Raw genomic sequence first — 114,087 nt, forward strand, 5'->3', positions numbered from 1 at the left:
TTAATACCGTGGTTTTCCTCTGTTTCGTTTGCATCAACTGGACTCGGACCAGGGAGGCGAACGAGTGGGAGACCCTATTCGCCCCATCTACTGCGTGATATTCCTGCTTTCGGGTCCGAATTCCACTCGAAACGAGGGGGTATGTGTACGACGGATGTCAGACGACGATTCAGAACGGACGAGAGCAGATGAGGTCGAGCAGGTGGATACTGACGAGACCGGCGGGTTCTCGAGTTTCGACGGGTCCGAGCTCGCCGACGAGGAGCCGAGCCAGGGGCTGTTCGACGACCTGCTCAGCGGCGAACCGATCTTCGAGAACAAGGAGGTCCTGCGACCGTCCTACACGCCACACGAACTCCCCCATCGGAGCGATCAGATCAACAAGATGGCGACGATTCTCGTCGCTGCGCTCCGCGGCGAAACGCCGTCGAACATCCTCATCTACGGCAAGACCGGAACCGGCAAGACCGCCAGCGCGAAGTTCGTCAGCAAGGAACTCGAGAGCACCTCCCAGAAGTACAGCGTGCCGTGTGACGTCGAGTACATCAACTGCGAGGTCACCGACACCCAGTACCGCGTGCTCGCGCAGCTGGCCAACAAGTTCATCGAGAAGAACGAAGCCCGGATCGACGACCGGATCGACGACCTCGAGTCGCTGCTTGAGGCCGTAGACGAGTACGAGGCCACCAGCGCGGACGCGGACGCCGCCGTTCGATCCGAAATCGAGGGCGACCGCGTCGACGAGGACGATCCGTTCGAATCGGTACTTCCGGACGACGACGAATCGGCTTCGACTGGAACCGAAACCGGCCCGGCCTCTGACGAATCTCCACTCGAAACGGAGGGGTCTTCGAACGAAGCAGGCGGTCCGTCGAACGCGGCTATCGACGACTCGGACCCGACCAGGCGGAACGACCCGAATCGACTACCGGCCGACGGCGACGCACAACGGCCTGACGACGACTTCAACCGCGAGGCTACCGATCTCGACCGAAGCGACACTGGCTCGAGCGACGGCCGATCCGATGACGGCTCGCCGAACCACCCCCTCGCCTCGACGCCGTTCGATTCCCGGGAGGGCGTCGAGGCCGAAATCGAGTCCCTCGAGGCGGACAAGGAGTCCTTCGAGGAGGTCCCGATGACCGGCTGGCCGACCGACCGCGTCTACAGCGTCTTCTTCGACGCCGTCGACTACGACGAGCGGGTCGTCGTCATCATGTTAGACGAGATCGACAAGCTCGTCGAGAAGAGCGGCGACGACACGCTCTACAACCTCTCGCGGATGAACTCCGAACTCGAGAACTCCCGCGTGTCGATCATCGGTATCTCGAACGACCTGAAGTTCACCGACTTCCTCGATCCACGCGTCAAGTCCTCGCTGGGCGAGGAGGAGATCGTCTTCCCGCCCTACGACGCCAACCAGCTGCGGGATATCTTAGAGCACCGCTCGGAGGTCGCGTTCAAGGGCGGCGCCCTCTCCGAGGACGTCATCCCGCTGTGTGCGGCCTTCGCGGCCCAGGAACACGGAGACGCGCGTCGCGCGTTGGACCTCCTCCGGACCGCGGGCGAACTCGCCGAGCGCTCCCAGGCCGAGACGATCGTCGAGGAACACGTCCGCGAGGCCCAGGACAAGATCGAACTCGACCGCGTCGTCGAGGTCGTTCGCACGCTGCCCACGCAGTCGAAACTCGTCCTCTTCGCGATCATCTTACTCGAGAAAAACGGCGTCCACAGCATCAACACGGGCGAGGTGTTCAACATCTACAAGCGCCTCTGCGAGGAGATCGACGCCGACGTCCTCACCCAGCGTCGCGTGACGGACCTCATCAGCGAACTCGACATGCTCGGGATCGTCAACGCCGTCGTCGTCTCGAAGGGCCGCTACGGCCGCACCAAGGAGATCAGCCTCTCCGTGCCGCTCGAGGAGACGGAGGCCGTCCTCCTCTCGGATTCTCGGCTTTCCGATATCGACGACGTCCAGCCGTTCGTCCAGGCGCGGTTCGAGAACTGATCGCGTCCTCGCGTCGGGACTCGCCGATTACATCGAAATTCGCCGAGATCGGTTCTCGAGTCGAAACCGATCTCTATCGGGGTTCGAACGGCGCGAGAATGTTCGAGACGGCGCCGGGAAGCAACGACGCATCGATATACCTCGAGTCACTTCCTCTCCACATGAACCGACGGGCGGTCATCGCCGGGGCGGGATCGGCGACGCTCCTCGCACTCGCCGGTTGCGTCTTCGTCGACGGCAAGGTCGAAGCCGATCGGGGCGACATCGCGGTCGTCATCGACGGCGAGCCGATCGACCTCTCCGCGGATCGCTTCCAGTCCGAACACGTCGAGAACGACTCGATCGAGTTCCACCTTCACGAGGACACCGACGACTGGTTCATGGAGGGCGAGGAGCCGGTCACGTTCGCCGAGGGGATCGATCTCCTCCCTCACTTCGCGTACGCCCAGCGGGACGGCGCCCACGTCGTGACCATCGACGGAACGACGTACGATGGAAGCGAGTCGGGGACGGAACTGGTCTTCCTCGTCGACGACGACCCGATCGATCCGACCGACTACGTGGTCAGCGACGGCGACGATCTTCGCCTCGAGATCACGACTGACGCGGACGTGGGCGACGAGTAACTGATGGGACCGTGTCTGAGCGATCAGCGTGTTCTGCTGTCCGTAGCGTGCTCCGCTTCCGTACATGCTCTGTTATCGTGGCAACGGGGAATGCCACACCCTCCCCAGCCGATTCGCTCACTCCCAGCGGTCGTTCGCTCATCCCTCGCGCGCTGTCATCGTCCGCCCTCACTGTCGTTCGGACGGCCAACAGCGCGCGCCACCGAGGGCTGAGTTCTCGGTTCGACGTCCGCTGTTTCAGCCGGACAGCTAGTAGTCGGCCTCGAGTCGCCCGTTGAGATCAGAAACGTGAGAATGGCGTTTCCTGTATCCCGCTGTCAATCGGTGGGGCCGTAGATCAGTTCCGCCGTCGACCGATAGCCGTAACGGCACCGCCCCCGCAGGCCGCGAGACCGGTCGCGCCGGCGAGAGCGGCCGGGCTGACGGGTGCGTCCGGAGTAGCGGGACTCGAGGCGCCGTCGATGGCCGGCCCCGGCGACGGGGCGAGGATACCGCCGAGGAGTTTGTCGAAGGTCAGGCGGATGTTGCCGAGCCACGGGACCCGGAACATCGCTTTGCCGGTGACCCACTCGGATTTGACGACGGTCGTCGTCGCGCCCCCTGCAATCTGATCGTAGTTGCTGTTCGCATCACCTTTCGTGACGAACCCGTCGTGGGGTGCCGGACAGGTAGTGATGTCCTCGCAGGTGATGTCGCCAGCGATATCCTCGTTGGCCTTGGTCTCGACCCAGTTCTCGCCCTCTTCGACCCTGAAGTGGGCGCGATGGATGATCGGCGTCCGCCGCTCGTTTCCGTTGGGCTGGAAGACGATCACGTCGCCGGGATTGTTGAACTTCTCGTAGCCGCTTTCCTGTCCGCTCTCGAGGGTGACCACGCCGGTGCCGGCGACGGCGCCGTCGCCGACGAACCGCTCGTCCTCGGCGACGAAGATCAGATCACCGGTCTTCATGTTCGGGGTCATACTGGGGCTTTCGACGGCGACCAGCGGCGGCCAGACGCCGCTGACGCCGAACAGTATCAGGCCGATGACGGCGACGATCGCGACGCTGCTGAGCACGTCGCGGACGAAGAGGACGTTCTCGTCGTCGGATCGGAGAAACCAGCGAACGACGCCGTCGTCCTCGATCGTCACGCCGTCGTCGGACGCCGTCGTCGCCGCGGCCGAGCCGTCCCGTCTCGAGTTGGGGTCGGCGGCTGCGTCTCGATCCCCGCGATATCGTTCCCGATCGTCGGGACGGTTAGAATCGGGGGTATCGTCGGGGTCGTCGGAGACGTCACCGGGGCTAGAACCGCTCATCGTCACCCGTTTCGCTGGGCCGTCCAATCAATTTTCTGCTCCGGCGTGTGGCGTCGAATCCCGTCCCCGCTCGCGGAACGCGCCCGTCGTATCCTGCCATTGTGCGAGAATCGTCGGTCTCGGGAATAATGGTACTGGTGGCGGGCTCCCCGCTCCCCCGTCGCAACGTACCCCGGTCGAGGACGCCGATTACGGTACCCTTTTCTCGTCGCTCGCGAATGCGACGCGTGTGCCACTCGAGGCGTCGGCCCGGATCGTCAGCGAACTCACCAGCCGCGGCTACAACGCCGAGCGCGAGGCCGTGACCAAACTCGCGTCGGCCGAGAACCCGCAGGCGGCCCTCGAGCGCGTCGTCGAGGACCTCCCCGAGGACGCGCTGGTCGTCCGGACCGACCACGTCGACTCAACTCTTTTGCGGGGGAACTCGACGGGCCCGAACGCCGACGCGGCTTCCGACTCGCCGGCCGATCCCGCCGTTTCGACTGGAGACGCTACAACCGATCCACCGGCCACGGGCGGGGATGTTCCAGTTGAAACGAAGGGGGGTGGGGGCGCCGACCGATCGGTCGATCCCGCGCTCCGGTCGCTCGAGATCGCCGGCGATATGACCGGCCAGAGCACCGGGACTGGCGAGTACGAGGATTTCGTCGCCGTCTTCCGGGATCGACTCGAGCGACTGGGATCGAAACTCCGCGGGCGGGTCAACCACCGCCCGGCGTCGGCCATTCAGAACATGCCCGGCGGCAGCGACGTCGCGATGGTCGGGCTGGTCAACGACATCCGGTCGACGGCCAGCGGTCACTGGCTGATCGAACTCGAGGACGCGACCGGAACCTTCCCGTGGCTCGTGATGAAGGATCGAGAGTACGTCGATCTGGTCGACGAACTACTCTGCGACGAGGTGCTGGCGATGGAGGGGACGCTGGCGGACGACTCGGGGATCGCCTTCGTCGACTCGATGTACTTCCCCGACATCCCGCGAACGCACGAGCCGTCGACCGCGGACCGCCACGTCCAGGCGGCGCTGATCAGCGACGTCCACGTCGGCAGTGACGAGTTCATGGCCGAGGCCTGGAACCGTTTCGCCGACTGGCTGCACACCGAGCAGGCCCAGCACGTCGAGTACCTCCTGTTGGCCGGCGACATGGTCGAGGGCGTCGGCGTCTATCCCGACCAGGACGAGGAACTCGAGATCGTCGACATCTACGAGCAGTACGAGGCCTTCAGCGAGCACTTAAAGAAGATCCCTGGCGACATCGAGATCGTGATGATTCCGGGCAACCACGACGCGGTCCGACTCGCGGAGCCCCAGCCCGGGTTCGACGAGGAACTGCGGGAGATCATGTCCGCCCACGACCCACAGATCGTGAGCAACCCCTCGACGGTCACCCTCGAGGGCGTCTCCGTCCTGATGTACCACGGCGTCAGTCTGGACGAGGTCATCGCGGAGTTGCCGGAAGAAAAAGCCAGCTACGACGACCCGCACAAGGCGATGTACCAGCTTCTGAAAAAGCGCCACGTCGCCCCGCAGTTCGGGGGCCACACCCGACTCGCCCCCGAAGAGCGGGACTACCTCGTGATGGAGGAGGTCCCCGACATCTTCCACACCGGCCACGTCCACAAGCTCGGCTTCGGGAAGTACCACAACGTGCTCGCCATCAATTCGGGCTGCTGGCAGGCCCAGACCGACTTCCAGAAGAGCGTCAACATTGACCCCGACGCAGGCTACGCGCCCATCGTCGACCTCGACACGCTCGACGTGACCGTCCAGAAGTTCAGTTAGGAACGACTCATCTCGGGTCGCGCCGGCTCACTTAGAGTCTCATCGAATCGTTCCATGTGCTTGTCGCTCAGCCAATATCTGGCAAGTACAGGTTGCATACCGATTCAGGCTGCGAGTAGGAGGTGTGGTGGCGCGCGCTGGCGGCTGGCTGAGCGAAAGCGAGGCCGGCCGCTGAAATCGTGCGAGGGATGAGCGAACGCAGTGAGCGTTAGCGCGGAACCGAAGGTTCCGCGAACCATCCGAACGGGTGCGCAGCACCCGTGAGGAGAAATCGGTTGGGGAGGATGTGGCTATTCCCTATTGCCACGGTAGCAGAGTGTTCGGTTCCGTTCGAATCCTACTTCCGCCCATACCTCGTCACGTGATCGAGTATCAATAGGATCCAGTTTCGACTGCTTGTAACCCGATCGCCTCCTCAGCCGTCCTTCCAGATCAGTCCCTCGACCGTCCCGGTCAACACGGGTTCGTCGCCCGCTCGTTCGCAGACCACGTTGACGCCGATCGCGTACCGATCTTCGCGTTCCTCCACGCTCTCGAACGTCCACGTGCAGGCGATCCGCTGGCCGGTGTAGACCGGCCGACGGAACTCGAGGTCCATCGATCGCGCGAGCACTTCGAGGTCGCCGCCGATCTTCGTCGGCAGGGTCGCGGTCAGCAGGCCGTGGACCATCAGTCGGCCGTCGTCGTCCGGCTCGGTGTGGATCGCCTGTCTGTCGCGGGAGAGCTCCGCGAACCGCTCGACGTCGTCGGTCGTGAACGTCCGCTCGAACGTGTGGGTCTCGCCCTCGACTGGCCGGCTCATGCGGTGTTCTACCCGCTCACACTATATGAGCGCCCATACTTTCCGCGACTCTCGAGCAACGGTCCGACGAGCGCGAGCCGATGACCCGATTTGCTGCCGGCGGTACGTCTATCACCGTCCCTGTGGTAGCCGTCCTCGAACCTCGCGTCTCACTGATTCAGATGCCAGTTTCCGATCGATCGACAGACGCCGACGACCGCGCGACCGCCTTTCGGCCGGCCATCGACGCCCACACGCACCTGTTCCCCGACCGACTGGCGGCCGCCATTCAGCGAACGCTCAGCGCCGAAACCGACTGGGAGTTCTCGACGCCGACGGCTCGAGCCGACATCGAGGACGTCCTCCGCTCGGCGGGCGTCGAGGCCTACGTCACCCTTCCGTACGCCCACGAGCCGGGTCTCGCGAGCGACCTGAACGACTGGCTCCTCGAGCAGGCCGCGGACTCCGACTTCCTGATTCCGTTCGCGACGGTCCACCCCGACGACGAGGAGCCGGCGGCCGTCGTCCGCGAGGCGTTCGAAGCGGGTGCACGCGGCCTGAAGATCCACTGTCCCGTCCAGGAGTGTCGGCCCGCCGATTCCAGGCTCGAGCCCGCACTTGAGGTCGCCGCGGCATACGACCGGCCGATCACCTACCACGGCGGGACGGCGCCGATGTACGAGGGGAGTCCGTACGTGGGTGCGGACGTCTTCGAGGAGTTGCTCGAGTCCTACCCAGGACTTCGGGTCTGCTGTGCCCACATGGGCACCTACGAAACCGACCGATTCCTCGCGTTCGCCCGCGAGTACGACGGCGTCTACCTCGACACAACGTTCGCGATGTCGACGTCCGCACCGGAAACGATGGGGTTCGATCCCTCGTCGATTTCGGACGCGACGCTCGTCGAGTGTTCGGGGTCGATCATGTACGGCTCCGACTTCCCGAATATTCCGTACCCCTATCGGAACGAGCGAGCCGGGTTGCTCGAGCGGGACCTACCCCAGGAGACCGCGCGAGATATCTTCTACCGGACTGCGTGCGAGTATCTGGGCCTCGAGGGCGACGCTATGCTGAACCCAGACTGAATCCGCGCTGTCATCCAGTAATCCGATTCGTCAGTCGGGATCGTAGCGGGTAGATCGGAGTCGGAGCGGGCGGTCGAATCGCCGTCTGCGTCAGTCCTCGGCGTGTTTGCGTTTCAGCGAGAGCGCGGTCCGATCGAACTCGCAGACCAGCGGTTCGTCGGGCTCGTTGACCTTGAACACCTCGACGTGCATGGTCACGATGCCGCGCTCGCCGTCGCTGGTCTCGCGCTTGTCCGTGACTGTCGACTGCACCCGAATCGTGTCGCCGTGGAACACCGGCTCGGGGTGCTCGACGTTGTCGTAGGAGAGGTTAGCGACGATGGTCCCGTCGGTCGTCTCGGGGATGGTGATCCCGACCGCGAGGCTCATCGTGTAGAGCCCGTTGACCAGCCGTTCGCCGAAGTCGGTGTCCATGGCGAAGTCGGCGTCCAAGTGCAGCGGCTGCTGGTTCATCGTCATGTCGCAAAAGCGCTGGTTGTCGCTCTCCGTGATCGTCCGTCGCCGTTCGTGTTCGATGGTCTCGCCGACCTCGAACTCCTCGTAGTAGAGTCCTGTCATCGTTCAGAGAATCGTCCCGTGTTTCTTGTCCGGCAGGTCCTTCTCGACGGTCTCGTAGAACGCGAAGCGGGCCTCGAGTTCGTCTCGAAGCTCGCTGGGCGGCACGATCTCATCGATGATGACCTCGCTGGCCATCCGGTGGACGTCGATGTCCTCGCGGTACTCCTCGCGGAGTTCCTGCTCCTTCTGTGCGCGCTCCTCGGGATCGTCGATCGCGGCCAGCTTGTTCGCGTAGACGGCGTTGATCGCCGCCTCGGGGCCCATGATCGCGATCTCGCCGCTGGGAAGCCCGAGCACGCTCTCGGGGTCGTAGGCGGGACCGGACATCGCGTAGATCCCCGCACCGTAGGCCTTCCGGACGACCACGGACTGCTTGGGCACCGTCGCCGACGACGTCGCGTAGATCATCCGCTTGCCCTGCTCGAGGATCCCCTCCTTCTCGACTCCGGAGCCGGCCATGAAGCCGGGCGTGTCACACAAATAGAGCAGCGGCACGTCGTAGGCGTCGCAGGTCCAGATGAACTGCGCGGCCTTCTCCGCGGCGTCGGGGAAGATCGCCCCGGCCCGCTGTTTCGGCTGGTTGGCGACGATACCGACGGGCCGGCCGTCGATGCGGGCGAAGGCGGTGATGATCTCGGAACCGTACTCGGGGCGGAGCTCGAGCACCGAGTCGGCGTCGACGACGCGCTCGATGACGTCGAACATGTCGTAGCCGCGGTTCGGCGCCTGCGGCACGACGGAGTCGATTCCGGCGGGCGACCGTTCCGGTGCTCGTCCCTCGGTCTGTGGCGGTTTCTCGTCCGCGTTATCCGGCAGGTAGCCGATCAGCTTCGCGACGAGTTCGCGGGCGTGTTCCTCGTCTTCGGCGATCAAATCGGCGCTCCCGGAGTGGCGTGCGTGGACGTCGGGCCCCCCTAACTCGTCGAGATCGATCTCCTCGCCGGTGACCATCTCGACCATCCGCGGGGAGGCGATGGCCATCGCGGACATGTCCCGGACCATGACGGTGAAGTCCGCGAAGACGGGCGTGTAGGCGGCGCCGGCGATGCAGGGCCCGTAGAGCACGCAGATCTGGGGCACTCGGCCGGAGAGCATCGAGTGGTTGTAGTAGTACTTCCCGATGCCCTCGCGGTTGGCGAAGAAGCCCGTCTGCTGGTCGATCCGGCCGCCCGAGGAGTCCATCAGGTAGAGCACCGGTTTGCCCGTCTTCAGCGCGCGCTGTTGCATCCGAAGGAACTTCTCGACGCCCTTCTCGGCCATCGAGCCCGCCTTGACAGTGAAGTCGTTGGCCATGAAGTGAACGTCCCGGCCCTCGAACTCCGCGGCGCCGGTAATGAGGCCGTCCGCCGGCAATCGGTCTCCCGACTCCGCCTCGCCCTCTCGTCCGCTGGGATGCCACGAATCGAAGTTGGCGAACTTGCCGTCCTCGAACTGCAGGCCGTTCTCTCCGAACCAAAGGTCCAGTCGGTCCCGGACGAACAGCTTCCCCTGCTCGGAGAGCCGGTCGCGGTACTTCTCGGGGCCGCCCTCGAGAATGTCGTCGATTTCCTCCCGAAGTGTCGCTTCGCGGTCGGTCGGCCCGAGATCGTCGCCGGATGACGCAGCATTTTTGGAGCCGCCGTCGCCGGCGGCCGCGGCGTCGATCGCCTCCGCAGCGGCCTCGCTCGCATCGGTCAGGATCTCGCTCTCGTCCGGCGCGGCCGTCGCGAGGAGGTCGTCGCCCCGTTTCGGGTAGAGCTCAACCTCCTCCCCGAAGTGGGACGCCAGCGCCTTTGCGATCGCCTGTGCCTCCTGGTCCGTCGCGGCGGTGTTGACTCTGAGTTCCATACGAGTTCCGTTAGGTGGGTTCTACGAGGGGGGCGTTCTTATCGGCTGTGGCGATTATTGCCACCTGACTCGTCGCCGTCGGCCGGCCGTCGGGTTCGCGCTCGAGCATGCTCAGTACGATTTCGGGAAGCCGAGTTGCTGACCGATGTGGTTGTAGGCCATCTGCTGGGAGACGGGCGCGAGTCGGGTGAGGTTGATCTCGCGCCACCAGCGTTCGACGTCGTACTCTTTCGCGTATCCCCAGCCGCCGAAGGCCTGCATCGCGTGCTTGACGGCCTCGATTCCGGCGTCGACGGCCGTCGCCTTCGCGACGTTCGTCTCGTAACCGCACTCTTCACCCTGATCGTAGAGCCACGCGGCCTTCTCGCGCATCAGCGCGGCGGTCTCCATCTTCGCGTAGGCCTCCGTGATCGGGAACGAGACGGCCTGATGGGTGCCGATCGGCGCGCCGAAGATCTCGCGGTCGTTGCTGTACTCGATCGCGGCGTTCGCGGCGAGTTTGCCGATCCCGGTGCCCGCGGCCGCGAAGCCGATCCGCTCGGGGTTGAGCATGTCTACGAGCACCCACCAGCCGTCGTCCTCGTCGCCCAGCAGGTTCTCGGCCGGGACGCGGACGTCCTCTATGAAGACCTCGCAAGACTTCGAGTAGTTGATCGCGTGTTTGGGAATCGGCGAGACGTCGATATTCGGGTCGTCCATGTCGACGACGAAGAGGCTGATGCCGTCGGTGCCCCGCTCGACCTCGTCTCGAGGGGTCGTTCGCGTCACGAGGATCATGTTGTCTGCTCGATCGGAGAACGTGATCCACGCTTTCTTTCCGTTGAGGACGTACTCGTCTCCGTCCCGCTCCGCTCGAGTCGCGACGTTCAACGTGTTCGTGCCCGCTTCCGGCTCCGTAATGGCGATCGAGAAGTTGCGCTCTCCCGTCGCGATATCGGTCAGGTACCGCTCCTTCTGCTCGTCGGTCCCGTACTCCCGGAGACCGACCGCGGCCATGCCGGCGGTCAGCACCAGGTACCACGTGCCGGCCATGCCACAGCCCTCGGCACAGAGGGTCTCCATCGCCAGCCCCATCTCTTCCATTCCCATGCCGGCCCCGTCGTACTCCTCGGGGACCAACAGGCCGTGAAAGCCCGCCTCGCCGAGCTCGTCCCAGAACTCGGTCGAGAACTCGCCGGCTTCCTCCTTCTCGCGCCAGTGCTCCGGTCCGTACCGGTCGGCGATTTCCGTCGCCGTCTGTCGGATCAGTTTGCGTTCTTGCGTGTCTTCGAAGTTCATGGTCTGTCTCGTCTCGACTCCGGGTCTCTGTCGTCCGGAATCACGTTGGAATTGCTCGGTTACTCCTCACGCTCGCCTCGAGCGCGGCCTCAGGTCGCTTCTGCCTCCTCCTCGACTTCGTCCTGCAGCTCCGTCCGGCGGATCTTCCCGGTGACCGTCTTCGGCAGCTCGTCGCGGAACTCGATCTCGCGGGGGTACTCGTGGGCCGAGAGCTCCTCTTTGACGTGGGTTCGGATGTCCTCCTTCAGCTCCTCGGAGGGGGTCGCGCCCTCGCTGGGGACGATGTAGGCTTTCACGATGTTGCCCCGCTCCCGGTGGGGTTTCGGAACGACGGCGGCCTCGGCGACGGCCTCGTGTTCGCCCAGCGAGCTCTCGACCTCGAAGGGGCCGATCCGGTAGCCCGACGAGAGGATGACGTCGTCGGCCCGGCCCTCGAACCAGAAGTAGCCGTCCTCGTCCAGATGAGCCAGATCGCCCGAGAGGTACCACTCGCCGTCGGGGCCGTCGACGAAACAATCCGCGGTCTTGTCGGGCTTCTCCCAGTACTCCGCGAAGAAGCAGGGGTAATCCCCGCGCTGGGCGATCTCGCCCGTTTCGCCGGGCTCGAGCACCTCGCCAGTCTCCGGATCTACGACGGCGGCCTCGATGCCGGGCAACGGTTTCCCCATCGAGCCCGGCCGGACCTCCATCGTCGGGTAGTTGTTGATGATCATGTTGCCAGTCTCCGTCTGGCCGTAGGTGTCGTGGACGGTGACGCCCAGCGTCTCCTCGCCCCACTCGACGACGCCCGCCGAGAGCGGTTCGCCGATCGAGAGCGCGTGGCGCAGGTCCAGCGAGACGTCCTCGAGGACGTCCTCGTGTTCTCGGAGCATCCGATAGGCCGTCGGCACGGAGAACAGGACGCTGATCGGGTAGGTATCCAGCAGGTCAGCCCACGTCTCGGGGTCGAACTCGCCCTCGTAGGTGAACAAGGCAGTTCCCCAGAACCAGGCGCCGAGCGTGTTGATCGGCCCGGTCAGCCAGCCCAGATCGCCGGTCGACCAATAGCAATCGCCCTCCTGGAGGTCGACGGCGTACTTCTGGGTGGCCGCGACGCCCAGCACCCACCGGTGTTCGTGCAGGACGCCCTTCGCGAGCCCGGTCGTCCCGCTGGTGTAGTACAGCAGCGCGTCGTCCTCGGCGCCGGTGTCGGCCGGTTCGTACTCGCGGCTCGCGGTCTCCATCGCCGCGCGGTAGCTGACGTCGCCCCGTCGGAGTCCCCGCCCGTCGTCGCTGACGACGATGACGTGCTCGACCGAGGGCGCGTTCTCGAGCGCGTCCGCGACGGTGTCCCGATTATCGGCGGTCGTCACGATCGCCGTCGCGTCGCAGTCCGACAACCGATACGAGATTCCGTCGGGGCCGAACCGCTCGTTGATCCCGCCGAAGACGGCCCCACGCTTGAGCGTCCCGATCAGCGCGACGTAGTGTTCGGGGATCCGCGGCATGTACGAGAAGACGCGGTCGCCCCGCTCGATCCCGAGGTCCTCGAGGACGTTCGCGAATCGGTTCGTCGCCTCGGCGAGTTCCCAGAAGGTCGTCGTGGTCAACTCGCCGTCCTCGCTCACCTGATAGAGCGCGACTTTTTCCTTGTTCTCGGCGTGGCGGTCACAGACCTCGTGAGCGACGTTCAGTTCCCCGGGCGCGTCCCAGTCGGCCGCTTCCTCGATGTCCTCCCAGGCGAAGCCGTCGCAGACCTGCTCGTAGTCGGGCATATTGTGTTCTGATACCATACCACGATCGCCACCGCTTTCGGCAATAATTGCTACGCATAGTTACGGACTCGAGCTCGTCGATAAAAACAGTCTGTAGCGCGACGGTCCGTTACGAGTCGTCCTCGCCGTCGACGACCAGTCGCCGCTCGACGTAGTCGGTCAGTTCGCGGCGCACGGCGTCGACTGCCTCCTCGCTCCCCGTCGTCACGTGCTGGGACTGCGCACCGTCGATCGTCGCCGAGATGAACGCGGCCGTCTGCTCCGGATCGACCTCCCGAAAGACCCCTTGCTCGATCCCGTCGCGGACGATGTCGGCGACGTGCTCGCGGAAGAACGCGTCGGTGTCCGCGAACTGCTCCCAGTAGGCCTCGTCGTACGGCGCCTGCCCGCGGAGCGCGGTCATCGCGCCGACGAAGTCGACGTGTTCGTCGTTGGACTCTGCCAGAGGTTGCTCAACGAGGGTCAGCAAGTGGTCGCGAGCGTCCTCGAAGTCGTCGTCTGACGGTACGTCAGCCTTGAACCGCTCGAGGAGGAACTCGAGGAAGGCCACGAGCAGGTCGTCCTTGCCGTCGTAGTGCTGATAGATGAGCGACTTGCTCTTGGGGAACTCGTCGCCGATGCGCTGGATGGTCAGGTCCGAGTAGCCGTGTGTCCGGAGCGCCTCGTAGGTCGCGCGCATCATCTCGCCGCGCGTCTCGTCGGACGCGGACTCGAAGGGATCGGGTGCATCCATATGAATGAATATTCATTCACAAGCTATATGGCTTGCTACTCCGTCCGTGTTCCTGTGAGCGAGATGAACTCAATCGACGCCCAGCACGTCGAACTGACGTACGCGGACGGGACGGCGGCCGTCACCGACCTCGTGCTCGAGGTTCCGGAGGGCGAGTTCTTCGGCTTCCTCGGCGCGAACGGGGCCGGGAAGACGACGACCATCAAGATCTTCGCGACGCTGTTGAAACCGACGGGCGGCACCGTCACGGTCAACGGCTACGACGTCGAGGCCGAGCCCCGGTCGGTCCGCGAGTCGATCGGCTACATGGCCCAGGAGACGAGCGTCGATCCCGAACTCACGGCCCGCGAGAACATCCGCTTCGCCTGCGAGGCCTACGGCGTGCCGGCCGCCGACCGCGGTGAGCGGATCGACGACCTGCTCGACCTCGTCGACCTGGCCGACGTCGCGGACAAGGTCGCCAAGGACTTCTCCGGCGGGATGAAAAAGCGCCTCGACGCCGCGACCGCGCTGGTCCACGAGCCGCCCATCGTCTTCTTAGACGAGCCGACCACCGGACTCGACCCGAAGGCCCGCAACCGGCTCTGGGACTACTTCGAGCGCATCAACGACCGTGGAACGACGGTCTTCCTGACGACCCAGTATCTGGAGGAGGCCGACCAGCTCTGCGACCGCATCGGCGTCATTCGGGACGGGACGATCGTCGCCGACGGCACGCCCGCCGAACTCAAGGACCGCGTCGGCGGCGCCGTCCTCGAGGTCGAACTGGCCAACGCGGACCCTGACGCAGAGGCGCTCGAGCGGGCCCGCGAGGTCGCCCTCGAGGCGGCCCTGTTCGACGACGCGTCGATCGAGGTCACCGACGGGGGGCTCAGCGTCCGCTCGACGGCGGCCCGCCAGCGCGGTCCGGAACTGCTCGTCGCGCTGAAGGAGGCCGACGTTCCGGTCACCGGGTTCAACGTCCGCGATCCGACGCTCGACGACGTCTTCCTCGCGATCACCGGTGAGGGGCTCGACGAGGAGGAGGCGACGACGACCGAGACTGCGGGCGGGAGCGGTGCCTCGGACGCGACCACGGAGGTGGGCCGATGAGCACCGACGCCGAGACCGGGAGCGCCAACACCGACCGCGGACGGACGACCGCCGGCAACGGCTTCGTTCGAGACACGTGGATCAACCTGAAGCGGTGGCTGATCAAGACCACCCGGAACCCGTTCGTGATGACCGTCTCGCTGTTGAATCCGATCATCTTCCTCGTCCTCTTTACGGAGGTGTTCGGCGGGGTTACGGAGGGCGCCGTCAGCCAGAGCCTCGGCACGGAGGCGAGCTACGTGACCTTCCTCGTGCCGGCGATCGTGATCCAGACGGCGCTAATTGGCGCAACGACCTCCGGGATCGGCCTCGTCGACGACATCGAGAACGGGATGTTCGAGAAGGTCCTCGTCTCCCCGATGCATCGAGGGGCGATCTTCCTCGGAAAGTCCCTCTCCGAAGTGCTGCGCATCGTCGTCCAGATCGGGATCATCCTCACGCTCGGGTACGTCCTCCTCTATCTGGACGCGGGCGCGCCGCTGACCGATTACGTCGAGACCGGCGTCCTCGGCGCGCTCGGAATCGTCGCCGTCGGGATCGTGTTCTCGATCTGGTTTACCGCACTCTCGAACGTCGTGGCGCTCGTCACCCGCGATCAGGAGTCGACCATCATCGCGGTCAACCTGCTGCAGTTCCCCCTGCTGTTCCTCTCGAGCGCCTTCCTCCCGATCGAGGTGCTCCCGGAGTGGGTCCAGACGATCGCCGCGCTCAACCCGATCACCTACGGCGTCGACGCTGCCCGCGCCCTGATGTTCGGCAAAGACGTCATGACGGTCCTCGAGGTATCGGCCTTCGGCGGTATGTGGAACACGCTCGTCCCCGCGCTGGCGGTGCTCGGCGCGCTCGACCTCGTTCTGGGGGCCGTCGCCGTCCACTTCCTGAACAGCGCCTCGAGTTCCGACGTGCAATAGGCGCTGTCGGACGCACTCGAGTGTCGTCCTCCGATTTCGCTGGCCGTCGTTCTCCTCGTCTCAGTTCACGTTCGGGGTCGTGCGACGGTGTGCGCTGCCGATCGCGTCTGAACGGAGTGAAGACCGATCGACGACGCCGTGCGAGGTCCCCGAAGCGTGGTGACCGCTGTTTCTACTGAACAATCGAGACTCGAGTCGCCGCGACTAACGCGACGGTGTGTCCGACCACCGTCGCTCGGCCTCGAGTCTGCGTTCGCGACTCGAGTCTAGGGCTCGAGTCGGAACCGCGTCGTCGGCGCGCCGTCGAACCGCGGGCCGCGCCCGCGCCGCTCGAACCCGAGTTCCTCGGCGGCGTCTTCGATGGCCTCCGAGTCGGGCGAGACCAGGAGTTCGACGGCCATCGATTCGCGTTGCGCGAAGCGGACCGGTTCGCCGAGGAGTTGCTTGCAGGCCTCGCTCGTGCCGTCGAGCTGGGTGACGTGGACGGTGTCCTCGCGGGCGTCGAAACTGATGAAGCCCAGCAGGTCCTCCGGATCGGAGCCGTCGAACTGCGAGTCCGACACGTCGGCGTTAGGGTCGTGCGTGCCGTCCTCGGCGACGCGGACGGTTCGGTCGTGAACCAGATTCCGCATCACGTCCGTCGGCGAGTCGGCGATCGACGCCAGCGCGTCCGCGTCGGCCTCGAGTGCGTCCCGTACGTTCATCAGCGTGTGGTAATGACACCCACAAATATAAATCCCGGCTGCGTCGGCGGGGCGGCGACCCGCTGCAACCGGCCGCCGTCGGGGACTCTCGTCGGCGCTGACATGTGTGCGTTCGATCGTCTGCGGTAAAAACGCGGGCGATGGGACACAGTTATCTGCCCGCTCTGGTAACGGTCTGGCATATGAGCGAAGTTATCGTCACGCGAGCCGCGGACGAGGTGTCAGTATGCGCGTAGTCGCCAAGTTCGGTGGAACGAGCCTCGGCAGCGGGGATCGGATCAACCGCGCCGCCGACTCGGTCGCCGCCGCCGTCGAGGACGGCCACGAGATCGCCGTCGTCGCCAGCGCGATGGGGTCGACCACCGACGATCTCCTCGACGAGATCACGTTCGAGACCGACGAGGAGGACCGCGCCCAGATCGTCAGCATGGGCGAGCGAACCTCGGTGCGGATGCTCAAGGCCGCGCTCTCCGCGCGGGGCATCGACGCGACCTTCTTAGAGCCCGGCGGCGACGACTGGCCGGTCGTCACCGACGAGTACGGCGAGGTCAACGTCGAGGAGACGAAAAAGCGCGCCCTCGAGGTCGCCGGGGAGATGGACGCGACGGTCCCGGTCATCACTGGCTTCCTCGCCGAAGGGCCCGACGGCTCGATCACGACGCTCGGCCGCGGGGGTAGCGACACCACGGCGGTCATGATGGGTAAGTACATGGACGCCGACGAGGTCGTCATCGTCACCGACGTCGAGGGCGTCATGACCGGCGACCCCCACGTCGTCGAAGGAGCCCGGAACGTCGGCGAGATTTCGGTCGACGAACTGCGGAACCTCTCGTTCCGCGGGGCCGAAGTCGTCGCGCCCTCCGCGCTGTCCTACAAGGACGGCGAACTCGACGTCCGCGTCGTCCACTACCAGCACGGTGACCTGCTCTCCGGCGGGACGAGCATCGAGGGCGAGTTCAAGAACCTCGTCGACCTCCGCGAGCGCCCCCTCGCGTGTCTGACCGTCGCCGGGCGCGCGATCCGCAACCAGCCCGGCATCTTCAACCACCTCTCGGAGGCCCTGGCCGAGAGCGACGTCAACATCGACGCCGTCGCCAGCGGGATGGACACCGTCACGTTCTACATCGACGAGGAGGAGGCCGAACGCGCCGAGAACATCCTCCACCGCGAGGTCATCGCCCGCGACGAACTCTCCTCGGTCACCGTCGACTCGCCGGTCGCCGTCGTCCGCGTCACCGGCGGCGAACTCCCCAATCAGCCGGGAATCATCAGCGAGATCGTCAATCCCCTCTCCGAAGCGCGGATCCACCTCAACGACATCATCACCAGCGCGACCAGCGTCGCCCTGTTCGTCGACTGGGAGGACCGCGAGGAAACGCTCGAGCTGACCCAGAACCTCTTCTAGGCGGTCCGAGCGCCTCGAGTCGAGGTCGAACCGATTTCGTCGGTCGATTTCACGACGACGTTCTCGCCAGCGTGACAGTGTTTTAGTCGTCGACTAGCCGATCGAAATCTCGGTAACCGGGTCGTAACGAAGGGGGATGGCACGGCAGTCACTGTCATGAGCACGGAGCAGACGGACGCAGAGGCGTTCGAAGACATCGACCCTGATCCCGACGCCGTTCTCGACGAGTTCGGCGTGGACTCGCCCGACGAACTCGTCGCCGCCGGCGGCGCACACGATACGATTCCGGACGACGCGATCGATGTCGACGATACCACCGCTGCCGAACTGTTCGCCGACCTCGAGGTCCAAGCCACCGAGGCTCGAGCGCTCGAGGGCCGGCAATCCGCCGACGACGCGATCGATACCGACGCGTCCGACGGTTCGACCGACGACGAATCGCCGCCGGAATTCGAGGAGTTCGAGGCGGCCTTCGTCGGCGATCCGTCGGTCGCCGGCCGCGAGGACGAGGGGCTCGTCGAGTCGACGGCCGCCGAACTCAACGCCGTCGCCGAGCGCGTGTTCAGGTCCGACGAGGCGGCCGCTGACGACGAAGTCGGCGAGACACCCGCTGATGATGAGGCCGACGCGCTCCTCGAGTCGGGAGTGATAACCGAAGCCGAAGCGCCGACCGATTCCGAAGAACCGACTGGCGGGAACGCGGGCGACGGCGGACCGGTGGCAGACGTCCGAGACGATGCTCGAAGCGACGATTCCGGTTCCGACCGGACGCTCACCGTCTCTCGGGCGACGGACGGGATGGAACTCGTCGGCCCCGAGCCGACGACGACGCGAGTCGAGAACGACGTCTTCGGTTGCGCCGGTGCGGACGAGTGCTGATCTCGACGGATCTCGTGGGGACGCTGGAGTCGGTCGATCACGGGCACGTTGAGGTCAGTCGCGGACGAGTCGAAGTCAGTCACGACGGGACCCCGAGACGTTCGCCCGTCGATGCGCCGATTCGGTCCGGAACGAACGGTTCGACTCATCGATGAACACGAACTCTCAGCTAGACTGAACACGCGCGACGGCGTCGAATGCGTATGGTCGCGTACAAGACGAAAGTAGCGGAACGGATTCACCTCCCCTCTCGAGACCGGCGCGAACGGGCGCTGGCCGAGGCGGGGTACAACGTCTTCAATCTCGACGCCGAGGACGTCTTCGTCGACCTCCTGACCGACAGCGGCACCGGCGCGATGAGCGACGCCCAGTGGGCGGCCGTAATGCGCGGCGACGAGTCCTACGCCGGCTCGCGCAGCTTCGACGACCTCGAGTCGGCCGTCCGGGACGTAATGGGTTTCTCGCGCGTCGTCCCGACCCACCAGGGTCGCGGCGCGGAGAACGTCCTCTACGGCACGCTGCTCTCGGAGGGCGACGTCGCGCTCAACAACACCCACTTCGACACGACGCGGGCCCACGTCGCGAACCAGGGTGCCGACCCGGTCGATTGCCCCGTCGAGGGGGCTCGCGACCTCGAGTCGGACGAGCCGTTCAAGGGGAACTTCTCGCTCGAGCGCGCTCGCTCGGTCGTCGACGAGGTGGGCGCCGAGCGCGTGCCGCTGGTGATCTTGACGATCACGAACAACTCGACGGCGGGTCAGCCGGTCTCCGTCGAGAACACCCGCCGCGTCCGCGACTTCGCCGACGAGATCGGGGCGACGTTCGTCATCGACGCCTGCCGGTTCGCCGAGAACGCCGGCTTCGTCCGGCGGCGCGAGGACGAGTTCACGGACGCCGATATCGACGAGATCGCCCGCGAACAACTCTCCTACGCCGACGCGATCGTCATGAGCGGCAAGAAGGACGGGCTGGCCAACGCCGGCGGCTTCGTCGCGACCGACGACGAGGCGCTGTTCGAGCGGTGCAAGCAGCGAGCGATCCTCTACGAGGGCTTTCCCACGTACGGCGGCATGTCCGGCCGGGACGTCGCCGCGCTGGCCGTCGGCCTCCGCGAGGCCGTCGAGGAGGCTTACGTCGCCGACCGCCTCGACGGCGTCCGCGCGTTCGCGGACCTGCTCGAGGACGCCGGCGTCCCGATCTACACGCCGCCCGGTGGTCACGCCGTCTACCTCGACGCCGGGACCGCACTCCCGCACCTCGCACCCGACGAGTTCCCTGGTCAGGCACTGGTCTGTGAACTGTATCGAGAAGGCGGCGTCCGCGGGGTCGAACTCGGGAGCTTCGCGTTCCCCGATACGGACCGGCCGGAACTGGTCCGCCTCGCGGTGCCGCGTCGCACCTATCACACCGAACACTTCGAACACGTCGCCGAGACCGCCGCGACGGTCCTCGAGAAGCGAGAGGCGGTCTCCGGGCTCGAGATCGTTTCCGAGCCGGAAAACCGCGAGTTACGTCACTTCACGGCCGACCTCGAGCCGCTGTCTGTATGAGAACACGAGCGGCCGCTCGAGACGCCCGCTGAACTGCGCGATCAGCGACTCGATAGCGCGCGCTGGGCCCGATCCTTCAGGCTCGACTCCGCTTGCGGTTCGGACTGGCGTCCCAGTCGCTGCTTCGCGAGGCTGCGAACGCCCCGCTGGGCCTGTTCGGAGGTCGCGAGATCGATCGCCCAGTCGGGGACCTGCGATTCGATCTCCCGTCGTTTCTCCGCTTTGAGAGTGCTGTACTGCCGCAACGCGAGACCGACGCCGATGAACATGGCGGCGTCAGTCAGTTCCCGGCGGAACCGGTTTCGGTCGTTGCGGACCGCGACCGCTTTGACCAGCGAGATGAGACCGATCCCGATGTAGAGCTTGGCGTTTCGCGACGGCTTGCCGCTGAGTAACCCTTTGAGTGCCATGCGGCGGTGGCTACCACGTTCTCTCGGATAAAGTTCCGCCGGCAGGCGACGGGTTGCCCGCCGCCGGGCGACGCGTTTCAGTCGAACTCGAGCCCGCGACCGACTTTGACGCCGCGGTGTCGCTGCTCGTCGATCGGCTCGATCGAAAAGCCCAGCCGCTCGTAGAACGGGCGGACGCCGTCGTCGAACCGAGCCGTCAGCCGTCCCTCCCGCTCTACGGCGCGGTCGATCAGCGCCGTGCCGATGCCGCGCCCGCGGTGGCGACGGCGGACGCCGATCGCGCCGACGTGGGCCCCGCGGTCGCCGTTTCCGCTTCCGTCTCCTTCTTCGCCTTTCTCGAAGGGCTCGAGCACGACCGTCCCGAGAATCCGTTCGGCGGTCCCCGTTGTCCCGCCGCGCTCGTCGCCGGCGACCAGAACGCTCCCCTCCGCGATCCGGGTCTCGACGTCTCCGGGCTCGAGCATGGCCGCGTCGAGGATGCGCCGGACCTCGAGGATGTCGTCGTCGATCGCGGTGCGGACGTACCCGACCGCCTCGCCGAACGAATCCGCTCTCGTCTCGTGGGGGTCGTCCATTCGTCAGGTCCGTCGGTCGAGAGTGGCCAACAACTCGTCGATTTCGGGGCGATCCATGTTGGTTCGGCCGCGGTAGGTCGCGACGACCTCGAGGGCGGCGGGGTCGCGGATATCGAGGACGACGGCGGCGGGCATCCGGCCGACGAGATCGAAGTGGCGGCCGACCGGACCGAGCCGAACGGGCTGGTCGAAGGCCTCGCCCGCGGTCGCCTCCGGGTCCGCACAGAGCGGGAAGGGCAGGTCGTACCGCTCCTGCCACTCCTCGACCCGGTCGCGGGGTTCGGGAACGACCGAGACGACCTGACAGCCACGGTCGCGGAACTCGTCGTAGCGGTCGGCGACGGCCCGGACCTGCCGGCGACACTGGCCGGCGTGATGGTCGCGATGGAGCAACAGGAGGACCGCGTCGTGGGCCGGCTCGGCCTCGTCGGTCGTCGTCGGGTCGGCCGGTGCGACCGGCTCCGTCAGGTCGGTCAGCGAGAGCGGATCCGGGCCGGGACCGACGTTCGGGAGGGTCAGATCGGGGGACGATTCGGTCATACGTGGCGTACCGCGGCAGCCGGGAAAGAGACTCGGCTTTCAGCAGTCAGGCGGGCACCGCCGGCGCCGCTGTCCGAACGCGATCGAACCGTCCCCCGACCATAGCGCGCGCGTACGGATCCGCGATGAACAATGTTCCAGGTTACACACTCCTTTCGAACCCGGGATAACGATTAAGTAGTTATATCCAGAACACATGCTCAAATGGAGACTATAACCGGGATCAACACAATCAACTGGGTAAAAATACCTCATACAGGTAGTTGTTTCGGAACGAATATACCGCACAACAGTCGCCGCCATGACGAACCGTAAGCATGATCGCAATTTTCGATATCGCGCATCCTGATCTCGCGTTGACGCCGACGATCCGGGACCGTCCGGACGCGTCCATCGAGGTCGTCCCCCACTCCACGACGGACCCGGAGACCGGACTGTTCTTCTACCTCGTCGAGGGTGCCGACGAGGCGGTCGAGGACGTCCTTGAGCAAGACCACACGGTGACGGACTGGATGCTCGCGGACGACCTCGGTTCGGCGCGAATCTATCGGCTCCAGCACTCCGAGGAGACCGTCCTCATCTCGCCGCTGACGACCGAACTCGGCGGGCTGCTGTTAAACGCGGAGACCACCGGACGTGGCTGGACGACCCGCGTTCAGCTTCCCGACCGGGAAGCGCTCGCCGACCTCTGGGACTGCTGTGAGACGCGGGACATCTCGTTTGAACTGCGCCGGATGTTTCGGCGCGACGAGTGGACCGGCGAGACGTTTCCGGAGGTAACCGACAAACAACGCGCCGCGCTGGTCAGCGCCCATGAGGAAGGCTACTTCGAGGAGCCCCGCGAAATCTCGCTCGAGGAACTCGCCGAACAGCTCGGCATCTCGTCGACGGCCGCCGGCGGGCGCATCCGCCGCGGGACCGGGCAACTCGTGGCGTCGACGCTCCGCGAGGAGTGACTCGCGAGGGCGGCGACGACGCTGATCGGGACGCCGGTCTCGTAGCGGGTTTCGAGGGCGACGACACGCTCGAGATCGTCTGCTTCCGGAACCCAAGCGCATCGCGCGCGAGATTCACGCCGTGGCCCGTTCGCCGACGGTGTCGGCGATAGCGGTCGACGATCTCGTTCACCGACCCCGCTTCTGTCTCGAGGCGACGCGGCGCGGTTACGCCTCGTAGGCCTCCCGTGCGAAGCGGTGGCGCTTATGAACGGTGTGTTCGTTCGGTCCGAGTCTCGCCTGCACGGTCCCGCCGGACTCGAGCCCGCGCTGCTGGCGGTCGATCAGCTCGAAGTCCTCCTCCCGGAGCTGCCGGCTCGTCCGGACGAACTCCGCTTTCGCCTCGGTCAGATCCGGATCCGCGAAGCAGTGGTCCGCGACGAGCTGGAACCGCCCCTCGTCGATCGGGCCGACGATGATGTAGGTGCCGGCGCCGTCAGCGGTCCCGTACACGTTGACCGTGAGGTTCGGCCAGAAGTAGTAGAACTTCGCCTCGCGTTCGTGGTGGATGCGCATCTCGTCGTCGACGTCTTCCTCGTGCTGGTGACCGCCGGTGGCCCCTCGAGCCGGCCCCGATTCTTCAAAGAGGCATGTGTGATACTAACTAACAACCAAGTAGGTGCCCGACAAACCGACCGATGGTATGGTCGCAACAGGAACCCGATACGACGTTATCGTGATCGGCGTCGGCGGAATGGGCAGCGCGACGGCCGCTCACCTCGCCGACCGCGGCAGCGACGTGCTCGGCCTCGAGCGCTACGACGTGCCAAATACGATGGGCTCTTCCCACGGGATCACCCGGATCATCCGGCGCGCCTACTACGAGCACCCTTCCTACATTCCGCTCGTCGAACGGGCCTACGAGCTCTGGGACGACCTCGCGGACGAGACCGGCCGCGACGTGATCCACCGGACGGGATCGATCGACGCCGGTCCCCCGGATAACATCGTCTTCGAGGGGTCGCTGCGCTCCTGCGAGGAACACGACATTCCCCACGAGGTCCTCACGAGCGCGGAGGTCGCCGAGCGGTTCCCCGGCTACGACCTCCCCGAGGGGTACAAGGCCTTGTACCAGCCCGATGGCGGGTTCGTGGTCCCCGAACAGGCGATCGTCGGCCACGTCGAGACGGCCCAGGCGGCGGGCGCCGAGGTGCGCGCCCGCGAGCGCGTCCTCGAGTGGGAGTCGACGTCGGACGAGGGCGTCCGCGTCGAAACCGATCGCGGGACCTACGAAGCCGAGAACATGGTGCTCGCCGCGGGGGCGTGGAACTACAAGTTCGCCGACGTGCTCGAGGATCTCGCGGTCCCCGAGCGGCAGGTACTCGGCTGGTTCCAGCCCGATCGGCCGTCGACGTTCGAACCCGAGAACTTCCCGGTCTGGAACCTCAAGGTCCCCGAAGGCCGCTTCTACGGGCTGCCGATCTACGACGTGCCGGGGTTCAAGATCGGCAAGTACCACCACCGGGACAAACAGGTCGATCCCGACGACTACGAGAGGGAGCCGAACCGCGAGGACGAGCGACTCCTCCGCGAGGTTACTGAGAACTACTTCGCCGACGCCGCCGGGACGACGATGCGGCTCGCGACCTGCATGTTCACCAATTCGCCCGACGAGCACTTCATCCTCGATACGCTCCCCGAGCACCCACAGGTGGCCGTCGGCGCGGGCTTCTCGGGCCACGGCTTCAAGTTCGCCAGCGTCATCGGCGAGATCCTCGCCGACCTCGCGATCGACGGCGACACCGACCACCCGGTCGACATGTTCCGGTTCGATCGGTTCGACGTCTGAGTCGCCCGCGGCCGTCCCTTGGTTCGACACCGACGGGTCGCGTACACCGCGGACCGCTGGGACTTCCTGAAACGAAAGCGCGAGCGCAGGCAGTCCTCGGTATCGAGGACGGCGACCGCCGTGAGCGGATCCGACAGACGAAGCTAATCGCCGAGTCCACCCAAGAATCTCGATCGCCGGTGATCGACCCGTTCAAAAGCGGGCGGCACTCGAGACGTGTCGCCCCGATCCGCGACCGGCGTTAGCCGCCTTTGATTAACCGCAATACCGTCACATGCTCGCTCTCGACGGGCTGGTCTTCCGGTACCGGACGACCGTCGACGAGGACGCTCACCTCGTGGGGGCTGAGATCGACCTCGCGGAGGAGGTCCCGATAGGTCGGGACTGTCTCGCCGTCCGCGGCCGTTCCCGACGCCGAGACCGTCTCGAGGTCGATCTCGTGGGTGTCCTCGCCCTTAACGTCGACGGTGACGCGCATAGGCGTCCTTGCGGGAGCGCAGACTTGAGCGCGTCGCTCTCGCCCTCGGCCGGCGGACCGGCATTGACGCGGGGTCCCGTCAGTCGGTCGTCGGCCCGTCGGGTCCGACCCCGCGGCGGGGCTCTCGCTCGCGTCTCCGCGCGGTCCGCCAGTGGCTGTACAGGCCGACGGCGAGCGCGCCGATGCCCAGCAGGAGGACGAGCAGGTTCAGCAGGCCGCCGACGATCGGAATCAGTCCGAGGGCCGCGCCGATCACTAGCCCGACCAGCAGCGCGAGCCAGCGGCTTCCAACGCCGACCAGCGAGAGCAGCCACGCACCGATGGCGAAGCGACCGTAGACGATCCCGATCCAGACGACGAGGACGAACGCGAACGCGCCGACGATCGAGAACGGGATCCCGATCACCGTGATCGCCAGCGCGATGAGCAGGATGGGGACACCGACGAGGACGCCGAGTCCGGCCAGCCCGGACCGTGCGGGCGCACTCGAGACGCGATCCGCGACTCCGTCCGAGAACCGGGGGAACAGGGCGAGCAACGCCGCCCCGAGCACGAGGTTCAGCACTAGCGCGTAGGCCGCGAACAGCCACGAGGCGATCGGCTGGATCGTCGGCGCGAGATCGACGCCGACCGACGAGTCCTGTTCGATATCGCCGGCGACCGCGTCGGTGTTCCCCTGGAGGTTGCCGCCGTAGCGGAGGTCGCCCGCGATCGACGCGCTCTCACCCAACTGGATCGTCTCGGCGCCGATCTCCGCGTCTCCCTCGAGCGTCCCGTCGACGACGACGGTTCCGGCGCCGATCGAGGTCGTTCCGCCGACGACCCCGTCCTCGGTGATCGTCACGCTCCCGCCGGCGGCCTCGACGTCGCCCTGAACGGTCCCGGCGATCGTGACGCTGCCGCCGACGGCCTCGAGGTTCCCCTCGACGTCGCCCTCGATTCGCACGTCGCCGGCGACGGCGCTGACGTCGCCCGTCACGGTGCCTTCGACGATGACCGTCCCCCCGAACGCCTCGAGGCTGTCGACCGTCTCGCCCTCCTCGACGACGACCGTGCCCCCCGTTCGCTCCGCCTGTCCGGCGACGGTAGCCGGGACGGTGCCAGCGACGACGACGGCTACGAGGGCGATGACGAGAAGCGTCCGCGAGTTATTGTTGCTGGACATACAGGAACGTACGATGAGTCTCGGGAAAAATACCACACGCAGTGGTCAGTACGACGGACTGTCTTCCCGCCATGATTCGCGGTCCGGCGGCCGGGGGACCCGCTGGGCCGACGCGGACAAGGCAAGATTCACCTTCCGGCCGCCCCTTGCGAGCGGTATGAGCGAGGCCGACGCCGAGGCGGCGGAGCCGACACCCGGCAGGACCGAAGTCTGGATCGAGAAGTACCGGCCGGAACGGCTCGACGAGATCAAGGGCCACGAAAACATCGTCCCGCGGCTAAAACAGTACGTAGAGCGGGATGAGCTGCCGAACCTCATGTTTGCAGGTCCGGCGGGAACTGGAAAAACGACCGCGGCCGTCGGTATCGCGCGCGAGATCTACGGCGACGACTGGCGCGAGAACTTCCTCGAACTCAACGCCTCCGACCAGCGGGGGATCGACGTGGTCCGCGACCGGATCAAGGACTTCGCACGCTCCTCTTTCGGTGGCTATTCCCACCGCATCATCTTCCTGGACGAGGCCGACGCGCTGACCTCCGACGCCCAGTCGGCGCTGCGCCGAACGATGGAGCAGTTCTCCAACAACACGCGCTTCATCCTCTCGTGTAACTACTCGAGTCAGATCATCGACCCCATCCAGTCCCGCTGTGCGGTCTTCCGATTCACCGAACTCACCGAGGACGCCATCGAGGCCCAGGTCCGCGAGATCGCGGCCAACGAGGGGATCGAGGTCACCGACGACGGCGTCGACGCGCTGGTCTACGCGGCCGACGGCGACATGCGCAAGGCGATCAACGGCCTGCAGGCCGCGGCCGTGATGGGCGAGACCGTCGACGAGGAGACCGTTTTCGCCATCACCGCCACGGCGCGACCCGAGGAAGTCGAGAAGATGGTCGAGCACGCCATCGACGGCGACTTCACCGCCGCTCGCGCCGCCTTAGAGGACCTGCTGACCGAGCGCGGCCTCGCCGGCGGCGACGTCATCGACCAACTGCACCGCTCGGCCTGGGAGTTCGACATCCCCGAAATGGCGACCGTCCGCCTGCTCGAGCGACTGGGCGAAGTGGACTACCGGATCACCGAGGGCGCGAACGAACGGCTGCAACTCGAGGCCATGCTGGCGTCACTGGCCCTCGAGGACGACGCCTAATCAGTCCGTCTTCGCCCTTCGTTTCGACTCGAGGTTGTAAACCACCGTCCGAAGTGCTCTTTTTGCGGCGACGGGATCGACCGTTTCAGTCACGACTCACGTCGACCGGGTCGATCCCGCGAAACGCGAACGTAGCTCCCTCGTCGGTGGCGACGCCGACGTCCCAGCCGTGGGCGTCGGCGATCCGTTCGACGGGTCCGAGCCCGAATCCGGTGCCGTCGGCGGCGGTCAGCCGGCCGGGAACGGGCATCATCTCTCGCCCGATCGGCGTCACGTCGGTCCCCGCGGGGTGGCCGGTCACGGCGAACCCGTCGTCGGTCGCCCCGACGGTAACGATCGGCGCGTCGCCGGCCGCGGCGTCGTCGCTCCCCTTCCCGTCACCATCGGCGCCGACGCTCTCGACCGCCGCCCGCAGCAGGTACTCGAACAGCTCCCGCAACTGCGCCTTGTCGGCCTCGAGGACGCGGTCCTCGCGGGTCACGAGCCGCGCGTCGCCGCTGTCGACGGCGATCCAGGCCCGGCGCGCGACGTCGGTGACGGCGACGGGTTCGGTCTCGATGGCCATCTGGTCCCGACGGGCGATCGCGCGCAGCTCCGCGACGCGCTCGCGGAGCCGTTCCTGGGCCGTCTCGACCTCAGCGAAGTGCTCCGCGTCGCCGGTCTCCTCGGCGAGTTCGAGATACCCTCGGGCGACGTTCAGCGGCGTTCGGACGTCCGTCTCGAGGCTCTCGGCGATCGACTCGAGACGCGCCTCGGTGGCCGCCAGCTCTCGCTCCCGGCGGTTCGCGTCGGTGACGTCGCTGTAGACGATCAGCCCCTCGGGGTTGTGAGCCGTCGCCCCGTCCGCTTCGGCCGCCTCGAGCGGAACTAGCGCCAGGCGGAACTCGCGGACGCCGTCGACGGTCTCGCGCCGGCTGACCAGTTGTCGGCGCTGACCGGCCCGCAACGCTTCTGTCAGCGTCGCCTGACGGTGCTCGAGCCCCGGCGGGACGGTGGCTGCGTCCAGCGGTTCGTCGACGACCGCCGCCGGACCGGTGTCGAAGACGTCGGTGAACGCGTCGTTGACGCGCCTGACGATCGGCTGTCCGTCGTCGATCTCGTAGTGGACTGCCGGCTCCGGGACGGTCGCGAACAGCGCTCGGGCGCGGTCGCGTTCCGCGACGAGGCGATCGCGCTCGGCCGCCAGTTCGTCGCGCTCGGCGGCGATTCGGTCTCGAATCTCCTCGGCGCGGTCCAGTTCCTGGCGCAGTCGATCGCGATCGGTCCGCAGGTTCGTTTCGGTCTCTACGCGCTCGAGGACGGCGGCCCCGACTCGTCCCCACGCGGCGAGCAGGTCGCGATCGCGGTCGTCGAACGCCGCCGGTTCCGCGGCGGCGAGCAGGAGGAGACCGACGTCGGCGACCGGCACGCAGCACAGCGATTCCATCCCCTCGAGGGGCGCCTCCGGGCACCCGTCGGCCGCGAGGTCATCGATCCGAATCGGTTCGCCGGTTCGCAGCGCCTCGTCGAGCAGGCCGTTTCGGGAGATCGGCTCGAGGTCTTCGGCCGCGACCGCGTCGGTGGTCGCCCGCGGCGTCAACTCGCCGAAGTGGACCGTCGACAGCCAGCCGTACTCGGTCCCGACAGCGTCGGCGGCGGTCGCGACCAGGCGCTCGAAGAGTCGGTCGCGCTCCTCGCAGGCGGCGACGTCGGGGAGCGACTCGAGGAGTTCGGCGGTCGGCCGTCCGGTCGCGTCACCGGTATCGGCCACGTCGTCGGTATCGCTCGTCTCGACGGCGTCCGACTCCGCGTCCGAATCTGCGGCGGGCAGCGCCGTCGCCGCGGCCGCGCGCTCGCCGGCGCAGACCCACTCGATCTCGTCCGCGAGGTGGGCGACGGCGTCGTCGGTCCCTCGACGGACGTAGCCGTCGATTCCGTCGGTCGATCGCGCGGCCGACGGCGCGTACGTGGCCTCGGAGAAGAGTATCACCGGCGTCGACCCGCAGGCCTCGACGGCCTCGAGCAGCGTGGCTCCCGCCGCGGTCGTCGGCGTCTCCGCGAAGACGACGCAGTCGGCCTCGGCCGCCCAACTGCCCAGACTGTCGACCGCGTCCGTCGTCAGCGGCTGGACCAGCCGCTGTGGGCCCGAGTCGACGCGCTCGAGGGCGGCCGCGCCGTCGCGGGCCGCGGCGTCGATCTCGGCGAGGTAGATCACCGTACGCGGTCGTGATCGCGGCGGGGGCGTCATGCTACTGAAACCGTATTCGTTTGCAGTGACCGACTCCCCCTATACTAATCCACCGGACGTATCGAACGCTGAGGCGGCCGAATTCGTTCCCTGTCTGTCACGAGCGACTCGCGGTCGACCCGCTCGCCGTTCGTCGACGACCAACTCGAGGCCGCGCGAGCGACCCCGGTCGGGACTACCTTTTCGGCCGTCACCGTGGAACGCGATTCCATGGACGTGACGCTTCTCAGCACGGGCGGCACGATCGCGAGCACCGACGCGGACGGCGGGGCGCGGCCGACGCGAACGGGCGCGGAACTCCTCGAGGCCGTTCCGGAACTCGAGTCTCATGCGTCCCTCTCGGTCGACGAGGTCGCGCAGGTGCCGAGCTTCGAGATGGACGCCGAGACGCTCGAGACGGTCGGCGAGCGGGTCCGCGAGCTCGAGGCCGATCCGACGGTCGACGCCGTCGTCATCACTCACGGCACGGACACGATGGAGGAGACGGCGTACTACCTCGACGTCACCGTCCAGCCCGAGACGCCGGTGTTCTTGACGGGCGCCCAGCGCCGCCCGGACGAGGTGAGTTCCGACGGGCCGAGCAACCTCCTGACGGCGGTCCGCGCCGCCGAGGCGTTCGTCGATCGCGACGCCGGCGGGACGTTCATCGCGTTCAACGAGACGGTCCACAGCGCCCGTTCGGTGACGAAGACGCACACGTCCGCCCTCGAAGCGTTTCGCTCGCGGAACGCGGGACCGGTCGCGACCGTCGACCGGAACGGCGTCGCGATCCACCGCCGGCCGCGCAGCGAGACGCGACTGATCGACGCGACGTCGCTCGAGGCGACCGTCTACACGATCAAGAGCGGGAGCGCCGTTACCGGCGACCTGGTCGCTGCCGCCCTCGAGCGCGGCGCAGATGGGCTCGTCGTCGAAGGGACGGGCCTCGGGAACGTCACGGCGGGCCTCGCCGACGCCGCTCGCGACGCAATCGAGGCGGGCGTCCCCGTCGTCGTCACGTCGCGCTGCCTCGAGGGGCGAGTCGCGCCGGTCTACGGCGGCGACGGCGGTGGCGAACAGCTTCGCGAGTACGGGGCCATCTTCGCCAACGATCTCACCGCCCAGCAGGCCAGGCTTCGACTCGCGCTGGCGCTCGAGGCGTCCGACGACGAGGACGCGATTCGGGAGGCGTTTTCGCCCGCTGACTCTCAGACGTAGTCGCTCTCGGTTTCGTACACCGACGGATCCTCTTTGTACGTCTCGGCGATCGTCTCGAGGGTGGTAAACTGCGCGTTCTCGTGACCCTTGACGTACTGGATGAACTCCTCGAGCAGCGGGATCATGTGGGGCAGGCCGTGGATGTCCGGGTGGATCGTGAACGTGTACACTCCCGCGCCGCGGCGGTTGTAGAGGTAGTCGAACTGCCGCTTGTAGTACTGCTCGTACATCATCTCCGGGTCCTTGTAGCCGGCGTGGTAGATCGGCTGCTTGATAAAGAGCATCGGCGGAATGTCGTCGCGGTACCAGCTGATCGGAATCTCGACGATATCGGTCTCCTCGCCGTACCGATACGGCTCCATCCACGTCTCGGGATCCTCTTCGTACCGGATCTTCTCCCAGCTGTCGCCCTTGCGCATCCACCCCGGTTCGAACATCCGTTCCATGAGGCTGCTGTCGTAGAGGAAGCCGTGCTTCTCGACGAGTTCGGGCGTGTTCTCGCTGAACTCCCACCAGCTGGCGCGGTGCCCGACCGGCTCCGAGCCGGTGACGTCCTCGATGAGGTCGATCGAGACCTCGAGGATCTCGTCTTCCTGCTCTCGGGAGAGGTCGGTCGGGTTCTCGTGGGAGTAGCCGTGGACGCCCAGTTCGTGGCCGTCGGCCGCGACCGCCTCGATCTCGTTGCGGAAGGTGTCGATCGTGTGGCCGGGGACGTACCACGACGTCTCGATATCCTGCTCGTCGAAGAGCGCGAGCATCCGCGGGATGCCCTCGTTGCCAGCGGCCAGCCCCCGCGAGAGGTCAGCGGGCGAGTCCGATCCGCCGTACGAGCCGAGCCAGCCGGCGACGCAGTCCGCGTCGACGCCGATCGCGACATCAACAGTTCCCATAGTGCGGTCGTAGCTCTCAGGAACCAGCGGTAAAGAACCGTTTTACGGCCACTCGTGACCGTATTCGGTGCTGACCGGTCGCCGCCGATTACGGTAGCTCAGCATCGAGTCGCCACTCGAGGCCGCTCCGTCGAACAACTTACTCGGGGTCGCTCCGCAAAATTGCTGATCCGGTTCGACGCCGGTCACGTGTCGGCTCGATCGCTGTCGGCGTGGTCGGCCCGCGTCGCAACGGCCGTTCGAACTTCGACGGTCCAGTAGCTGGCGACGATTCCGAAGGGAACGAGCCAGAGCGCGGCGAACGGCGCGTAGCGCTCGAGACTTCGCGGCGGGACGACGGCGACGAACCGGGCGATTCCGAAGGCGGCGACGACCGTCAGCACCGTCACCGTCAGCAGCCGCGGGACCGCGGGGCCGCCGGCGGTCCGCCAGGGGCGAAGCGAGTCCGCGGTCCGGACGTCGATCGCGTAGAGGGCGAGCGCGCTCGCGGCCGCGCCGGCGGTCAGCGCGACCGCCGTATCGACGCCGAGCACGTACTGTCCCGCCGCGAGGTCGCCGAGGGCGACCGGCACCAGCGGGATCGCGAAGGTCAGTCCCGGCCCGCCGTTCCAGATCGCGTAGGCGAACGGGACGACCGTGACCGTCGCCGTGACGGCGACGATCAAGACGGTGCTGACGTGGTCGAACCCGAGCGACAGCGTGTCCAACAGTACGTCGTCGACCCTGACGTTCGCCCCCGCGTAGCTGACGGCGAACAGCCCGATCAGGGCGCTCAGATACGCGACGGCGATCGTCGTTCGACGGCGCTCGAGGCCGGCCAGCGGATGGTCGAGAACGGTGCTGACTGCGGGGCGGAGGTCGAACCGGTTCTGGTTGCAGTCGTCGGTGCTCATGGGGCCTCTGTGATGACGGTCGCGAGACCGTCGTGATCGCTCTGGTCGTTGTCGAGATCGATCGCGCTCGGCGAGACGTCCCAGCCGGCCGCGTCGAAGGCCGCGGCGATCGACTCGCGGCCGCGGTCGTAGGAGATCACGTCGTGTTTCGGCCGGGCCGCCGAGTCCTCGTGGACCTGCATCGAGACGATCCCCTCGAACGACCAGCAGCGCACATGAAAGCGGCTGCTGGCGCCGAAGTAGGATTCGGCGGCCGTCGCCTGCTGGCGGACGAACCGACCCTCGGTCCGGTCCCAGGCGTAGCGCGTGTACTCGTCGGGGTCGCGAAGCCAGCCCTCGGCCTCGAGCACTTGCAGGACGCTCTCGAGGCCGGCCGCGTCGGTCTCGGCGTCCGGCACGAGGACGACGTTGATCGGCGACGTCGCGACGAACCCGTCGCGGTCGGTTCGGTTAGGGTCGGCGGCGGTCGCGCGGTACTGGTAGCGCGCGATCGGCGTCTCGGTCTCGCGGGTGATCCGGTCGTCGGTCCACCCGACCACCGCGTCCGGCAGCGCGGCGGCTTCGGCCGTTCGATCCGCCGGCGTCGCGTCGGGCGGCGACGGTAACGCGACGAGGCCGCCGAGCGTCCCGACCGCGGCCAGGCCGCCGGTCCGAAGGAGGGAGCGTCTCGACTGCATTGCTAGTCGCTGGCACCTCGAGTCGATCTCCTTCGGTTGCCCCGAGCAAGCCGTTCGATCTCCTTCATTTCTGGACTTATTAGAAAAGATAGAATAGTAGAGCTATATATTTTCCTACCTGCCACTATCATTGTGGGAAAAACATGCCGTCGCGGGAACGACGGTATCGGTCACGGCCGACGATTTCGCCCGACTGAACGTTGCGGAACTGTTTTAGGCGCTGGCTGGCCAACACATACGTAATGAGCGAACTGGCGGACGAGTACCGCCTCGAGTACTTCGAGGAGGAAGGATTCGAACGCAAGGAGTGTCCGTCCTGTGGCGCGCACTTCTGGACCCGTGATCACGACCGGGAGACCTGTGGCGAGCCACCGTGTGCGGAGTACGGTTTCATCGAGAATCCCGGCTTCGACGAGGAGTACAGCCTGACGGAGATGCGCGAGGTGTTCCTCTCGTACTTCGAGGACAACGACCACGAGCGGATCGAGCCCTACCCCGTCGCCGCAAACCGCTGGCGCGACGACGTCCTGTTGACCCAGGCCTCGATCTACGACTTCCAGCCGCTCGTCACCAGCGGCGAGACGCCGCCGCCGGCGAATCCGCTGACGGTGTCCCAGCCCTGTATCCGGATGCAGGACATCGACAACGTTGGCAAGACGGGCCGGCACACGATGGCCTTCGAGATGATGGCCCACCACGCGTTCAACACGCGCGAGGACATCCCCGAGGACAAGTACGCCTACCACGGCGAGGTCTACTGGAAGGACCGCACCGTCGAACTCTGTGACGGCTTGCTCCAGGAACTCGGTGCGGACATCAGCGAGGTCACCTACATCGAGGATCCCTGGGTCGGCGGCGGCAACGCCGGCCCCGCCATCGAGGTCATCTACCGCGGGCTCGAGATCGCCACGCTGGTCTTCATGTGCATGGAACAGGACCCCGAGGGCGAGTACGAGCTCAAGGACGGGAACCGGTACTCCTACATGGACACCTACATCGTCGACACCGGCTACGGTCTCGAGCGGTGGACCTGGATGAGCCAGGGCACCGCGACGGTCTACGAGGCGATCTACCCGGAGATGATCGACTTCCTCAAGGACAACGCCGGCCTCTCCTACACCGACGAGGAGACCGAGATCGTCTCCCGCGCCGCCCGTCTCTCCGGCCAGCTCGATATCGATGACGTCGACGACGTCGAGGCCGCCCGCGGCGAGATCGCAGCCGAAATCGGCGTCTCCGTCGATGAGCTGCGCGATCTCGTCGAGCCGCTCGAGGATATCTACGCCATCGCCGACCACTGCCGCACGCTGGCGTACATGCTCGGCGACGGCATCGTCCCCTCGAACGTCGGGACGGGCTACCTCGCGCGGATGGTCCTCCGGCGCACGAAGCGTCTCTGTGACAACGCCGGCGTCGACGCGCCACTGGACGAACTCGTCGACATGCAGGCCCAGCGCCTCGAGTACGAGAACCGCGACACGATTCGTGACATCGTCCGCACCGAGGTCGAGAAGTACCGCGAGACGCTCGAGCGGGGCGGTCGCCGGGTCGAGACGCTCGCCGAGGAGTACGCCAAGAAGGGCGAGCCGATCCCGATCGAGGAGCTGATCGAGCTCTACGACTCCCACGGCATCCAGCCCGATATGGTCGAGGAGATCGCCGAGGAGGCCGGCGCCGAGATCGACGTGCCGGACGACTTCTACAGCCTCGTCGCCCAGCGCCACGACACCCCCGAGGCCGTCGAGGCGGCCGACGAGGACGAGGAGGACCGATTCGAGGACCTCCCCGAGACCGAGAAGCTCTACTACGACGACCAGCAGCGCACCCAGTTCGAGGCCGTCGTGCTCGACGTCTTCGAGCGCGAGGAGGGGTACGACGTCGTCTTAGACCAGACGATGTTCTACCCCGAGGGCGGTGGCCAACCCGCAGACACGGGGACGCTCTCGACCGACGACACGGCCGCCGAGGTCACGGACGTCCAGATCGAGGACGGCGTCATCCTCCACCGGGCCGACGAGAACCCCGGCAAGGGTGAGTTCGTCAACGGACAGATCGACGGCGGCCGCCGCCGGCAGCTGATGCGCCACCACACGGCGACCCACATCGTCATCCACGCGGCCCGACAGGTCTTGGGCGAGCACATCCGTCAGGCCGGCGCCCAGAAGGGCGTCGACTCCTCACGGATCGACGTCCGCCACTACGACCGCATCTCCCGCGCGGACGTCAAGGAGATCGAGTCGCTGGCCAACGAGCTCGTGATGGACAACACCCAGGTCAGCCAGGACTGGCCCGACCGCCACGACGCCGAGGCCGAACACGGCTTCGACCTCTACCAGGGCGGCATCCCGCCGGGCGAGCAGATCCGGCTGATCCAGGTCGCCGACGATATCCAGGCCTGTGGTGGCACCCACGTCGCCCGCACCGGCGACATCGGCTCGATCAAGATCCTCAACACCGAACGCGTCCAGGACGGCGTCGAGCGCATCACGTTCGCGGCCGGCGAGGCCGCGATCGAGTCGACGCAGGTCAAAGAGGACGCCCTCTACGAGGCCGCCGAAATCCTCGACGTCTCGCCCGAGGACGTGCCCGAAACCGCCGAACGCTTCTTCGAGGAGTGGAAGGCGCGAGGCAAGGAGATCGAGGACCTGACCGAACAGCTCGCCGCGGCCCGCGCCGGCGGCGGTGGCGGCGGCGAGGAGGTCGACGTCGGCGACCGGACCGCGGTCGTCGACCGCATCGACGCCGACATGGACGAACTCCGCGCGACCGCCAACGCCCTCGTCGAGGAGGGCAAGATCGCCGTCCTCGGCAGCGGCCAGAGCGGCGCCCAGTTCGTCGTCGCGGTGCCCGACGACTCGGACGTCAACGCCGGCGAAGTCGTCGGCGAACTCGCCGGCCGCGTCGGCGGCGGCGGCGGCGGCCCGCCGGACTTCGCGCAGGGCGGCGGCCCCAACGTCGAGGATCTGGACGCGGCGCTCGAGGACGCGCCCGACGTGTTGCGGCAGATTCAGGACGCGTAAGGTACCGCTCTCTTTCCGATGGCGGTTCCGTTAACGTGTTACTGCGTCAGATGTTCTCGAGCCGTCTCGAGCGCGTCGTCTGCACCGGTTGGTTCGGGAGTAAGTGGATCGTGATCGATGCAATCACAGTATCTTCGCCTTTGACTGCCTGAGTTACTCGCTTCTCCACCAATTCGGTCAGCTGACTGCTCCACGACAGGTCGTCAAACGGTACGTCTGCAGGCCATTTCTCGGGATTCCAGTGTTTCGACTCGATCGCTGGCGATTGGTACGTTTCTCCACCGATCGAGACCTCTCCCTCGCCCTTCACGTCGACCTCACCAGCGATCTGTCTGAATCCACTGTTCGATCCCGAAACGGAAGCCATCGTCTCCTGCAGGTTCGCAAACGCGATCGGAGTTCTTGAGGGCCTTACCGGCTTCCCCGGCAGGGATCACGGCTTCGACGGCGAACCAGGTGATGTATCCCTCGTACTATCCCAGACGGAAGGACTCATAGAGGCGGGGATAACCGTCAGGCGAGTGTCACTGTAGAAGTATATCAAGCCGAGTCAATTTTCATTTTCGATCCGTCCGTCTGGTTTATTACGTTGGCATGGGGTCAATTAGCAGAACTGGAGTTCAAACTGAAGTATGACCGGAGTTTGTCGTCGGTTTCCTGTCGGATCTGCGATAAGGGAAGCGGTGCTTCCCAGAGGAAAACCCCGCCATCTTCACGGTCGTCGACTTGCCACGCTGGGGCGTGCAGCAGCCGTTCTCGTCCGACCTGCTCAGCGATATCCGGTCCAAACCCATTCACCCAGTAAACTTCCTCTAGACGTCCTTCTTTGAGCCCTTCAGTGGAGAGGGTTGTTTCATCGAGGTACGTGTCTCCGTAGACATAGATTGGAGAGAGGTAGTCGTACAACTCTAGGACAAAGTCGTAAATGAGGTCCGGTCGATCATTTCGCCATGGCTTTACGTACCATTCATCGATTGAGAGCGAAAGGTTCGGAACAGCCGGTCGATCGGCTGACCAGCCGTTAATATGAATCCCGACATTGAGGTCATCGTACCACAACCAAATCGTCCCACCGGCCACGCGAGTGATCCTCTCGATTGCATCGTCGATCGTACAACCGTACCGAATACCATCTGTCTCTTCGGTAGTATAACCAAATTGGCTCGTGTCCTCGCTTTCCGGTGGCGATCGAGAACAATTCAACTCGTCGAAACAAAACCGGAGGAACCTCTCGATACGCCGTGAATCCAGCTCTTCCTCGAACAGATAGGGGATTGAGAGCGATTCACTCATTGTAAATTTCTACCTCTGCATCGTTATCGTTGAGCATATCTTTGATATCGTCGTGAGGTTCTTCTCGGAATGCAACCTCGATCGTTCCGCCCTCTACCTCTGTGTACTGTTGGTAGTGACCGATCTGGTTCTCTAGCTCGATGTATTTATCGCTACCATCTGCAGCTTGGCTGTAGTCTCCACTTTTCGTTTCGATGACTCGTCCATCACTCGTTTCGATATCAATTTCACCACGGGAGTAGGGATTTGGTTTCCCAACCGCCTCTACGTTATCACTCCCGCGGACTACAGCAACTTCAGCTTCGAATGCCGCACCTTTGACGTTACTCTGATCTCCTGCTGCCAGACGCTTTGCAAGATCGTCCACGCCTTCGATATCTGCGTTCGGTCGATTCAACTCCTCGAGGTTGTCGATAACCCGTTCAAAGTCAACCGCTTCACTGTGTCTAAACAGATTTGATACGAGATTCTCATTGTTCACGTCGAGGTCCAGTTGATAGGCACGAGCAACTGGATCAGGGCCACCGTCGGCCATTACCCGACTTGCGTCGTCACCGTTCCGAGCTGTTGCCTTGCCAATGGCTTCTTGTCCGTCAGCATCGAGTCGGTTAATAGCAGCACCGTCGACATCGTGGCGATTGAGGAGTTTCGCCACCCGATACTGCTGGCCGACCGTTGATACTCTGCTGAGTACGTTTTCACCGGCTTTTTGCGTAAGGCCGATTCCGGTGGAGAGACCGCGCGAGAACTGAAGCCTGCCGTATCTGACCGGCGTTTTTGCAGTATGACCCGCTCGGCCCGCCATCTGGGCCGCCTGGCGGATCCGAGGCGTGCTAATTTTGTCGACGGTCTTCCGGACGCGATCGGAGCTCTTGAGAGCCTTGCCGGCTTCCCCGGCGGGGATCGCGGCTTCGATGACGAACCAGGCGATGTAGCCCTCGTACCATCCCTGTCGGAAGGACTCGTAGAGACGAGGGCTCTCGTCGGGGTCGTGGGGATTGTTGCGTTGCTGTTGGGCTTCGATCGAATCGGGCATCGCCGCGATGATCTCGTCGAAGTTCGCGATGGCGCCGGGGATCTCCCGCACCGCGGTGATGGTCTCGATCGGTTCGTTGTACAGCGCTCGCAGCGAATCGATCGACTCGCCGGCACCGGTCGTCATCCCCTGCAGGGTTCCAAGATCCTGCTCGAGTCGCGGATCGGAGACTCCTTGCGCGCGGAGCTCGTCTGACGCCGCGGCCCAAACGCCGCCGACTTCGACGGCAGCGGCTTCGGTCGTGCCGACTCCGTCGACGATCCCGTGACGGTCGTCGGCCTGCACCGTGACTCGCGAGCCCGCGAACGCGTCGGTGAACGTATCGACCGTCCCGACATCGAATTCGACGTCAGCGTCATCCCATTGGCCGGACAGCGATACCGTCTCTTCGACGTCACCGTCGCGAACGACCCGCGCCTCGTCGAGGCCCGCCGAGTCGGTGACGGTGAAATCGACCTCGTAGCTTCCGGAGACCCGCACCGAGGCGTCGACCGGATCATTGAAGTTGACCTTTCCGTTCGACCAGTCGACGTCGACGGGATCTTTCAGTTCGACGTCCGCGTCCGGATCGTTAAACGTCGCGTACGTGACCGTGATCTCCGGCGGCTCGATATCGAAGAGGGTTGGATCGTAGTCGCCGTTCAGGCCCTCGGAGTCTGAGATTCCGTCTCCCGTGGTGTCGCGCGACTCGGGATCGGTCCCGAGACGCACCTCCTCGGCGTCGGTCACACCGTCGCCGTCGCTGTCGTCGACGAGCGGATCGGAGCGAACGGTGTCGGTCGTCAACACGTCGCCCTCGAGTCCGTCCAGGTCGTCGATATCGTCGGCATCCTCGAGTTCCGAGAGGAACTCGAGTGAATCGGACCGCGAATCCGTATAGGTGATCGTCCGATCCGAGAGCTGTTCGGCGTCGGTCAGGCCGTCACCGGTCGTGTCGATTCGTGCCGGGTGGTGTTCGGCGTACGTAACGGCGGCGTGGAGCTTCGTTTCGTTGTCCTCCTGGAACACGCGGTACTTGATGTCAACCGTTTCGTTGTCGAGAATCCCGTCACCGCTGGTATCGAGCGCGGTCGGATCGAGATTCAGCGGTTCGCCGACGACGCCCGGTTCGCCGGTCGGCATCGAGAGGTCCATTTCGGCGACGAGGTCGGGGATGCCGTCGCCGTTGGTGTCTTGCAGGCCGGGACCGGTCTGGTTCTCCGCGACCCGTTCGAACGTGTCGGGCAGGTCTTCTTCCCGTTCGACGTGATAGAAGTCGCCGCCGGTGATGGCCGCGATCTCGCGGAGTTCGTTCTCGTTAATGTTGTTTCCGAGACCCACCGTGCTGATCTCGACGCCCGCCTCGGCGGCGTCCTCGGCGACGGGCAACGGATCGGACCCGCTTTTGCCGTCGGACAGCAGGATCATCACCGCGGAGCGGTTTTCCCACCCTTCCTCCTCGAGGTGGTTGAGACCGACCCGGAGCCCGGCTCTCGTGTTGGTACCGCCGCTCGCAGACAGTCGCTCGAGACTGCTGTTAACCGCGTCATGGTCGGTCGTCAGCGGCTGGTCGAGGTTCGCACCGGAGGCGTAACCGACCCGCCCCGCTCGTTCAGAATCGGTGAGTGCGCCGACGAAGCGCTTACCGGCGAGTTCGGCGTAGTGGGTCGGAGAGCCGCTCATGCTGCCGCTTTCGTCGTTCACGAAGACGAAGTCCGCCGTTTCGATCCCGCTTCCGTTACCGATCTCACCATCGGTCTCGTTCCCGTCGAGCGTGATCGTGTCGCTGGTCTCGTCTTCCCACTCCTCGATCCGGAACACCGAGAAGAACGAGAAGTGATCGACCTCGGCAGTTGCGACGCCGGCGTCGCGATCGATCTCGGTCTCGACCGGTGTCCACGGTTCGTCGCTGGTCGGATCCCACGTCACGATCGAGAGGTTGGCGTCCGCCTCGAGCGCGTTCTCGTCGATCGGAATCTCGACCGTCGCGTCGTCGATCGGTCTCTCGTTCTCGATGCGAACCATCGGACCGGCGCGGTAGGGGTCGTCGGTCGTCGGCGTCTCGTCGGTGATCGAAACGTCGGCGTCATCGAGACCGTCACCGCCGACGGCGACCGAAACGCCCGACGATTCGTTTACGACCTCGACGTTCCGGTACTCGTCCGGATCGGGTCGTTCCCGGACGACAGCCTCCTCCGCAATGCGAATGTCGTGAGTCGCTTCGACCGTTCGATCGGCGTCGTGTGCGGCCGTCGCCGTCACCGTGATGGTCACGTTTTCGGGATCGGATCCGAGATCGACGAGCGTCGATCCGATGGCGTCTGTCCCGGCCGCCTCGTCTGTGGCAAACGAGACAGCGTCGGCGTCGGCATCACCGTTGACGGTCACCGTCGCGTTATCGTACGCGTACGGACGAACGTCGGAGAGGACTGCCCGGATCGACACCCGGACGGTCCCGTTCCGCTCGAAGGGCCGTCCCTGTGACAGCGACAGCGACGGTTCGGTGTTGGCCTCGACCGTATCGAGCGTTCGTTCCGCGTGTTTCCACGCGTTCTCGAGGTGGGTCAGCGCTTTTGCGCGGTCAGTCGGGCCGATCGGCCGATCGGATTTCTTGGCTTTGGACTTGCCCGTTCCGTTGCCGGACACCCCGTCCGAGACGGCTCTATCTGCTCGTTCGAGCCCGTCGACAGCGTTTCCGAGCGCGCTCTCAGCCTTTTGTCGCTGGCCGGGGTTGCGGAACTCGCCCTCGTTCGCGGCGACGACAGCGTTCGCGTCGGAGACAGCGAGACGAGCGCTCGCGTTGCCCGCCGCGTACAGCTCTTCGCTGATCGCGTCGACGATCGCCTCGTCGTCGCCGTCGACCTCGTCTTTTAGCACTGCAAGCGACCGTTGGGCATCGGCCAGACGGTCGAACGCTGCACGTGAGTCGGCGTACCGAACCCGTCGATACTCCCCGACCAGTGCGTTGACCGCGTCGACGGTATCGTTCACCGCTACCGCGGCTGCCGTCTCGTTCTCGATCTCGAGTTCCTCGAGGCGGTAGGTCGCGTTCAGGATCGCATCGACGCTCGTGTTCTCCTCGAGATCCGGGATCGTGACATTCGCGTCACCGCGGTCGTGCCCCGGCGGGCCGCCGTTCTGTCCGGGCGGACCGGCGTTAGGGGCGGGTCCGTTTCCGGGATGGGCCGCGACCGATGCGGATCGTTCGTTTGCCGCAGTCGCACTCGGACCGCTCGCGAGTGCGGGCATGGCGATCGCCGACGTCACCATCAGGACGGCGAAGAAGACTGCAACGACACGCTCTTTGTTGAACCTCATATGCCCTATATATCAACCACTTATTTTATATCTTTCCCATCTATTTAATAGGAATATAATAAATTCTCCCAAGATTGAGTGTTCTCGAAGCCGATGTGACGCACTCGCGATACGGCGGGGCCTTCGGACCCCGCGTCCGTCGCCGACGATTCTGGCGCCGACCGCGCGGCGAGCGACCATCTCCGACCGCGACCCACCGCTGACGGCTCGTCCGCGCCGCGCTCGAGAACCGAAACTATCGCCTTGTTCCGGCCGGTTGCTGCTCGTATGCCAACCGCATCGAACGGGAGCGTCTCGCTGTACTACGACCACGCCGGCGAGGGCGAGCCAGTGGTCTTCGTCCCCGAAGCCGGCCTCGGCGGCTGGCTGTGGGGCTGGCAACACGCCGCCGTCGCCGGTCCCTACGAGGCCGTCGTCTGGGACCTCCGGGGAACCGGCCGCTCGGACGCGCCCGACGGCCCCTACGCCCTCGAGACGCTCGCTGGCGACCTCGAGGCGGTCCTCTCGGCCTGCGAGATTCGCAACGCCCACCTCGTCGGCTGCGGGCTCGGCGGGACCGTCGCCCTCGAGGCCGCTCGGACCTCGAGTCGCGTCGCGACGCTGACGCTCTTTGGAACCGCGCCCCGAGGAGAGCAGTTCGACCTCGAGGCGCTGTTCGCGCCGCCGGACGACCGCGAGGCGCTCGCCGACTCGCTCGAGGCGGGCCTCTCAGCTGAGTTCCTCGAGAGCCAGCCCGCCGACGTGCGCGAGGGGATCGTCGACTGGCGGGCCGACGGCGACGCCGACCGGGCGGGCTGGGAGGCACAGATCGCGGCCCTCGAGGGGTTCGACGCGACCGAGTGGCTCGTCGAGGTGACCCAGCCGACGCAGGTGATCCACGGCGGCGCGGACGAACTGGTGTCGCCCTCGGCCGGACGGACGCTGGCGGACGGATTGCCTCGAGGAGAGTTCGATACGCTCGAGGACGCCGGCCACCTCTGTTTCGTGGAACGCTCCCGGGACGTCAACGATCGGCTGCTGGGCTTTCTCGAGGCCCACACCGACGACGAATAGGAAGCGACTGATTTGGGGTCGAACAGCCGCCGGCGATCACTTGAACCGCAGGAACTGTCGGTCGTACTCCGGATCGTCCTCCCGCGGGTGGAACAGCACGAACGACTCCGGCGGGAGCGACGCCAGTCGGTAGGGCAGTTCCCGGAGTTCGTCGTGCCAGCCGACGCTGCCCGGTCGCGAGGAGATCACGCTGACCAGATCGTCCGCCGTCGCCTCGTCCCCGAGGATCGAGTGTAGCGCCCGCCACGAGTTCAGGTCACGGAACTCGGCGTCCAGTTCCGGCTCGACCAGGCCGAAAAGCCGCTCGTACTGGTGGGCCGACCCCCCGACCGCGAGGACCGTCAGCGGCGCGCCGAGCCGATCCGCGAGCCGCTTGAGCAGGGCGACGCTCTCGAAGAACCCCTCGTGGTGGTCGATCCCCTCGGGCAGGACCACGAAGAGCCGGTCGGTCGTGTTGACCGGATGGCCGAGTCGAGCGACCACCACCGGGTCGGTCGTCCGTTCTAGCACCTGATCGATGACGCTCCCGAACAGTCGCTGGCCGAGCGATCGCTGGGCGTCCCAGCCCAGCAGGAGCAGGTCCGCCTGCACCTCGAGCGCGCCGCGGACGATGCCCGAGGCGGGATTGTGATCGACCCGGATCTCCGGGTCGACGAGCACTTCGGCCTCGCTGCCGACGGCAGTGAGCTCCTCGAGGTCGTCGTAGGCCTCGTCGACCGCCCGATCCGGATCGCCGCTGCGGTCGGGCCGGACGACGGTGAGCGTGTGGATCGGCCGCTCGCGCTCATCCTTGAACAGCAACGCCAGCTCGAGCAGGTGCCGTTGGCGGTCGGCGGCGTGAGAGACCGGCAGCAGGATCCGCGGGTCCGCGGGCGCGTCGTCGCCCGGTTCGACGTCGTCGGCCAGCGCGAGTCGCTGGCCGGCGCGTTTGGTCATCCACGGGCTGGCGACGGCGGTCACGAGCAGCATGAGCACCACCGCGTTGAGGATCGCGGCGTCGAACAATCCGACGTCGTAGCCGATCAGCGTGATCGCCAGCGCCGCCGCGGCCTGGCCGATCGAGAGCCCGAACATGACGTCCCGTTCGTCGGCGGTGTACCCCTTCACGCGGGCGACGAACCACGCCGCTAGCCACTTCAGCGCGACCATGACGACGACGATCACCGCCGCCACCTCGAGCGTCCGCCGACCCCGAAAGATGACCGTCGCGTCGACGAGCATACCGACGTGCAGGAGGAAGAAGGGGACGAAGAAGGCGTTGCCCGCGAACTCGATCCGGGAGAGCAGCGTGCCGCCCTCGGGAATCAACCGGTTGAGCGCGAGGCCGGCGACGAACGCGCCGAGGATCGGTGCGATGTCGAGCAGCGTCGCGACGCTGGCCGCGCCGAAGAAGACGACGGCGACAAAGAGGAACTCGAAGTAGCTCTCCTCGCTGAAGTTTTGAAAGAACCGACGCGCGATCGGCGGGACGACGACCCAGACCCCGGCCAGCAGGGCGACCAGCGCGAGGACCTTCCCGACGACGACGCCGGCCGTGAGTCCCGTCTCGGCCGCGCTCCGGACCAGCGCGAGGACGAACAGGGCGAGCGTGTCCGTAAACAGGATCCCGCCGAAGACGGCGGTCACCGCCCGGTTCCCCGTGATGTCGTACTGGTTGACGATCGGATACGCTAACAGCGTGTGCGAGGCGAAGACGGCCGCCAGCAGCAGTCCGGCGAGTAGAGAGAGATCGAGCAGGACGACGACGACGGCCGTCCCGACGACGAACGGGAGCCCGAAGCTCACGAGCCCGAACAGCGCCGCACTGCCCGGATCCTCCGCGAACTGCCGGAGATCGAGCTCGAGGCCGACCGTAAAGAGGAGATAGATCAACCCGACCTCCCCGAGCAGGACGATCGCGTCGCTGTGGGCGACCAGTCCCGTCCCGCCGGGGCCCAGGAGTGCCCCGAACAGGACGATGCCGATGATTCCCGGCTGGCCGAGTCGCCGGACGAGCAGCGGTCCGACCAGGAAGATCGCCAGCGCTAGAGTGAACACGAGGACCGGCTCCTCGAGCGGGAGGTCCGGAATCGCGACTGCGACTACCGACGGCGCGGCCGACCACGCGAACTGCATGTGTCTGGATTCCTGAAGGTGCAGAGGTCTCTTTGCTGTACTGCTTTTATTCGCTTCGGGTAGTGCTGCCCGCGGCGCTGCTGTCGCCGGTGGTCGGCGTCGCTCGCGTTCCTTCGGTCGGCGAGCGATCTCCTCATCGTCGCTCTTTCCACTCGCCGTAGTTCCGCTCGGAGACCTCGCCCTTGGCGCGTCGTTCCCGCGGCCAGATAGCGAGTCCGGTCGCGAGACCGACACACAGGACGACGACGCCGACCACGACCGGACCCGGTATTCCGGGCAGCGCCGCGGCCTGTCGCCACGTCTGGCCGGGGTGGTACGCCGCGATCCGGAAGAGCCAGCTGACGAGCATGATCGTCAGTAACGGGACGTACACCCGTCGGAGCCGCCGTCCGAGCGCTTCGGAGTACGGCATCTTGATCGACGGATTGCGGTAGTCCTCGCTCAACTCCGCCCGCCATCGGGGCCGCTCGACGCCGCCCGACGGATCGAGCGCGTTCGCGAAGAGATTCTCCTGCAGTAACCGCGCACGCGAGCGCCACACGTCGTAGCCCTGGTAGCGTCGCGCCTCGATCCCGAGGAAGACGACCATGACGAGCATCCCGACGAGCAGAATGGCGTGCGAGGTCCCGTCGCTCGAGAACGCGTAGACGAGGATGGCGGCCATGACGGTGACCGCCCAGTTCGTCGTCTCGTCGAGGCGCCCCCGCCACGTGGTGACGCGTTCGACCTCCCCGCGATAGAGGTGGGCGGCCACCGATCCGAGACCGGTGCTCTGATCGACCATTTCGCGGCCGATTTCGCTCTGTTCGGGTGCTTCGGGATCGAAATCGGGATCTCCCCGGCTCATCGCGACTGCTACTGCGGATGCCGACATAACGAACGCGCCTACACACGTGGTATCTTCGGCCGGGGTTCGGTCGGCTGCGAGACGAGCGGCGAGGCGCGAGCGAACGGACGACGGATCGTCTCGAACGCTCGAGTGCTTGCGATTGACCCCCCAGCTACTACGGGGGCCGGGGTGGCAGTCCCGTTCGTGACGCTCTCGCTGGCACGGCGGGCCGAACGGTTTCCGGAACGGACGGCGGTCGTCGATGTCTCCGAGGAGCGGCTGTACGCCCCCGCGGAGACGATCCACGAGAACCGCGTCTCCTACGGCGAACTCTCGGCGATGACGACGCGGACGGCCGAACACCTCTCCGCGCTGGGGATCGAGGCCGGCGACGTCGTCTGCCTCCTCACGCGCAATCGCGTCGCGTCGCTCGCATTCCTGTTCGCCTGTCGGCGACTCGGCGCTACCTTCTTCCCGGTCTCCCACTGGCTGACTCCCGCGTCCGTCGAGCGGCCGTTCGACGCGATCGAGCCTGCGCTGGTCGTCTCCGAGGCGGCCCAGCGCGACCTCGTGCGCTCGATCCCGTTCGATCGGTCGGTGACCCTCGAAGAACTCGCCGAGGCCGACCGAGACGCAGTCTCCGATCCGGACGAGCGCGACCGCGAGTCCGAGTCCGACGCCCCGCTCCTGTTCCTCCACGGCGACGACGGGCGACCGATCGCCGGCTACTCGGCGTCCGCGCTCGAGTGGAACTGTATCTCGGTGCTCGTCGCGTGGGGGCTCTCGAGCGCCGACGTCGTCCCACTGACGCCGCCGCTCTCGAGTCCCGACGGACTCGTCCGCGTCGCGCTGTCGGTGCTGTACGTCGGCGGCACCCTGCTGCTCGACCGGGCATTCGATCCCGGCGATACCCTGACCGCGATCGCCGAGGAGAACGCGACGCTGCTGGCGGGCCGCGAGACGGCGATTCGCGACCTCGCCGCCGAATCGGGGTTCGACGACGCAGTCGACTCGCTTGAGCGCGTGATCGTCGAGGGTGCCGCAGCGGACGACGCGCTGGAGGCCTACCGCGAGCAGGATATTTCGATCGCACGCGCGGAGGGCCGTCTCGAATGTCCGACGGCATTTTGCCAGTCGTTCGCGGCCGACGTGGGGGCGAACCACGTCGGCACGCCCGTCCCGGACTGCCGCGCGCGACTGGTCGACGAGTCGGGGACCGTCCTCGAGGGGGCGGCCGAGGGCCGACTCGAGCTGTCCGGGCCGGTCGTGGCCGACGGCTACGTAAGCGCTGCCGGAACCGACGACGAGAACTGGTACGCGCCGGCCGAGGAGCAAAGTAACGACTACGACGAATCCGGCGACCGCGGCCGGTTCGCCGACAACTGGTTCGAGACGGACGATCGGTACCGACGCGACGAGGACGGCACCTATCGGCCGCAGTGACTTCGGATTCTTCCCGTCGCTCGTAACCGGCTCCCGATGCGTTCGCCCGAGCTCGAGAAGTCACTAGCCGTCCGCGGTTGCGGCAACCCCGGTGTGGGACAGAAGGCATATCTTTCCTGAGTCGCCAATACGGGACGATGGAACAGCTTCGTATTGCCGTCCTGAACGCGGCTCACCGGGACGAGAACACGACACGGAACTTCCGGCGCGAACTCGACGCATCGCTCGCGGAGTTCGACGCCACCGATGGCGAGGTGCCGGACGGGTTCGACTACGACGGCGCCGTCGTCACGGGCTCGCGATCATCGGTGTACTGGGACGACGAGTGGATGCAGCCGATCAAGGAGTGGGTTGGCGACGCGATCGACCGCGGGATTCCGTTCCTCGGCGTCTGTTGGGGCCACCAGCTGCTGGCGGACGTTCTCGGCGGCACCGTCGCGGACATGGGCGCCTACGAGGTCGGCTACAGCGAGATCGAGCACTACGGGACCTCGCGGCTCTTCGACGACATCGACGAGGAGTTCACCGCCTTCACCAGCCACTCCGACGAGGTCGCGGAACTGCCCCCCGGCGCCGACCCCCTCGCCGAGAATCACTACTCCAACCACGGCTTCCGAAAGGACCGGGTCTTCGGCGTCCAGTTCCACCCCGAGTACGACACCAAGACCGCCCGCGAACTCGTCCACCGCAAGGACCTCTCCGACGACCGCCGCCAGTCGGTCCTCGAGGAGATCACCGAGGAGAACTATCAGCGGGCCTGCGAGGCGAAACTCGTCTTCGACAACTTCCTCGAGTTCGTCCGCGAGGTACGAACCGAGAACGTCGCCGTTGCAGCCGAGTGCGAGGACGCGACGGCGACGGTCGGTCGCTCCGACTGAGTTCCCGTTTCGACGGATCGGTCTCGGACGGACGCGGCGTTTCTCGACTCACTCCCAGACAGCTCGACGGTGAGCGGCGCATACGCGACTCGAGACGCTATCGGATTGACGTTCGAGCGGCGCGAAAAGCAGTCGGACGTGATTACGATGGGCGGATTATCGAATCGGAATCGGGTGGCAGCCGATCAGTCCGCCGCGACCTCGAGATTCGCTTCCTCCTCGGCGCCGATCGCTTCGACGATGAGTTCGGCGACGTCGACGATCTCGATCTCGTCCTCGTAGCCGCCGGTCTTGCGCCCGTCCTCGTACATTGTCATGCACATCGGGCAAGCGACGACGAACTTCTCGACGCCGGGGCCGTTGTCGGTGTCCTCGAGGGCTTCCCGAATCCGCTCTTCGCTGGGCTTTGGCTCTTCCTCGAAGTCCATCCAGAGGCCGCCGCCGCCGCCGCCACAGCAGAAGGAGTTGTCGCGGTTGCGGGGCATCTCGTCGAGTTCACAGCCCGTGGCGCGGATGAGTTCCCGGGGCGCTTCGTACTCGTCGTTGTACCGGCCGAGGTGGCACGGGTCGTGGTAGGTGACCGTGTAGTCGAGTTCGGTGCCCGACAGCTCGAGTTTGCCCTCTCGGACTAGCTCCTCGACGGCTTGGGTCCAGTGGTAGACCTCGATTTCGCCGTCCTCGTTCCACTGCTCGTCGTACTCGAAGGGCATCATCGGGTCGTCGGCGAACTCGTCGAAGTTGACCTCCGGATACTCGTTTTTGAACGTGTTGTAGGAGTGGGGGTCCGTACAGACGATCTTGTCGAACTCGCAGTCCTCCCAGGTCTCGACGTGGTGGCCGGCTAGTTCGACGTAGAGCAGTTCCTCGCCGACGCGGCGGATGTCGTTGCCGTCGTACTTCTCGTCGTCGAAGAGGATGCCGAAGCTGACGTCGGCCTCCTTCAGAATGGTCGCCAGCGAGCGGGCGACCTGCTTGTTGCGCTCGTCGTAGCTCGGGAAGTCGCCGACGTACCAGAGGTAGTCGACCGTCTCCTCGCGGGCGTCGGGCACGTCGAACTCGAGGCCCTCGCTCCAATCGCCGCGATTGCGCGGCGAGTCGCCGAAGGTGTTGCCGTTCTGCATGACGTTCTGGAAGACGTCCTGCATGCTGGGGGCGACGTCGCCCTGGTCGGTCATCTGCCGGTTGAGCCGGGTAAAGGACTGGAGGTGTTCGATCTCGACGGGACAGGCGTCCATACAGGCCATACAGGCCATACAGGACTCCATGGTCTCCGTGTTGATCACTGAGGTCCCCCCGTCGGCGATGATCGGCTTCTCCTCGCCGCCGGCCTCGAGTTCCTCGCGATACTTGCGGAGGTCGAGGATGACGTCTCGCGGATCGAGCGGGCGATTGGAGGCCTTTGCGGGGCAGACCGACGAACAGCGACCGCACTTGGTACAGGCGTCCTGATCGAGAATCTCTTTCCAGGTGAAGTCGTCGATGGACTCGGCGTTCGTGGCGTCCAGATCCGACGGGACGTTAGGCAGGCGCCGACCGGCCTTCTCGTCGCGCGTGACGACGTTCGCGAACGAGGAGAGCATGTGGAACGGCTTCCCGGCGTGGGGGATCCACGCGATGAAGAAGAGCGCGAGCAGCGAGTGGGACCACCACGTCAGCCAGTGGAGCGTCTCGGCGTTGAAGCCGAGTTGATCGACTGCGGCGTAGTCGGGATTGAGCGCGCCGCCCTCCAGCACCGCACCGGTCGTCGGCAGGCCGACCGCGTCGAAGGCCATCGCCAGCCCGTAACCGACGAAGCTGACGACCTCGTGGCTCGGCATGCCGCTGATGTAGATGCGAAAGCCCTCGAGCAGGAAGCCGCCGATGCCGAGGCCGAACAGCGTCCAGATGAAGATATCGTCCTCGTTAGAGGTGTGCCGGCCCCAGAGGCGGTGATTCTGGACCCAGTACCGTCGGTAGAGGGCCATTCCGATCCCGACGACGAAGAGCAGGCCCATCGCGTCGACGATGAACTGATAGGTGAGATAGAAGTCGCCCTCCCAGAACGTCAACCCGAGCAACAGTTCGGTTCCGTACTGCTCGACGGCGATGATCGACGTCGCGATGAGCAGCGTCAGGAATCCCCAGAGGATAAACGAGTGCATCAGGCCGCCGTAGAGATCCCTGTTGAACTGTTTCTCGTTCGTGATGACGATCTTCGCCGCGTTGACGGTTCGGCTCAGCAGTCCGTCGACCCGAGCGAACGGATCGTCGTCACCTTCGGTGTACCGACTGAACCGTCGGTAGACGCCGTAAGCGAAGACGGCAAGGGTCACTGCGACCAGGAAGTAGAACAGCACGTATTCCACGCCGCCGAGCCCCAGATAGGTCTCCCTGCTCACCTCCGACTGTGCTATGGCGTTCATGTACAATGACGCGGGAGGCTGTGACTTAATTCTTGTCACCCTTTGCAAACACCACCCCGATGCCGTCTTGCGGAAATTTTCCTCTTATTGCCAGTTTATAATCGTTTACAATGTCTGATCTCGGCCCAACGCTAGCTGGCAACAGGCTTAAATAGCCGCCCGTCGGGAGTGTCCACCCATGAACGATAAGACCGAGGAACTCCGCGATATCTTCACCGACGTCACCGATGGCGAGGAAACCGTCACTGAATCCCAGGAGAACTCCCGCGGCTCGCTCGAGCGCGACGACCGATCGGACGAAGAGCGCCTCGAGAGCGTCGTCCAGCAGATGCGCGAGCGCTACGCGTTCGAGACGCCGCTGACGGACGACGAACTCATCGCGGTCGCGAGAGGCTTCTACGACGACGAGGACGACACCGACATCGCCGTCGACCTCGACGTCGACGCGGAGACGGTCTTCGAGGCCCGCATGTCGCTGCACCTCGTGGGCGAGGACGACGCCGACGAGGTCGACCTCGCGGCGATCCGCGACCGCGAGGAAGACGACGCCACCCTCGCAGACGAGTACGACGTCAGCGAGCCCCAGATCCGTCGCTACCGCCGCGTCGCCGCCGCCGAGGACGAGTCCCGCGCCGCCAACGACCGCTACCGCGACGAGTTCGACAGCATCCTCGCCGACGCCGAACTCTCCGAGCGCATGACCACCGACGTCCGCGAGGACGGCCTCGAGGACGCCACCGAGGGGATGGAGACGGACGTGGAGTTCTAAGGAACGAACTTTTTTCACGGGGTCCTCGCTCACTGCGTTCGCTCGAACCCCGCCAAAAAACTTCGATGAAAAAATGCCGAGCGCGCCGTCGGCGCGCTCGGTACTACTGCTCGTGCTTCCACACAGTACGGCCGCTGTACTCGCAGCCAAGATAATCGCTCCGTCTCTATTCGGGACGACTATCCGTGCCCGACTCGAGACGGTATCGCCACCAGCGCTGCACGAGACTTTATACGAGAACGGGCGGCCAGACGGCCCGTGTCTCGAGCCCTCGTCCCCTTCAGCGATCTGCGAACGGCCGCGTACTGCGCCCGGAAGTGCTACTATCAGCGGACCGGCGACGACGTCGATCGCGAGCCGCCGCCGTCGGTCGAGCGGATTCGGGATCTCGAACGGCGGTACGAAGACCTGCTCGAGGCGCCGACGGGTGCACTCGAAGCTGAACCGATCGCCGTCGAGCCCGTACAGTATCGCGAACGTCTCGGTGCGACTCGAGATCGTCTCACCGCGGCCAGTGACTGGAAGCGATTGCGTGAACCGAGCGAACGGAACGTCTACGCCGCCGGTAAAGACTGTCACGGCGTCGTCCACAAAGTGCTCGCGAACCCGATCGAGCCGGTGCTGGTGTCGTCGGGCGAACCGCCGTCGGACGGGGTCTGGGAGTCTCAGTCGGTCCACGCCGTCGCGGCCGCGAAGGCGTTGGCCTGGGAGCACGAACGAGAAATCGATCGCGCGTGGATCGAGTATCCCGCCCGCGGTGTCGTTCGCTCCCTCGAGTTGACGACGCGTCGCAAGGCCCGCTACCGACGCGCGCTCCGGACGGTGTGGGACCTCGACGGCCCACCCGCCCGCACGACGAACCGCTCGAAGTGCGAGTCCTGCGAGTTCGCCGCCCAGTGTGGCGTCCGGACCCGAACCTTGCGCTCGCTGTTACCCGGATTCGGATCGGGATAAGTCGGGAACTCCGATATTGGGTATTACGGCTTGTAAGTCACGAAATCGGACGTATAAGCGATCCGGCGGGAGTGATACCGAGAGACTTTTACTCGTAACCGAGTAGTCGGTTACACGATGATGTGGCAAGATTTCGTCTTCCTCGCTGGCAGCGTCCTCTCGATCACCTTCCTCGCGCCGACGGTGCGGGATCCGACCGCCCAGGTCCCGCTCGGCTCGAGCGTCCCCTCGATGACGGTCGGGGCCGTCTACTCGTTCACCTACGCGACGATGGGGATGACCTTCTCGGCGGCCGGCTCGCTCGGCGTCGCGACCATGTGGTCGCTGATCGCCTGCTACCGCTCGCCCGGTCCCGTGAGCGGACCGCAAACGATCGCTCGGTTCGTCGCGTCGCTGCCCGGCCGCGCCCGTGAATCGGTCGTCGACGCGCTCGGTTCCGGACCGTCCGCGACGACCGAGGCCGAGCACGCCGCCGACTGAATCTCGTTTTCGCCGTTTCGTTCCCCACTTCGACTTCGACTCCCAATCAGTTCGCCTCGAGCCACGCCTCGATCTCGTCGGCCAGCGCCCCGCGGCGGTGGATCGTCTCGGCCTCGAGGTCGACGACGGTGCTCGGGACCGTCTCCTCGATCGATTCATACAGGTCGTCGGCCTCGAGGACCACCGCCTCGTCCAGCACCTGTTGACCGATATCCTCGACTCGCCGTGCACTCGGCTCCCCGCTGACGTTGGCGCTCGTGGCGGTGACGGGGCGCTCGGCGGCCTCGAGAAACCGGAGCGCCGGCTCGCAGTCGGGGACCCGAATACCGACCCGATCGCGACCGGCCGTGAGGACGTCCGGGAGTGCCTCGGTGCGCTCACAGAGCAGTGTCACGGGACCCGGGAGGAACTCGTCGGCGAACGCACGCTCGCGCTCGCTCGCGCGGACGTACCCCTCCTCGAGAGCCGTCTCGAACGTCGGCACGGCGACGGAGACCGGTTTCGACCGATCCCGTCCCTTGGCCTCGAAGACGCGCTCGACGGCGTCGGCGTCGAGTCCGTCGGCGCCGAGCCCGTAGACCGTCTCGGTCGGATACACAACCAGTTCGCCCGCGCGGATCGCTTCCGCGGCGCGCTCGAGGTCGTCGTCGTCCATACTCGCCTCTCGCCGCGGCGGCGTCAAAAACGTAGCGTCACGTTGTCCGCTCGGTCCACAGAGCGGGGCGGTGCCCGGCCCGCGAGCCGTGCTACTCGAGGCCCAGTTCCGACTCGAGGTCGTCGTACGGCGGGAACTCGGGCCACTCGGTCGACACCCAGGCGCTGTCGATCGTCAGGTCCGGCTCGAGGCCGAAGACGGCGGCCCGCGGTTCACTGATCCCCGTCATCCCGTCGAGATCGTGGGCGATACCCAGCGACTCTGCGACGTCGTTGGCCGGATCAGCGAAGATCGCGAACGGGTGCTCGTTCTCGTCGAGGAACGACGAGACCGCGTACGGCGTCGCGGCCGTGAGGCCGACGATTCGGTCGGCGCGGTCGAACCAACTCCGCTTGTCGAGTTCGTCGTAGATGTACTTCGCGACGAAGGAGCCGATCATCGGCGTACAGACGAGGATCGTCCGGCCCTCGTCGGCGACGACGTCGGAGAGGCTGCGGTCCTCCCAGAACTCGTCGGTGACCAGCGGGCGCGTGAAATCGGGTCCCTCCTCGCCGGCCTCGAGGTGGTCGGCGGGACCGAGGTCGGTGACCTCGAAGTCCGGCATCAGTCGTCACCTCTGCTCTCCGCCGCGGCGTCGGCTCGCTGGCCGTCTTCCCCGTAGGTCGACTCGAGGTAGTCGACGATGTTGGCGCTCTCGGCCATCGTGACGCCGGTGTTCTCGTCGACGACGACGGGAACGGAGCGGACGCCGGCGACCCGTTTGACGACGTCGCGCCGCGAGTGCATCGGTTCGACGAACCGCGACCGGTACTCCAGATCGTACTCGTTGAGCAGCCGAGCGACGCGTTCGCAGTAGGGACACGCCTGTAGCCGGTAGAACGTGATCGGTGCGTCGCTGGCCGCGGTGGCGGACGCTTCCATACTCGTTCATTGGGGAAACGAGCGGGTAAACGTGTCGTCGGCGGCGAGACGGGCCCGCTACCTGCCGAGATGGTAAACGGTTAACCGATCCGGCTACAAGCCTCCACATCAATGGCGTTATCTCTGTCGCCCGCGGTCGTAGCCGCCGCATACGAGGTCCCAGTCGTGGGTCTCGAGTTCGACGAGTCGATGGTGACGATTCTCGGCAGCGTCGCCATACTCCTGCTTATCGCGCTCTCTGCGTTCTTCTCCTCATCGGAGATCGCGATGTTCAACCTGCCGAAACACCGCCTCGAGGGGATGGTCGAGGACGGCGTCCCAGGCGCCAAACTGGTCAAGTCCCTCAAGGACGATCCCCACCGGCTTCTCGTGACGATCCTCGTCGGTAACAACATCGTCAACATCGCGATGTCCTCGATCGCGACGGCGATCCTGTCGCTGCACTTCGGCGGACTGGTCGGCGTGTTTCTGGCGACGTTCGGGATCACCGCGCTCGTCCTCCTGTTCGGCGAGAGCGTTCCCAAGTCCTACGCCGTCGAGAACGCCGCACCGTGGTCGATCCGAATCGCCAGACCGCTGAAGGCGACGGAGTACTTCCTGTTCCCGCTGATCGTCCTCTTCGACTATCTCACTCGACAGGTCAACAAGCTCATCGGCTCGACCGGTGCGATCGAGTCGCCCTACGTCACCCGCGACGAGATCCAGGAGATGATCGAATCCGGCGAGCGCGAGGGCGTCTTGGAGGAGGAAGAACACGAGATGCTCCAGCGGATATTCCGCTTTAACAACACTATCGTCAAGGAGGTCATGACCCCCCGCCTCGACATGACCGCGGTCCCCAAGGACGCCGGCATCGACGAGGCCATCGAAACCTGTATCCAGAGCGGCCACGCCCGCGTGCCGGTCTACGAGGGCAGCCTCGACAACGTCCTCGGCGTCGTCCACATTCGCGACCTCGTCCGCGATCTCAACTACGGCGAGACGGAGGCCGACGACCTCGAACTCGAGGACCTCATCCAGCCGACGTTACACGTCCCCGAGTCGAAGAACGTCGACGAACTGCTGACCGAGATGCGGGAAAACCGGATGCACATGGCAATCGTTATCGACGAGTTCGGCACCACCGAGGGGCTGGTCACCGTCGAGGACATGATCGAGGAAATCGTCGGCGAGATCTTGAAATCCGGCGAGGACGAACCGATCGAACAGCTCGACGACCGCACCGTCATCGTCCGCGGCGAGGTCAACATCGAGGACGTCAACGAGGCCTTAGAGATCGACCTCCCCGAGGGCGAGGAGTTCGAGACCATCGCCGGTTTCATCTTCAACCGCGCGGGCCGGCTCGTCGAGGAGGGCGAGGAGATCACCTACGACGGCGTCCGTATCACCGTCGAGACCGTCGAGAACACCCGCATCATGAAAGCCAGACTGCGAAAACTCGAGCAGCCGACCGAATCCCTCGAGGAGGCGCCGGAGGAAGCCGAGTCCGACGAGGAGTCGGTCCCCTCGGAGTAGTCAGTCGTCGCTGTCGGCGTCCGCGTCGGCCTCGAGCATTCGATCCCGGAGTTCTCGGCCCCGTTCAGAGTCGACCGTCAGCTCCGGTACCGGAACCGGCGACCCGCTCTCGTCGATCGCGACGAAGGTGAACGACGACTCGGTCGTCCGCTCGGTCTCACCGGTTCTGGGTTCTTCTCGCCAAGCGCGCAGTCCGACGTGGACGCTCCGACGGCCCGCGTCGTAGACGAAGGCCTCGACCATCGCGGTGTCGCCGATCCCGATCGGGCGCTCGAAGTCGAGTTCGTTCACCCGGGCGGTGACGCAGGTCTCGCCGGCGAAGCGCATCGCCGACATCGCGCCGATCTCGTCGAGCCACTTCATGAGGTTGCCGCCGTGGAGCGTCTCGTTGTTGTTCGCGTGGTTCGGCTGCACCCGGTATCGGTTCTTGATGTACGTGTCGAGTACGGTGGGCATAGCAGTACTCCAGAGGGGGACCCGAAAAAGGTTGCAGAAACGGGCAACTATGCGTCTCGTCCCAGTTCGGCGAGCAGATGCGAGACGTGAATGCGGTCGCTCGAGCCCTCCTGCATCTCGAACTCGATATCGGCGGCCAACTGGTGGATACGGGCCAGCAGCTCGCCCTGGTAGCGCTTGCGCGCGACGCCGAGGATCGAATCGAGGACCTCGCCGCCGTCTAACCCCTCGTCGACCAGCAGGTCGTCTAAGGTCTTGCGGGCGTCCGTGAACTCGCCGGCCTCGGCGTCGTCTAACATCCCCTCGATCTCGTCCTCGAGGCCGACCTCGCCGATGGTCTCGTAGGCCGCCTGCATCGTCAACTCGCCCTCGTCCTCGACGGTCGTCTGGGCCGCCAGAATGGCCTGCCGGAGGTTGCCGTTCGCGTAGCCGGCGACGAACTCGAGGCCGTCCGCGTCGTACTCGACGCCCTCCGCCTCGACGATCCGCTCTAAGACGCCGACGGTTTCCTCACTCGTGGGCGCGCGGACGGGAACGGGGAAACACCGCGAGCGGATCGGCGGAATGAGCTTCGTGGGCTGGCGGGTAGCGATGATAAACTGCGTCGTCCGGTGGTGTTGCTCCATGATCCGGCGCAGCGCCTGCTGGAAGTCCTCGCGGACGTCCTCGGCGTTGTCCAGCAGGACCGTCTTGTAGTCGCCGGAGACCGAGGCGTAGCTCGCCGACTCCTTCAGGACGTGGTTGATCATGTCCCGCTTGGACATCGAGGAGCGACCGACGAGGAACTGGGCGAACCGGGGATCGTTCTTGATCTCGGTCTTCGTCCGCCCGAAGAAGTCGGCGACGTTGATCTCGATCAGGTCGTTGTCCGGGTCCGCGTGTGCGTCTCGAGCGAGCGCGCGTGCCGCCGCCGTCTTCCCGCTGCCGGGCGGGCCCTGCAGGAGGAGGTTGATCGGCTCGTCGACGGCCCGCTGGAGGTACTCGCGGGCGTCGTCCTGGGGCAACTCGGCCAGCTCGGGCGCGTGGGTGTCGGTCCACAGCGGCGCGTCCATCGCCCGTCCGTAGGGCCGGCCGGGGTAAGAATCGGTCGGTCCGTCGTCGTCCCTCGTTACTCGCCGTCGTCGGTCTCGCTCTCGTTACTCTCGCCGTCTCCGCCGTCCTCGTCGTCTACGTCCGCGAGCGTGAACGTCGTCTCGATCGGCTCGCCCTCGTACTCGAGCGGCGTCGCGTTCTCGGGCTCGCTCGGGTCGCCCGTCGCGACGAACGCGGTCAGTTCCTCGTCGTCCTCGACGGTCGCGTTCTCGTCGAACCCGACGGTGACGTTGTCGTGTTCGCCGGGGCCGAACTGCTCGCTGGTCCCGACGACAGTGTCGTTCCCGTCCTCGACGGCGACGAAGCCCTCCTCGGGAGTCGCGACCGAAGCCGTGATCGAATCATCGCTCCCGTTGACGATTTCGATCCCGGGCGTCGTGTGGAACGTGAGTTCGATCTCGTCGAGTTTTCCGTCGCCCTCGGTGTAGACGCCGATGGTGCGGTTACCCGGCGCGAGACCGGTCGTCTCGATCTCGAAGGTGACCTCCCCGGTCTCCCCGGCCCCCAGTTCCAGCGCCTGCTGCTCGAGCACGGCGCCGTCGAGTCGCAGTGTGACGCTCTGCTGGCTGCCGAGATCGGTCGGATTGGCGACCTCGGCGGTGATCTCGATCGTCTCGTTGGTCGTCGCCGAGTCGGGCGCGCTGAGCGACTCGACGGTAAACGAGTCGTCGAGCGCGTCGTCGGTGCCGCCGGTCACCGTCGCGGTGTCCGAGACCGGATAGCCGTCCTCGAGGTACGGCCGGTCCTCCTCGCCGTCGCTGTCCTCGTACGCGAAGCTCTCGTCGTCGGTGGTGTCTCGGTGGACCGTCGCCGTGAGCTGGCCGACGAGCTCGGCCTGGGCGTCCTCGGTTCGCTCGACGGTCACGTTCTCGTGGGACCCCGCCTCGAGGTAGTCGGAGACGGCGAGCGTCTCGCCGTCGCTGCCGGTCACGACGACGAAGCCGCCTTCCGAGAGGCTGACCTCGTCGACGGTGACCGACTCCCCGTCACCGCGCTGGTCCTCGAACGTGATCGACGCCTCGGGGTTCTCCTCGACGCCGAAGATTGCGGGGGCCTGAAAGATGACGAGCCCCGCCGCGAGTACGATCGCGATCGCGAGCAGGATCGCGCCGACCCGCTTGATCGTACCGAACGTCAGTCCTGAACTCATTGGGGGTGGTATCATCCGTGCGTAGGGGCTCGACCGACGTAAAATACCGAGTTCGTTCGCACGGCGTGGAGCGATTTTGCCAGCTTTGTGCGAGTCGGGATCGTTCTGAACCGTTCACGCCGCGGTTCGGTTCCGTGAGTCGGTCAGCCTCGAGCGGGGATCGAGCCCGCGCCAACCGTTCGAGACGGGCCATCCGAAGGGGGTTTAGTGCCGGCAGCCGGATGAGCCACTGATGCCACTGCGCGTGACGTTTCTGGGGACGGCCGGTGCGATCCCGACGACCGAGCGGAATCCGAGCGCGATCTTCGTCGCTCGAGAGGGCGAGGAGCTGCTGTTCGACGCCGGCGAGGGAACTCAGCGCCAGATGATGCGCTTCGGCACGGGGTTTTCCGTCTCGCACCTGTTCGTCACGCACCTCCACGGCGATCACGTGCTCGGGATTCCCGGGCTGCTCCAGACGATGGACTTCAACGACCGCGAGGAGCCGCTGGCGATCCACACGCCCCACGGAACGCGCCGCCAACTGAAGGGGCTGGTCAACGCCCTCGGCAACCGCCCCTCGTTTCCCGTCCGGATCAACGAAGTCGGCGACGGCGACGTGGCCTACCGCGCCGACGAGTACGAGGTCCGCGCGTTCGCGACCGACCACGACGCCCGCTCGGTCGGCTACGCGCTCGTCGAGGACGACCGCAAGGGTCGATTCGATCGCGAGCGCGCCGAAGAGCTCGGCGTTCCCGTCGGCCCGAAGTTCTCGAAACTCCACGAGGGCGAGCCCGTCGAACTCGAGGACGGGACCGTCGTCGAACCCGAGCAGGTCGTCGGCGACCCCCGTCCTGGTCGAGCGATCGTCTACACTGGCGACACCCGTCCCGCGGCGGCGACGGTCGAGGCCGCCGACGACCCCGAGCTGCTGATCCACGACGCCACGTTCGCCGACGACCGGGCCGACCGCGCCCGGAAGACGGCCCACTCGACAGCGCGACAGGCCGCCGAGATCGCGAACCGGGCGGGTGCGGATCAGCTCGCGCTGATGCACCTCTCCTCGCGGTACGCCGGGCAGACGGACGCCCACCTCGAGCAGGCCCGCGAGGTCTTCGCGGGCGACGAGACGGACGTGTTCGTTCCCGACGACGGGCAGGCGCTCGAGATTCCGTATCCCGACGGCGAATCGGAATAGGTCGGCTCGAATCGCGGTCCCCGTTTCCGAGCAGCTGATTCGACTGTTTGGCGTTCGATCGATACTGTAACACGCGTATGCTCGTGATTCTGCAACCGACCTACGGTGACGCGCGCTGGCGGCACGCCTGAGCGTTACGAAGGCGTGCCGGCGATTACGTGCGAGCGAATCGGCTGGGGAGGGCGTGGCAGTTCCCTGTTGCCACGATAGCAGGACGCTCGTTTCCGTCCCAATCCGTCTCGAGGACGCTGCTCGGAAACCACCTCGTCGACATCGTGCGAACCCGCGCCGGATTTATACTCGGCTCGCCCCTATGGCCCGCTGTGAGTACGCGAACGAGTGCGCTCGATGCGGTCGTCTTCGGGGTCGACATCCAGAGCGGCGACGTGCGCGGGGACGCCCCCTCGTACGCGCTGGCGGTCTACGACGGCGAGGACGTCACTCGAGACGTCGTCACCCACCGCAAGCTCCGGCGACTGATCGACGACGAGGAGCCGGCGATCGTCGCGACGGACAACATGTATGAGCTGGCCGCGGACAAGGACCAGCTCATCCATTTTCTGGGCTCGCTGCCCGCCGGGACGAAGCTCGTCCAGGTGACCGGCGCCGAACAGCCCGAACCGCTCTCCCGAGTCGCGAAGCGCCACGGCATCCCCTACGGGAAGGATCCCATGCAGGAGGCCGAGGCCGCGGCGCGGCTGGCCGCCCACAACGTCGGCCACGAAGTCTCGGCCTTCACCGACACGACCGAGGTCAAGGTCTCGAGGGGCCGCTCGACCGGCAGCGGCGGCTGGAGCGAGGACCGCTACACCCGTCGCATCCACGGCTCGGTCAGAAAACGGGCCCGCGAGGTCGAGTCCGAACTCGAGGACGCTAACCTCGAGTACGAGCGGGACGTCCGGGAGGCCTACGGCGGCTTTGCGAACGCGGTCTTCACCGTCCAGGCCCGGCCCAGCGACATCCCCGTCTCCCGAAATCGGTCGGGCGACGTCCGCGTCGAGATCGAGCGCGAGCGCCGCGACGGCATCGAGTTCAAGCCCCTCGTCAAGCGGCGTGACCACGTCATCGTCGGCATCGATCCCGGGACGACGACCGCCGTCGCCATCGTCTCGCTCGAGGGCGACGTACTCGACGTCTGGAGTTCACGCACTAGCGACACCGCCGACGTGATCGAGTGGATCGTCGAGCGCGGCCGGCCGATCATCGTCGCGGCGGACGTGACGCCGATGCCCGAGACGGTCGAGAAGTTCCGCCGGAGCTTCGACGCCGCGGGCTGGGTCCCCGACAGCGACCTGCCGGTCGACGAGAAACAACACCGCACGCGCGATGAACCGTACGATAACGACCACCAGCGCGACGCGATGGCCGCTGCACTGTACGCCGTCGACGCCCACGAGGACCAGTTCGACCGCATCGCCGGCAAACTTCCGCCGGGGATCGATCGCGGCGAGGTCACTGCCCGCGTCGTCGCCGGCGAGGAGAGCGTCGAGGCTGTCCTGCGGGACCTGACCGACGACGAGTCCGGCGAGGAAGAGGACTCTACGACCCACGAACCCCGAGAGCTCACCGAGGAGGAAAAGCGGATCAAGTCCTTAGAGCGGCAGGTCGAGCGCCTCCAGTCACACGTCGAGACCCTCGAGGGCCGCGTCGAGGAGCGCGACGAGCGCATCGAGGAACTCGAGTCCGAGCTCACCCTCAAGCGCCGCGAGGAGCGCACGCAGGTCCGCAAGGACCGCGAGGTGAGCCGTCTGGAGCGCAAGGCCAACCGCTTAGAACGGGAGCGCGACGAGGCCCGTGAGGCGGTCGACGAACTCGAGCGGAAGGTCGAGCGGATGAAGGCCCTCTGGAAGCTCGACCACTCGAACTTCAGCGACGTCTCGGCGAAGAAGGAGGGGCTGGTCCCGGTCAAGGTCGTCGAGAAGTTCACCAAAGGGGCGATCCGCGAGGCCGACGAGCAGTACGGGCTCGCCTCCGACGACGTCGTCTACCTGCGGGACGCCAGCGGCGCGGGCCGCTCGACGGCCGAACTCCTCGCGGGGTTCGAACCGCGGGTGATCCTGAAAGACGGCGGGCTCTCGGAGGTCGCCGACGAGATCCTCTTCGACGAGGAGATCCCGGTCGGCCCCGCCGACGACGTCGCCATGCAGGAGGTCGACGAACTCGCCGTCGCCCGCGAGGACGACGTCGAGGCGGTCATCGACGACTGGCACGACCGCGCCGAGGAACGCCGGCGCGACCGAAAGGCGTCGATGGTCGACCAACTCATCAGCGAACACCGCGCCGGCGACAACGAGGTCTGAGGGTCGTTCCAACCGATTCTTCCCGAATCGCGATCACCTGCGTCGAGACGGCCGACTCGTCAGTCCGCCGACTCCACGGGTGACAGCACCTGCGGCACCTCCTCGATATCGACCTCGTCGGTCAGTTCCTCGGGCTGGTCGACCGGGCCGTTGACGAACAGCGCGTGTACGATAAACCCGAGCGCGACGAGCCCGAGGACGGCGATCGAGATCTCGAGCGCGATCGCCGTCGCGTAACCGATACCGGCGCCGAGACCGAGACTCGCGGCGATACACAGTAAGACGAGGTCGTAGTAGTGCAGCGAGTATCCCATATCGGAATACTGGCGGCGAAGCGACAAAACGCTTCGGAGCGCAGTCGCAGCGTCCGGTACCGATTCGCTCGCTCGCCGATCAGAACATCCCGAAGTTCTGGAGCATTCCCGATATCAGGGACTTGATGACCAGCCCGAGACCCCCGACGATGAGCGCCATTCCGAGCGCGATCAACAGGTTTTGAGAGGCGATGAGGCCGATCCCGCCGAGCAAGATCAGGAGACCGACGATACCGAGCGCGTCGAGATTCTTCAGCATACTCAGCACTGCCCAGCCGAGAGAAATAAACGGCGTGGTTTTCCGGTTTCGGCTGGCGCTCCCGTCGATACACGGATCCCGACCGTCCTCCCACGGCCTCGGTGACTCGAACACCGACAGCGATCGTTCCGACTGGCTCGAGTGCGACCCTGACGATGGCCGACTTCGCCTCCCGCGACCGTCGCGGGTTTTCGCTTCGTACTTTCTATAAACGGTTAAACCGCTAGGCTCCGAACGCTCGCCCATGAGCGACGACGGTAACGGCGGTCGGAAGAACCTCCGGATGCCCGAGGACGACGAGGTCTTCGCGACCGTCACGGACATGCTCGGGGCGAATCGGGTGCAAGTACGCTGTGCCGACGGTCAGGAGCGCACCGCGCGCATTCCCGGCAAGATGCAAAAGCGCATTTGGATCCGCGAGGACGACGTCGTCCTCGTCGAACCCTGGGACTGGCAGGACGAGAAGGCCGACATCACCTGGCGCTACGAGAAGAGCGAGGCCGACCAGCTGCGCGACGAAGGCCATATTCAATAACCAATCTTTTGCTCTCTCGTGACTGAGCGGATCTTCGATTCGCGAGGTCCGCGAGACCGGAGGTCTCGCTTGATGACGAAAGACGCTTCGCGCTCTTTTGGACTGGGCGATTCCTTCGGAATCGCTTGCAGTCGGCGCTTCGCGCCGACGACCTCGCGGAGCTTCGCTCCGCTCAGCTTTGATGAAACGCACTCTTCCTTCCCCTTCATTCACTGCGTTCATTCCGGGTCAGTCGTCGGCCCGCGAGCGCCGGTGGCGCTCGCGGTGAACGGCGTCACTCGGGTTTTCAAACCGCTCGCTCGCCGACAGTACGGGTGAGCTAGGTTCAGCCACAGAAAACACGTCCTCGAGAGCGTCCACTCAAGCAGCCCCGGCGACCAATCGCTTCGACTGACTGTCAGTCGACACAGAAGACTTATTTCGCCCTTGTACATCCTCCCGGGCATGAAACTCAGTCGGCGGCGGTTACTCGGCGGTATCGGGGCCGGCGCCGCGGCCGGGCTGCTCGGAGTGCCGGCGTCGGCGGCGGAATCCAGCATCGGTACCGACACCGAGCGGGTGTTCGTGCACCCGCAGACGAGCGTGCTCGACGGGCTCGGCGAACTGCTCGACGTGGTCGAGGCCGTCGGCGGAACCACGGTCCTCGAGTACGACAACTTCGAGTTCGTGGTCGCAGAGGTGCCGTCGACCGGACTGGACGAACTGCGTCAGGATCGCCGCGTGGCGACCGTCGAAGAGGACGACGAGACGGGGATTCCCGGGGACTGGTCGCCGTCCCTGTCGGACATCTTCGGTTCTCCCGGCGGCTCGGACTGTTCCTCCCATCCCGACCAGCGACCGTCCTGGGGGGTGGAACGCATCGGCGCCCACGACGTCGACTCGTCCGGATCGGACGTCGACGTGGGGATTCTGGACACGGGAATCCAGTCGGACCACTGCAGTCTCTCGGTCGCCGGCGGGCGGAATTTCACCGCTGACGGGACGGCCGGCGACTACGAGGACCGCCACGGCCACGGGACCCACGTCGCCGGGATCGCCGGTGCCGACGACAACGACCGCGGCGTCGTCGGCGTCGCTCCCGAGGCGAATCTGTACGCCGTGAAGGTACTCGACGACGACGGCTCCGGTCGATACAGCGAGCTGATCGCCGGGATCGACTGGTGTATGTCCAACGACGTCGAGATCATCTCGATGAGTCTCGGCGGCGAGGCCGAGAGTTCCACGCTCGCCGGGGCGATCGAAGACGCTCACTCGGCGGGCCATCTCCTGCTCTGTGCGGCCGGGAACGAAGGGAACGACGGGAGCGACTCGTGTGCCGCGGAGACGATGACCTACCCGGCGACCCACGAGGACGTCGTCGCGGTGACCGCGATGGACGAGAACGATCGGCTGGCGTCCTACAGCAGCGTCGGCTCGGCCGTCGACCTGCTGGCGCCGGGGACGAACGTCACCTCGAGCACCGTCGACAACGAGTACGCCGAGGCGAGCGGCACGAGTATGGCGTGCCCGTTCGTCGCCGGCGTCGCGGCGCTGGTCTGGGAAACCCGCGAGGAGGACGGCCCGGGACCGAACGGCCCGGTCCGAGAGATCCTCGGTGAGACGGCGGAGACGGTGCTCGGAACCTGCGCGGAAGGCGACGGGCTCGTGAACGCCCCGTCGGCGCTCGGCGACGAGCGCGCGGCCGAGGGATCGGACTGGAGCAGCGGTCCCGTCGGCGGTCTCCGGTCGCTCCTCGAGCGATTCGTGGATCTGATTGTGGGCTTCTTCGAGTGGCTCTGGAGTCTCGTTTCGTAGCCGCGACCCGAATCTTCGTAACTGCGACGGAATCCTCGGAGAACAGTGAGCGCGGGTCCGGTCCGACCGATTCGCTCGAGGCGTCGAACGCCGGCTACAGTCCGGCGACGTCTTCGATGGCGTCGGTCAGTTCCGTAATCGACTCGAGGTCGTGTTCGCCCACGTAGACCCACCTTTTGCGCTACGGGCTGGCGACGCCAGTCCTCGGCAAAAGCTGGACCAAAAGCACTCCTCACTCCCTCGGCTCGCGGCGCGTTGCGCCGCGAGCCAGTCGTTCGTCGGCCCGCTCACTCACTGGCTCACGGCTTCGCCGTTCGCCTATTCGCGGCGCGTCGCGCCGCGCAACCGTTCGTTCGCGGTGAAAACACTACGAGCGTCAGCTTAGAGATCCGCGACGTCCTCGATGGCGTCAGTTAGCTCCTTGATCGACTCGAGGTCGTGTTCGCCCATGTGGCCGATGCGGAACGTCTGCTCACCGAGCTGCGAGCCGTAGCCGTTCGAGAAGACGAAGTCGTACTCCTCCGAGACGGCGTCGATGGTCGCGGCGACGTCGATGTCCCGGGTGTTCTCGATGCAGCTCACCGTCTGGGACTCGTAGCCCTCCTCGGGGAACATATCGAAGTGCTCGCGGGCCCACTCGCGGGTGTACTCGGCCATTTCACGGTGGCGCTCGTCCCGAGCCTCGTGGCCCTCCTCGAGCATGTACTTCATCTGCTTGCGGTAGGCGAGCATGACCGGGATGGCGGGCGTGGAGTGAGTCTGGCCCTTCCGGTCGTAGTAGTCCAGCGAGCGCTGGAAGCCCCCGTACCACGACGCGGAGTCGCTCTCGAGTTCGCGCTCGTAGGCGTCGTCGCTGACGACACAGACCGCTAAGCCGGGGGGCATCGCGAAGGCCTTCTGGACCGACGTGAAGATGACGTCGATGTCGTGGTCGTCGATCTCGACGAGGTCGCCGCCCAGCGCGGAGACGGCGTCGACGACGAAGTAGGTGTCCTCGAACTCGGCGACGACGTCGCCGATCTCCTCGATGGGGTTGCGGACGCCCGTCGAGGACTCGTTCATCACGCAGGTGACGACGTCGTACTCGGTGTCGCTCTCCTCGAGGCGCTCGCGCACGTCCTCGGGTTTGACCGCCTGTCCCCACTCGTACTCGAGGGTGTCGACGGACTTGCCGAGGCGTTCTGCGACGTTGGCCTGCCGTTCGCTGAAGCTGCCGCAGGTCGTGACGAGGACGTTCTCGTCGACGAGATTCAGAATCGAACTCTCCATGAACTCGGTGCCCGAGCCGGTGAGGATGATGACCTCGTTGTCGGTGCCGAGGAACTCCTTCGTGTCCTCGACGATGGTCGTGTAGAGGTCGGTCATCCGGTCCATCCGGTGGCCGAACATCGGCTGGCTCATCTCCTCGATGACGTCCTCGCGCACCTCGGTCGGGCCCGGGATGTACAGCGTCTTGTCGGGGTAGTCGTCCTTGTATTCGCGTTTCTCGGTCACGGAAGTCACCTGATACGGTCCACTGCGTCGTGCGGTGGTATGGTACTTTTGATGCCAACCGGAAAGAGGGCAGCTGATCGGCGGCTGTCCGCGGGAGGCCCGTCTCGAACCGCGGCGACCGATCGCGCGACGGTCGAGCACGGACGGCGCCGATCAGAAACTGGCTCAGTTCCCGGTCTCGAGGCCGACGGTTTCGCGCAGCGTTACTCCGGCGTCGCCCCTTCGATCCGGATCTCACCTTGCATCGTGTTCTGATGTGGCTCACAGGCGTAGACGGCCATCTCCGCGCTGGCCTCGAACGTGAGGAACTGATCGCTGGGCTCTTCCTCGCTAGTCAACTCCGTCGAGAGGCCGTCAACGACTTCGTTGTCGTCGTTTCGAATCTCGATATTGTGCACGGTGCCGTCGCCCTCGGTCCAGCCGAGTTCGTACGATTCGCCGTCCTCGAGGACGAACGTCGGATTCGGCAGGCCCTCGACGGACGCCGGTGTGATCCCTTCCCACTCGATGGTTTGTGCGCGGAACTCGACTCGCGTCCCCGGCTCGATCCGGACCTCCTGACCCGCCGCCGACCCCTCGTCGTCGGACTCGTCCGACCCGCGGTCGACGGGCGTCTCAATGACGATGTCGCCGCGCATCGTGCTCTCGTGGGGGGTGCACACGTAGGCGGCCATCTCCTCGGTGGCCTCGAACTCGAGCCACTGCTCCTCGCCGGGCTCCTGGGTCACGGGCGTCGAGAGATCGTCGATGACATCGTCGCGGGCGTCGCGGATTTCGATGTTGTGTCCGAGGCCGTCACCCTCCATCCAGCCGAGGCGGTACGTTCGGCCCGCCTCGAGCGGGAGGGTCGGGTTCACGTCGCCCTCGATTCCGGCCGGCTCGAGGGCCCGCCAGCCGTCGAGTTCGCCGCGAAGTTCGATCTCGAGCGGCGCCGCTTCCGCATCGTCGTCGGCCGCCTCGTCACCGTTAGACTGTCCCTCGTCGTCGGTCTCGTCCGGCTCCGATCCCTGCTCGTCGGACGGTTGCGAGTCCGCGTCGGAGGAGTCGTCCGGATCGTCGACGCTGCTCTCGTCGATACAGCCGGCGAGTGCGGCGGTCGCTGTCGCGAGCCCGGCGGCTCGAACCACGGTCCGGCGAGTCAGCCGGTCGGAATTGGACATATTCTCACTACTGTCACGCGATAAAAAGTTCTTCCTATCGATCAGGTTGCGTACGTCGTTCCGGTCGTCCGCGCGGCGTCGCCGCACTGCTTGCGTTTCGATCGAGACGGAAGTCACTCGTCGTCGAAAAACCGCAAAACGAGGGAATCGGGACGGACAAATCGGGAGAAAGCGCGATTCCGTTCGGCGTCGAACTACGACGAACGCCGTCCGTCGTTACTCTTCGGACTCGTTGCCGGATTCGTTGCCCTCGGACATGTTGCCTTCGGACTCGTTGCCGGATTCGTTGCCCTCGGACTCGTTACCGTTGCCACCGCCGTTGCTGCCTTCGACCTGCAGCTCGCCGACCATGTTCGACGAGTGGGGCTTGCAGACGTACTCAGTCATCTCACTACTGGCGGTGAACTCGAGCATCTGATCGCTGGGCTCCTCCTCGTCGGTCTGCTCGGTCGCGAGATCGTTGACGACCTCGCCGCTGTCGTCTCGAATCTCGATGTTGTGTCCGGAGCCGTCGCCCTGCGTCCAGCCGATCTCGTACGTTTCGCCGGCCTGGAGGATGAGCGTCGGGTTCGACTCGCCCTCGATGTCGCTCGGGGCGATACCGGTCCACTCGGTCGTGGCGGCTTCGAGTTCGACCGTCGTATCGGGCTCGATCTCGTACCCGTCGCTGCTGCCGTTTCCGTTGCCGTTCTCGTCGCCGTTGCCGCTGCCGCCGCCACAGCCGGCAACCATCGTGGCCGCTGCCGTCGCGCCTGTAAGCTTCAACGCCGTCCGCCGTGAGATTGGGTTATCTCGTGCCATCACTACGGGATTAGGATTGAGTACATAAAAATTGATACCCTCTATCGTGACACTGTCATGTGTTCACACACCATCCAGCGTGCTGGTAAGTTCCCGTGATAAGACAGTCCGAGACGACTCGAGAGCGCCTCACGGACCGTTATAGCACTCGATGACTGCTCGAGTGTAGTCGAGCTACGAACCGTCTTTCTCAGCTGTATTATATCGTTTCTGACAACGAGGGCGATCGAATTGTGCAATTCGTCGCAGTTGGTGAGAGAGCAGCTCAGAGCGATCCACGATCTTCGGTTGCGAACTCGTCGCCGCGCCCGATCGACAGGCGCAGGAACACCGGTACGGCCAGCAGCGCGATGGCGATCTCGAGGCCGCCGACGGCGAGGAACGCGAGGCCGTAGCCGTAGTCGCCGGCGACGGTGCCGCCGACCAGGAAGCCGCCGAGGAAGCCGAGGCTACCGGCGACGTTGAAGCCGGCCATCGCGAGGCCGCGCTCGCTCTCGGCGGCGATGTCGGTGACCAGCGCCATCGTCGCCGGCGAGACCAGCGCGCCGAGGACGCCGACGCCGACCATGCCGATCGCCGCTGTCGCGACCGACGGCGCGGCCCCGACCGCGAGGATCCCGACGCCGTAACACACCGAGCCGACGACGATCGGTATCGTTCGGCCGATTCGATCCGAGAGCGCCCCCATCGGGTACTGCAACAGCGCGAAGGGGGCGAAAAAGCACGCCAGCAACAGCCCGGTCACGGCGGGTCCGACGCCGAAGGCGTCCTGAAAGTAGAGCGTGCCGACGAGCGCGAAGAAGCCAGCCGTCATTCGGTCGATGAAGCCGAAGGCGAAGGGGATCGACAGCGCCGGTCGCTTCCGAACGCCCTCGAGGAGCGCGCGAACGGCCCGCCGGCTGTCGGGCGAGCGGTCCGGGACCCGCGTGACGAGCAGGCCGACGACCACGAGCAACCCGGCGGCCCCGAGCAGCGGCGCGAGCGGGTTCACTTCGGAGAGTTGGCCGCCGATCGGGGCGCCGAGCGCGGCGCCGAGACCGATGGCGATCCCCGCCGCGCCCATGTTCCGGCCGTGGCCGCCCTCGAGGTCCATCAGCATGGTCATCGTCAGCGAGAACGCGCCGATGGTCATCGCGCCCTGCACGAACCGCATGACGAGGACGCCCTCGAACGGGATCGATCCGATCGCGGGAACGGCGGCGAGGGCGGCGTAGCTGGCGGCGCCGGCGAGCGCCCCGGCGACGATGAAGGGCGTGCGACGCCCCGTGATATCGCTCGCGGCGCCCCAGACGCCGACGAAGGCGACATAGCCCGCGAACTCTGCGACGAGGAACCACATGCTGGCGTCGAGGTCGGTCGCCGCGAACGCCGATGTCGCCGCGTCGGCCCCGAGCGCGTCCACGAGAGTCGACACGCCCGGATAGAGCAACAGCTGGGAGAACAGCACGGCGAAGACGACGGCCGCGAGCACGATCCGGTCTCGGTCGCTCGAGTGCACGTCTCTCCCTTCTCACCGCTGGCTATCAAGAGCGTCGGTCTCGATCCGCGGTGTCGGGATAAGAGCTGACTCAGTGAACCGATGCGCTTTCGTCCTCCGGCGACCTGTCTTCTTCGATGACTCTCACGCGCCGCGGACTTCTCGCAGCGGGGGCGACCGCCGGAGCGAGCGCGCTCGCCGGCTGTACCGACTTCGTCGCCGATTCGCTCTCGTCGGATCGGGCGACCGTCGCTCGAGCGGCCCTCCAGGAGACCGGCTACGCCGAACGCACCGTCGAGGAGGTCGTCGTCGAGCGGACTGTCGGCCGGTTCGGACTCGAGCGGACGATCGAGGCCCGCAACTGGTACGCCGAGTACGACCGCGCGATCGCGCTCGACGCGCTCGGACTGGGTCGGCTGCAGGCGTCGGTCGTCTCCGTGCTCACGACGCCGCAGGTGTCGGTGCTCGGAAAGACGTTCAATCCCGTCGGCGACTACTCCACGGACGAACTCGTCGCGCTGATCCAGAGCCGGTACGACGAACTCGAGGGCGTCGAGCGCGTCGGCGAGGAGTCGGTGTCGGTACTGGGAACGGAGACGACGCTGGTCCGCTACCGCGCCGAGGCTCGACTGATCGACGCCGGGACGACCGTCGACGTCTTTCTTCAGGTCAGCGAACCCGTCGCCCACGGGGACGACTTCGTGATCGGCGTCGCCGTCTTTCCCCAGGCCCGGGGCTTCGAAACCGAGTCCGGGAACGTCCGGACGCTGCTCGAGGCCCTCGAGCACGGCTGAGCGGGCGACGGGAGCGGCGTGACGGCTCGAGCGGCTGTGGCGGTGGCTCGCGTTCGTTCGCGCGCGAGCCGACCGAATCCACAGCGTTACGTCGAATCGGGGACACCGTCCACGTCATGAAGGGTGTTCGGTCGTGACGCAGCCGACTCGGGACGACGAAACCGTCAAGGAGTTCGTCCGACGGCACTGGGACGGCCGCGCGGCGACGTTCGACGAGGAGCCCCAGCACGGCATCCACACCGACGAACAGCGCGATCGCTGGCTCGAGGTGCTCCGTGAGCGGATCGGCGACGAACCGCGTCGCGTCCTCGACGCGGGCTGTGGGACCGGTGTCCTCTCGCTGTTGCTGGCGGAACTGGGTCACGACGTTACCGGCGTCGACTTCGCGCCGTCGATGCTCGAGCGCGCCCGAGAGAAGGCTCGAGCGACGGACCACTCGATCGAGTTCCACCGCGGGGACGCGGAGTCACTCGCCGTTCCGGACGACGCCTTTGAGCTCCTCACGGCACGCCACCTCGTCTGGACGCTCCCGAACCCCGCGGCGGCGATTCGGGAGTGGCAGCGAGTGGTCGAGCCGGGCGGCCGGATCCTCCTCGTCGAGGGCTATTGGGACCACGACGAGCCGTGGGACGAGTACGAGGAGATCCACGACGACCTGCCGCTGTACGACGGTCGCTCGCCGGACGAACTGCGCGAGGTGCTCCTCGAGGCGGGCCTCCGGGACGTCGAGTACGACCCGCTGCGGGATCCGACGCTGTGGGGACGAGCGCCCCGTCACGACTATTACCTGATGAGCGGGACCGTTCCCCGTTGAGTTCGGCTCGCCAGGGAGTCACGCGGTGGCGATTACGGCCGAATGTAGGCGTAGCCCTCGTCCTGCAGCCGGGTCAGCTCTCCGCCGCCGGAGGGAACGGTCTCGACGCCGTCGACGAGGTCGGACTCCGCGAGGTCCTTCAACTCGAGGGTGTTGCCACAGGCCTTGACCGAGAGGCCGCGCTCGAGCAGTTCTTCGACCATATCGCTGCCGTCGCCGCCGGCCGTCAACGGCTCGATACCCTCGGCCTGGGCGACGATGGCGATGTCGCCGATCTCGACGGAGTCGTCCTCCGTGAGATTTTTCGCGATGGTGAGCGCGGTCTGCTGCTGGTCCGGGTCGTCGGCGATCAGGTGGAATACTGTTTGCACGATCGGCTCTCGGCCACGTGCGGTGGTAGTTGTTGGCCCTGCAAGGTGAGGCCGCTCGAGCACTCGTAACTTCGGATAGTCTATGCTGGAGCCCCAACCTCGTGTGAACATCTGCGAGCGTAGCGGTGAACCCCTAAGCATCCGCGAGCGTAGCGAGCGGTTTCCCGCCGGAGCGGGCGAAGCCCGCGGAGGCGGCCTTTTTTCATCGAAGTTTTTGTGCCGAGCGGTGAGCGAGCACCGCGAGCGAACCCGAGGCGGAAAAAGTTCGTGCGTGAGAATACCACTGAATCGGCTGCGGTTTTTGCCGTTACTGAGACGCATATGACTCTGCAGTAGTATGCATACGAAACATGAGCGACGACGCGAGCGACGGGACCGCCGACGAATCGGAGCGTCCCGAGCGCGGTCTCGGGACACGAAGCGTCCACGCCGGCCAATCGCCCGATCCGGAGACGGGAGCGATGGCCCCGCCGATCTTCCAGACGACCTCCTACGTCTTCGACGACGCCGACACCGCCGCCGACCGCTACGCCCTCGAGGACGACGGCTACATCTACTCTCGCATCGCGAACCCGACCGTCCGCACCCTCGAGAAGCGCCTGGCCTCGCTCGAGGGCGGCGCGGACGCGGTCGCGACGGCCAGCGGGATGGCCGCGCTGGACTCGGCGACGCTGATCCTCGCCGAGGCGGGCGACAACGTGGTCTGTTCGACCGACACCTACGGCGGGACGACCGCCTACCTCTCGAAGACCGCTTCCCGACGGGAAATCGAGACGAAATTCGTCCCCACCCTCGAGTACGACGCCTACGACGACGCCATCGACGAGGACACCGCGTTCGTCCACGTCGAGACGATCGGCAACCCCTCGCTGGTGACGCCGGACTTCGAGCGCGTCGCCGAGATCGCCCACGAGAACGGCGTGCCGCTCGTGGTGGACAACACCTTCGCGACGCCGGCGCTCTGTCGCCCGCTCGAGCACGGGGCTGACGTCGTCTGGGAGTCGACGACCAAGTGGCTCCACGGTTCGGGCACGACCGTCGGCGGCGTCCTCGTCGACGGCGGCTCGTTCCCGTGGGGCAAGCACGGCTACGACGAGATCGCGGGGCCGAACCACGCCTACCACGACGTCGACTTCTCGCGGGACTTCCCCGAGGCTCCCTTCGCCGCGACGGCGCGCTACCGCTCGCTCCGGAGCCTGGGGAACCAGCAGTCGCCGTTCGACGCCTGGCAGACCCTCCAGGGCCTCGAGTCGATGCCCCTCCGAGTCGAGAAACACTGCGAGAACGCCCAGGTCGTCGCGGAGTACCTGGCCGACCACGAGGACGTCGCGTGGGTCACGCATCCCGGCCTCGAGACCCATCCGACCCACGACAACGCCACCCGCTATCTGTCGGACTTCGGCGGCATGGTCGCGTTCGGCCTCGAGGGCGGATTCGAGGCGGGCAAGACCTTCTGCGAGAGCGTCGAGGTCGCGCAGTTCCTCGCGAACATCGGCGATGCAAAGACGCTGGTGATTCACCCCGCGAGCACGACCCACGGGCAGTTGACGCCCGAAGAGCGCGAGGAGGCCGGCGTCACCGACGATCTGATTCGGATGTCCGTCGGCATCGAGGACCCCGAAGATATTCTCGCGGACTTAGAGCAGGCCATCGAGGCGGCGACGCGGGCGGTGAGCGATTGACACCCTGATACCCCAACTCACAGCTATGACGACCAAAGACACGATCGATCTCGGCGAGTTCCAGTTCCTCTCTGGGGAGACGATTCCGAGCCTCGAGGTGGCCTACGAGACCTACGGCGAGTTCACCGGCGACAACGCGGTGCTGGTCTGTCACGCGCTGACCGGGAGTTCCCACGTCGCCCGGCGGCCCGATTCGGGCGGCGACACCGCCGGCCAGGCCCGCGCCTGGTGGGGCGACGTCGTCGGCCCCGGGAAGGCCATCGACACCAGCGAGTACTACGTGGTCTGTGCGAACGCACCCGGCTCCTGTTACGGCACGACGGGGCCGGCCACCGAGAACCCCGAGACGGGCGAGCCCTACGGGACCGACTTCCCGCCCGTCACGGTCGGCGACTGGACCCGGTCCCAGCGCAAGCTGCTCGACGAACTCGGCGTCGGTCGCCTCCGCGCCGTCGTCGGCGGCAGCGTCGGCGGGATGAACGTCCTCGATTGGCTGCGCCGCTACCCCGACGACGTCGAGCGGGCCGGCGTCGTCGCTTCGGCCGCCCGACTCGATCCGCAGTGTCTCGCGCTCGATACGGTCGCCCGGCGGGCGATCACCAGCGATCCGAACTGGAACGGCGGCCATTACTACGGCGGTCCCGAGCCGACGGACGGGCTCGCACGCGCGCGCCAGATCGGCCACATCATGTATCTCTCGAAGCCCTCGATGGCCCGAAAGTTCGGCCGCCGCTCGGCCGGCCGGGAGGCCGTCCGCGAGGAGCCGACGGATCCCGCGGCCGCCTTCTTCCCCTACCGGGAGGTCGAGTCCTATCTGGACTACCAGGCCGACAAGTTCACCGACCGCTTCGACGCCAACAGCTACCTCTACATGACCCGGGCGATGGACGACTTCGATCTGTCGGCGGGCTACGAGTCCGACGCCGACGCGCTGGCGGCCTTCGAGGGGGAACTCCTCTTGCTCTCGTTTACCGGCGACTGGCACTTCACCACCGAGCAGGCCGAGGCGCTGGCCGAGGCCGCCCGCGAGTCGAACGTCGACGTCGCCCACCACGTCGTCGAGTCCGACCACGGCCACGACGCCTTCCTCGTCGAACCCGAGAAGGTCGGTCCGCCGCTGTCGGACCTGCTCGAGACCGGCCTCTCCGGCCGGGCCATTACCGATACCGCCGACGATGACGAGCCCGCCGAGACGGAATCGTTCGCACCGGTCCACACGAGTCTATTTTCTGAGTGATACGTTCGCCGCGTTCGTCAGTTAATTCAGCGACAAACACCGTTTATCTCGCGCAGAAACTCCTATCTGCCGATACTGTGCCGTAAACTATAATATCTCTCTGTTTGATGTGTCGCCGATGGCAGACGAGAGGCAACTCGAGTACGAGGACGAACAGACGGCCGACCGGTCGGCACAGCAGCCGGCGGTCGAACGAGCCAACGCCGGCGGGAGCGACCTGCCGATCAAACAGGGGGCGGTGTTCGGAGCGATCGCCCTGATCGCGACGTATCTCTCCCACCTGTTCCTGACGGCCATCGCGACGGCCCGATCTACGCCCGCCGCCGGCATGGTCGGCGAGGGCGAGGACGCATCCCTCGTGGTCGCGGAGATGGTCGCCTCCTGGAAGGCCGCGGGCTGGAGCTATCTCAGCACGTTCGGGACCGGGTTCGAGGCCGAAGGCGAAGTGGCGTCGCTCGGCGGCGTTCCGAACCACGGTGCCGCGTCCGTCAGCGGCGCGTTCTCGATGTCGACGCTGTTCCTGTTTCTCGTGACGATCGGCGGGATCGCCGCCGCCGGCTATGCCGTCGCCCGACACACGGAAGCAGACGACGCCGTCGAAGCGGCGAAAGCCGGCGTGACCGTCGCCGTTCCGTACTTCGCGTTCGCGCTGCTGGCCGCGCTCGTGATGACGCACACGTTCTCCGAGGGGCCCGCGATCGAGGCGCTCGTCGGGGGCGAGTTCAGCAGCGGCGCCGTTCCGGGCCTCGAAGCCGCCGATTACCTCGGCTCGGAAGGCCACGTCACCTCCGAGGTCGAGTTCGGTCCGTCGGTCACTGACGCGATCCTCTACGCCGGCCTCATCGTGCCGGTCGTCCTCGGGGCGCTCGGGGGCGTCGCCGCTCAGCGAGAGGACGCGCTCGAGAAACTGATGGCGAAAGTCGATCAGCTGTAGGACCGCGACCGCAGCGTTTCGGGGTCGACGAGGCACAGCTTCGCACCGATCGATACGCGTCTTCGACTGCGGCGCATTTGACGTCGAACCAGCTACCGGGATCGTGAAAACAGCGAAGCGAGTTAGTCGGCGGAGCCGTCGGCCGACGATTGGTACTGGTGATCGGTGGCGACGAACTGCTCGGCGTCGATCGACGACGAGGAACCGGTGAGCCAGCGCCGGAGATCGCTCGCGAAGAGCACGGGACTCTCGAGTCGAGAGAGTCGACCCGTGATGCTCATTCCGGTCGGCGAACGGATCATCGCGATCAGAGCCCACATGGTGCCGGCCGCGAGCGAGCCCATCGCGGAGTTGGCCATGCCGAGACTGAGGAAGGTCATGCCGTAGACGAATCCGATCGCCATTGAGGGGAGGCTCGTTCCGAGGGGCACGCGAGCGCTGGCGTCGCGGAGGGTCGGTGCCAGGAAGATGATCGAGAGCCCGCTTCCAATCATGAAGATGAAATCTTGCCACATCATACAACTACTTACTCGGTAGTGAGTTAAAGCTCTCTCGGTATCAAAATCGGCCGTTATACTGGATATTCGCCGATCCGTGACTGTTCGTATTCGGTCCAGCGCCGACATGATCGATAGTGTGGAATCCGTTCGATTCAGCGGTCGCTCCCGAGTACTACGACCGGGTAATGAGGCGTAGTCGTCCGGATGATGTGGTCGAAACTAGAGAAACACGTCGTTACTCGCCGCGCTCCGCGAGGACGCCTTCCTCGAAGAGGACTTCGCGGGCCTCGGCCATCGACGTCACGACGACATCGCAGTGAGGTTCGACGGCCGGTTTCGGCTCGAAGCCGATCGCGAGGCCGGCGACCTCCAGCATCGGCAGATCGTTGGCGCCGTCGCCGACTGCGACGGTGTCGGCGAGGTCGACGCCGACGTCGTCGGCGAGGTCTTCGAGCGCGTCGTCCTTGGTGCCCTCGATGAGCGGTCCCTCGACGGCGCCCGTGAGTTCGCCGTCCTGCATCGGGAGTCGGTTCGAGACGATGTGGTCGACGGAAACATCTTCGCGCTCGAGAGCGGCGGCGACGCCGCGTTCGAAGCCGCCAGTGAGGATCGCGGTAGTGACGCCGGCGTCGTTCAGTTCGGCGATGAGGTCGGCGGCACCCTCCCGGAGTTCGACCTGATCGAAGGCGGCGTCGGCCTCCGCTTTCGGCAGGCTCTCGAGCAGCGCCGCCCGCTGGTAGAGGCTCTCGGCGTAATCGATCTCGTCGTTCATCGAGCGTTCGGTGATCTCGGCCATGTCGTCGGCGACCCCGCGGCGGTCGCCCAGCAACACGGTCATCTCGGAGTCGGAAAGCGTCCCGTCGAAGTCGAAAGCGACGACTGTCATCGCTCGCCGATTGTCGGGCCCCGGATAAACCAGTTCAGGTTTCGCTGCGGCTCCCCGACGGTCCGACGGACGGTCGCCCGCCACCGCAACGCTCTCCCGTCGTCCCCTCCCAGTTCGAACCCCTCGATGACGCGACTACGACCGGGTGAGCCGAGCCGATGACGACGAGCGCCACTCTCGAGGTCCTCGCGCTCGCGCTCGTCCCGGCGATCCTCTGGGGATTCACTCCGATCTTCGACAAGCGCGGCATGGCCGCCGGCGGCGACTCGGTGCAGGCGTCGCTGGTCGTCGCCCTCGTCGACTCGGGGATCTACTGGCTGGTCATCGCCGCGCTCTACGGACGGTCGGCGTTCTCGGAACTGACCCTCGAGATCCTGGCCGTCTTCGCCTTCGCGGGCGTCGTCGGCACCGCCGTCGGCCGGATCGCGATCTTCGTCGGCGTCGACAGGGTCGGGGCGAGCCTCAACAGCGCGATCCTCAGCACGCGGCCGCTGTTCGCGTCCCTCCTCGCGCTGACCTGGCTGGGCGAACCGCTCGGCCCGGTGACCGGCGTCGGAATCGTCGTCCTCGTGGCCGGCCTCGCCCTGCTGACCGCCTCGAGAGGCGGCGACCTGAGCGGCTGGACGCCCCGTGACCTGCTGTGGCCGATCGCCGCCGCTGCGACCTTCGCCGTCGCGAACGTCGCGCGCCGGTACGGGATGCTCGAGACGCCGCTCTCGGCGCTCGAAGCGGTGGCGCTCAACGAGACGGCCGGGCTGGTCGCGCTGGTGGCCTACGTCTTCGCCGTCAGCGGTCGCGACGCGCTCGAGCGCCCGCGGGAATCGTACCGCTACTTCGCCGGTAGCGGCCTCCTGACGGCCGTCGCGATGCTGTCGCTGATGACCGCGCTCGGCCTCGAAAGCGGTCGAATCGCGCTCGTCGACCCGCTGGTGGCGACCGCGCCCTTCTTCACGCTGGTGTTCGCCGCCGTCCTCCTGCGGGACGTCGAGCGAGTGACGAAGGGCGTCGTCGCGGGCGCGGTGTTGATCATCGTCGGCGCCGCGTTGATCACGCTCTGAACTCCTCGAGGAGCCGAGTCGCTCGAGAGGCCGTCGCCGACTCGAGCGGGTGTCGTGCCGCGTCGCCGACCGCTCACGCGTGGTACTCGAGAGGGAAGGTCCGGATGCGCGGACGGGATCGGAGGCGCCGTCTCCGAAGTGGACGGCGACTAGGTTTCTACGACGCTGACGGAATCGCCGACGCGAAGCGCTTCGCCGCGGTCGGCCTCGAGGACTCGCGAGATGAGCATCACCGTGTAGTAGTGGTCGAACGCGTCCGCGTCGGCCCAGTCGGGGAAGGTCTCCTCGCGCTTCCGGACGAACCGCTGTCGGAACTCGTCGATCGGCTCGCCCGTCTCGGGATCGCGCTGGGGAACGACGCAGCGACCGCAGGGCGTGACGCCCTCGAAGCGGACGCCGTCGATCTCGAAGGCCGGTGCGCCTTCGCCGACGAAGCGGTCCTCCCAGAACGGCTCGACGCCGCCGATCTCGACGTTCGCGCGGAGGCGCCGACGGGCCCCCTCGACGGTCATGCCTTCGTCCTCGAACCAGCCGGCGACCGTCTCGAGCGTGGCGGTGCTGATCACCGACGGCCCCATCTCGCGGCGGTCGACGTAGCCGAGTTCCCGGTCGCGCTCGAGAGTCAGATCCTCGTCGAAGAAGTCGCCGAACCAGTCCGCGGCGCGGTCGCACTCCATCTCGAGGTCGAACCGGGCGACCTCGCCGTCGGGGGCTTCGACCTCGAGTGCGTCCGTTTTCGCGTCGTAATCGGTCCGCAGGTCGTGGACCCGATCCGTTCGCTTCCCGTTGAGCACCTCGCCGTCAGCGTCGAACAGGGCGAACTCCCGGTCGGACGCGAGCGTGCCGCCCGCGAGAACGTCGGTGGCCTCGAGTTCGATACCGTCGAGTCCCTTGACCGGGTAGACCCTGAGCCGCTCGAGTCGTGCCATTGGTAGAACTTGACACGAGGTGTACATATAGTTGTTCGTTCGAACGCCATCGGCGGCGACGGCCCGTCAGTGGGTTTCGGCAGCCGATCCGCTCGAGCGACGGTTCGCTCGGATCGTCGGCGGGCGCTCCCCGTCGCCTCACTCCTCGTCGACGCGACGGGCGGTCACCCGAAACAGGTTCAGTCGCGTGCTGAACACCTGCGCGTCGGCGACGAGTTTGTACGTCGTGCCCGTCTCGAGGGGCTCGCGCGCGAAGAGGTGGGTCGCGGTCCCGACCGCCCCGCCCTCGAGCCTCGAGCGAGCGACGTAACCGGTGTACTCGTCGGGTTGCGTGAGGACGGGAACCGTTCCGCCGTCGGGCGGGCGAAGGAGTCGGACGACGGTCGTCGCCGGAAGCCGGTCGACGACTCGAACGGTCAATCCCGGCCGATAGTCGTCGAGCGATACCAGCACGAGCTGGCCTTCCTCCGACTGCGCGTCCACTTCCGCGGACTCGTCCTCGGCGTCGGGGGGCGCGGCCTCGAGCGAGGCCGACGACCCGACGATGACGATACTGGCGGCACCCACCCGTCGCTTCGATGCGTTATTCGACGACTCGCCCGTCGCGGCGGACGAGCCGTTCGGCTGCTTCGATCGCTGGTTGGCTGTCATGTGCGGTGGGGCATTCGCGGTCTCTGTCGGTAATTCTTTCATCGGCGTCGATCTGGGCGCAGTTACGTCTTCGAACCGCCGCTGGTAGGTGATCGCCTCGAGACTCGTAGACGAACTCACCGACCGTAACGCGATCAAAAATAAGCGACGAATTCGCTACTCGACGTCGGTCGAGAGGAGGTTCAGTGTCGGACTGAACATCGTCGCTTCTTCGCCGAGTGTTCCGGTTTCGCCGGTACTGATGCTCCCGTTGCGGATGAACACGAGGGTCGTGGGACTCACCGGACCGCCGTCGACCTGGTACCGCACGACGTGGCCGACGTACTCGTCCGGTTGCGAGATCTCGGGGACGGTCTCCTCCTCGGCGGTCTGGAGGATTTGCACCGTCGTGCTCGTCTCGAGTTGCGAGAGGACCTCGAAGTCCTCTCCGGCCTCGTAATCGTACGTGAAGACCAGTATTTGGCCTGGGTCGTCTTGCACCATTGTCAGTCACCTCCCATATCGGCGACCGTCTCGTTGCCGGTCGTCTCGTTGCCGGTCGTCTCGTTCTCTTCGACGGTGTCTTCCTCTTCGACGGTGTCTTCCTCTTCGACGGTGTCTCCACTGCTGCCCAGCGCCGTGCCGATGAGGTTCAGATCCGAACTCAGTACCGAGGCGTCCTCACCCATCGTCCCGCTGTCACCGGCGCTCAGGCTCTGGCCACGCACGAACAGGAACGTCGTGATCCCCGCCTGCTCGCCGATGTCGTACCGGATGATGTGGCCGGACCACTCGTCGGGCTGCGAGATCTCCGAAACGGTCTCCCCATCTACCTGCAGAATCTCGACGGTCGTGCTCGTCTGCAGCGGCGCGATGACGTCGAAATTTCCGCCAGGATAGTAGTTGTTCGCAAAGACCGCTACTTGGTCTGCCTGTGCGCTGACTGTGGCCGTCCCGAAGGCGCCCGTTCCGAGCGTAAGCGCACCCGTCGCGAGGGCACCCTTCGCCATGAACGACCGCCTCGAGTCGCCTGTCGTGTCTTGTTCACTCATTTTGCTCTCACGCCCTCGTGGGCGATCCATCCTTGACCGAGTTGCCAGATAAACGCCGTCGACCGTTCCTTCTAGTATCCATCAATTTAATATGAGTAGCAGTATTCGGTGGTTGTTTCGACAGTATCTGATAATCTGGCACGTCTAACGCTATTGTTCGTGTGACGAGTCGAAGATCTAAAGACGAGTTTTGGTCCGACCTGTCGGATAGCTGAATCTGGTTGGCGCGAGTGACCATCGCACTGGACGAGCAAACAGGTGATTGCGTCGTTCGTTCGAGGAAAGAGTTACTGCGCGGGTGACGGCCTAGCGAATGGATGCAGGCACGGTGAAACGTGTGATCAACGGTCTTCTACGCGCCGAAATACGGCGATATCCGGCGATCGATCTCGTAACGGTTCGCGTCTCGAGCGAGACCGCTCGGTCGGATCGATCCGATCTTGTCGGCCACCGAACAAACACCGACGCGCGTTCGCGACTGTAACGAAAACCGTCACCTTCCGACCGAACAGTTCTGTTTCACCGATCCGCATCCCAGCCGGATCGTCCGGTATCTCGACAGACGAGCGATGAGTGGATCGGCCGAGAGCCGGTACGGACCGGTCGCCGAGTCGTTCGCGATTAGCGTTCGGCCGGGACGGTGCAATCAGGCGCTGCGTTTCGAACGGTAGCATCCTTTATCCAGCCGGTCGTCTAACTGCGCCGGAGCATGGTACTGAATAGCAATGGCAACCGAACGCTCCCGCGAGGCGTGTCTCGCCGACGATTCGTGGCGACGGCGGCCGGCAGCGCGGGGCTGCTGTCGATCGCCGGGACCTCGTCGGCCCAGGACGACGACGGCGGGTTCTCCGACGCTCGACTCGTTTCGACTCGGGATTTCGACGCCGCGACGATCCAGACGCTCTACACCTATCGGAAGCGGCGCGCACTCGAGGTGCTCCTCTCCGACCCCGAGGTCCACGCGGTCGCCGAGGACATGCGCTCGAGTTACGAGGCGTACGATCCGTACACGAACTCCCTCGACGCGGTCAGCGTGCAGGGCAGTCCGGACGTCGAAATCGAGGGCGATCTCGACGAGGGGGTGTTCGACGTTACGGCTGTCGACAGACAGATCGCGTACGGACTCGTCGATCGCCGGACCGACTCCCTCGCCGCGCTGACTATCACCGACCCGCAGGACGTCTCGTGGCGGGCTTGGGAGGTTGGCGACGCGGGACTCGAGGAAGCGCGACTCCGACGGGTCTTCGAAGACGCCCGCGTACAGGAGTACGTGGACGGCAACGACTGGTTTCCGTCGCTGCCGATCGCCGAATCGATCACGGCGACCGGGGAGATCGAACGCGGTGGCGTGATCCCGGTCGCCCTGTTCGTCGACGAGGGCGAAGCGATCACCGCCGTGGTCGTCGATCTCGACGTGCGGAACGACGACGTCGGTTCGGTGAGTGACGTGACGCGGGTCGAACGGTTCGTCGAGGTTCCGCCGCACGAACTGGCGGCGACCATCGTGCCGGCGGACGACACCGTCCTCGGAACCGTCCCGGCGGTCCCGCTCGAGCGGCGACCGTGGTACACCGCGGTCGACGGCGGCCACCGGATCGAGGAACCGCCGGAGCCGTTCGATCGGGCCGGGTGGCGAATCGGGTGGGACGACTCGGGCAACCATGGCGTCGAGATCGCCGCCGAGTTCCGGGATCGCCCGGTGTTCGCGAGCCTCGGTTCACCCGCGACCCTCAGCGGCTACGGCCTCCCGGAACGCGACGGCGAGAACACGCTGGAGTGGTTCTTTCCGGACGACGAATTCGCCTTCAGTGGCGACTTACTGGTCTGGGACGTCCATAGCGCCGCGCTCGGCGGACCGGGGCTGCTCGGCGTCGTGACGTATCCCGCAGGCGCGGATCGACCGGCCGGATTCCGGTTCAGATCCCACTATCAGACCGGCGCTCGCGGCGCCGAGGGTCGAGACCACCGCTCCGGCTACCGGTTCGGGCAGTCCAGTCACGAACTCGCCACCGAGTTCTGGAACGACGGGACGATCGTTCCGATCTGGCGCCGCCAGGGCCCGGGGTTCGTGACCGACTATGCGTCCACGAGAACTGACAGCGTGTTTGCAGACGCCGAAACGGATCTCGAGACCGATCCGGACACCGGCACCGACGGGGACGCGAGCGAGAACGGCGTTCCCCATCACTCGATCGCGACGGTCGCGATGGACGTCACCCCCGGAACGATCGACGGCGTCGAGATCGCACGCTACGACGGCGACGAGTGGACGACGCCGGAAACGGAGTTCTATCTGGTCGGCGAGCCCGGTACGGCCGTCCGGTTTTCCAACCCCGAGGGCCCGGAAACGATCGGCGTTCCGCTCGAAGACGGGATGGAGGTCGTCGTCGTTCGCCGGAGCGCCGGGGAAGTCCCGGGCGCCCAGCGACTCGCGGATCGAGGGATCGAAACCGCGTTCGTCCATCCGGCGCAGTACATCGGCGACGAACCGATCCAGGGCGAACGCGTCGTCGCCTGGCTCCTGTTGGAGGCCGCGACGGGGCGACTCCCCCATCCGACCGGGTCCACGTCCTTCGAAACCCAGGCGACGATGCGACTGTCCGGCTACTGAACCGTCCCGCCGCGTCGGGTTCGTCGATGAGGTAGTTTTTGCCACCGCACCCAACAACGGAAGCGTTTACGTGCTGCGCACTATTGTCTCGCGCATGAAAGTACTGGTCACGGATCCGATCGCCGACGCGGGTCTGGACGTACTCAGAGACGCCGGCCACGAGGTCGAGACAGGCTACGAGCTCGAGGGCGAGGATCTCCTCGAGGCGGTATCGGACGCCAACGGCATGATCGTCCGCTCGGGAACCGAGGTCACCGCCGAGGTGCTCGAAGCCGCCGAGGAGCTCGCGATCGTCGGCCGCGCCGGCATCGGCGTCGACAACATCGACATCGACGCCGCCACCGACGAGGGCGTCATCGTCGCCAACGCGCCCGAGGGCAACGTCCGCGCGGCGTCCGAACACACCGTCGCGATGACGTTCGCGGCCGCCCGTTCGATCCCGCAGGCCCACATCCGCCTGAAGAACGGCGAGTGGGCGAAAGGTGACTACCTCGGGGCCGAACTCGACGGCAAGACGCTGGGCGTCGTCGGCCTCGGCCGCGTCGGCCAGGAGGTCGCCAAGAAGCTCGACTCGCTCGGCATGGACATCGTCGCTTTCGATCCCTACATCTCCGAGGAGCGCGCCGACCGACTCGGCGCCGAACTCGTCGACTTCGAGGACTGTCTCGCTCGGGCCGACTTCCTGACGATCCACACGCCGCTGACCCCCGAGACCGAGGGGATGATCGGCGAAGAGGAACTCGACCTCCTCGAGGGCGGCTACATCGTCAACGTCGGCCGCGGCGGCATCATTCAGGAGGACGCCCTCGCCGCGAAGGTCGAGGACGGCACCCTCGCCGGCGCCGCGCTCGACGTCTTCGCCGAGGAGCCGCTGTCGCCGGATTCGCCGCTGCTCGAGCACGACGAGATCATCGTCACGCCCCACCTCGGCGCCTCGACGGAGGCCGCCCAGGAGAACGTCGCGACCTCGACGGCCGACCAGGTCAACGCCGCGCTCGCCGGCGAACCCGTCGCGAACGCGCTGAACGCCCCTTCGATCGACGAGAGCGCGTTCCCGCGTCTGGAGCCCTACATCGACATCGCCGAGACCGCGGGCAAGATCGCGGCCCAGCTGCTCGAGGGTCGCATCGAGGACATCGAGGTCGTCTACGAGGGCGACATCGCCGACGAGGACGTCGAGTTCGTCACCGCGAGCGCCCTGAAGGGCGTCTTCGAACCCCTCGAGTGGCAGGTCAACGCCGTCAACGCGCCCCAGATCGCTGAGGACCGGGGCGTCGACGTCACCGAGTCCAAGACCCGACAGGCCGAGGACTTCCAGAGCCTGATCTCGGTGACCGTCAGCAACGACGACGACGAGGTGTCCGTCGACGGGACCCTCTTCGCCGGCGACGACCCGCGGATCGTCCGCGTCGACGGCTACCGCGTCGACGCCATCCCCCACGGGAAGATGGTCGTCACGCGCAACACCGACGAACCCGGCGTTATCGGCCTCATCGGCTCGGTCATGGGCGACCACGACGTCAACATCGCCGGCATGTTCAACGCCCGCGAGACCATCGGCGGCGAGGCGCTGACCGTCTACAACGTCGACAGCGAGATCCCCGACGGAGCCCGCGAGGAACTCGAGGCCGACGAGCGCATCATCGGCCTCAACTACATCACGCTGAACGGCCAGGCCTGAGCCGGTCGAACGGGAGTCGTCCGGTTCCCGACTCAGGACTTCGCGTCCGCCCTCGCAGGAAGCGTCTGGAGACAGTTCCGACAGTACGTGTAGTAGTGATCGTTTTTCGTTCCGCAGACGCGACAGGTGACCGGTTTCTCGATCCGTCTCTGTGAACTCATCGTCGGTGTTCGGCCCTCGAGGGTGATATCCGACGCGCTGACGTTTGCAAGCCCGTCCGCCGCGCCGACTCCCAACGATAGCGGTTGAGTCGGCGCCGTCCGACGACGTACTCACGCCCGCTGAGAGTTGGGATCACCGCTCAGCCCGTTCGACTGTCTCGGTCCCGGACCCGACCGGCGAGCAGTGCTCTCTTCCGTGTAGGGTGCTATTGTATCCCACCCTGTCGACGGTCGATATCGATTCACCGTCTCGAGACGTTCACGACCCGATGATTGTAATCGGATATGACGGGTAACATACATTTTTATGAGCCGGGATATTGCGCTTCTCGATATGAATCGTCGGAAATTCATCGCGGCGACAAGTGTCGGCGTCGGAATGGCTGGCTGTCTCACCGGAAACGGAACCGATGACGGTGACGACGGAACCGACGGCACGAACGACGCGAACATCGACGTGAACGACAGCGAGGAGGGAAGCCACTCGAGCGATCCCGGCACCGACGGGGACGGGAGCCAGAACGACAGCAACGAATCCTCGGCCGATTCGGAGCCCGATGAGTCCGACGACACCAACGAAACGGACGGCGAAGACGACGATGAGAACGAGACCGACGACCCGTCGGGGCAAACGACGTCGTTCGACTCCTGTACGCGAGCGACGGTGTCCGGATCGTTCGCGGACGGCGACGTCGCCTTCGCGAGCACGGGATTCTACGACGAGGACGGCCTCTTCGGCAACACGATAATCGAAGACGGCGTCGTCTTCGGTGACGCCGTCGACGCCCCCTTCTCGGGCACGGTCGTGTTCGAGATCGGCGACGGCGCGGGCGTCTCCGAGGGGAGCGACGAGATTGTCGTCACGGTCCCCGACTACGGCGGCGTCGGCACCGTGATCACGTCGCTGACGACCGAGCAGGCCGATTATGCCGCGGGCGCCCCGACGACGCCGAACCCACACGCCGAGGACTGTCTCAGCGAACTCGAGGCCGAGGCCGGCGGCGGTGACGATAACGGTGGCGACGGCGATAGCGACACCGGCGACGATGGCGACACCGACGGCGACGATAGCGAGAGTGACGGCGACGCCGGCGACGGCGCGGCGTCGTTCGCGGTCTCGATCCTTAACACCAACTCCCCGGTCGACGCGGGCGACTCCCTCGAGGGAACCGTGGAGGTCCGGAACACCGGCGGCGCCGCCGGCTCCGGCACCGTCGACCTCATCGTCGGTAACGATCCGACGACCGTCGAGTCGCGGTCGGTATCGCTCGAGGCCGGCGAACGGACGACGTTCACGATGGGCTACCAGACGCCGCCGGTCGCGTCCGATCAGGAGTTCCCAGTCCGCGCCGAGACGGCCGACGATTCGGACCAGCAGACGGTGCGCGTCCGCGGCGTCCAGTAACCGCGAGCGCGGTTCCGACCGATTCCCGCGGCGCGAGAATCCGCCCCGTCTCTGAACCCTCGCTCGAGCGTATCGGGACGTGATGCTCTCGACAGCAGGGTCGCCCGGCGGACGCCTCGTGCGCACGTCGCAGTTCGGCCGCTCGCAGCGGTCCGTTCCCCTCGAGTCTACCGCCGTCGTCCTCCAGTACGCCGCTCTCGAGCGGCCGGAGGCGAGGGCCGTGGCAAAAGACCTATCGCCGTGCCAACCAACCGCCCGTACATGGACGACGACGTTTCGGTCGACTTCGGCGAGGACGGGCTCGTCCCCGCCGTGGCACAGGACGCGGAGTCCGGCGAGGTGCTCATGCTCGCCTACGTCTCCCCCGAAGCTCTCGAGCGCACGCGCGAGACGGGACGGGCCCACTACTACTCGCGCAGCCGCGACGAGCTCTGGGAGAAGGGCGCGACGAGCGGCCACGTCCAGGAAATCGAGGAGGTACGCGTCGACTGCGACGCCGACACCTTGCTCTACCTGGTCGATCAGGAGGGCGGGGCCTGCCACACCGGCTACCGGTCGTGTTTCTACCGGACGATCGACGGCGAGAACGTCGGCGAGGAGGTCTACGACCCCGACGACGTCTACGGCGACGAGTAACCGATCATGAGTGAACGCGCCCACCGCGCCGGCGTCGATGCCGGCTCCGGTTCCGGCGCCGACGGACAGTCCCCGCTCGAGGCCCTCGAGGGTGCCCGCAGGCGGTTCGAGGAGGCCGACCGGCAGATTGCGGACGCGGGCGGCGACGCCGTCGCGGAGGCCGCTGAGGCCTACCGCGACGCGACGACGTTGCTCGAGGACTACGTCGACCGGGCGACGGGCACCGGTCGGGAGAACTTCAAGGCCTACGTCGAACTCGAAGGGCAGTTCGACTCGCTGGTCTCGGGACTACCCGACGATCTGAAGGGCCGCGAGGCGTTCGAGGAGGCCCTCGACGCGATCGACAAGCGCCGGCTCAGCGAGTCGGACTTCGAGCGCGCCCACGAGGCCCTCGAGCCGGCGGCCCGGTACGCCGAGTTGCTCGACGAACGCGAGGCCGCCCGCGAGGCGATCGCCGAGGCTCGAACCGCCGCCGCCAAGCGCCGGCGGGAACTCGGCGACGAAATCTCGGAGCGCGAACGACTGGTCGAACTGGGCGAGGCCGATCTTGAGGCGCCGGTTGAGGAGCTCCGCGAGCCGATCGAGGCCTACAACGAGGCGATCGAGACGGCCTTCGAGGAGTACCGCCTCGAGGCGTCGGCTCGCGAGGTGTTCGAACTGCTCGAGCGGAGTCGCTGGTACCCGTTCGTCGACTACGAACGGCCCCCCGACGACCTCGAGACCTACGTCCGCGAGGATCCGGCCGGCGAGTACACGCTCCCCGAACTCCTGGAGTACGCGAACTACTCGCGGTCGAAACTCGAGCACTACGTCTCGAGCGCGGACGAACTCAAGCGCCGGGTGGCGACCCAGCAGACGTTCCTCGACGGGATCGACGCCGAGCCGCTGACGATCCCGTGGCCGCCGGGCGAGGCGGGCGCGCTCCGCCACCGGGTCCGCGAGTGTCGCCCGTTCGTCGAGCGCGTCGCCGACGAGGACGCCGTCGCGAAACTGCGGTCGATCCGGCGACTCACGACCGATCCCGATTTCGAGTACGACCGACTCCAGACCGCGGCGCAGGCGGTCGCACGGCTTTCGGCCGACGAGCGCGAGCGGCTGGCCGACGGCCGGGTCGCCGACGAACTCGAGTCGTTGCGCCGCGAGCGCGAGCGGCTGGAGGAGGCGCTCGAGGTCGAGGACCCGATCTGAGCGCGATCTGCGTGCCGGTTTCTGCGGACTCTCCTTCGAGGCCACGAGTGAAGTCCCCGTCCGTCGTACGATCGGTATGACCAGACAGCTGCTCGTTCCGATGGACGACTCCGAGACGGCCCGCGCGGCCCTCGAGCACGCGCTGTCGGTGTTTCCGAACGACGAGGTGACGGTAGTGCATGTCGTCGACGAACTCGAGGCGGGATACGGCGGCCGACCGCCGATGACCGACAGCGGCGGAACCGACGCGGACGAACCGAATTTTTTCGCGGACGTACGTGAAATCGCCGCCGAGCACGACCGGCGCGTCGAGACGGCCGTCGTCGAGGGCACGTCGGCCGAGGCGATCCTCGAGTACGTCGACGCCAACGACGTCGATGGGATCGTGATGGGCAGCGAGGGGCGGTCGGGCGTCTCCCGAATGCTGCTGGGCAGCGTCGCCGAGGCCGTCACGCGGCAGGCGTCGGTGCCGGTGACGATCGTCCCCTAGGCGGATCGGATTCGATTCCCCGTCCAGCGACCCCCGTCCAGCGTCGTTCCAGTCGGAAAACCGAACGTTCGTCCGCTGTCGATCGACGGCGACCTCGAGAATCGGCCGTTTATCGAATCGCGGGTGTTTTTCCGTCGAAGACGTAAGGACGAGCCATGGACGACCGGCTGGGGACGACGCTCCACACAGGACTCCTGCTCTCGACGACCGCGGTGCTGGCGTGGCTCTCCGGCTTCCCGATGTTGTTCCCGAGTCTCGGTCCCTCCGCGTTCGTGCTCGCGCTGTTCCAGGACAGCGACGCGACGTCCCCGCGGCGCGTGATCGGTGGCCACGCGATCGGCGTCGTCGCCGGCTTGCTCGCCTACCACTCCTTCGGCGTCACGCTATCGATCACGGCCGCGACCGATCCCGGCTCGCTCGCGGGGCTCAGACTCGTTTCCAGCGGCGTCGTCGCGACGATGCTGACCGCGGGCGGCATGCTCTGGACCGAGACCCGCCACCCGCCGGCCTGCGCGACCACGCTGATCGTCTCGCTCGGCCTGCTCTCGACTCCCCTCGAGGGGGCGCTGATCGTCGTCACCGTCGTCGTGCTCGTCGTCGCTCACGAACTCCTGCTGGCGACCGAGCGGGTCGGCGCGCGGTACGGGGACCGGCTCCGATCGTAGGCCGGCAGGGGCCGGCCCCGGTTCCAAGCCGACGGCGCTCGCGCGACCGCGGTATTGATACGCCGTCGATACGTTCTCGATATCGAACACGATGCAGGCGGCTGCCATGGGTGAACGGCCGGACGTAATCGAATCGCGAGCGGTCGGTTCGACGCGCGGAGGTGTCCGACGGTGGACGCGCTGACGACGCTGCTCCTGCTCGGTCTCGCCGCAGCGAGCGCCACTGTCCTCGCGATGGCGCTCGAGGCCCGCGGGCTCCTCCCGCCGTGGGTCAGCGTCTGGGGGCCGGTCGTGACTTTCGAGACGGAAAACGGGCTCGGCGCGCTCGATCGGCTGGCCCGTCCGCGCTATCGGCGTTTCTGGCGGCGGTGGAGCGACGTCGGCACCGCCATCTCGCTGCTGTTGCTCGTCGCGATGACTGCCGTCGTCCTGTTCGCCGCCTACGTCGCGCTGACGCGGGAGGCTGCCACGCAGGTGAATCAGCCGCGAAACGCGCTGGCGATCCCGGGGGTCAACGACTTCCTGCCGCTGGCGGCGACGCCGGCGATCCTCGTCGGCCTCGCCGCCGCCGTCGTCGTCCACGAGTTCAGCCACGGCCTGCTCGCTCGCGTCGAGGACGTCGCCGTGGAGTCGGCCGGCCTGATCTTCCTCGCCCTCGTCCCCTTCGGCGCGTTCGTCGGCATCGACGAGGACGACGAGGCCGCCGCTTCGACGGCCGCCCGCAACCGGATCTACGTCGCGGGGATCGCGAACAACCTCGCGGTGGCGCTGATCGCGTTCCTCGCGCTGTTCCTGCTGGTCTCTACCTCGATCGCCGCCGTCTCCGGCGTCGCCGTCGGCGGCGTCTACGCCGGGACGCCGGCGGATCAGGCCGGCCTCGAGCGCGGCGACGTCGTCACCGCCGTCGACGGTCGGGCGGTCGAGGACGCCGACGACCTGCGGACGGCCCTCGACGCGACCGACGAGCGCGTCGAACTGACGGTCGCGGGCGGCCGCGACGACGCCAGGACCGTCACACTCGAGCGATCGGTCGTCGTTACCAGCACGCTCGAGGGGGATGCGGCGAGTGCCGACGGCGGCGAGCGGAGCGATAGCGGGACCGACGGCGGCGACGGAAACGCGACCACCCTCGAGCCCGGCGAGACGATCACGGCGGTCGACGGAACCCGGGTCGACACCGAACGCGAGTTCCGCGCGGCCCTCGAGAACCGCACGGTCGCGACGCTCGAGACGGAGGACAGCTCGACGACGATCATCGCCGGCGCGGCCGTCGCCGCGATCGACGTCGACGGGCCGCTCGCGACCGCCGGCGCCCCCGACCCGGACGGCGATCCGCGAACGCTCGTCATCACGCGCCTCGAGGGCGAGCGAATCGTCGATAGCGACGACCTCCTCGAGACGCTCGCGGAGGTCTCTCCCGGCGAGACCGTCGCGCTCGAGGCCGTCGTCGACGACGAACGCCGCGAGTATGAGGTGACGCTCGGCGACCGGAACGGCGAGGCGGTTCTCGGGATCACCACGGTGCCGGGAACGAGCGGGACGACGGTGACTGACCTCGGCGTCGATCCGCATCCGAGCGCCCAACACCTCGGCATCCTCCGGGGTCAGCCGGTCGCGGACGGGCTCGGATCGTCACCTCTCGAGCGCGGGTTCGCCGTCTTCGCCCTCCCCTTCGCCGGGCTGATCGCCGGTTTCTCGACGGCGAACTTCGGCGGCTTCGTCGGGTCGATCGCGGACTTCTACGCCGTGACGGGGCCGCTCTCGGTCCTCGGCGGCAGCGTCTTCGTCGCGGCGAACGTCCTCTTCTGGACGTGGTGGCTCAGCCTGCTGGTAGGCGTCTTCAACTGCATCCCCTGCTACCCGCTCGACGGGGGCAAGCTCCTCCGAACGACCGTCGAGGCCGCCGGCTCGAGGACGGGACTCGAGCGGCCTGATCGGTCGGCGACCGCGGCGATGGTCGCCGCCAGCGCGGTCGTCGTGGTCGCGATCCTGCTGGTGCTCTCGAGTCCGTTCCTCGGATGAGTTGCCGAATCCTCTGAGTCGAGTGGTTCGGCTGAATCGTCCCGTATTTGGAGCGATACAGATGAACGTACGCAGATCACTCGTGCTGGCAACGGGGAGTTGCCACGCCCTCCCCAGCCGATTCACTCACTCCTTCAGTCGTTCGTTCATCCACTGTCAGAGCACGCTCTGACAAGCCTTCGCTCACACGTTCGCGAAGACCTCGCGCAGAATCGTCGATCGCCCCTCGAGTCGCTCGGTCACGATCGACAGCGCACGCCACCGCATGTAGGATCGGATGCAGACGAAAGGGGAGACTGCGACTGATTGCCAGTCGATCGACTCAGACCTCGGCCTTCGCCTCGGTCAGCGTCTCGAACATCTCGTCGGCCAGTTCGTCGGCGCGCTCTCTGTTGCGGGCCTCGGCGTAGACTCGGACGAGCGGTTCGGTGCCGGAGGGGCGGGCGAGCACCCACGCGTCGCCGTAATCCAGCCGGTAGCCGTCCCGAGTGTTGAGTTCGGCGTCGGCCGACTGGGCGTGGTTGGCCGCGGCGTCTAGCATCGCGTCGCGCTCGGCCGTCGACTCGTAGGCGACGTTGTGGCGGACGTTGGCGTAGCCGCCGTAGGGGGCGACGATCTCGCTGACCGGTCGCTCGGCGACGAGCTCGAGGAAGCGAGCCGCGGTGAAGGCGCCGTCCCGCGAGAGACGGAAGTCGGGGAAGAAGATCCCCCCGTTGCCCTCGCCCGCGATCGGGACGCGCTCGCCGTTCGCCTCGAGTTCCTCGATTCGGGTGATGATGTTCGTCGACCCGATCGGCGTCAGCTCGAGGTCGGCGCCGACCTCGGTGACGACGTCGACGAGCCGCTGGGAGACGTTGACCGCCGAGACGGTGGTGTCGCCGGCCTCGAGTTCGGCTGCGGCGAGGGCGGCGAGGGTGGCGTCGCCCTCGACGTACTCGCCGGTCTCGTCGAAGAAGATGGCGCGGTCGGCGTCGCCGTCGTGGGCGATGCCGACGTCGGCGTCGGTGGCCCGGACCAACTCCCCGAGGTCCTCGAGGTTGTCCGGGACGGGTTCGGGGTCTCGGCCGGGGAAGTGGCCGTCGGGCTGGCCGTTGACGGTGACGACGCGACAACCGAGTTCGCGGAGGAATTCGGGGCTGGTGAGCGCGCCGGCGCCGTGGCCGGGATCGAGCGCGACCGTCAGCTCGGCGTCGGAGATGGTCTCGTAGTCGGCCGCCGCGAGCAGTTCGTCGATGTACGACGCCCGCACGCCGTCGACTTCCCGGACGCGGCCGGTCTCGTCCCACGAGGCGACGTCGAACGCTTCGGCGAGCAGCACGTTCTCGATCTCCTCTAAGTCCGTGATCGCGAGCTCGATCCCGTCGCTGCCGACGAGTTTGACGCCGTTGTACTGGGGCGGGTTGTGCGAGGCCGTGATCACCATGACGGGGATCCTCTCCCGCTCGGCGTAGGCCTGTGCACCCGGCGTGGGCAGGATTCCCAGCCGATCGACGTCCGTCCCCGTGCTCGCGAGTCCGCTCGCGGCCGCGTCGGCCAGCATCCGCCCGGTGTATCGCGTGTCGCGCGCGAGACCGACCCGGTCGACCCCCCACGCCGTCCCGGCCGCTTTCGCGACGCGCAGGACGAACGCCGGCGTCAGCTCTTCGTTGGCGACGCCGCGCGTTCCGCTCGATCCGAACACTTGCATCACGCGCTAGTCGTATGGGTCCCCTCAAAGGGGTTCCGGAGCAGACGGAACGCTTTCGGCGCGCGGCCCCGACCGTGGACGTATGCATTCCATCGAGGAAAAGCGCGTCTACGGCGACCGCGAAGGGGCCCTCGAGGCCTACGTCGCCAGTTCGATTGGCGTCGTTCGCGTCCGCGTCGCCGACGACACCGTTGGAGAGTTCGGCCTCTGTGACCGCTGTACGGCCCGCGACATCGCGGCGACCGACGGCGTCGTCGCGATCGCGACCGACGAGGACGTCCGCCTGCTCGACCTCGAGCGCGGCGACGACGCTGACGACGCGACGGTCGTCGACAGCGGGTTCGGTCCCGCCGTCGCCGTCGGCGCCGACAACTCCGGGCTGGTCGCCGCCGGTCCCGACGGCGGCGTCGCCCGCCTCGAGTCGCCCTCGGTCGGCCTCGGCGACGCCGGGAGCGCCCGCGAGTGGACGCCCCTCGAGAGCGACGGCGTCGCGGCGGTGCGGGCGATCGACGGCGACCTCGTCGGGACCGAAAGCGGCGTCTACCGCGTCCACGAGGGCTGCCTCGACCACGCCGGCCTCTCGGACGTACGGGACGTCTCCGCGGCTGGCGTTCCGCTGGCCGCGACCGAAGACGGCCTTTACAAACTCGGCAACGGCTGGATGCAGGCCCTCGAGGGAGCGTTCGAGACCGTCGCCGCGGACCCGCGAAGCGAACGCGGGCAGTTGACTCGCGCCCACGCGGTCGGCGGCGACGCCGTCTACGCCTACGACGCCGACGACGAGTCCTGGACCGAGTACGATCGCTCGAGCGCGCCGATCGTCGGGATCGGCTACGGACGCACCGTCTACGCCGTCACCGAACGAGGGACCTTCCTCTCGGCGACGCCCGACGACGAGGCCAACCGATGGCGGTCCCAAACGATCGGCGTCAGCGGCGTGACGGGACTCGCCGTGCCCGGCGGCGAGTAACGGTTCAGGTACATACTGAATCGGTGATCACGGGTCGGTCGTCTGACGGACATTTATCTGTATTGGATACTTTCCACTTCGAATATGAGTGGGATTCAACGCCGCCGACTCCTCGCCGCGACCGGTGTCGGCCTGACAGGTGCGATCGCCGGCTGTCTGGGGAGCGACGAAACCGACGGCGCGAACGGCGACGAGAACGGGGACGAAGACGGTAACGAAAACGAGACCGAAACCGAAGACGACGAGATCGCCGAGTCGGTCTCCGGCACCATCGTCGTCGACAACCTCGACGACGCGTCTCACACGTTCGACATCCTCATCGAATACGACGGCCAGATTCAACACTGGGAGACCAGATCTCCCGGTGCCGACGAGACGCTCTCCTTCGACCACAGCTGGTCGGTCGACCGAGAGCAGTTCCGCGTGACCGCCCGGCTCAACGGGGGCGAGCCGGTGAACATCACCCCGTCGAACTGGAACGAGTCGTCCTGTCTCAGCATTTTCGTCCGCATCACCGACGGCGAGACTATGACATACTCGAGCAACACCGATCCCGGCCACTGCGAGAGCACGACGGACGACGAATCCGAGTAGCCGGCTGCGCCGTCTCCCGCCGCGGTCGGTCGTCGACGCGTCGAACGAGAGAACGAAAACGGGTTTACCCCCCGCGCTCTCCCCTCGAGTATGACTACGATCGTCAGCGGGTCGGCCTCTCAGACGCTGGCCGCCTCCCTCGCGGACGAACTCGAGGTATCACTCGCCGCCGTCGAGTACGACCGGTTCCCGGACGGCGAACTGCTCGCGGCCGCTCCCGACTTCGACGACGACAGAGCGATTATCGTCGGCTCGACGGTCTCGAGCGACGCCCACCTCGAACTGCTCCAGCTCCAGGACGCCGTCCGCGAGGCCGGCGCCGAGGACGTCGTCACCGTCCTGCCGTACATGGGCTACGCCCGCCAGGACGAGGCCTTCGAGGCGGGCCATCCCGTCTCCGCCCGCGCGGTCGCCCGTTCGATTTCGACCGGAACGGACCGCGTGCTGACCGTCAACCCCCACGAGACGGCGATCTGCGAGTTCTTCGAGCCGACGGCGACGGCCGTCGACGCGGCGGGCCGGCTGGCCGATCCGCTGCCTGCCGACCTCGCGGACCCCGTCTTCCTCTCGCCCGATGCGGGCGCGATCGACCTCGCCGAAACGGTTCGAGACGCCTATGGCGACGGCGAGACGGACTACTTCAAGAAGACCCGCCACTCCGGCACCGAGGTCGAGATCTCCCCCAGCGACGTCGACGTGGCCGGCCGCGACGTCGTCGTGACTGACGACATCATCGCGACGGGATCGACCATGAGCGAGGCCGTCGGCGTCCTTCGGGACCGCGACGTCGGGCGCGTCTTCGTCACCTGCGTCCACCCGCTGCTGGCGCGCAACGCGGTGACGAAACTCCGCCGCGCGGGCGTCGAGACGATCTACGGCACCGATACGATCGAGCGAGAAGTGAGCGCCGTCTCGGTCGCACCGGCGATCGCTGACGAACTGTAACCGACCCGCCGACACCGCGCCGCCACGGTTTTGCGCTGCTGGTCCGTCGATTCGAGCGTCCGTTCTCGAGACGACTGTCCGACCGTACCAGAGACAACCGACGCTCAGTGGCGCCGCCGACCGACCGTCGAGATCGCGACCGCGAGTCCGAGCGCGACGGCCGCGGCCGCGACACCGAAGCCGGGCATCGATTCGACCGTCGATTTGATTCCGCCGACGGAGACCGTCGCCGTCCGCTCGCCGGCGCTGATCTCGTAGTCGCCGGCGTCGTCGAACGTCAGTTCGGCCGCGACGCTCCCGGTCTCGCCCGGCGCGAGCGCGATCGGCTCACCGTGTTCGGTCCCCGACGCGGTCCGGAACGCGAGGCGTCCGGCCGCGGGGAGGGAGTCGGCGGTCGCGACCGATGCGGTCGCCGTCACCGTCTCGCCGGGGTCGACGCCGGCGGGTTCGACCCGCAGGTCGGTGACGGTCAGGCTCGGCGTCGACCGAACGTAGACGGTCAGCCGGTCGCCTCCGACGCGAACGTCGTAGATTCCCGGCTTCGCCGGCGTCCACACGAGCGTCGCCGTCGCCCTCTCGCCGGCCTCAAGGACTCGCCGTTCGGTCGCGACGACGTCGCCGTCGACCTGCAGGGTCGCGTCGGCGGTTCCCGCGCGGTCGTCGACGTTCTCGAGCGCGACCGGTACGGTGACGCGCTCGCGGGCCGGCACCGCCAGCACGTCCCCGGCGCCGATTTCGGTAGCGGGCCCCGAGAGCGCCGCGCGATCCCAGCGCTCCCACTCCCGGCCGTCGACCGTGACGGGTTCGTCGCCGAGTCCCGACGTGGTCGCGGTGCGAGACTGCCCGAACGTCGCCTGGTGTTCGTAGTAGCTCCACATCTCGGGCGTCGACGTCGTGTGCGCGTACCGCTCGGCGCTCGCTCGCAGTTCGTTCCCGCCCGCCGCCTCGAGCGCCGCCAGGACGTCGGCCGCCGTCACCCGCTCGTCCTGCGCGTTCAGCGTTCGGACGATATCCTCGAGGCGCCGATCGCCGTCGGTCGCCTCCCGTAACTGGCGGTCGAGTTCGCCGTAGACGAGCGCGCCCTTCGTGTAGTCGGTCCGCTCGTGGCCCCACGTCTCCGGTTCGGCGAGGACGCCGTCGGCGTATGGCGACCGCTCGCCGCGCTCGACGTGATCGCGGAACTCGCTGAACGAGATCAGCCCCTGCTCGTAGGCGAGCGAGGCGGCGTGGTACTCGGCTCCGCCCTCGACGAGCCACTCGGCGTCAGACCCGACCTCGCCGTTGGCGAAGCGCTGGTGGACGTGGACGTACTCGTGGAGCCAGACGTTCGACGCCTCGGAGAGCGGCGCGTCGGCGCGGACCCACGCGTCGGCCGCGCCGTACTGAAGGCCCCGCGAGCCCCAGTCGGCGTCGCTCGGAACCGCGGCCACGAACACCTCCTCGTCGCTCGGCGCGATCGAGAGCCTATCGCTCGCGTCGCCGAGCGCCTCGAGGATGTCGTCGGGGTCCTCGTGGAGGTCGGCGGCCTCGGGGACGACCAGTCTGATGGTCTCGCCGTTTTCGGTCCGCTCGTACTCGGTCACCGGTCCGAAGACGGCGATATCGCCCCCGGTCGCTCCCGGTCCGTCGACGGTCACCGTCTCCTCGATTCCGATGCTGACGTCGGCCTCCCGCCGGTAGGAGACGCTGACGCCCGGCACGGGAACGACGCCCCACTCGCCGGTATCGACGAAGCTGTAGCCGCTCCGGCTCGAGTCGACGCGAGCGCCGGTTCCCGTCCGGTCGGCGGGGAGCCGGACCCGGATCGACGGCGCCTCGCCGTCACCGGTCCACCGGTAGGTCCCCTCGTCGGTCGCCTCGAATCCGTCGGTCGACTGAACCTCGGCCTCGTCCTCGAGATCGACCGTCAGGCTGCTCATCGGCTCCGGGATATCGAACGTGAACTCGGCCTCGTACACGTCCGGCCGGTCGGGCAGGTGCCGGAGTTCGATCGTCCGGTGGAGGATATCGTCCGCCTCGGCCATCGCGGCCGCCTCGGCGTCGGTCTTCGTTGCGGCGCTCGATTCGGCGGTAGCAGTTGATACAGCAGTCGACTCGAGCGCCCCGGCGCTACCGGCCGCCGGATCGCTCGCTGTCGGACTCCCGCCGGCGCCGGCGATGCCGGCCGGAACGGTTCCGAGTAGTACCAGCACGATGACGAGAACGACGGCTCGAGATGTCACTACCTACGGCTGGTAAATCAGCCACCATGACTTTTGTGGCAGAGATACTGTCAGCAGAAAATGAATGATACCATTGAAAGAACACGCCGCGGAATCGCGGTGCAAACAGTCGTCCGGTGAGTGGTCACGTTTCGATTGATGCGTTTCGTCTGTTACCGTCTGCATCTCGCTCGATGACGGTGATCGTTCGAACCGCCTCCGTTATTGCTATCGTGGCCTCGTACCTGTCAGCACTCATCGCCTCATCGCACGACCCCCCGAGAGCCACTTTGTTCGTCGTCTGCTCACGGGCGCGAAGCACCCGTTCGCACGATTCGCGGGACTTCCAGTCCCGTGCTATTCGCTTCCGAGGACGTCACGTTCGCTTAGCCCTCGAGATGCTCAGCGGTACCTAATCCGATGCCTCGGCGGCCGCCAGCGGCTCGACCGCGATCTCGACACCCACCTTTTTCCGTTCGGGTCGCTCACGGTGTTCGCGACCACTCACGCAAACATCTGGACCAAAAAGCGCAGATCGTTCGGCTCCGCCTCACGACCTGCGAACCGTCTCAGTCCGTTCGACGGACGCTAATCCGACGCTTCGGCCGCTGCCAGCGGCTCGACCCCGATTTCCATCGTCACGTCCTCGACCTCCCACTCCTTGCGGTGGCCGTCGTCGATCTCGCCGATCTCGTCGGCGCGGACCTCCTCGCGGATCAGGTCCTCGCGCTCGGCGACGAGGTCGGCGACGCGGTCGTCGTCGATCTCCAGATCCAGGGCGATCCGTTCCTCGACGTCGAGATCGAGGTCCTTGCGCATCTCCTGGACGCGGCGGATGACCTCGCGGGCGTAGCCCTCGCTCTCGATGTCGTCGGTCAGCGAGGCGTCGACGTAGGCGACGCCGCGATCGTCGCCGTTCAGTCCGAACGCGGTGCCGGCGATGCCGTCGGGCGTCTGGGTGACGAACGAGACCATCTCGTCGGTGATCTCCTCGCCCTCCTCGAGCACGTCTGCAACGGCCTCTTCGATCGCCTCGAGGCTCGGCTCGTCGATGCGGGCCTCGTTGAGCGCGTTCATGACCTGCCCGGCGCGGTCGCCGAAAGCCGGTCCGAGTTCGCTCATGTCGGCCTCGGCGCTGTACTGCAGTTCTTCCCAGCGGTCCTCCGCGGAGACGAGCTCGATCTCGCGGGCGTTGAGTCGGTCCTCGAGCAGCGGCGTGTGGCGCTCGACGGCCTCGACGACGCGGTCGTCGTCAGCAGCCACGACGACCCGCGGGACGGGCCAGCGCAGCTTGCGGCCGGCCTGCTGGCGGGCGTTCGCGCCGGCCTCTTCGATCGCGCGGAGGATGGCGACGTCGTCCTCGAGCTGTTCGTCCTGCCAGTACTCGTCGACCTCGGGCCAGTCCTCCATGTGGACGGTGTCGAACCCGTCGTCGCCGGTCAGCGTCCCGTAGATTTCCTCGCTGATGAACGGCGCGTACGGCGCGAGCAGGGCGACGCTCTCCCGGAGGACCTGATAGATCGTCGCGTAGGCGGCCCGCTTCGAGCCGCTGTCCTCCTCGGCCCACATGCGCTCGCGGACGGCCTGCACGTAGAATCGCGAGACGTCCTCGACGACGAACTCGATCAGGGCGTCGAGCGCGCGGTCCTGCCGGCGGTCCTCGAAGGCCTCGGTCATCTCGGCCTTCGTGGACTGGAGGCGGGCGAGCACCCATTCGTCGATGAGTTCGAGGTCCGAATCGACGTCCTCGAGAGTGGTTGCGGTGGGATCGAACTCGTCTAAGCGCATGTAGGGCAGCGGGAACCGGAAGACGTTCCACAGCGTCCGGAGGTGGTTCTCCATCGTCTGCATCCCGTCCCAGTCGAAGCGCATGTCCTCGCCCTGCGGGTTGTTCGACAGGAGGAACATGCGCATGACGTCGCGGCCGTGGCGGTCGATGGCCTCGTGGGGGTCGATCAGGATGTCCTTGGACTTGGACATCGCGCGGCCGTCGGGCATCAGCGCGTGGCCGTGCATCAGCACCTCCTGATACGGGCTCTCGCCGAGCGCGGCGGTGCTCATCCCCAGCTGGGACCAGAACCAGCCCCGCGTCTGGTCGTGGGCCTCGAGGATGAAGTCGGCGGGCCAGAGCTCGTCGAAGCGGCTGTCGTCTTCGGGGTAGTTCAGCGTGCCCCAGGAGGCGACCGAGGAGTCGAGCCAGACGTCGAAGACGTCGGGGACGCGCGTGTAGGTGGTCCCGTCCTCGGTGATGGTGAGGTCGTCGACCGTGTCCTTGTGGAGGTCGACGTCCTCGGGGTCGACGTCCTGATCGACCCGATCGGCGAGTTCCTCGCGGTCGCCGATGACGATCATGTCCTCGTCATCATCTCGGTCCTCGGGCGTCCAAACGGGCAGCGGGATGCCCCAGTAGCGCTGGCGGGAGACGTTCCAGTCGGGGGCCTCCTCGACGAAGTCCCGGAAACGGTTGTCGCGGGCCCACTCGGGGTGCCACTCGCTGTCCTCGATGTTGTCCAGCAGTTCGTCCTTGACGTCGGTGATCGTGATGAACCACTGGTCGGTGACGATCTGGAGGATCCCCGTGTCACAGCGCCAGCAGTGGCCGTAACTGTGGTGGACGGTACCCGAGGCGAGCAGCGCGCCGTTGTCCTCGAGGTCGTCGGTGATCTCCGGATCGGCGTCCTTGACGAACTGGCCCTCGTACGTGCCGGCCTCCTCGGTGTAGACGCCGTCGCTGCCGACGGGACAGAAGATCGGGAAGCCGAGTTCGCGGCCGCGCTCGAAGTCCACTTCACCGTGGCCGGGCGCGGAGTGGACGAGCCCCGTGCCGTCGCCGTCGGTGTCGACGTAGTCGGCGGCGTAGACCTCGAGCGCCCCCTCGACGTCGACGTGGTCGGGTACCTCCTCGGCGAGCGGGTGCTCGTAGGACCAGCCGATCAGCTCCTCGCCGGAGCGCTCCTCGACGACCTCGTAGTCGTCGTAGCGGCCCTCTCGGAGGACCTCCTCGTGTTTCGCGTCAGCGACGTACAGCAGTTCCTCCTCGCCGTCCTTCTCGGCCCGGACGCCGACGTAGTCGCCTTCGGGGTCAACGGCGACGAACGTGTTCGCCGGAACCGTCCACGGCGTGGTCGTCCAGATGACGATCTTGCCCTCGCGGTCCTCGAGGTCGAACTTGACGTAGATCGAGGGGTCCTCGACGTCCTCGTACTCGACCTCGTTGTTCGCGATCGCGGTCTCGCAGCGCGGACACTGGGAGATCGAGCGGTGGCCCTTCTCGACTAACCCGCGGTCGGCGGCCTTCGAAAAGCCCCACCAGGCGGCCTCCATGTACTCCGGTTCGACCGTCCGGTAGGGGTCGTCCCAGTCCATCCAGACGCCGAAGTCTTGGAAGTCCTCCTGGAGCCCCTCGAGTTGCTCGTCGGCGTAGTCCTTACACTCCTGGATGAAGTTCTCCTCGCCGAACTCCTCGATGTCCTTCTTGTTCTCGAAGCCGAGTCGCTCCTCGACGCGGGTCTCGATGGGCAGGCCGTGCATGTCGTAGCCCGGCCGGTCGGTGACGTCGTACCCCTGCATCCGCAGGAACCGCAGGTAGACGTCCTTCAGCGACTTGTTCCAGGTCGTTCCCATGTGCGCCGACCCAGACGTGTACGGCGGCCCGTCGACGAAGAAGAACGACTCGCCGTCGGATCGGTGCTCGACCGTCTGCTCGTAGGCGTCGACGTCGTCCCAGTAGTCGAAGATCCGCCCCTCGAGTTCGTGCGGATCGTACTGGTCGTCGACCTCGCCGAATCTGCTCATACGGGTGCAATCTCACTCCGAGAGTAAAGGGGAATCGGTCCTGCTGGCGGCCGTGTGGCTCGGTTGGAGACCGTCGGTCCGTTGAAAAACAGCTACTCTGTTACTCTGCGACGCCGAACAACCGCGCGAGCACTTTCTGGTAGCCGAGGCCGTAGACGCCGGCGTAGAGCATGACGCAGCCGATCGCCGCGAGCCAGAACGCGACCGTCGTCTCGCCCGCGCCGACGTGTTGCATGCTCGCGTACTCGGCGGCGAAGCCGCCGATCGTCAGGACGCCCGCGGCGATCGTGTAGGCCACCAGCGGGAGCAGTTCTGCGAGGAGTTCCGGAATTGCCGTTCCCATTACCTACCGAGAACCGCTGCGGGTAGGTAAATCTGTCTGCTCGCGGGGGACGAGAATCCGCGGAATCCGAGCGACATAACCCGACGCCGGCCTACGTGACGCACGTGTCTCCCTCCCCTTCCGACACCAACGCGGATCCGGCCTATCCGACCGAGCGAAACGTCATCGAACCCGGCTGCGAGCGCTGTCCGGCGCTCGCCGAGCACCGCGAGTGCATCTCGTGGGGGACCGGCCCGCTCGAGGCCAGCGTGCTGGTCGTCGGCGAGGCGCCTGGTCCAGGCAATCCCGACGCCGACCGCTGGAAGGGCGGTAACTGGACCGGCAAGGCATACACCTCCCGTCACTCCGGCCGGCGCATCCGCCGGATGCTCGAGCGGGTCGGCTACGGTGACGACGCCTACTACACGAACGCGGTGAAATGTTTTCCAGCCGATCCGGCGGATCCGACGAGTAATCGGGAGCCGACGCCCGAAGAGCGAACGAACTGCCGCGGCCACCTGCTGACCGAGATCGAGACGGTCGATCCCGACGTCGTCCTCGCGACCGGGAAACACGCCACGACGAGCGTCCTCGCGGCCGAGGACCACACCCTCGAGGGCTTCATCGACGCCGTCCTCGAGCCCGTGGACTGCGAGCGACTCGAAACGACGCTCCTGCCGATCCTGCATCCGTCGTACCAGGACGTCTGGATCGGCCGGCTGGGATACGAACCCGACGAGTACCTCGCGGCGATCGGCGAGGCGCTCGAGGAACTGTGTGGTCAGGTCGGCGAGTAACGCCCCGACCGCGGTCTCGCATCGCTACCGGAGACGTCGACCAGTCATCGCCCGCTACCGAGACGCCGAACGGCCGTCGCCTCGCTACGACCGCTGTGATTCGGCGCTCGCTCGGAGCGAAGCGGGTGCGACGTCCCACCGATCCGCGGTCACGCCGTCGACGCCGGCCTCGCGCAGCGCGCGGACGTCGTCGGTCGTCCGCGCGGCCTTCCACGCGATGACGTCGAACCCGCGATCGCGGGCGGCGGACACGACGTCGGTTTCGACGCAGAGGTCGTAGTGCGGGAAGACGTGCGTACAGTCGAGTTCGATCGCTCGCGAGAGATTCTCCTCGGGTTCGTCGCCGAAGAGCAGTCCGTTCGGGACGTCCAGATAGTTCGTCTCGATCTCGGCCAGCGCCTCGGGGAGAAACGACGAGATTCGGACGTCGGCTCCGGCCGTCATCGCCGACTGCAACGTTTCGGAGGCGATCCCCCGTTCTTTCAGCTCGAGTTGCAGGGTGACGTCGTCCGGGACGGCCCGCAGGACCGTCTCGAGGCGGGGAATCGATTCGCCCGACTCGAGGACGGTCAGGTCACGGAGTTCGGTCCACGGCGTCTCCGCGACCCGGCCGGACGCGCCGGTGACGCGCTCGAGGGTTTCGTCGTGAAATACCACCAGTTCACCCGAACCGCACCGCCGAACGTCGATCTCGACCGCGGGGAGCCGACGAGCGGCTTCGCGAATTGCGAGACGGGTGTTTTCCGGAAACTGATCCGCACAGCCGCGATGGCCGATTATCTCCATCTATCCGGGTCCCGGCACCCACCGACAATCAACATTTTGGTTCCGCTGTGACATTCCGGACAATCGTCCAGAATGTATCGAACGCTGACCGGCGTGGCGACGAATCGCGGCGCGGGGTCGTCTCGCGGGCTCGCGACCGGCGCCGGACTTCCGCCGCGTTCGGTCGCCGATCAGACGCGGCGGTGGCGGTCACGCACACCGAATTCGGTCGGAGGCGAGCCACGCTCGCAGTCGGTCGAGGTCGGTTGGTCGATTGAGCTCCACGTGTCGCTCGGCCGGGATCAACAGCGGCCGCGTCGGCGTCCGCGGGTAGACGCAGGGGTACCAGTCCTCGAGCCGTTCGCGCAGGATTCGCATCGCGGCCGTTCGGTGCTCGCGGCTCACGACGCCGAAACCGGCGTGCTGGTGGCCCTCGATGAGTCCGTACGCCGAGACGCGTCCCGTCTCGTCCCACCGAATCGCCGTCTCCGTGCTCTGGAGCCCCGGAACGCACCCGACGAGGTTGAGACGGCCGCCGAGGGCCCCGAACTGTCCGGACAGCCGCCCGAGCACCCGCTCGTCGAGGAGGACGTCGCCGTTCATTACCAGCAGATCGTCGTCGATGCGCTCGAGCGCGAGGAGCAGCGACGCGGCGTTCTCGTACCGGTCCCATCCCTCGAGGACGATCGGGTCGACGGGATCGTACCGCTCGAGAACGGTCTCGTGACGGTATCCCAGCACGACGCACGTCCCGTCCACGTACGGCTCGAGCAGATCGCGCTGTCGATCGTACAGCGTCCGGCCGTCGAACTCGAGGAAGGCCTTCGGAACGTCGTCCGTGTAGGGTCGCATCCGCCGGCCCCGTCCCGCGGCGAGGATCACGCCGCGCATCGCAGCACCTCGCTGGCGGCGCGTTCGCCGGCCCGGCCGTCCATCGGAATTCCGAGCTCCTCGAGCCACGACTCGCGACGGCGCGCGACGGGTGCGGGCTCCCCGTTGCGGTAGAGGTCGTCGACCAGCGCGAGATCGAGCGCGTCCGTCGTGACGCCGATCTCCGGAACCGTGCGGTCCGGCGCGTCGATGTCCGTCAGCTGGACGAGCGGCCGTCCGGTGTGGAGCCACTCGGCGATCGACCCCGAGTAGTCCGAGACGAGGATGTCGGACCGCCGCATGCTCTCGGTCGGCGTCACGGTCTCGTCGAAGACGACGTTCGGTAGCTCGGCGATTCGGGCCCTGCACTCGCGCGTGACGGCCAGCCCCGGGCCCTCGCGTCTGTCGGTCGGGTGGGGCCGAAAGAGCAGTTCGTACTCGGTATCGGCGACGCACTCGACGACCGAACGGGCGGTGTTCGCGTACGCGCCGCGACCGACCATGTAGTTCGTCGGCGCGTACAGCACCCGGCGCTCGCGGGGCGGCGGCGCGTCGACCAGCGCGTCGGCTTCCGGGAGGCCGACGACGGCCACGGTCACGTCGGGCGGCGCGGCGGCCCGATAGGCCCTGGCCCACCGCTCGCCGGGCGCGAGGGCGGCGGCGACGTGCTCGAGCATCGTCCTCGCCGTGACGTCGATCTCCCCGCGACCGATCGACGCGCCGTGTCGCACGTGAACGAGCGGGTACTCCTCGTAAAACGAGAACCGCTCGATCCCGAACCGATGGTTGTAGACGACGACGGACGGATCGATCGCTCGCACGTTCTCGTCGACCGCGCCGGGGTCTCGGACCTCGATCTCCGCGATCCGGTCGCTACAGCCGCGCGCGTCCGCTCTGACCGGGACGAACGCCGATTCGACGTCCACGTGCCGGTCGATCGCCTCGAACGTCTTCCGCATGAACGGTCGCTCGATGGCGTACAGCACCGCTACCATCTCGCAGTCACCCGTGCACCCGTCTCGAGCGGTAGCGTCTCGGTCTGCGTGCTGACACAGTGGCTCCGTTCGGTCGCCGTGCGAATGATACCCACGAATAGGGTGATCAAAGTATTAATACTTGCAGCTTGCCGCCGCTATGTAGGTATACTGTCCACTTACGACGAACTTTTTGATCCGACTGTCGTAAATTCGAGACTGTCCGCTGTATGCGCCAAGTCGAACGCGGTCTCGTGGCTCGTCGGTCAATTGTCGCCGAAAAACCGCCGGCGGTGGTGTGTCTGGGTGCGTGACGTGGTGGATGCCGACGGTCGTGCGGTCGGCCCGGTGTGACCAGTGTGACGGTGTCGGTCCGGTACAGGCGTGCGATGGAGCACGAGGTTCCCATCAGCGCGATGCGACAGCCCCTGCTGGGCACTCCCACCGAGGCGGTGTGGTATATTGAACGGCCCCGATCGTCCATCACGATTCTCGACAGGTAAGCACAGTTAGCCGGACTTTGCGCCAGTTCACACTGTTCGCGGGCGGTGATGGTCGCCGAGCGGTGGCGATCTCGACCGCGGGCCAGCGAGTAAGCTTCTTACAGCCGGCCGACACACACTCGCGTATGAGTACGATCTTCAGCCAGATCGTCGAGGGGGAGATCCCCGCTCGAGTCGTGTACGAAGACGAGACGACGATCGCCTTCCTCGACGCCAATCCCCTGGCGCCGGGGCACACGCTGGTCATCCCGAAAGACGAGTACGAGCGACTGAACGACGTCCCTGACGACGTCGCCGAGGACCTCTACGCGACGATCCACCGGCTGGTGCCCGCCGTCGAGGAGAGCGTCGACGCCGACGCCTCGACGGTCGCGTTCAACAACGGCGAGGAAGCCGGCCAAGAAGTGCCCCACGTCCACTGTCACATCGTCCCGCGGTTCGAGGGCGACGGCGGCGGCCCGATCCACGCCATGTTCGGCGGTCAGGCGGACATCGACGACGACCGACTCGACGAGATCGCCGACGAAATCGAGTCTCGAGCCTGAGACCGCGGTCCGGTCCGCGGGTTCTCGCTAGAGTGCCGACGGTGTCCGGCCCGCGGCGAGCGTGCCGTGACGCTTTTGTCACTCGCCCGTAACCCTGGCGTATGCTCGCCGATATCGCCGCCCAGTTCCGGGCCCACCCCGTCGCCACGACCCTCGAGGTGGGGAGCGTGGTCGTCTGTCTGTTCCTGTTTCTGGGGACGCTCGCGCTGTTCGCGACCGGGCTCCCGACGGGTCGGGGCGATCCGTGGCTCGTCCTCATCGGCGTCGGCGCGGTCTTCGTCGTCTTCTGGACCGCGCTGGTGCCGCTGTACGAGCGGTTCGTGTACGAGCCGTGAGTTAGCGGTCAGTGTCGCTGATCCGTACCCGGTGAATCTCACTCTCCTTCCACTCTGAACGACGGAACCGATGTGCAGTGGCGCGCGCTGTCGATCGTGACCGAGCGACTCGAGGTGCGACCGACGGGAGCACCTCGGATGCAAACGGGGAACGGTGTGACCCGTGAGCGACGCGAGGGGCGATCGGCGATACTGCGCGAGGGATGAGCGAACGAAGTGAGCGAATCGGCTGGGGAGGACGTGGAATTCCCTGTTGCCAGCGTAAGTGGCGTGTTCACTACTCACTCGAGGAGACCGATTATTGATTGGGTTTCACTTCAGAACCGAGTTCGAAACGACGCGCTCTGCTAATCGTGGCAGCTGGGGGGTGCCACACCCTCCCCAGCCGATTCGCTCGCTCGCTGGCTCACGGCTGTGCCGTTCGCCGTTCCGCGGCGCGAAGCGCCGCGCTCCGCTCCCTCACTCATCCCTCGCGCAGTGTCGAGCTGCGGTTCACCGCGGTACAGCGCGCGCCACCGCAGGTGACGAGACTTGCTCGTCTGTCGAGCGGTCGAACGCGCCGCTTCTCGGACGACGAAACGAAATCGTGCTCGAGACACTCAAAGCAGCGGGCCGATGAACAGATTCCCGTAGCCCAGCGCGACAAGCAGGCCGAGGAACGTCGGGACGAGAAACGGCGTGCCCGGCGAGATCCAGACCGTTTCGTTCGTCGCGAGCACCTCGAGGCCCTCCCGGAGTTCGGCGGGCCGGGTTCCGTAGGCCGAGCCGTCGATGTCCTCGAGGAAGGCCGCGGCGCCCCAGGGGTCGTCGTCGATCGATGTCTCGAAATCGTCGTCATCGAAGTCGGTCTCGAGCCCGTCTCCGTCGTCGGCGTCGGTCTCGAGTTCGCCGTCGTCCTCGAGCCTCGCTCCACCGTCGCTCCGAACCGTCGCAGTGACGGCGCCGTCGGTCGGGGGGTTGGGCTCGTCGGGCAGGGTCGTCGGATCGCGGTAGCGGTCGGGGTCGTCGCGGACGTCGGCCAGCGTCAGGCCGCGCCAGCGGAGGTACATCCGAAGGGCGTCAAGGTCGAGTCCGCCCCGAGAGGGGCCGTCGGGCGTCTCGAGGAGACGGCCGTGGGTCTCGGGGACCGCGTCCCACGAGACGGGCCAGCCGATGAACATGACGCCGGTAAACCGACCGGCGACGGCGTTGCGGACGGCGAGGAAGATCGGAGCGGCGAGGCCGATGAAGACGGTGTTGACCAGGACGGTAAACGCGAACGCCTCGACGGGCATGGTCGTCAGGGGGAACGTCTGCGAACCGATCGCGTACTCCGGGTAGACCGGGAAGAACAGGGCCAATACGAGCAAAGCCTTCGCGTCCGCGCCGCCGATCCCGCCGACCCACCAGAACAGGTAGGCGATGGGGACGACGAAGCCCAGGCTGACCGCCGTCGGCAGGAGGAAGTCGTAGGTCCAGGCGGTCCCGCCCGTCGTCCAGGCGAGCCAGCCGTCCCAGACGAGCAGGACGGCGCCGAGCAGCGAGAGGGGGATCCAGACGGCACTCGAGACGCGCCTGGTCTTGATGTCGCGGACGGCGACCCAGGCGAAGACGGGAACGGCGACGAGCCGCAGGAGATCGGGGGTCGTCGCGACGTCGGCGAGAGTCACAGATTCCCCTCTCGAAGCGGGGGAGTGTTATCCTTTCGGCTGCCCACCGGAGCCGTCGGACTCGAGATCGAGCCCGGGGCGGATCGATCTACGGACGCCAGACGGAAGCGGATGACGGCAGCCAAGCACGGGAGACACCGCCATCCATCGATGGCTCTCGAGGTACGGAGCGATCGGCCACACTAAAAATTCGGTTCGCAGGTGGTGCAACCTGCGTGTCTGCAACTCGGCCCGTTCGGGCCGACGACTGGCTTAGATGACGCGGTTCTGCAGGTAGTCGAGGTGCTTGGCGTTGTAAACGATCTTGACCTCGTCGGTCTCTGCGGAACCGATGCAGGTCAGTCGGACGTCCTTCTCCTCGACTTCCTCGTCCGAGAGGATCTGCTGCATGTCCATGTCGATCTCGCCCTCGAAGACGATGGCTGCGCAGTTCGCGCAGGCGCCTGCGCGGCACGAGAAGGGCCAGTCGTAGCCCTGGGCCTCGGCGGCCTCGAGGATGTACTCGCCCTCGGCGACGTCGAGGGTACCGTAGTCCTCATCGTCGAGGCCGGCGTCTGCGGCCTGCTCGAAGAGGTCGTCGTCGTCCATGTCCCAGCCCTGGTCGTCCAGTACTTCGTAGTTGAGGTATTCTACCGTGGGCATCACTCGGTGATTCACGTCCCGCACTGGTATAGCTTGCTGTTCAGTCCTAAATTGTCTTTGACGCGGGATTGGCAAGTTCGAAGGAAAGAATGTCAATATCTGTCGATCGACGGCCCGGAAACCGGGAGAGAAAAAGAAACGTTTCAACCAACTCTCCAAGTTCTCACATCGTTTGCCGCTTTCTATATATACTAGCACACTGGTGGCAGCGAACGACGAGCCGTCGGCGACTCAGATCGCCGCCGACGTGGCGTCGACTCGAGGCCCACCGTCGAAATGGAATCGAGATCGGTCGTCGAACGCCGCGGCTAAAAGCCGAATATCGGGACGAACCGGAACGTGATGAACGCGCCGACGGTCGAGATGAGCGGGACGACGTTCTGCATGAGGATGACGCGGGCGGTCGTCGAGGGGTCGAAGAGGTCAGACGCCTTCGGGATGTCTTCGGGCTCCTCCTCGCCGATGTCGGGCGACTGTTCGCCCTCCCGTTCGGCGGTGAGCGCGCCGACGGAGACCCGAGTCTCCTCGCCGCGGGCGGCGTCGGACAGCGTCGTCGTTCGCGTCGCGCGCCCCCAGCCCAGTCCGACGATGCTCATCGTCGCGATGACGACGAAACTCGCGGGGATGCCGATCGCGGAGAGGCCGACGACGATGGTCGAACTGATGACGGCGACGACGATCGCGGCCGTCAGCGGCAGGTTCGTGATGTCGTTACCGAGCGTGTCCAGCGTCCGACGGGCGATGGTGAAACAGCCGACGGCGACGGCCGCGGAGCCGATCAGGATCAGCGGCACCATGTCGACGTCGCCGGTGCCGTAGATCGGCGCGATCGCGTTGGCGATGTTGCTCGTGCCCGAGGAAAAGCCCATCAGGCAGCCGATGCCGACGACGACGAACGCGCCGGTGACCTCCCGCCGGTCGCCGTCGGCCCCGAACTGGAGCCGCGGTACGGCGCCCGATCGGTCGACCGAGATCATCGGCTCGCCGTCCGTACTCCCCTCGATGGCGACCCAGGCGTTGATCCGCGGGTAGAAGTACCGGCCGACGACACCGGCGACCCAGAAGCCGGTGATCGGCGCGACGATCCACCAGACGACGATCTCGCCCAGCACCGACCAGTCGAGTTCGCCGGTCGCCAGCCCGAGCGCGGCGATGGCGCCGACGGCGGTCATCGACGTCGAGGCCGGGACGCCGGCGTAGTTGCCGACGAACAGCGCGCCGCCGATGAAGAAGAGGACGGCGACGTTCGAGCGGAGCGTGAAGATCGAGGTGTCGGTGACGAGTTCCTCGCCGAGCGTGGTGACGACCTGCGGGCCGATAGTGTAGGCCCCGACGAAGAAGAAGATCGACATCAGGCCGGCGGCCATCACCTTCGTAATGACGTTCGCGCCGACGGCCGGACCGAACGCCGGTCCCGTCGTCGAGCCGCCGATGTTGTAGCCGACGAAGATCGCAGTGAGGATTCCGACGATAAGCAGCGGTTCCGCGTTCACGTCCTGTAGTCACGCGATCCGATACTAAAAACGCGCCCATTCGTCTCCGGGGTTGCGAGCGACAGCGGTCCGCGCGGATCCGCCGGTCTCGGGAGGTGTGATCGTCGACGGCGTTCGGCGACCGGTGTGTAGTCGCCGTACTGTCGGACCGACCGCGCCGCTCACCGGACGACCGTCACCGGGACCGGCGACCGACGAACCACCTTCTCCGCGACGTTACCGACGAACAGGCGGTCCGCCACGGACCCGCCGTGACTCCCGATGACGATCGTATCGTACTCGTCGGCCCGTTCGAGGATCGCCCGGACCGGATGTCCCAGCTCCACCGCCGTCTCGAGGGTCGCGTCACTGTCGGCCGCGTCGACGAGCTCGCGCGCGCGGTCGAACACCGCTTCCGCGTGGTCGTCGGCCATCTCCTCGAGGTCGTCGGCCAGCGCCAGTCCCGTCGCTTCGCCCCACAGCGCCGACGGTTCTCCGACGACGGTCAACACCGTGATTTCGGCGTCAGGATGGGCCTTGAGAGCGTACTCGAGGGCGTGTCCGCTCATCTCGGAGCCGTCCATCGGAACGAGAACGCGTGTGATCATACGTGCCCTCCCACGCCGACGGAAATAAGCGCAGGTGGTGACGGGTCGCTCGACACGACGCGGAGTTCCGACGCAGTCGACACGCTTGACGAGTTCGTAGGTCTATACGCGCGTGGGCGTCGCGATCGTCGTCGAATCAGATTCCGAAGATCGGAATGAACCGAAACGTGGCGTACGCGCCGAGCGTCGCGATCATCGGGACGACGTTCTGCATGAGGACGACGCGGGCCGTCGTCGCCGGATCGAAGAGGTCGGCCGCACTGGGGACCCGTTCGGGTTCCTCGTCGCCGATCGCCGGTAGCTCCTCGCCCTCCTCGTCGGCGGTCAGCGCGCCGACCGAGACCGGGGCCGACTCCTCGCCCCGGACGGCGTCGGACACCGTTATCGGACGCGTCGCCCGCCCCCAACCGAGACCGATGATACACATCGTCGCGATGATGACGAAACTCGCGGGAATGCCGATCGCGGAGAGGAAGATAACGAGCGAGGCGCTCACCGTCGCGGTGACGATCGCGGCCGTCAGCGGCAGTTCCGTGAGTTCGTTCCCCATCGTCTCGAGAGTGCGCCGTGCGATCGTGACCGTGCCGATCCCGACCGCGGCACAGCCGATGAGGATGGCGGGATTCATCTCGAGTTCGCCGCTACCGACGAGCGGAGCGACCGCGTTCGCGATGTTCGAAGTGCCGGAGGAGAAGGCCATCAGACAGCCGATGACGATCACCATCGCCACGCCCCCCAGCTCGCGCCGGTTCGTGGTCTCGGTCGGGACCGGAATCGGAACGCGGCGGGACCGATCGATCCGGTACAGGGGGCCCTCACTGCGCACCATCGCGACCCTGCGATTGAGCGACGAGTAGAAGTAACGGCCGATGATCAGCGAGACCCAGAATCCGATAAACGGAGAGACGATCCACCAGATAGCGATCTGCCCCATCACGACCCAGTTGAGTTCTCCGGCGGCGAGTCCGAGTCCGGCGATCGAACCGACGGCCGTCATCGACGTCGATGCGGGGACGCCGAAGAAGTTGCCGATGAACAGTGCGATGCCGATGAAAAAGAGGACACCGACGCTCGCCTCGAGCGTGAAGACGGCGGAGTCGTACACGAGATCACCGCCGAGGGTCTCGACGACGCGACGGCCGATCGTCCACGCGCCGACGAAGAAAAACACCGTCATCAGTACGCCAGCCATCGTCTTCGAGATGGCGTCGGCACCGACGGCCGGACCGAACGCCGGCCCCGTCGTTGCTCCGCCGATGTTGTAGCCCACGAAGACGGCCACGAGAATCCCCACGACCAGCAGCACGGACACCATACTGATATACGGCTTTCACGTCGATTCAGATATTCGTTGTGCCGTCGTGTACGACGCGAGAATCGACGGGTTGTCGGGTGCGGTGGCGCCCACGTCGGTAAACCGGTACGGCTGCGAGGATTACCGAGGCGTCTCTCCGGTCTCGTCCCCGCTGTCCACCGATTCGTCGGCGACCGTCTCCTCGAGGAGGTCTTCGATCTCGTCTTCGCGCGGACGACGGTCGATGCGCTCGTCGACGGTTTCGATCTGTCGCTGGACCGCATCGACCTGTTCGCCGATCGACTGTTCGACGGCCTCTTCGACCGTCTCTTCGACTTCCTGCGTCATCCACTCCGGATCGAAACGGGCCATCTTCCAGATGACGTGTAGTGCGTACGACACGAGAACGCCGAGCCCGAGCGCTAACCCGACCCGCGTTCCCTCGACGACGATTAGCACGACCGAGACGAAGATCAGTGCACCGTAGGCGAGATCGATGATCGCGTCGATACGGCGCGGATTCATCGGTCGGTCGGCCTCTTCAGCGTAGTCACGGGTCGATTTCGGACTCGATCCACACGGACGCTCATAACGTAGTGTCATTTCAGGGTAGCGTGTGAAATCACTTTGGGGGAACTGCATCACACGCCCCAGAAGAGAGCGATCCCGAGCACGGTCACCACCGAGAGCAGCAACTGCAGCGGCGCGCCGATCCGGGCGTAGTCGCTAAAGCGGTAGCCGCCGGGTCCGTAGACGAAGAGGTTCGTCTGGTAGCCGATCGGCCCCAGAAAGGCGGTGCTGGCGGCGAACGTCACGGCGAGGACGAACGCGAACGGGTTCGCACCGACGCCCGCCGCCGCGGCCGCCGCGACCGGGATCAGGAGGACGACGCTGGCGTTGTTGCTGATCACGTTCGTCAGTAGCGCCGTGAGCATGTAGAACAGCCAGAGGACCGCGATCGTCGGCAACACCTCTGCGACTTCGACGATCGCGAACGCGAGCAGCGCCGCCGCGCCGGACTGCTCGAGGGCGACCCCCAGCGGGATCACGCCGGCCAGCAGGAAGATGATGTCCCATTCGACGGCGTCGTACAGCTCGTTCGCGTCGAGGACATCGGTGACGACCATCGCGACGACGCCGGCGAGCGCGGTGATCAGGATCGGATAGATCTCGAGGGCCGCAATCGCGACGACCCCGATCATGATGGCGACGGCGACCGGCGCCTTATCGGCGCGGTACTCGGACCGTGGCGGTTCGCGGGCGACGATCACGCCGTCGCGCCGCGAGAGTCGATCCAGCATGTCGGGCGACGCCTGGATGAGCAGCGTGTCGCCGACGTCGAGCCGGCGGCCGACGATTCGATCGCCGACGAGCGCGCCGTGGCGCCGGAGGCCGAGGACGGCGGCGCCGAACTCCTCGCGAAACGACTCGGGCTCGAGGCGTT

General features: G+C 66.4%; 101 protein-coding genes and 1 pseudogene (1 of these 102 only partly in view). 45 read left to right on the plus strand and 57 right to left on the minus strand.

Annotated features, from left to right (window positions below; all coding sequences use genetic code 11):
• Positions 1-154 precede the first annotated feature (154 nt).
• Positions 155-2,011, plus strand: coding sequence for an ORC1-type DNA replication protein (locus tag HTUR_RS00005; RefSeq protein WP_012941235.1), 1,857 nt, complete (start codon positions 155-157; stop codon positions 2,009-2,011).
• Between the two features lie 161 nt (positions 2,012-2,172).
• On the plus strand, positions 2,173-2,637 hold the full coding sequence (locus HTUR_RS00010; RefSeq protein ID WP_049941808.1) for a hypothetical protein: 465 nt from the start codon (positions 2,173-2,175) through the stop codon (positions 2,635-2,637).
• Positions 2,638-2,974: 337 nt separating this feature from the next.
• Here HTUR_RS00010 and HTUR_RS00015 read toward each other — a convergent pair whose 3' ends face one another.
• On the minus strand, positions 2,975-3,934 hold the full coding sequence (locus HTUR_RS00015) for a S26 family signal peptidase (RefSeq protein ID WP_012941237.1): 960 nt from the start codon (positions 3,932-3,934) through the stop codon (positions 2,975-2,977).
• A gap of 229 nt (positions 3,935-4,163) precedes the next feature.
• On the opposite strand from HTUR_RS00015, the gene HTUR_RS00020 reads away from it, so the two are divergent.
• Complete coding sequence (locus HTUR_RS00020; protein WP_012941238.1) at positions 4,164-5,717, plus strand: DNA-directed DNA polymerase II small subunit; 1,554 nt, start codon at positions 4,164-4,166, stop codon at positions 5,715-5,717.
• A 415-nt stretch (positions 5,718-6,132) separates the two neighbouring features.
• Here the strand turns inward: HTUR_RS00020 and HTUR_RS00025 are convergent, their stop codons facing one another.
• A complete protein-coding gene (locus HTUR_RS00025) occupies positions 6,133-6,519 on the minus strand; it encodes a MaoC/PaaZ C-terminal domain-containing protein (protein WP_012941239.1) in 387 nt (128 codons plus the stop codon).
• Between the two features lie 161 nt (positions 6,520-6,680).
• Between HTUR_RS00025 and HTUR_RS00030 the strand changes: the two genes are divergently transcribed.
• Positions 6,681-7,583 carry an amidohydrolase family protein gene (locus tag HTUR_RS00030; RefSeq protein ID WP_012941240.1) on the plus strand — a complete coding sequence of 301 codons (903 nt, stop codon included), beginning with the start codon at positions 6,681-6,683 and terminating at the stop codon, positions 7,581-7,583.
• Between the two features lie 90 nt (positions 7,584-7,673).
• Here the strand turns inward: HTUR_RS00030 and HTUR_RS00035 are convergent, their stop codons facing one another.
• The 5 genes from HTUR_RS00035 to HTUR_RS00055 form a co-directional block, all read right to left on the minus strand.
• Positions 7,674-8,141, minus strand: a complete 468-nt coding sequence (locus HTUR_RS00035) for a MaoC family dehydratase (protein ID WP_012941241.1) — start codon at positions 8,139-8,141, stop codon at positions 7,674-7,676.
• 3 nt (positions 8,142-8,144) lie between these two features.
• Complete coding sequence (locus HTUR_RS00040) at positions 8,145-9,968, minus strand: acyl-CoA carboxylase subunit beta (protein ID WP_012941242.1); 1,824 nt, start codon at positions 9,966-9,968, stop codon at positions 8,145-8,147.
• Positions 9,969-10,079: 111 nt separating this feature from the next.
• The gene (locus tag HTUR_RS00045) at positions 10,080-11,246 is read right to left on the minus strand and encodes an acyl-CoA dehydrogenase family protein (RefSeq protein ID WP_012941244.1); all 1,167 of its coding nucleotides are present in this window, start codon (positions 11,244-11,246) and stop codon (positions 10,080-10,082) included.
• 89 nt (positions 11,247-11,335) lie between these two features.
• Entirely contained in the window at positions 11,336-13,018 is a 1,683-nt protein-coding gene (locus HTUR_RS00050; RefSeq protein ID WP_012941245.1) for an acyl-CoA synthetase, read from the minus strand.
• 91 nt (positions 13,019-13,109) lie between these two features.
• Positions 13,110-13,733 (minus strand): TetR/AcrR family transcriptional regulator, encoded by a 624-nt coding sequence (locus HTUR_RS00055; protein ID WP_012941246.1) that lies wholly within the window; start codon positions 13,731-13,733, stop codon positions 13,110-13,112.
• 63 nt (positions 13,734-13,796) lie between these two features.
• Here HTUR_RS00055 and HTUR_RS00060 point away from each other — a divergent pair, with 63 nt between their 5' ends.
• Both HTUR_RS00060 and HTUR_RS00065 read left to right on the plus strand, forming a co-directional pair.
• The gene (locus HTUR_RS00060; protein WP_081443479.1) at positions 13,797-14,825 is read left to right on the plus strand and encodes an ATP-binding cassette domain-containing protein; all 1,029 of its coding nucleotides are present in this window, start codon (positions 13,797-13,799) and stop codon (positions 14,823-14,825) included.
• Positions 14,822-15,736: an ABC transporter permease gene (locus tag HTUR_RS00065; RefSeq protein WP_012941248.1), complete on the plus strand. Its 915-nt coding sequence runs from the start codon at positions 14,822-14,824 to the stop codon at positions 15,734-15,736. The genes HTUR_RS00060 and HTUR_RS00065 overlap by 4 nt, the downstream gene beginning before the upstream one ends.
• A 266-nt stretch (positions 15,737-16,002) precedes the next feature.
• Here the strand turns inward: HTUR_RS00065 and HTUR_RS00070 are convergent, their stop codons facing one another.
• Complete coding sequence (locus HTUR_RS00070) at positions 16,003-16,440, minus strand: hypothetical protein (protein ID WP_012941249.1); 438 nt, start codon at positions 16,438-16,440, stop codon at positions 16,003-16,005.
• Between the two features lie 226 nt (positions 16,441-16,666).
• Here HTUR_RS00070 and HTUR_RS00075 point away from each other — a divergent pair, with 226 nt between their 5' ends.
• The 3 genes from HTUR_RS00075 to HTUR_RS00085 all read left to right on the plus strand — a co-directional run bounded on the left by HTUR_RS00075 (position 16,667) and on the right by HTUR_RS00085 (position 20,274).
• Positions 16,667-17,845, plus strand: a complete 1,179-nt coding sequence (locus tag HTUR_RS00075) for an aspartate kinase (protein ID WP_012941250.1) — start codon at positions 16,667-16,669, stop codon at positions 17,843-17,845.
• Positions 17,846-18,001: 156 nt separating this feature from the next.
• Positions 18,002-18,724 carry a hypothetical protein gene (locus HTUR_RS00080; RefSeq protein ID WP_012941251.1) on the plus strand — a complete coding sequence of 241 codons (723 nt, stop codon included), beginning with the start codon at positions 18,002-18,004 and terminating at the stop codon, positions 18,722-18,724.
• A gap of 203 nt (positions 18,725-18,927) precedes the next feature.
• A complete protein-coding gene (locus HTUR_RS00085; RefSeq protein ID WP_049941549.1) occupies positions 18,928-20,274 on the plus strand; it encodes a tryptophanase in 1,347 nt (448 codons plus the stop codon).
• 41 nt (positions 20,275-20,315) lie between these two features.
• On the opposite strand, the gene HTUR_RS00090 is transcribed toward HTUR_RS00085, so the two are convergent.
• From HTUR_RS00090 to HTUR_RS00100, 3 genes are all read right to left on the minus strand, one after another.
• Complete coding sequence (locus HTUR_RS00090; RefSeq protein ID WP_012941253.1) at positions 20,316-20,684, minus strand: hypothetical protein; 369 nt, start codon at positions 20,682-20,684, stop codon at positions 20,316-20,318.
• A gap of 77 nt (positions 20,685-20,761) precedes the next feature.
• Positions 20,762-21,259 (minus strand): GNAT family N-acetyltransferase, encoded by a 498-nt coding sequence (locus tag HTUR_RS00095; protein WP_012941254.1) that lies wholly within the window; start codon positions 21,257-21,259, stop codon positions 20,762-20,764.
• Between the two features lie 3 nt (positions 21,260-21,262).
• Positions 21,263-21,799 (minus strand): peroxiredoxin family protein, encoded by a 537-nt coding sequence (locus HTUR_RS00100; protein WP_012941255.1) that lies wholly within the window; start codon positions 21,797-21,799, stop codon positions 21,263-21,265.
• Positions 21,800-22,116: 317 nt separating this feature from the next.
• Between HTUR_RS00100 and HTUR_RS00105 the strand changes: the two genes are divergently transcribed.
• Positions 22,117-22,755 (plus strand): helix-turn-helix domain-containing protein, encoded by a 639-nt coding sequence (locus HTUR_RS00105; protein WP_012941256.1) that lies wholly within the window; start codon positions 22,117-22,119, stop codon positions 22,753-22,755.
• A gap of 207 nt (positions 22,756-22,962) precedes the next feature.
• Here the strand turns inward: HTUR_RS00105 and HTUR_RS00110 are convergent.
• A pseudogene (locus HTUR_RS00110) lies at positions 22,963-23,340 on the minus strand (SRPBCC family protein); the annotation flags it as partial.
• A 97-nt stretch (positions 23,341-23,437) separates the two neighbouring features.
• Between HTUR_RS00110 and solA the strand changes: the two are divergent.
• On the plus strand, positions 23,438-24,583 hold the full coding sequence (gene solA / locus HTUR_RS00115; protein ID WP_012941258.1) for an N-methyl-L-tryptophan oxidase: 1,146 nt from the start codon (positions 23,438-23,440) through the stop codon (positions 24,581-24,583).
• Between the two features lie 241 nt (positions 24,584-24,824).
• On the opposite strand, the gene samp2 is transcribed toward solA, so the two are convergent.
• Together samp2 and HTUR_RS00125 are read right to left on the minus strand one after the other, a co-directional pair.
• Complete coding sequence (samp2, locus tag HTUR_RS00120) at positions 24,825-25,061, minus strand: ubiquitin-like small modifier protein SAMP2 (RefSeq protein WP_012941259.1); 237 nt, start codon at positions 25,059-25,061, stop codon at positions 24,825-24,827.
• Between the two features lie 79 nt (positions 25,062-25,140).
• Positions 25,141-26,226 carry a bactofilin family protein gene (locus tag HTUR_RS00125; protein ID WP_012941260.1) on the minus strand — a complete coding sequence of 362 codons (1,086 nt, stop codon included), beginning with the start codon at positions 26,224-26,226 and terminating at the stop codon, positions 25,141-25,143.
• Between the two features lie 157 nt (positions 26,227-26,383).
• Between HTUR_RS00125 and HTUR_RS00130 the strand changes: the two genes are divergently transcribed.
• Positions 26,384-27,376: a replication factor C small subunit gene (locus HTUR_RS00130; RefSeq protein WP_012941261.1), complete on the plus strand. Its 993-nt coding sequence runs from the start codon at positions 26,384-26,386 to the stop codon at positions 27,374-27,376.
• Between the two features lie 85 nt (positions 27,377-27,461).
• Here HTUR_RS00130 and HTUR_RS00135 read toward each other — a convergent pair whose 3' ends face one another.
• Positions 27,462-29,603 (minus strand): GAF domain-containing protein, encoded by a 2,142-nt coding sequence (locus HTUR_RS00135; RefSeq protein WP_012941262.1) that lies wholly within the window; start codon positions 29,601-29,603, stop codon positions 27,462-27,464.
• A gap of 210 nt (positions 29,604-29,813) precedes the next feature.
• Between HTUR_RS00135 and HTUR_RS00140 the strand changes: the two genes are divergently transcribed.
• Positions 29,814-30,800 (plus strand): asparaginase, encoded by a 987-nt coding sequence (locus HTUR_RS00140; protein ID WP_012941263.1) that lies wholly within the window; start codon positions 29,814-29,816, stop codon positions 30,798-30,800.
• Here the strand turns inward: HTUR_RS00140 and HTUR_RS00145 are convergent.
• The 3 genes from HTUR_RS00145 to HTUR_RS00155 all read right to left on the minus strand — a co-directional run bounded on the left by HTUR_RS00145 (position 30,791) and on the right by HTUR_RS00155 (position 33,260).
• Entirely contained in the window at positions 30,791-31,690 is a 900-nt protein-coding gene (locus HTUR_RS00145; RefSeq protein WP_012941264.1) for a polysaccharide deacetylase family protein, read from the minus strand. The two genes, HTUR_RS00140 and HTUR_RS00145, sit on opposite strands and share 10 nt — an antisense overlap.
• 185 nt (positions 31,691-31,875) lie before the next feature.
• Positions 31,876-32,583, minus strand: a complete 708-nt coding sequence (locus tag HTUR_RS00150; RefSeq protein ID WP_012941265.1) for a hypothetical protein — start codon at positions 32,581-32,583, stop codon at positions 31,876-31,878.
• Positions 32,580-33,260, minus strand: a complete 681-nt coding sequence (locus HTUR_RS00155) for a hypothetical protein (protein WP_012941266.1) — start codon at positions 33,258-33,260, stop codon at positions 32,580-32,582. The genes HTUR_RS00150 and HTUR_RS00155 overlap by 4 nt, the downstream gene beginning before the upstream one ends.
• 242 nt (positions 33,261-33,502) lie before the next feature.
• On the opposite strand from HTUR_RS00155, the gene alaS reads away from it, so the two are divergent.
• The gene (gene alaS, locus HTUR_RS00160; protein WP_012941267.1) at positions 33,503-36,280 is read left to right on the plus strand and encodes an alanine--tRNA ligase; all 2,778 of its coding nucleotides are present in this window, start codon (positions 33,503-33,505) and stop codon (positions 36,278-36,280) included.
• A gap of 600 nt (positions 36,281-36,880) precedes the next feature.
• On the opposite strand, the gene HTUR_RS00170 is transcribed toward alaS, so the two are convergent.
• On the minus strand, positions 36,881-37,573 hold the full coding sequence (locus HTUR_RS00170) for a hypothetical protein (protein ID WP_012941269.1): 693 nt from the start codon (positions 37,571-37,573) through the stop codon (positions 36,881-36,883).
• Positions 37,566-41,906 (minus strand): vWA domain-containing protein, encoded by a 4,341-nt coding sequence (locus tag HTUR_RS00175; RefSeq protein ID WP_012941270.1) that lies wholly within the window; start codon positions 41,904-41,906, stop codon positions 37,566-37,568. The genes HTUR_RS00170 and HTUR_RS00175 overlap by 8 nt, the downstream gene beginning before the upstream one ends.
• A 267-nt stretch (positions 41,907-42,173) precedes the next feature.
• Here HTUR_RS00175 and HTUR_RS00180 point away from each other — a divergent pair, with 267 nt between their 5' ends.
• Complete coding sequence (locus HTUR_RS00180) at positions 42,174-42,959, plus strand: alpha/beta fold hydrolase (protein ID WP_012941271.1); 786 nt, start codon at positions 42,174-42,176, stop codon at positions 42,957-42,959.
• 36 nt (positions 42,960-42,995) lie between these two features.
• On the opposite strand, the gene HTUR_RS00185 is transcribed toward HTUR_RS00180, so the two are convergent.
• Positions 42,996-45,074: a cation:proton antiporter gene (locus tag HTUR_RS00185; RefSeq protein WP_012941272.1), complete on the minus strand. Its 2,079-nt coding sequence runs from the start codon at positions 45,072-45,074 to the stop codon at positions 42,996-42,998.
• Positions 45,075-45,207: 133 nt separating this feature from the next.
• Positions 45,208-45,921, minus strand: coding sequence for a DUF2270 domain-containing protein (locus HTUR_RS00190; protein WP_012941273.1), 714 nt, complete (start codon positions 45,919-45,921; stop codon positions 45,208-45,210).
• 171 nt (positions 45,922-46,092) lie between these two features.
• On the opposite strand from HTUR_RS00190, the gene HTUR_RS00195 reads away from it, so the two are divergent.
• Together HTUR_RS00195 and HTUR_RS00200 are read left to right on the plus strand one after the other, a co-directional pair.
• Complete coding sequence (locus HTUR_RS00195) at positions 46,093-47,346, plus strand: AMP-binding protein (protein ID WP_012941274.1); 1,254 nt, start codon at positions 46,093-46,095, stop codon at positions 47,344-47,346.
• Between the two features lie 137 nt (positions 47,347-47,483).
• Positions 47,484-48,224, plus strand: coding sequence for a type 1 glutamine amidotransferase (locus HTUR_RS00200; protein WP_012941275.1), 741 nt, complete (start codon positions 47,484-47,486; stop codon positions 48,222-48,224).
• 185 nt (positions 48,225-48,409) lie between these two features.
• On the opposite strand, the gene HTUR_RS00205 is transcribed toward HTUR_RS00200, so the two are convergent.
• Positions 48,410-50,626 (minus strand): (Fe-S)-binding protein, encoded by a 2,217-nt coding sequence (locus HTUR_RS00205; protein ID WP_012941276.1) that lies wholly within the window; start codon positions 50,624-50,626, stop codon positions 48,410-48,412.
• A gap of 178 nt (positions 50,627-50,804) precedes the next feature.
• Here HTUR_RS00205 and HTUR_RS00210 point away from each other — a divergent pair, with 178 nt between their 5' ends.
• The 3 genes from HTUR_RS00210 to HTUR_RS00220 all read left to right on the plus strand — a co-directional run bounded on the left by HTUR_RS00210 (position 50,805) and on the right by HTUR_RS00220 (position 52,829).
• A complete protein-coding gene (locus HTUR_RS00210) occupies positions 50,805-51,395 on the plus strand; it encodes a hypothetical protein (RefSeq protein WP_012941277.1) in 591 nt (196 codons plus the stop codon).
• Between the two features lie 258 nt (positions 51,396-51,653).
• The gene (locus HTUR_RS00215) at positions 51,654-52,349 is read left to right on the plus strand and encodes a CRISPR-associated protein Cas4 (RefSeq protein WP_012941278.1); all 696 of its coding nucleotides are present in this window, start codon (positions 51,654-51,656) and stop codon (positions 52,347-52,349) included.
• A 117-nt stretch (positions 52,350-52,466) separates the two neighbouring features.
• Positions 52,467-52,829, plus strand: a complete 363-nt coding sequence (locus HTUR_RS00220; protein ID WP_012941279.1) for a hypothetical protein — start codon at positions 52,467-52,469, stop codon at positions 52,827-52,829.
• 46 nt (positions 52,830-52,875) lie between these two features.
• On the opposite strand, the gene HTUR_RS00225 is transcribed toward HTUR_RS00220, so the two are convergent.
• From HTUR_RS00225 to HTUR_RS00235, 3 genes are all read right to left on the minus strand, one after another.
• Positions 52,876-53,484: an L-threonylcarbamoyladenylate synthase gene (locus HTUR_RS00225; RefSeq protein WP_012941280.1), complete on the minus strand. Its 609-nt coding sequence runs from the start codon at positions 53,482-53,484 to the stop codon at positions 52,876-52,878.
• 91 nt (positions 53,485-53,575) lie between these two features.
• Positions 53,576-54,088, minus strand: a complete 513-nt coding sequence (locus HTUR_RS00230; RefSeq protein ID WP_012941281.1) for a redoxin domain-containing protein — start codon at positions 54,086-54,088, stop codon at positions 53,576-53,578.
• A complete protein-coding gene (locus HTUR_RS00235) occupies positions 54,088-54,405 on the minus strand; it encodes a glutathione S-transferase N-terminal domain-containing protein (RefSeq protein ID WP_012941282.1) in 318 nt (105 codons plus the stop codon). The genes HTUR_RS00230 and HTUR_RS00235 overlap by 1 nt, the downstream gene beginning before the upstream one ends.
• A gap of 111 nt (positions 54,406-54,516) precedes the next feature.
• On the opposite strand from HTUR_RS00235, the gene HTUR_RS00240 reads away from it, so the two are divergent.
• The gene (locus HTUR_RS00240) at positions 54,517-55,920 is read left to right on the plus strand and encodes a hemolysin family protein (protein WP_012941283.1); all 1,404 of its coding nucleotides are present in this window, start codon (positions 54,517-54,519) and stop codon (positions 55,918-55,920) included.
• Here the strand turns inward: HTUR_RS00240 and HTUR_RS00245 are convergent, their stop codons facing one another.
• Genes HTUR_RS00245 through HTUR_RS00255 form a run of 3 tightly spaced genes read right to left on the minus strand, consistent with a single transcriptional unit; the run spans position 55,921 to position 58,618 of the window.
• Positions 55,921-56,376, minus strand: coding sequence for an acyl-CoA thioesterase (locus tag HTUR_RS00245; protein WP_012941284.1), 456 nt, complete (start codon positions 56,374-56,376; stop codon positions 55,921-55,923).
• 47 nt (positions 56,377-56,423) lie between these two features.
• The gene (locus tag HTUR_RS00250; RefSeq protein WP_012941285.1) at positions 56,424-57,428 is read right to left on the minus strand and encodes an AAA family ATPase; all 1,005 of its coding nucleotides are present in this window, start codon (positions 57,426-57,428) and stop codon (positions 56,424-56,426) included.
• Between the two features lie 56 nt (positions 57,429-57,484).
• Positions 57,485-58,618: a DUF7282 domain-containing protein gene (locus tag HTUR_RS00255; protein WP_012941286.1), complete on the minus strand. Its 1,134-nt coding sequence runs from the start codon at positions 58,616-58,618 to the stop codon at positions 57,485-57,487.
• 232 nt (positions 58,619-58,850) lie between these two features.
• Here HTUR_RS00255 and rnz point away from each other — a divergent pair, with 232 nt between their 5' ends.
• Both rnz and HTUR_RS00265 read left to right on the plus strand, forming a co-directional pair.
• Entirely contained in the window at positions 58,851-59,795 is a 945-nt protein-coding gene (rnz, locus tag HTUR_RS00260) for a ribonuclease Z (protein ID WP_012941287.1), read from the plus strand.
• Between the two features lie 323 nt (positions 59,796-60,118).
• Positions 60,119-62,095, plus strand: a complete 1,977-nt coding sequence (locus tag HTUR_RS00265) for a DUF460 domain-containing protein (RefSeq protein WP_012941288.1) — start codon at positions 60,119-60,121, stop codon at positions 62,093-62,095.
• Positions 62,096-62,154: 59 nt separating this feature from the next.
• On the opposite strand, the gene HTUR_RS00270 is transcribed toward HTUR_RS00265, so the two are convergent.
• A complete protein-coding gene (locus HTUR_RS00270) occupies positions 62,155-62,409 on the minus strand; it encodes a hypothetical protein (protein ID WP_012941289.1) in 255 nt (84 codons plus the stop codon).
• Positions 62,410-62,488: 79 nt separating this feature from the next.
• Entirely contained in the window at positions 62,489-62,668 is a 180-nt protein-coding gene (locus HTUR_RS00275) for a DUF7470 family protein (RefSeq protein ID WP_012941290.1), read from the minus strand.
• 244 nt (positions 62,669-62,912) lie between these two features.
• Here HTUR_RS00275 and eif1A point away from each other — a divergent pair, with 244 nt between their 5' ends.
• Entirely contained in the window at positions 62,913-63,203 is a 291-nt protein-coding gene (gene eif1A / locus HTUR_RS00280; protein ID WP_012941291.1) for a translation initiation factor eIF-1A, read from the plus strand.
• A gap of 444 nt (positions 63,204-63,647) precedes the next feature.
• Positions 63,648-64,997: a S8 family peptidase gene (locus HTUR_RS00285; protein WP_012941292.1), complete on the plus strand. Its 1,350-nt coding sequence runs from the start codon at positions 63,648-63,650 to the stop codon at positions 64,995-64,997.
• Positions 64,998-65,378: 381 nt separating this feature from the next.
• Here the strand turns inward: HTUR_RS00285 and HTUR_RS00290 are convergent, their stop codons facing one another.
• The 4 genes from HTUR_RS00290 to HTUR_RS00305 all read right to left on the minus strand — a co-directional run bounded on the left by HTUR_RS00290 (position 65,379) and on the right by HTUR_RS00305 (position 69,950).
• On the minus strand, positions 65,379-66,491 hold the full coding sequence (locus HTUR_RS00290) for a pyridoxal-phosphate-dependent aminotransferase family protein (RefSeq protein WP_012941293.1): 1,113 nt from the start codon (positions 66,489-66,491) through the stop codon (positions 65,379-65,381).
• Between the two features lie 203 nt (positions 66,492-66,694).
• The gene (locus HTUR_RS00295; protein WP_012941294.1) at positions 66,695-67,651 is read right to left on the minus strand and encodes a cupredoxin domain-containing protein; all 957 of its coding nucleotides are present in this window, start codon (positions 67,649-67,651) and stop codon (positions 66,695-66,697) included.
• A 216-nt stretch (positions 67,652-67,867) separates the two neighbouring features.
• Positions 67,868-68,383, minus strand: coding sequence for a plastocyanin/azurin family copper-binding protein (locus HTUR_RS00300; RefSeq protein WP_012941295.1), 516 nt, complete (start codon positions 68,381-68,383; stop codon positions 67,868-67,870).
• Positions 68,384-68,717: 334 nt separating this feature from the next.
• Positions 68,718-69,950, minus strand: a complete 1,233-nt coding sequence (locus HTUR_RS00305) for an MFS transporter (protein WP_012941296.1) — start codon at positions 69,948-69,950, stop codon at positions 68,718-68,720.
• 116 nt (positions 69,951-70,066) lie between these two features.
• Here HTUR_RS00305 and HTUR_RS00310 point away from each other — a divergent pair, with 116 nt between their 5' ends.
• Together HTUR_RS00310 and HTUR_RS00315 are read left to right on the plus strand one after the other, a co-directional pair.
• The gene (locus HTUR_RS00310; protein ID WP_012941297.1) at positions 70,067-70,723 is read left to right on the plus strand and encodes a DUF6517 family protein; all 657 of its coding nucleotides are present in this window, start codon (positions 70,067-70,069) and stop codon (positions 70,721-70,723) included.
• 133 nt (positions 70,724-70,856) lie between these two features.
• Positions 70,857-71,537 (plus strand): class I SAM-dependent methyltransferase, encoded by a 681-nt coding sequence (locus tag HTUR_RS00315; protein ID WP_012941298.1) that lies wholly within the window; start codon positions 70,857-70,859, stop codon positions 71,535-71,537.
• A 32-nt stretch (positions 71,538-71,569) separates the two neighbouring features.
• Here the strand turns inward: HTUR_RS00315 and HTUR_RS00320 are convergent, their stop codons facing one another.
• On the minus strand, positions 71,570-71,908 hold the full coding sequence (locus HTUR_RS00320; RefSeq protein ID WP_012941299.1) for a DsrE family protein: 339 nt from the start codon (positions 71,906-71,908) through the stop codon (positions 71,570-71,572).
• A gap of 350 nt (positions 71,909-72,258) precedes the next feature.
• On the opposite strand from HTUR_RS00320, the gene HTUR_RS00325 reads away from it, so the two are divergent.
• The 3 genes from HTUR_RS00325 (at position 72,259) to HTUR_RS00335 (ending at position 75,761) form a co-directional block, all read left to right on the plus strand.
• Complete coding sequence (locus HTUR_RS00325; protein WP_012941300.1) at positions 72,259-73,590, plus strand: O-acetylhomoserine aminocarboxypropyltransferase/cysteine synthase family protein; 1,332 nt, start codon at positions 72,259-72,261, stop codon at positions 73,588-73,590.
• 25 nt (positions 73,591-73,615) lie between these two features.
• Entirely contained in the window at positions 73,616-74,827 is a 1,212-nt protein-coding gene (gene metX, locus HTUR_RS00330; RefSeq protein WP_012941301.1) for a homoserine O-acetyltransferase MetX, read from the plus strand.
• Positions 74,828-74,945: 118 nt separating this feature from the next.
• A complete protein-coding gene (locus tag HTUR_RS00335; RefSeq protein ID WP_012941302.1) occupies positions 74,946-75,761 on the plus strand; it encodes a hypothetical protein in 816 nt (271 codons plus the stop codon).
• Positions 75,762-75,883: 122 nt separating this feature from the next.
• On the opposite strand, the gene HTUR_RS00340 is transcribed toward HTUR_RS00335, so the two are convergent.
• Both HTUR_RS00340 and serB read right to left on the minus strand, forming a co-directional pair.
• Positions 75,884-76,279 carry a hypothetical protein gene (locus HTUR_RS00340; protein ID WP_012941303.1) on the minus strand — a complete coding sequence of 132 codons (396 nt, stop codon included), beginning with the start codon at positions 76,277-76,279 and terminating at the stop codon, positions 75,884-75,886.
• Between the two features lie 217 nt (positions 76,280-76,496).
• On the minus strand, positions 76,497-77,147 hold the full coding sequence (gene serB / locus HTUR_RS00345) for a phosphoserine phosphatase SerB (protein WP_012941304.1): 651 nt from the start codon (positions 77,145-77,147) through the stop codon (positions 76,497-76,499).
• A 158-nt stretch (positions 77,148-77,305) separates the two neighbouring features.
• Here serB and HTUR_RS00350 point away from each other — a divergent pair, with 158 nt between their 5' ends.
• Positions 77,306-78,205 (plus strand): DMT family transporter, encoded by a 900-nt coding sequence (locus tag HTUR_RS00350; protein WP_012941305.1) that lies wholly within the window; start codon positions 77,306-77,308, stop codon positions 78,203-78,205.
• Between the two features lie 149 nt (positions 78,206-78,354).
• Here the strand turns inward: HTUR_RS00350 and HTUR_RS00355 are convergent, their stop codons facing one another.
• The 4 genes from HTUR_RS00355 to HTUR_RS00370 all read right to left on the minus strand — a co-directional run bounded on the left by HTUR_RS00355 (position 78,355) and on the right by HTUR_RS00370 (position 80,816).
• Positions 78,355-79,134 (minus strand): MOSC domain-containing protein, encoded by a 780-nt coding sequence (locus tag HTUR_RS00355; RefSeq protein ID WP_012941306.1) that lies wholly within the window; start codon positions 79,132-79,134, stop codon positions 78,355-78,357.
• Between the two features lie 138 nt (positions 79,135-79,272).
• A complete protein-coding gene (locus tag HTUR_RS00360; RefSeq protein ID WP_148225314.1) occupies positions 79,273-79,785 on the minus strand; it encodes a hypothetical protein in 513 nt (170 codons plus the stop codon).
• A gap of 156 nt (positions 79,786-79,941) precedes the next feature.
• A complete protein-coding gene (locus HTUR_RS00365) occupies positions 79,942-80,268 on the minus strand; it encodes a hypothetical protein (RefSeq protein WP_012941308.1) in 327 nt (108 codons plus the stop codon).
• Positions 80,269-80,270: 2 nt separating this feature from the next.
• A complete protein-coding gene (locus tag HTUR_RS00370; protein ID WP_187291466.1) occupies positions 80,271-80,816 on the minus strand; it encodes a calcium-binding protein in 546 nt (181 codons plus the stop codon).
• Positions 80,817-81,525: 709 nt separating this feature from the next.
• Between HTUR_RS00370 and HTUR_RS00380 the strand changes: the two genes are divergently transcribed.
• Positions 81,526-83,427 carry a hypothetical protein gene (locus HTUR_RS00380; protein WP_012941310.1) on the plus strand — a complete coding sequence of 634 codons (1,902 nt, stop codon included), beginning with the start codon at positions 81,526-81,528 and terminating at the stop codon, positions 83,425-83,427.
• Positions 83,428-83,521: 94 nt separating this feature from the next.
• Entirely contained in the window at positions 83,522-85,108 is a 1,587-nt protein-coding gene (serA, locus tag HTUR_RS00385) for a phosphoglycerate dehydrogenase (RefSeq protein ID WP_012941311.1), read from the plus strand.
• Positions 85,109-85,140: 32 nt separating this feature from the next.
• Here serA and HTUR_RS28385 read toward each other — a convergent pair whose 3' ends face one another.
• Positions 85,141-85,269, minus strand: a complete 129-nt coding sequence (locus tag HTUR_RS28385) for a DUF7577 domain-containing protein (protein ID WP_264183077.1) — start codon at positions 85,267-85,269, stop codon at positions 85,141-85,143.
• 334 nt (positions 85,270-85,603) lie between these two features.
• On the opposite strand from HTUR_RS28385, the gene HTUR_RS00395 reads away from it, so the two are divergent.
• The 6 genes from HTUR_RS00395 (at position 85,604) to HTUR_RS00420 (ending at position 91,675) form a co-directional block, all read left to right on the plus strand.
• Entirely contained in the window at positions 85,604-86,674 is a 1,071-nt protein-coding gene (locus HTUR_RS00395; protein WP_081443447.1) for a hypothetical protein, read from the plus strand.
• Positions 86,675-86,935: 261 nt separating this feature from the next.
• Complete coding sequence (gene hisI, locus HTUR_RS00400; RefSeq protein ID WP_012941313.1) at positions 86,936-87,310, plus strand: phosphoribosyl-AMP cyclohydrolase; 375 nt, start codon at positions 86,936-86,938, stop codon at positions 87,308-87,310.
• A gap of 6 nt (positions 87,311-87,316) precedes the next feature.
• A complete protein-coding gene (locus HTUR_RS00405) occupies positions 87,317-88,498 on the plus strand; it encodes a DUF7118 family protein (RefSeq protein ID WP_012941314.1) in 1,182 nt (393 codons plus the stop codon).
• Positions 88,499-88,574: 76 nt separating this feature from the next.
• Entirely contained in the window at positions 88,575-88,988 is a 414-nt protein-coding gene (locus HTUR_RS00410; protein WP_012941315.1) for a universal stress protein, read from the plus strand.
• A gap of 155 nt (positions 88,989-89,143) precedes the next feature.
• On the plus strand, positions 89,144-89,653 hold the full coding sequence (locus HTUR_RS00415) for an HPP family protein (RefSeq protein ID WP_008893172.1): 510 nt from the start codon (positions 89,144-89,146) through the stop codon (positions 89,651-89,653).
• A gap of 171 nt (positions 89,654-89,824) precedes the next feature.
• The gene (locus HTUR_RS00420) at positions 89,825-91,675 is read left to right on the plus strand and encodes a site-2 protease family protein (RefSeq protein WP_012941316.1); all 1,851 of its coding nucleotides are present in this window, start codon (positions 89,825-89,827) and stop codon (positions 91,673-91,675) included.
• A gap of 322 nt (positions 91,676-91,997) precedes the next feature.
• Here the strand turns inward: HTUR_RS00420 and glmM are convergent, their stop codons facing one another.
• Entirely contained in the window at positions 91,998-93,362 is a 1,365-nt protein-coding gene (glmM, locus tag HTUR_RS00425; RefSeq protein WP_012941317.1) for a phosphoglucosamine mutase, read from the minus strand.
• A gap of 82 nt (positions 93,363-93,444) precedes the next feature.
• Here glmM and HTUR_RS00430 point away from each other — a divergent pair, with 82 nt between their 5' ends.
• From HTUR_RS00430 to HTUR_RS00440, 3 genes are all read left to right on the plus strand, one after another.
• The gene (locus tag HTUR_RS00430; protein ID WP_012941318.1) at positions 93,445-94,332 is read left to right on the plus strand and encodes an HVO_0234 family beta-propeller protein; all 888 of its coding nucleotides are present in this window, start codon (positions 93,445-93,447) and stop codon (positions 94,330-94,332) included.
• An 84-nt stretch (positions 94,333-94,416) separates the two neighbouring features.
• On the plus strand, positions 94,417-94,926 hold the full coding sequence (locus tag HTUR_RS00435; RefSeq protein WP_012941319.1) for a hypothetical protein: 510 nt from the start codon (positions 94,417-94,419) through the stop codon (positions 94,924-94,926).
• 90 nt (positions 94,927-95,016) lie between these two features.
• Complete coding sequence (locus tag HTUR_RS00440; RefSeq protein WP_012941320.1) at positions 95,017-95,871, plus strand: ribose-phosphate diphosphokinase; 855 nt, start codon at positions 95,017-95,019, stop codon at positions 95,869-95,871.
• Positions 95,872-95,975: 104 nt separating this feature from the next.
• Here the strand turns inward: HTUR_RS00440 and HTUR_RS00445 are convergent, their stop codons facing one another.
• The 3 genes from HTUR_RS00445 to HTUR_RS00455 all read right to left on the minus strand — a co-directional run bounded on the left by HTUR_RS00445 (position 95,976) and on the right by HTUR_RS00455 (position 102,210).
• Positions 95,976-98,093 carry a hypothetical protein gene (locus HTUR_RS00445; RefSeq protein ID WP_049941553.1) on the minus strand — a complete coding sequence of 706 codons (2,118 nt, stop codon included), beginning with the start codon at positions 98,091-98,093 and terminating at the stop codon, positions 95,976-95,978.
• A 567-nt stretch (positions 98,094-98,660) separates the two neighbouring features.
• A complete protein-coding gene (ileS, locus tag HTUR_RS00450) occupies positions 98,661-101,867 on the minus strand; it encodes an isoleucine--tRNA ligase (protein ID WP_012941322.1) in 3,207 nt (1,068 codons plus the stop codon).
• Between the two features lie 100 nt (positions 101,868-101,967).
• Positions 101,968-102,210: a hypothetical protein gene (locus HTUR_RS00455; protein WP_012941323.1), complete on the minus strand. Its 243-nt coding sequence runs from the start codon at positions 102,208-102,210 to the stop codon at positions 101,968-101,970.
• A gap of 95 nt (positions 102,211-102,305) precedes the next feature.
• Here HTUR_RS00455 and HTUR_RS00460 point away from each other — a divergent pair, with 95 nt between their 5' ends.
• Positions 102,306-102,986 carry a uracil-DNA glycosylase gene (locus HTUR_RS00460; protein ID WP_012941324.1) on the plus strand — a complete coding sequence of 227 codons (681 nt, stop codon included), beginning with the start codon at positions 102,306-102,308 and terminating at the stop codon, positions 102,984-102,986.
• 84 nt (positions 102,987-103,070) lie between these two features.
• Here HTUR_RS00460 and HTUR_RS00465 read toward each other — a convergent pair whose 3' ends face one another.
• The 3 genes from HTUR_RS00465 to HTUR_RS00475 all read right to left on the minus strand — a co-directional run bounded on the left by HTUR_RS00465 (position 103,071) and on the right by HTUR_RS00475 (position 105,616).
• Positions 103,071-103,772 carry a glycerophosphodiester phosphodiesterase gene (locus HTUR_RS00465; RefSeq protein WP_012941325.1) on the minus strand — a complete coding sequence of 234 codons (702 nt, stop codon included), beginning with the start codon at positions 103,770-103,772 and terminating at the stop codon, positions 103,071-103,073.
• Between the two features lie 189 nt (positions 103,773-103,961).
• Positions 103,962-104,642, minus strand: coding sequence for an NTP transferase domain-containing protein (locus HTUR_RS00470; RefSeq protein ID WP_012941326.1), 681 nt, complete (start codon positions 104,640-104,642; stop codon positions 103,962-103,964).
• Positions 104,630-105,616: a hypothetical protein gene (locus HTUR_RS00475; RefSeq protein WP_012941327.1), complete on the minus strand. Its 987-nt coding sequence runs from the start codon at positions 105,614-105,616 to the stop codon at positions 104,630-104,632. The genes HTUR_RS00470 and HTUR_RS00475 overlap by 13 nt, the downstream gene beginning before the upstream one ends.
• Before the next feature lie 607 nt (positions 105,617-106,223).
• Between HTUR_RS00475 and HTUR_RS00480 the strand changes: the two genes are divergently transcribed.
• Together HTUR_RS00480 and HTUR_RS00485 are read left to right on the plus strand one after the other, a co-directional pair.
• Positions 106,224-106,643 (plus strand): HIT family protein, encoded by a 420-nt coding sequence (locus HTUR_RS00480; RefSeq protein WP_012941329.1) that lies wholly within the window; start codon positions 106,224-106,226, stop codon positions 106,641-106,643.
• A gap of 101 nt (positions 106,644-106,744) precedes the next feature.
• Positions 106,745-106,978, plus strand: coding sequence for a hypothetical protein (locus HTUR_RS00485; RefSeq protein ID WP_012941330.1), 234 nt, complete (start codon positions 106,745-106,747; stop codon positions 106,976-106,978).
• A 599-nt stretch (positions 106,979-107,577) separates the two neighbouring features.
• Here HTUR_RS00485 and HTUR_RS00490 read toward each other — a convergent pair.
• The 7 genes from HTUR_RS00490 to HTUR_RS00520 form a co-directional block, all read right to left on the minus strand.
• The gene (locus HTUR_RS00490) at positions 107,578-108,627 is read right to left on the minus strand and encodes an A24 family peptidase (protein ID WP_012941331.1); all 1,050 of its coding nucleotides are present in this window, start codon (positions 108,625-108,627) and stop codon (positions 107,578-107,580) included.
• A 252-nt stretch (positions 108,628-108,879) separates the two neighbouring features.
• Positions 108,880-109,269, minus strand: a complete 390-nt coding sequence (gene fer, locus HTUR_RS00495; RefSeq protein ID WP_012941332.1) for a ferredoxin Fer — start codon at positions 109,267-109,269, stop codon at positions 108,880-108,882.
• A gap of 308 nt (positions 109,270-109,577) precedes the next feature.
• Positions 109,578-110,762, minus strand: a complete 1,185-nt coding sequence (locus tag HTUR_RS00500) for an inorganic phosphate transporter (protein WP_012941333.1) — start codon at positions 110,760-110,762, stop codon at positions 109,578-109,580.
• Between the two features lie 161 nt (positions 110,763-110,923).
• Positions 110,924-111,349 carry a universal stress protein gene (locus tag HTUR_RS00505; RefSeq protein ID WP_012941334.1) on the minus strand — a complete coding sequence of 142 codons (426 nt, stop codon included), beginning with the start codon at positions 111,347-111,349 and terminating at the stop codon, positions 110,924-110,926.
• Between the two features lie 136 nt (positions 111,350-111,485).
• Positions 111,486-112,664 carry an inorganic phosphate transporter gene (locus HTUR_RS00510; RefSeq protein ID WP_012941335.1) on the minus strand — a complete coding sequence of 393 codons (1,179 nt, stop codon included), beginning with the start codon at positions 112,662-112,664 and terminating at the stop codon, positions 111,486-111,488.
• 120 nt (positions 112,665-112,784) lie between these two features.
• Entirely contained in the window at positions 112,785-113,168 is a 384-nt protein-coding gene (locus HTUR_RS00515) for a hypothetical protein (protein WP_012941336.1), read from the minus strand.
• Between the two features lie 116 nt (positions 113,169-113,284).
• Positions 113,285-114,087: the final stretch of an SLC13 family permease gene (locus tag HTUR_RS00520; RefSeq protein ID WP_012941337.1), read on the minus strand. Its footprint extends 1,054 nt past the window's final position; only the last 803 of its 1,857 coding nucleotides appear in the window; the start codon falls outside the window, past its right edge; the stop codon is at positions 113,285-113,287.

The sequence above is a fragment of the Haloterrigena turkmenica DSM 5511 genome, assembly GCF_000025325.1.
In the GTDB taxonomy this organism is placed as follows: domain Archaea; phylum Halobacteriota; class Halobacteria; order Halobacteriales; family Natrialbaceae; genus Haloterrigena; species Haloterrigena turkmenica.

What these genes read in the sequence shown, in the direction of transcription:
- HTUR_RS00310 (WP_012941297.1), top strand. Translation starts at nt 70,067, where the DNA reads ATGACTCTCACGCGCCGCGGACTTCTCGCAGCGGGGGCGACCGCCGGA.
- HTUR_RS00370 (WP_187291466.1), bottom strand. Translation starts at nt 80,816, where the DNA reads ATGAGTGAACAAGACACGACAGGCGACTCGAGGCGGTCGTTCATGGCG.
- HTUR_RS00080 (WP_012941251.1), top strand. Translation starts at nt 18,002, where the DNA reads ATGAGCACGGAGCAGACGGACGCAGAGGCGTTCGAAGACATCGACCCT.
- HTUR_RS00300 (WP_012941295.1), bottom strand. Translation starts at nt 68,383, where the DNA reads ATGGTTGCCGGCTGTGGCGGCGGCAGCGGCAACGGCGACGAGAACGGC.
- HTUR_RS00170 (WP_012941269.1), bottom strand. Translation starts at nt 37,573, where the DNA reads ATGAGTGAATCGCTCTCAATCCCCTATCTGTTCGAGGAAGAGCTGGAT.
- HTUR_RS00100 (WP_012941255.1), bottom strand. Translation starts at nt 21,799, where the DNA reads ATGACCGAATCGTCCCCCGATCTGACCCTCCCGAACGTCGGTCCCGGC.
- hisI (WP_012941313.1), top strand. Translation starts at nt 86,936, where the DNA reads ATGGACGACGACGTTTCGGTCGACTTCGGCGAGGACGGGCTCGTCCCC.
- HTUR_RS00365 (WP_012941308.1), bottom strand. Translation starts at nt 80,268, where the DNA reads ATGGTGCAAGACGACCCAGGCCAAATACTGGTCTTCACGTACGATTAC.
- HTUR_RS00410 (WP_012941315.1), top strand. Translation starts at nt 88,575, where the DNA reads ATGACCAGACAGCTGCTCGTTCCGATGGACGACTCCGAGACGGCCCGC.
- HTUR_RS00040 (WP_012941242.1), bottom strand. Translation starts at nt 9,968, where the DNA reads ATGGAACTCAGAGTCAACACCGCCGCGACGGACCAGGAGGCACAGGCG.
- HTUR_RS00005 (WP_012941235.1), top strand. Translation starts at nt 155, where the DNA reads ATGTCAGACGACGATTCAGAACGGACGAGAGCAGATGAGGTCGAGCAG.
- HTUR_RS00405 (WP_012941314.1), top strand. Translation starts at nt 87,317, where the DNA reads ATGAGTGAACGCGCCCACCGCGCCGGCGTCGATGCCGGCTCCGGTTCC.
- HTUR_RS00240 (WP_012941283.1), top strand. Translation starts at nt 54,517, where the DNA reads ATGGCGTTATCTCTGTCGCCCGCGGTCGTAGCCGCCGCATACGAGGTC.
- HTUR_RS00015 (WP_012941237.1), bottom strand. Translation starts at nt 3,934, where the DNA reads ATGAGCGGTTCTAGCCCCGGTGACGTCTCCGACGACCCCGACGATACC.
- HTUR_RS00075 (WP_012941250.1), top strand. Translation starts at nt 16,667, where the DNA reads ATGCGCGTAGTCGCCAAGTTCGGTGGAACGAGCCTCGGCAGCGGGGAT.
- HTUR_RS00255 (WP_012941286.1), bottom strand. Translation starts at nt 58,618, where the DNA reads ATGAGTTCAGGACTGACGTTCGGTACGATCAAGCGGGTCGGCGCGATC.
- HTUR_RS00475 (WP_012941327.1), bottom strand. Translation starts at nt 105,616, where the DNA reads ATGGTAGCGGTGCTGTACGCCATCGAGCGACCGTTCATGCGGAAGACG.
- HTUR_RS00055 (WP_012941246.1), bottom strand. Translation starts at nt 13,733, where the DNA reads ATGGATGCACCCGATCCCTTCGAGTCCGCGTCCGACGAGACGCGCGGC.
- glmM (WP_012941317.1), bottom strand. Translation starts at nt 93,362, where the DNA reads ATGCAAGTGTTCGGATCGAGCGGAACGCGCGGCGTCGCCAACGAAGAG.
- HTUR_RS00510 (WP_012941335.1), bottom strand. Translation starts at nt 112,664, where the DNA reads ATGGTGTCCGTGCTGCTGGTCGTGGGGATTCTCGTGGCCGTCTTCGTG.
- HTUR_RS00010 (WP_049941808.1), top strand. Translation starts at nt 2,173, where the DNA reads ATGAACCGACGGGCGGTCATCGCCGGGGCGGGATCGGCGACGCTCCTC.
- HTUR_RS00090 (WP_012941253.1), bottom strand. Translation starts at nt 20,684, where the DNA reads ATGGCACTCAAAGGGTTACTCAGCGGCAAGCCGTCGCGAAACGCCAAG.
- HTUR_RS00245 (WP_012941284.1), bottom strand. Translation starts at nt 56,376, where the DNA reads ATGCCCACCGTACTCGACACGTACATCAAGAACCGATACCGGGTGCAG.
- HTUR_RS00025 (WP_012941239.1), bottom strand. Translation starts at nt 6,519, where the DNA reads ATGAGCCGGCCAGTCGAGGGCGAGACCCACACGTTCGAGCGGACGTTC.
- HTUR_RS00130 (WP_012941261.1), top strand. Translation starts at nt 26,384, where the DNA reads ATGAGCGAGGCCGACGCCGAGGCGGCGGAGCCGACACCCGGCAGGACC.
- rnz (WP_012941287.1), top strand. Translation starts at nt 58,851, where the DNA reads ATGCCACTGCGCGTGACGTTTCTGGGGACGGCCGGTGCGATCCCGACG.
- HTUR_RS00230 (WP_012941281.1), bottom strand. Translation starts at nt 54,088, where the DNA reads ATGCCGGACTTCGAGGTCACCGACCTCGGTCCCGCCGACCACCTCGAG.
- HTUR_RS00205 (WP_012941276.1), bottom strand. Translation starts at nt 50,626, where the DNA reads ATGAACGCCATAGCACAGTCGGAGGTGAGCAGGGAGACCTATCTGGGG.
- HTUR_RS00140 (WP_012941263.1), top strand. Translation starts at nt 29,814, where the DNA reads ATGGACGTGACGCTTCTCAGCACGGGCGGCACGATCGCGAGCACCGAC.
- HTUR_RS28385 (WP_264183077.1), bottom strand. Translation starts at nt 85,269, where the DNA reads ATGAGTTCACAGAGACGGATCGAGAAACCGGTCACCTGTCGCGTCTGC.
- HTUR_RS00105 (WP_012941256.1), top strand. Translation starts at nt 22,117, where the DNA reads ATGATCGCAATTTTCGATATCGCGCATCCTGATCTCGCGTTGACGCCG.
- HTUR_RS00150 (WP_012941265.1), bottom strand. Translation starts at nt 32,583, where the DNA reads ATGAGCACCGACGACTGCAACCAGAACCGGTTCGACCTCCGCCCCGCA.
- HTUR_RS00125 (WP_012941260.1), bottom strand. Translation starts at nt 26,226, where the DNA reads ATGTCCAGCAACAATAACTCGCGGACGCTTCTCGTCATCGCCCTCGTA.
- HTUR_RS00235 (WP_012941282.1), bottom strand. Translation starts at nt 54,405, where the DNA reads ATGGAAGCGTCCGCCACCGCGGCCAGCGACGCACCGATCACGTTCTAC.
- HTUR_RS00060 (WP_081443479.1), top strand. Translation starts at nt 13,797, where the DNA reads ATGAACTCAATCGACGCCCAGCACGTCGAACTGACGTACGCGGACGGG.
- HTUR_RS00430 (WP_012941318.1), top strand. Translation starts at nt 93,445, where the DNA reads ATGCATTCCATCGAGGAAAAGCGCGTCTACGGCGACCGCGAAGGGGCC.
- HTUR_RS00185 (WP_012941272.1), bottom strand. Translation starts at nt 45,074, where the DNA reads ATGCAGTTCGCGTGGTCGGCCGCGCCGTCGGTAGTCGCAGTCGCGATT.
- HTUR_RS00180 (WP_012941271.1), top strand. Translation starts at nt 42,174, where the DNA reads ATGCCAACCGCATCGAACGGGAGCGTCTCGCTGTACTACGACCACGCC.
- HTUR_RS00480 (WP_012941329.1), top strand. Translation starts at nt 106,224, where the DNA reads ATGAGTACGATCTTCAGCCAGATCGTCGAGGGGGAGATCCCCGCTCGA.
- ileS (WP_012941322.1), bottom strand. Translation starts at nt 101,867, where the DNA reads ATGAGCAGATTCGGCGAGGTCGACGACCAGTACGATCCGCACGAACTC.
- HTUR_RS00095 (WP_012941254.1), bottom strand. Translation starts at nt 21,259, where the DNA reads ATGGACGACCCCCACGAGACGAGAGCGGATTCGTTCGGCGAGGCGGTC.
- eif1A (WP_012941291.1), top strand. Translation starts at nt 62,913, where the DNA reads ATGAGCGACGACGGTAACGGCGGTCGGAAGAACCTCCGGATGCCCGAG.
- HTUR_RS00270 (WP_012941289.1), bottom strand. Translation starts at nt 62,409, where the DNA reads ATGGGATACTCGCTGCACTACTACGACCTCGTCTTACTGTGTATCGCC.
- HTUR_RS00295 (WP_012941294.1), bottom strand. Translation starts at nt 67,651, where the DNA reads ATGTCCAATTCCGACCGGCTGACTCGCCGGACCGTGGTTCGAGCCGCC.
- HTUR_RS00285 (WP_012941292.1), top strand. Translation starts at nt 63,648, where the DNA reads ATGAAACTCAGTCGGCGGCGGTTACTCGGCGGTATCGGGGCCGGCGCC.
- serB (WP_012941304.1), bottom strand. Translation starts at nt 77,147, where the DNA reads ATGACAGTCGTCGCTTTCGACTTCGACGGGACGCTTTCCGACTCCGAG.
- HTUR_RS00065 (WP_012941248.1), top strand. Translation starts at nt 14,822, where the DNA reads ATGAGCACCGACGCCGAGACCGGGAGCGCCAACACCGACCGCGGACGG.
- HTUR_RS00380 (WP_012941310.1), top strand. Translation starts at nt 81,526, where the DNA reads ATGGTACTGAATAGCAATGGCAACCGAACGCTCCCGCGAGGCGTGTCT.
- HTUR_RS00470 (WP_012941326.1), bottom strand. Translation starts at nt 104,642, where the DNA reads ATGCGCGGCGTGATCCTCGCCGCGGGACGGGGCCGGCGGATGCGACCC.
- HTUR_RS00505 (WP_012941334.1), bottom strand. Translation starts at nt 111,349, where the DNA reads ATGATCACACGCGTTCTCGTTCCGATGGACGGCTCCGAGATGAGCGGA.
- HTUR_RS00175 (WP_012941270.1), bottom strand. Translation starts at nt 41,906, where the DNA reads ATGAGGTTCAACAAAGAGCGTGTCGTTGCAGTCTTCTTCGCCGTCCTG.
- HTUR_RS00050 (WP_012941245.1), bottom strand. Translation starts at nt 13,018, where the DNA reads ATGGTATCAGAACACAATATGCCCGACTACGAGCAGGTCTGCGACGGC.
- fer (WP_012941332.1), bottom strand. Translation starts at nt 109,269, where the DNA reads ATGCCCACGGTAGAATACCTCAACTACGAAGTACTGGACGACCAGGGC.
- HTUR_RS00355 (WP_012941306.1), bottom strand. Translation starts at nt 79,134, where the DNA reads ATGGCACGACTCGAGCGGCTCAGGGTCTACCCGGTCAAGGGACTCGAC.
- HTUR_RS00030 (WP_012941240.1), top strand. Translation starts at nt 6,681, where the DNA reads ATGCCAGTTTCCGATCGATCGACAGACGCCGACGACCGCGCGACCGCC.
- HTUR_RS00455 (WP_012941323.1), bottom strand. Translation starts at nt 102,210, where the DNA reads ATGGGAACGGCAATTCCGGAACTCCTCGCAGAACTGCTCCCGCTGGTG.
- HTUR_RS00360 (WP_148225314.1), bottom strand. Translation starts at nt 79,785, where the DNA reads ATGACAGCCAACCAGCGATCGAAGCAGCCGAACGGCTCGTCCGCCGCG.
- HTUR_RS00415 (WP_008893172.1), top strand. Translation starts at nt 89,144, where the DNA reads ATGGACGACCGGCTGGGGACGACGCTCCACACAGGACTCCTGCTCTCG.
- HTUR_RS00515 (WP_012941336.1), bottom strand. Translation starts at nt 113,168, where the DNA reads ATGAATCCGCGCCGTATCGACGCGATCATCGATCTCGCCTACGGTGCA.
- alaS (WP_012941267.1), top strand. Translation starts at nt 33,503, where the DNA reads ATGAGCGAACTGGCGGACGAGTACCGCCTCGAGTACTTCGAGGAGGAA.
- HTUR_RS00395 (WP_081443447.1), top strand. Translation starts at nt 85,604, where the DNA reads ATGAATCGTCGGAAATTCATCGCGGCGACAAGTGTCGGCGTCGGAATG.
- metX (WP_012941301.1), top strand. Translation starts at nt 73,616, where the DNA reads ATGACGACCAAAGACACGATCGATCTCGGCGAGTTCCAGTTCCTCTCT.
- HTUR_RS00155 (WP_012941266.1), bottom strand. Translation starts at nt 33,260, where the DNA reads ATGCAGTCGAGACGCTCCCTCCTTCGGACCGGCGGCCTGGCCGCGGTC.
- HTUR_RS00085 (WP_049941549.1), top strand. Translation starts at nt 18,928, where the DNA reads ATGGTCGCGTACAAGACGAAAGTAGCGGAACGGATTCACCTCCCCTCT.
- HTUR_RS00200 (WP_012941275.1), top strand. Translation starts at nt 47,484, where the DNA reads ATGGAACAGCTTCGTATTGCCGTCCTGAACGCGGCTCACCGGGACGAG.
- HTUR_RS00440 (WP_012941320.1), top strand. Translation starts at nt 95,017, where the DNA reads ATGACTACGATCGTCAGCGGGTCGGCCTCTCAGACGCTGGCCGCCTCC.
- HTUR_RS00275 (WP_012941290.1), bottom strand. Translation starts at nt 62,668, where the DNA reads ATGCTGAAGAATCTCGACGCGCTCGGTATCGTCGGTCTCCTGATCTTG.
- HTUR_RS00350 (WP_012941305.1), top strand. Translation starts at nt 77,306, where the DNA reads ATGACGACGAGCGCCACTCTCGAGGTCCTCGCGCTCGCGCTCGTCCCG.
- HTUR_RS00070 (WP_012941249.1), bottom strand. Translation starts at nt 16,440, where the DNA reads ATGAACGTACGGGACGCACTCGAGGCCGACGCGGACGCGCTGGCGTCG.
- HTUR_RS00145 (WP_012941264.1), bottom strand. Translation starts at nt 31,690, where the DNA reads ATGGGAACTGTTGATGTCGCGATCGGCGTCGACGCGGACTGCGTCGCC.
- serA (WP_012941311.1), top strand. Translation starts at nt 83,522, where the DNA reads ATGAAAGTACTGGTCACGGATCCGATCGCCGACGCGGGTCTGGACGTA.
- HTUR_RS00465 (WP_012941325.1), bottom strand. Translation starts at nt 103,772, where the DNA reads ATGGAGATAATCGGCCATCGCGGCTGTGCGGATCAGTTTCCGGAAAAC.
- HTUR_RS00335 (WP_012941302.1), top strand. Translation starts at nt 74,946, where the DNA reads ATGGCAGACGAGAGGCAACTCGAGTACGAGGACGAACAGACGGCCGAC.
- HTUR_RS00250 (WP_012941285.1), bottom strand. Translation starts at nt 57,428, where the DNA reads ATGGACGCGCCGCTGTGGACCGACACCCACGCGCCCGAGCTGGCCGAG.
- HTUR_RS00190 (WP_012941273.1), bottom strand. Translation starts at nt 45,921, where the DNA reads ATGAGCCGGGGAGATCCCGATTTCGATCCCGAAGCACCCGAACAGAGC.
- HTUR_RS00435 (WP_012941319.1), top strand. Translation starts at nt 94,417, where the DNA reads ATGAGTGGGATTCAACGCCGCCGACTCCTCGCCGCGACCGGTGTCGGC.
- HTUR_RS00220 (WP_012941279.1), top strand. Translation starts at nt 52,467, where the DNA reads ATGATGTGGCAAGATTTCGTCTTCCTCGCTGGCAGCGTCCTCTCGATC.
- HTUR_RS00035 (WP_012941241.1), bottom strand. Translation starts at nt 8,141, where the DNA reads ATGACAGGACTCTACTACGAGGAGTTCGAGGTCGGCGAGACCATCGAA.
- HTUR_RS00485 (WP_012941330.1), top strand. Translation starts at nt 106,745, where the DNA reads ATGCTCGCCGATATCGCCGCCCAGTTCCGGGCCCACCCCGTCGCCACG.
- HTUR_RS00225 (WP_012941280.1), bottom strand. Translation starts at nt 53,484, where the DNA reads ATGGACGACGACGACCTCGAGCGCGCCGCGGAAGCGATCCGCGCGGGC.
- HTUR_RS00340 (WP_012941303.1), bottom strand. Translation starts at nt 76,279, where the DNA reads ATGATGTGGCAAGATTTCATCTTCATGATTGGAAGCGGGCTCTCGATC.
- solA (WP_012941258.1), top strand. Translation starts at nt 23,438, where the DNA reads ATGGTCGCAACAGGAACCCGATACGACGTTATCGTGATCGGCGTCGGC.
- HTUR_RS00045 (WP_012941244.1), bottom strand. Translation starts at nt 11,246, where the DNA reads ATGAACTTCGAAGACACGCAAGAACGCAAACTGATCCGACAGACGGCG.
- samp2 (WP_012941259.1), bottom strand. Translation starts at nt 25,061, where the DNA reads ATGCGCGTCACCGTCGACGTTAAGGGCGAGGACACCCACGAGATCGAC.
- HTUR_RS00135 (WP_012941262.1), bottom strand. Translation starts at nt 29,603, where the DNA reads ATGACGCCCCCGCCGCGATCACGACCGCGTACGGTGATCTACCTCGCC.
- HTUR_RS00325 (WP_012941300.1), top strand. Translation starts at nt 72,259, where the DNA reads ATGAGCGACGACGCGAGCGACGGGACCGCCGACGAATCGGAGCGTCCC.
- HTUR_RS00210 (WP_012941277.1), top strand. Translation starts at nt 50,805, where the DNA reads ATGAACGATAAGACCGAGGAACTCCGCGATATCTTCACCGACGTCACC.